Raw genomic sequence first — 110925 nt, 5'->3', positions numbered from 1 at the left:
ATACCGGAGAGACCTCCGGCCACCTAATCGCATCAAGGATCAACAGCCCTGCAGCACCAGCTGCAGGGCTGTTGTCATGTCCGGGCCGGGCACCTGTCAGAACGGCGGCAGGCGCGGGTGGATGACGTCCTCGACCTCGATGCCTGCAGCCAGGGCGCGGGAGCGGGCGTGCACGGTGCCATGTGAGAAGTGCCCCGGCGTTCGGGGCATCAGCTGCTGCTGGCCGGTGCGCTGATCGCACTTGCTGCACAGGTCCAGGAAGGTGGCGACGCGGACCTGCGCTCCCCCGGCGCGCATGGCGACGAGGGCATCGACCATCCGTTGGTTCCGGGTGAAGCCCGCCGCCCTGGGCTCAGCGCTCCAGTCGGCCGGGAACTCAATTACTTCGAAGCCGGCAGCCCGCCACAGCCGCTCGGCCATGGCGTCAGCACCCTTGGGACAGTGCCCTGACAGGAGCACGGGTCGGGCGACCGCAGACGGTCCCCAGGCTCTCCAGGCCTCGTTCAAAGCCGCCTTCATGGCCTCCGCGGCGTCCCAGGTTCGGGAACCGGTCACGAGCAGGGCATGGCTGAATCCACTGGTCATCGTGATGCCTCCCGGCTGGTCATCTTGGTCATCGGCATAGATCCCGCCGAGGCGACCGCGGTGGCAGTCCGGATTGTGATACTCGTCTGTCGCTGCATCATTCGCGCCCTCTTTCGCCGCAATGTTTTCCGGAATGATTCCCGGTGTTCCTTCTCACTCGGCAGGTCACTACGCGGCAGCTGCCGACGCCTGGGCACCGTTGACCCTGGCAACGCCGCGTTCGTAATGGATTGCCACCCGGACCTTCCGGTCCTCGCTGAGCGGTGCGACGTGAAGGGTGTATCCACCGTCCATGTCGCGCTCGAGGTAGGCGACGCAGACCGTGCCGCTCTCTTCATCGTCGAAGTCGACCTTGCCAAAGCTCTCCGCCGGAGTCGCCGCAGTGACTCGCTCTCCGTAGGGGATCCACGGCTTGGCCTCGCACCTGGCTCCGGTGTCGTAGGGCGAGAGCTGCGGCTGTGGCCGGCGTGCGGACCTGGATGCCTTCCGGGCGTGTGTCATGACGATGCCTCTTCTGTTTCTCGGGATGCAGGTGTCGGGCATCGAGTGCAGGTCTCGCCAGGGGTCCGCGGAGACTCGATGTACGGTCCAGCTCCCGTGCCAGCTCCGCTGGCCTGACGGCCCACTGGTGAACCGTGTCGGGAACTGCTCCGACTGGGCCGCGCAGCGGGCCGGCCGACGGGCCGTCCTCCTCGGACAAACCTGGTGCGCAGCGCCAGGTGATCCACCGCCTGGCTGCACCCTTTGCCGCGTCGTCCACCTGTGGACAAATGCGGCGGGGCAGGCGGGGGCGTCCTCCACTCAAGCGCAGCGCTGGGCATAGCCGGAGGGAGCGCAGCGACTGACGGACCGGCGAGCGAAGCGAGCGGTGGAACCTGTCGGCTATGCCGACCAACAGCGTCTCGAAGCGCAGCGAGAGACCAGAGCGAAGCGGAGGGTCCGCAGGACCGCTGTTGCCAGGTTCCCTTATGCCCTTTTCCTCTCTTGCCGCCATTTCGCCGTTCCACGGCTGGAGCGTTAGCGGAAGCCTGGAATATCAGGGGAAACGGCCTGTACACCCTTGACCCGTACACCCCCTCTCCATCCGCGCAGCGGGTGTACGGGTCATGTCGTTTTTGCTGGTTTTACGGGCTTTTGGGCGTACAGCCCTTTCGCCGTCCGCGGCAACGCCGTACGGGTGCATCTTCCGCACCACCGCGAGGCACGAGCGGTACCCGTACGGGTCCTCACACGTAGCGTCAGCGACGTCGGGTGCAGCCCGGTCCGCACCCCGCGGTGCATCCTGCTGCCGCAGGCGCATCAGACCAGGCGCGCAGCGGTTCACCACTCCCCGCGACCTGTCGCGTCAGTCTGTGGAAAACTCTGCTGTCACAGCACTGCACTGATCTGTCGGTGCGCTCGTCGCACCGGTGTGCGGGGGCTCACTCCGGCTCTGTTTCACGGTCGCGCCAGCACCTGTCGCACCGCGTCCGAGGCGGGCCCACACCTCTTCCTTACCGGGGTCCGTTCCGGGCCGGCCGCCTGCCCCTCCTGGTGGCTGCTGCACCCCTGGATGAGCGACAGCGAGTCCTCGACGGCCACCGCCCGGCCTGTCCCTCGTGGACGCATCAGAAGAGGAGCTTTCCCGGGAAGCATGAAGCCTCCCTGGATCCAACGGAGCCCCCGCTTCCACAGCGTCACCGAGCCGCCCGGGTTTCCCACCAGGTGCAGCTTCCTGGAGAGGCTCACGGGTTCTCACCTTCTGGACCCCCACCGCCCGTGAGACTCGGAAGGAAGCGGAGTTTGTACCGTTTCGCTCCATGCGGGGCCCTACTACCCGGTTCGCCTTTTCCCTCTGCTCTCTCTGCGGCCCCCGGGCGGGTCGGTGACGCCACAGGCGCAATCACAGCTGCTCCAATGTGTATCGACAGCTCCCCAGGTTGCTCCGCCGGCGCTCCAGGGCTGTTTCAGGGTGTCGCCGGCGGGTGTTCCACGCATTGATTTGACCCGCATCGCTGGATCCTTTCTGGTCCCGTAGTGGACAGATCGTTGCCCCGGCATGGCCAGACAGGGACACAGACCAGACCCACACAAGACCCGAGAGAGTCCAGAAAGGCCATTCAGACGCCATTGAGTGCCGGATGGCGCTCCTCGGGGCCGCTTCGGGCGCACTGTTGGTCTCACGATGGTCTCTTACAGGTCTGCTCTGGTCCGGCTCGCCAGGGTGGACTGTTGTTGGTCTTTTCGAGGGCGCTTCTGTGCTTCGTGTGGGACCACCGAGCGCCCTCCAATGTGCCGTGGCCTGATCGAGGTCTTCTGCTGGTCCGCAGCGGACCGCGTGCCGGTCCCGGGTAAGCCCTTGATGAGTCCAGTGCCTTCTGGTTCCCCGGCTGACCCGTGGCCTTCTGTGGGTCCTGCCGGCGGCTCCCACGGGTCCCGCCGCGGCCAGGGGTCGCTCACGGTGATGCAGGTCTGATCTGTTGGTGGCCTTTTGCTGATCTCGGCGTGGTCCTTGCAGAGACCATTGAAAGACCAGTAGAATGACGACTGATAAATGAGTCGAAAGGTCCCCGACTGGCAGTAGCGCCTCGCGGACCGTGCATGAGAGGGGGCCGTGATGACCGAGGCAATGTCCATCAGCACGAGGGCGCAAGGGGGTGCCCGCGATGACCGATAAGGCCGAGCCGCGCCGTCTGCGCTGGAGCGTCCCGCGGGCCGATGAGTCGACGAACCGGTGGCTGGACGAGCAGTACGACATCTCGCGCTCGCTCCAGCTGTTGATCCGCGAGTCCATCCAGCGCGACGGCTACATCGACGTGGTCAACCGGCCCGTCGAACAGCTTCCCCGCCGCGGTCGTCCTCCGGGCGACGCCCTCGAGCAGAGCCGGCCGCCGCAGGGTGAGCAGGACCCCGGGCGCAGCGAGGCCCATGAAGGAGAGGAACGCGGCGATGACGGCCGTGACGGGAGTGAAAGCCAGCGCAAGAGTCGCGAAAGCCGGGACGAGGCTGCTGTGCCTGTTGCTGTTCCTTCAGAGCCCGTGCAGCGCGTCGGGGCCGCCCAGGCTGTTCAGCCGCCGCCCGTGCCTCCTGTCCGCGAGCCCCGTCCCGTTCCCGCCGAGGAGCCTTCTGTCCCTTCGGGGTTGGATGCCTTCCTCACCCGCTGATCCGCACCGCACTTCCTGAGACACCGACTTCCTGACCGAGAGGGACACAACCATGAGCAACACCCGCACCGCCGAGAAGATCATCCAGCTCACCGGCGGCATCGACGTCGGCAACGGATACGTCAAGGGCGTCATCCGCGGCGAGGTCCACGGCAAGGAGGCCTTCGACACGATCGACCTTCCTTCGGCCGTGGTGAGCACCTCGCGCTCCACGCCCAAGGTGCCCGAGGCTGACTCGGATGCCTTCAAGATCGTGGTGGAGGACGACTTCTACAACCGCGTCGCCGCCTCGTTCACCACTCCCCTGATCGGGCACTCGGACCTGCGCACCTTCGGCCGGGCGGCACTGAGTACCCCGGGGTCGAAGTTCACGCAGTTCGAGGTCGTCGGATCCCGCTCGAAGGCCGACCAGGAACTGAGCTCGGTGCTCGTCCTTGGCGTCTTCGCCGCCAAGGCCCTGCGCGACTATGTCCGCGAGCACGGCGCGCTGCCGGACCGCGAGCTGCGCGCCACGGTGCGCGCGGGCCTGGCTCTGCCGATTGCCGAGTACGTACAGCGCCGCAGCGCCTACGCTGCGCAGTTCGTGGGACTCCTGGGCGCGGCTGACCCCACGGTGCACCTGGTGACCGTGAAGAACTTCTCCACGCCGGTCACCGTACGCCTGCAGTTCGAGGATGTGCAGGTCCTGCCCGAGGGTGCGTCCGCGCAGTTCGCGATCACCGACAAGGGCGCGCCGCTGGCGCAGGCTCTGCTGGACGATCTTCGGGCCTCCGACCCTGAGGAGGCCGCGCGCCTGCATGGTGTCACCGCCGAGCTGCTGGTCGGTGTGCGCAACACCGTCGGCGTCGACGTCGGCGAGGGCACCGTGAACTTCCCCGTCTTCACCGACGGCGCGTTCAACTCCGAAGCGGCCAGCACGCTGGACCAGGGCTTCGGCACTGCGCTGACGAACGCGCTGGACCGCATGAGCACCAGCGGAGACAAGGACCTGCGGTTCAAGAACCGCAAGGCGCTGGCCGACTTCCTGCAGCAGGAGCCCAGCGTATTCCTCCAGGGTAGGTTTGACCGCGCCAAGGGCTACGTCGACGAGGAGGCCGAGTACCTGGCCGAGGAGATCGGCGCACGCTTCGAGGACGTCCTCGCTGAGGTCGGCGGAACCACCGAGGTGGTGTACGTCTACGGCGGCGGTTCGGGCCCGGTCAAGGAGATCCTGCGCCCGGTCCTGCAGAAGGCCGCCGGCGGGATCCCGGTGCTGTACCTCGACGCTGCGTACTCCCGACATCTGAACCGCGAGGGCCTGTACCTGGCGGCGAAGGCCGTCGAGGTCCAGAAGCCCGAGGGCAAGCGCAGCAAGGCGGCGGCGTGACGATCGTGCACCCGTAGCTAGGTCCCGCGAGGACTGCGGACCGGCCAGCAACAGACCATCAACAGACCCGAGGAGGCGTCAGCACCATGACTGACCACGACGAGCCCAACGACGAGCCCAACGACGAGCCCAACGACGAGCCCAACGACGAGCCCAACGACGGACCCCAGAAGGACCCGAGCGAGACCCGTGAGAAGCCTTCGGGTATCGTCGCACGGCTCCAGCATCTCTACGAGGACCGACCTGTGGTCTTCGCCGTGCTCGTGATGGTGGTTTCCGGGCTGATGTTCCTGCTCGGCGGAGTGCTCACCGGAGCCGTGGATCTCATCGGCATCTCATTGCTGCCGATGGACAACATGCCGTAGCGCCCGGCAGGTACAGCGCGGGCGAAAAAAGAGACCTCCCCGGCGGCAGCTGGTGCTGCCCCGGGGAGGCCTTTGCTGTGCTGGTGATCCAGGTCAACAGGATGGTCAGTCAATGCCATGCTCGGCCGACAGGGCTGCGAGATCGTGGCTGAGATCTTCCATCGCGGCGATGGCGGACATGGTGCACTGCTGGGTCGCAGGGCAGCAAAGCGAGCTGCGCAGGCCCTTTGCGACGATCTCGACGGCAGGCATGTATTTGAAGAGCATTCGGTACATGCGCGAGTCCTGGCCGTGGCCAAGCTGGTGGCGGATGGAACCGGCGTTGTCCTTCAGGTCGCTGGCCTTGATGAGCAGCGCCCGGGAGCCGGAGCTGGCCAGCACAGCGAGGTGCTCCTCGTAGGAGGTGCTCCCGCCGGGATTGGTCATCGCTGCGACCAGCAGTGCGACGCGCCGGCCGTACAGCCGCGTCAGGCAATCCAGTGGGTTCTCTCCAGGCTGGCCGAACGCCGCAAGCAGTCCTTCGCTGCAGTCCTCGACGACATCGTGCAGCAGCGCCGCGGCAATGAGCTCAGCGTCGGTGACACCCCAGCGCAGGAGCCGCAGCGCCACGCGCAGCGGATGCTCGATGTACGGCACACGCGGCAGGTCTCCCCTGACGAAGCGGGTCTGATCGCGGTGCAGGAAAGAGGCCGTCGCAGCTGCGCCGGTGACAAGTTCCGTGTTCGCGGTGCCGGGCATCAGGCGTTGGATCTCCCGCTCGAGTTCGAACACGAGCAGTGCGGAGTCCATCTGCTTGAGCGGGATGCGCGTGGTGGGCAGGGTGGTCATGGCTCTTCCTTTGTTCGGGATGGTTCTCTTGCTGTTGGAAAACACCAGGCGCTGCCCCGCAGCGCTGATCCGTCTGCGCTGCAAAGAGCGAGCCCCGTCCCCCGCGCCGGAGCGCAGGAGCCGGGGCTCTGTGGAGTGACAACCTGGTCAGTTGGGCCGCGCACTGTTCCGGCTGCGCAACCGCGCAGCCCGGGCCTTCAGGCCGAGCCAGCCAGCAGCCCAGACGGCACCGGACAGGGCCACGAGCACCACGCTCGCTGTCCAGTGGCCGGTCCAGGCGCTGGCTGCGATCGCGGGCAGCAGGGCGAGGACGTTCAGCACGGTTCCCGTGACGAGGAGCGTCCTGCCGACATTCCGGAGGATCCGCTTGCGCCGACCGGTGGTCTGCACCGTGTCAGGCATGGTGGTTCACGCTCCTTCGTCGTGGGGTGTGTTCTCTCAGAGCTCGATCCGCTTGCCGCGGGCGAGCTCGGCAGCGGGGATGCTCAGCCGGGAGCCGCCGACCGGGTAGCTGGGGTGGTCGCTGGCGACGACCGCGCAGTTCCACCAACCGGCGTGGCGCTTGCGAGGACGGGGTTCTTCCTTGCCTTCGGTCCGCGCTTCGCCGCGATATTCGATGGGCACCACGACGACACGGTGGCCGGAACCGCGCTCGGTGGCGTGCCAGGGCAGCTCGATGAGCAGGTCCTGGGGCCACTGCTCGATGGTGACCGGCAGCTTGGACAGTTCGTGGTTGGCCGAGCCTTCGGGCGACTGCGCGAGGCGCTGTGCTTCCTGCTCGGCGGTCTCGAAGAATCCGATTTTCTCGAGAAAGGACATGGTGATCAGTGCTCCTGGTTCATGGGCTGGGAAGTCGACGGGTCAGCCTCAACGCTGGATTCGCCGCGGACGAGATCAGCCAGCGCTTGGGCGTAGGCGTCCTTGGCGCGTTCAACGGCGGCTTGCTCGTAGAGTGAGTGGATCTTCTCGCCGGCGGCGATGCGGTCCTCGACCTCGTCCATTGCCATGACGGCGGCCGCGAGCTGGACCCGGGCCTGAGCCTCGGCGCGCCGCAGCTCTGGATGGAAGGCCTTGCTTGTGGCGAGCCGGTGGACGGCGGAAACGCGTTGCGCTTCAGCGTCGAGGTCGGGCTCGGAAGTGATGGCAGTGGACACGGTGATCCCCTCCTGTTTGATGAAGTCGTTTGTTCGATGCCGGACCTGGATCAGCTGCGCTGGTTCCTCAGCTCTCAGCCAGACGGCGGGAGGCAGCCTGGAAGTCCGCGAAAGTAGTCCCGCTGTGTTCTGCCTGGGTGCCGTCCGCCGTGAACGCCGTGCCGCACCATCCGGTGAAGTAGCGCTGGCACAGCTCGCGGTCGGCCTGGCGGGCCTGTTCGTCGTAGACGGGCGCGCTGACGACCAGCACATCAGAGCCGAAGTCGAACGGCAGCGCGTCCTGCACGGGTACGGCGATGGTGCTCATGGCGGTTCTCCTCGGAATCCTGTGGGGGCGCGGCGCTGCACTGCAGGCCGCCCTTCGTCGATGACTCCTCCGTGACAGCTCCGCTGTCACCTCCACCGGCTGCACCTGAGAATCGAAGATGTAGAAGAACAACAAGAAGCTTCCAACCCCGCGCCGGCACAGTGCAGGTGATCCGCAGCATCGGCACACTCCCGTTACGCACCCTGGGATAGGCTTTCGGCGGAGTTCAAAATTCAAAAAAGGGAGAGATTCGTGGCGGGAAGCGCGGTCTATGGCGAGGGCTACCACGCAGGCAAGCAGGATGCCCGTACAGAGGACCTGATCGCCGCAGGGGTCTTGGCGGCTGCAGGTCTGGTCATCGCCGGCGGCGTCAAGGTCTACCGGAAAGTCAAAGAGGCCCACGCAACCCGGCTGGAACAGCGGATGAAGGACATCGACGACGGCGGCAGCCCTGAAGATTCCGGCGAGCAGTAAGCCACGGACGCAGAAAAAAAGAGACCCCACCGTCCGGAGCACACGCTCCGGACGGTGGGGTCTTCTTCACGCGAACGTCCTGTCTGCAGCGAAGTGCTCGTGCACGGCGTCGCGAGCGGCGGGGTACTCGTCGTGGGGATCCGGGTAAGCAGCATAGAACCGGGCAGCAGTGGTGATGCCCTGGAATCGGAGCAGTTCCAGCAGGTCCGGCAAGTCCTGTGCACGGCCGGAGAACTCGGCAGTGTCGGCTGCGATGATCTTGGCCCGGGTCAGTGTGGGAACACTGGCCAGCTGCATCTCGATGCACTCGTACGCTGTGTCGTCCGCGATCCAGCATGCCTGGTACATCGACGCGACCAGCTCAGCGTCGTCGCCATCCATCACGTTGTCGTTGTTGATCCAATCGCGCTCCAGGTTCAGCTCTTCGGCGACCTCGTGAATCGCTGCCAGAACCTCCGGGGCGAAGTCGGGGGTGACAGAGTCGATGTCGACGGTGAACGCCCGGTCCGCAGCACGGATGCCGTACTTCATGAGCGCGAAGCCGCCGATGGCGCGGATCAGTACCGGGGCCTTCAGCCCCAGGCGCTTCAGCTTGCCGTCGAGCACCTCGAGGGCCCGCTCCAGCTGGGCCAGGCTGCACTTGTGGTCGTCGTTGCTCATCGTGCTGCTCCTTCTGGTCGGGAAGGAGCGCGAACCGTCCTTCGGGGCCAGATCCGGATCGGCTGTGCCGATCTGAGGAGCCGCCATCAGGAGCGCTAGGAAACACACCAACCCGGCACCAGGGGCTCTCCCCGTGCCGGGTTGGCTATACAGACGTAAACTGTGAACAGTGAGCGGCGGAAGGAGGCGGGATGAAGAAGGTCAAGTACACTGAGGGACTGGTTAAGCGGACGGCGATGGCTAAGACCGAACGTCTCGGCTCCTTGTCCGTATCCTTTGAGTTACAGCCGGAAATGAAGCCGATCACGGTTGACCATCGGGTCATCGCCGAGCAGGTGGCCGCCTCTATGGCTATCGAGGACCGGGCCGTGCAGTCCGAGGACATCGTCGTGAAGTCCACACAAGAGTCGCGAAAAGCCGTCGCAGAGGTGCTTGCGATCAGGCTGCGGGACAGGGACCGCCGCTGGCCGCCGGACGATGCAGCGGCGGCGTGGTGAGCCCGGGCTACGACAGCACACCGGTTGACCCGGAAGACGCGACGGCATTCGTCGACGGAGTGTCCTTCGACACGAAACTGCAGGTATACGAGGCCGAGGCCAACGCCATCTCCGCAGTGCAGGTTGAGTTCATGTCCGCCATCGGTGAAGGGGAAATCACCGCATTCGACCTCGCCAGGAACGGTGTCCTCGAGTCCCTCCATGAAAACTGCTACTCCCCCATCTGGAAGTGGGCGGGAAAGATCAGGACCAGGGAGGTCACCATCGGCGTGCCCCCCGAGCAGATCCGGGAGCAACTGGCGGCGGAGGTCGGAAATATCGGATTCTGGGTAGAGCGGGATGAGATGGATCCGGCTTGGGTGGCGATGACCGCGCACCACCGGCTCGTCAGGGTGCACCCATTCGTGGATGGAAACGGGAGAATCACCCGCTTGTTCGCCGATCTGCTGCTTTTCAGCCTCACCTTGCGCTACACCTTCGACTGGCAGCCGGCCCTGGAGTCGCACCGGTATTTCGAGGGGTTGCGGGAAGCGGACCTAAGTCTGGACGTTGGCATGCTCCTCGGCGCTGTCGGGCTCATCGATCACGAAGATTAGGCATCCGGGCACGGCAGAGAAAGACAATTACCGCTGAACACGGCGGAAGGTCACGTCTGGCTTGCAGTGCGGCAAGATAGATCCGTGATGCGCCGTAAACCTAGTGCCAAAGTCGGCAGTGAAGGCCTGACCCACACACGCCTTGCCATCGAAGATGAGCTCGGATGGCTTTTTCGCGATCAGCCTAGCGAAGACTACGGTATCGATGCTCACGCGGAGATCGTGGAGGGTGAGGATGTCCGTGGTCGGCTCCTGGCTCTCCAGATCAAGGGGGGCAAAAGCTGGTTCAGCGAACCTGGTCCCGAAGGCTGGTGGTTTCGGCCTGATGCGGCCCATGTGCGCTACTGGACGAACCACTCGCTGCCAGTAGTTGTCGTCCTCTACCACCCTGAGACCAAGCAATGCCACTGGCAGCTAGTCAATCGCGAGACGCTCGTCGAAACGTCGACCGGTGGATGGAAGCTGCTCGTGCCAGCTGCGCACTTGCTTGATGAGACAGCCCAAACTCCGCTCAAGGATGCCGCGGAGGGCGACCCCTATGTCCTCCGAATCCGCGAACTCCAGCTGGCGAGACCCTGGATGGAGATGCTCGCAGGCGGTACGCGGCTTCTTGTCGATATGGAGGAATGGATTAACAAGTCTTCAGGCCGTGGTTCGATCTCGATTGGTATCGATCATGAGGACGGCCATGATCCAGAGGAACTTGTCACCTGGCAGTTCTTCGTGGGGCCGACAAGTTACGCCGATGCGGTAGCGAAGCTGTTTGCCTGGGCCGACCTCGATGTCCACGAAGAAACCTATGACGATGCGGAGTATGACCAGTACGAGGCGGAGTGCTCGATTTGGGATGAGGGTGATCAATTCTTCACCGAGTCGTTTGATGACTGGAGGCGCGAGCGCATTGCAAACGGGATCCGTCCTTATAAGAATGCCGAAGGTGAAGTTGACTGCTTCCGCCTCGAACTGACCCTCAACGATCTGGGCAAGGCCTTCTTGGTGGTAGACAAGTTCGCCACCGAGGGTGATCGGCAGCTTACAGGCGACCAATAGCACGGATGTGTTGGTCAGGCCCGTTCGATGCGCGTGGATCCGGACCCGTCCTGCAGGCCGGTGGCGCAGTCGTACCAGAAGCCGTTGGGCAGCCGGACCAGCGTGTGCGCCTCGCGTCCCGGCCAGTTGCCGGCGGCTGCGATCGCGGGCACCGCGCGGCGGTCCACTACGCTGCTCATCCCCAGCTCCTCCACGACCTGCGGGTCGCGGACGTACTTCGTGGTGGACCCGTTGCGGGGATCGCACGGGACCTGCTTCATCCAGGCGGGGTGGTCGAGGACCCTTTTGACGAGGACCTTGTCGCCGACCTGGAGCTCTTCCAGTTCAGTGGGTGCTGCGGGGATGGGCATGTGGTTCTCCTGGTGTGTCGTCGGTGGGAGCGCACGTCTTCTCTCAGCCACGGCCTATGGACGGGCACTGGGAGTGCGCACCGGCGTGCAGGGCTGTGGCCTTCTCGGCTGCCGTGCGGTACTCGGGGGTCCGCTGGGGCTCCGGCTCGCCCTTGGGGAACCAGGGCATGGCGTAGCCGTCGGTGACCTGCTGGCGTGCGGCGTCGTTGTCGGCCGGTGTGATGACGTAGGCGAGCGACCGCCCGTAGCGGTCGGTTCTGTCGGACTTCGGGTCGAACTGGACGGTTACCGGCAGACCCTCGGGCAGAATGCCGCCAAGATGATCAGTGGCCGCCTTCGCGCCGCACTCGGGCCCGGTGTCCTTGCGGTAGTTCATCTCCGGCGCGTCGATGCCCAGGAGCCTGACCGTGTGCTCAGGGACGTCGCCGCGAGTGTCGGTCACCTTGAGCACGCCGTCGACCGGCTGCACGGCGACGGTGTCGCCGTCGATGACGCGGATGACCTTGGTCCCGACGGCCGCCGGCTGGCCGGATGACACCTGCGCCGGTTCCTGGGCTGCTGCAGTGCTGGTGGACGGAGTGCCCGGGATGCCGGGGGCCATCGGCAGGTCTTCGCAGCCGGTCAGCGTGACGATACAGAGCACGGCGGCGATGAGGCCGCCGAAGAGGGGTCGGATCATGGTGCACTTCATGGTTGGGTTCCTTGCTGGAGTAGTCGTCGGGCGCTCTCAGGTGCCCGCGGCGACGGATCCGGAGTCGATGGGTTCGACGACGAAGATCCGTCGGGCCCGCCGGTGAGCTCAGCAGCGAGCCGGGTCAGGGACTGGGCGTGGTCGAGCCTGGTGTCGGCCCAGGTGCGCCGGCCCTTGTCAAAGTGCTCGGCGGCTTTCTCGGTCTCGCGTTCGGCACCGAGTGAGGCGATGTGTGCGAGCTTGCGGCGCACGTCCGGGCTGAGCTCGAGGATGACCGCGCTGCGCCGCTCGTGGGTCATGCCGAGCAGCATGCCGTTGCTGATGGGTCCGGTGTACATGGCTGTTTCCTTGGTGGTCAGGGCTGTTTCGGTCCGCGGGCGACGAGCACCAGGCGCGAGCCGCGGACGAGGTGGGCGTCCCCGCCGGTGGTGAGGACGTGGACGGTGCTGCCCACCGAGGGCCGCACCTGCTCGACGACGGCGGTACCTCCGTCGAGATCAGGGTTCAGGTCGCGCAGTGCGACCCGGTCGCCCCGGCGAAGCATCCGGGCACTCTTGCCGCCGAGGATGCGGTGGCGCTCGGTCGAGGGGAAGAGGGTCTCCTGGACGGCAGGACCGCTGTCCTTGGTGATGTCGAGGAAGGCGGGGGTGATGGTGTCAGTCATGGCGGTGCCCTTCTGGGTGGTGCAGTTGGCGGATCGGCAAGGGCCTGTGCGGCCCGGGATCTGTGGCGCTCACGGGGTTCGAACCCGTGACCTCTCGTGCGTCGCCGTGCCCGTGCCGCCCGGAGGCGGACCATCGAACGTGGCCTGTTGCCTGGGTCTGCCCGACCAGGGATTGAGCCCGCTCGCCCGAAGGGCGACGCAGGCAGCGCGGAATCGAACCGCGGGCAGTCAGAACGCCGAGTGCTCTGCCGCTGAGCTAGAGCGCCGGAGCCGGATTGGTTCCTTGCGGGACCCGGCGTGGTAAAGAGGAAGAACAGGAAGAAGATCCAGAGCCTCAGCGGATCTCGATGTAGCCGCACTCCGGGCAGGTGTGGGTGCAGGCGCAGCCGCGCCGGCGGGTCCGCTCGCGGGCCTTGGCGGGGGCGTCGGACTCCATTGGCGCGCCGTCGTTGGGGCAGCTGATACCGGGCATGGCGGACCTCCAGTGAAGGGCGGGCAGGACGGGGACGTTGTCCTTCGTCGTCAGATCCGGATCGGCTGTGCCGATCCCCTCCACCCCGGCCAGGAGCGAAGCCGGAGAAGAAAAGACAGCGCCCCGCCACGCCGCTGCTGCCTGGAAGGCAGGGCAGGGCGCGCGGGGCGCTGGTGGGGGCCGGAGCCACGGAGGTCTCCAGGGACGCGCTGCGGGGATCAGCCGCAGTGCTGGGGAATCGAACCCGTTCCGTGGTCGGTCCGTGCAGTTGTCCACTGGCGCACGTTGATGATCAACCAGGGTGTGCTGCGGGATCGAACCGCTCTGCACGGAAGCATGTGGAATCAGGGCAACTTCAGAAGTGAGCGGTACTGGAAGTAGGCGATGGCAGCGGACTCGCCGAGGAAGTAGTGCACCTCTTCCACCGACATCCCGGTGGAGTCGAAGTCGACGATCTGGGGATACGTCTCGGCGAGGATCCGCGCTGCTGCGGGGAGCTCAGCCGCTGGCGGCACGACACTGACGTGCTTGAGCACGTCGTGGACGGCGGTCATGGCTCGTCCACGTCCATCCGGCCACTGATGGTGCGGAAGCGCTCGGCGGGGCGGGCGTCGCCGTGGTCGGCGACGAAGACCTGGCTGGCGTGCAGGCGCAGCTTCTGGATGACGGCGGTGACGACGTCGTCGACCATGGCCTCGACATCCGGTCCGGGGTGGTCGGTGATCACCGAGCCGACGACGTCGGTGAGCCCTGCGTGCAGGGCCTGGTCGTAATCGGTGGCCTTGACGGTCGTGTCGGCGACGATCTGCATGGCGGAACTCCTTCTCTCGGCTGATGATGTGGGGGGCAGGGCAGGACGGCGGCCAGCGAAAGCAGTCCCCGTCCGAGCAGCGCGAGGCTCGGACGGGGACCGCCGGCGTGTGTGACCCGCCTATTCGGTTGTTATTCAGTTGTGGGTTGTGCCGGGTGCGGGGCGCGCTTCTCAGGAGAAGGGCAGCTCCTCGCTGTGCACGGCGCTGGCGACGGCCGGCTGCGGTGCGGCAGAGGCGGCCACGGGGGCTGGAGCCGGAGACGGCTGGGCCTGCAGGGCCTGGTTCTGCGCCTCGGCGGCAGCCACGCGCTCGTTCACGCGGGCTTGGGTCACCGAGCGGGGCTCGAGGAACGTGATGTCCTCGACGACTGCCTTGAGTTCGAAGACCTCGACGCCGTTCTTCGTGTAGCGGTCCTGGCGCAGCTTGAGGTTCACGGCCACCAGGTCGCCTTTGTGGATGCTCGCGAACGGGCCGATGCCGTTGGTGGTTGCGCGAACGAAGGCCTCGACCGGCACGGCGTCAGCGCCGCGGTTGCCCTGGCTGTCGGTGTAGTTGTGGTCGGCCATCAGGGTGAAAGCGACCTTCTTGGAGCCGTCCTGGTTGTTGAAGACGACCGGGTCCTTGGTCAGGCGGCCGATGACGGTGGCGGAGTTGCGGGGGTTCGACATGAGTGTTTCTCCTCGTTGTGCACGAAACGCGCGGGCAGTGTCCCTGCTCCGCGCGTGATGGTGAGTTGAAGTGTTCGGTTGTCTCTCAGACCCCCATCCGGATCAGCTGTGCTGATCAGACGATGATCTTTCGAATTAAGACTCGGATCAGCTGTGCTGATCGAGCGCTCCTCAGTGCTCCTTTCGGATCAACTGCGTTGATCCCGGAGACCCTTGCACCACGGGTCCCGCATCAGCTGCGCTGATCGAGCCCGGTACGCCCGGTCCCCGGCCAGCCCGGTGCTGCCTCCAGATTCCAGAGTTCAGCCTCGATCTGATCGGCCGAGGCCACATCTCCGCTTTCGCAGGCCCGCCGGTAGTCCTGCTCCAGGTACGCGATGTGACCGTCCCGGTTCGGGAACCGCCGCCGGAGGAGCGACCAGCCCAGCCACGCGAGGCAGAGCATGAAGGCAAGAGTGGTGATGAGGATTCCGGCGCTCTCGATGACGTTGTCCATGGCATTCCTCCTGCCTGCTCAGACCCGCAGCCGCCCGCGGACCAGGTCCACGAGCGTCGGGTCGGGTGTATGCCCCTGGGCCTGCTGCAGCTGCAGCCAGGCGAGGACGTTCTGCGTGTCCTGGGCTTCAAGCTGGCGGCGCTCGACCTCCAGCTGTTCTTCGCCCAGGGCGAGCAGCCGGCGCTGGAGATGTTCGATCTGCTCGAGGTGTCCGGTGGTCTCCTTCAGGAAAACCAGAGCCTGCGTGTCCGTGGTCATCAGAGCGTCACCTCGACTTCGTGGGCGATGGAGGCGAACGGCCCCACGGCGACGGAACGAACGATGCGCACGAACCCCGCCACCTGCAGGCGCTCGGCCAGACCGGCATGCTCCGACCAGTCCTTGACGAACAACCGCCCCGGCCCGGTTGTCAGGCCGTAGGCCTCGAGGTTCACTGAGATCCGCTCGGGTCCTTCGTCGGTCAGGAGCACGAGCGTGCGCTGTGCGTCGTCGTGGTGCAGTGTGCCCGTGAGTTCGATGACGCCGAAGTCGACGGCGACGTTGTCCCTGCTGGTGGGCACTGCGGTGGTCCGGTCCATGGTTCTTCTCGCTTTCGATACCTGCAGGCGCAGGTGAATGGTTGTTGACCCCGGGCCGCCGTGGCTTCGTTGCCGGTGTGGCAGGAACGGGACGTCCGGCGCTTCTCGCGACGGTCCGGGGCTGTTCGTGGTGCGGCGCTGGGCCGCAAGGGGTCCCGACTCAGCCCCGCAGAAGGCCAGGGGCCGGAAGGGGTCTGGTCAGAGTCCCCGCTGGGCCCAGTCGTAGACCTCGGCGGGACCGCGACGGGACCTCGCGGAGCCCTGACCCTGCCCCTGGATGAGACGAAGGGTCGGGCGGGCGGTGGGTACAGGAATGGGAACGAGTGGGCTGCTTGCCTCCTCGGCCTGCTGCTGCTGTGCTGCCGCCTTGTCTTTATGTCTGCGCCGAAGCGCAGCCTCGGCCTCGGCGTAGAGCCAGATGAGCCCGAGCACAAAAACGAAGAGCAGCACCACGAGGGCCCAGCTCTGCAGTGGTGTCATGGGCATGAGCGGGACGCTCCTTCGTTGGTCGATGGTTCAGTCGATGAATCCCCCGGCGCAGCTGCGCTGCGTCGCTGCATCCCTGCCCCGGGTCAGGCGGCCCGGCGGGCAACGGTGTGCCCACAGGCGAGGTAGGCGATGTCGTAGAGCGGGGTCGGGCCCCAGGCGGCCTTCCAGTCCTCGGGCAGCGGCAGCGGCTCCGTCGTGCGCCGGACGACGTCCTGCGGCATGCCAGGGATGCCGCCCTCGACGTCGGGCACCGGATCGTCCTCGGGGGTGCAGCCGCCGCACCATTCCTGTTCGGGCATGAGCGCAGCGGCGGCCTGCAGGTGGATTTGCTGTGCGATGGCGTCCGACGGCGGTGCGTCGTCGATGACGCCATGGAGGGGGCGGGCGATGGTCATGATGGAGTCCTTTGGTCTGTATGCGGTCAGTGGGATGAGCGGGATGGCAGCCACCCGCGCCAGGGCCGCCGGGCTCAGCCCACGGCGAGCTGCGTGACCCGCGACCAGCTGCCCATCCGGAACCGGATGGTGGCCGCCGGCGGGACATGGGTCCGGCAGATGCCGTCGGTGCCGCCGGTGCGCCAGGCCTCGTAGGCAAGCACGGCGATGGAGCCGGTCTTGATCCAGCACTCGCGCAGGGCGTCGAGGATCATCTCCTCGGTCCACTTCGTCGTCGCGCCCTGGAAGTGCAGCGGCTGCTCGGTGGTATTCAGGCCCGCCCTCTCCAGGGCTGCATTCCAGGAGCCGAACCGGCGCTCCAGCAGCGGCGCGGACGGTTCGTCGTCGTGTCTGCGGCGGATGTAGTCGTTGCGCGGGAGGCTGTCCCTGTCCGCGGCGCAGCGCAGGAGCGCGTCGACCATCTGCTGTTCGGTGTAGGTCCGGACAGGCCCTTGGACGGCTCCGGCCGGCTCTGCGGGGTCGAATGCCATGCAGGCGTAGCAGTTTCCGGCCAGCGCGTGGGAAATTGTGTGCTCCGAGATCCAGTGATCGTCCGTGTGCGGATCCGGGTTCTCGCACTGCACGCCGCCGCTGTCGTGGTGCTGGCACGGCAGGTGCTCCTGCACCTGCGGGTCCGCGATCTGGCAGCGCGATATCAGGTCCGTCGGCACAGGCGTCCGGGGCATTGGCGGTCCCTCTCTCTCGGGTCGGCGTAGTCCGGGCGCGGCATGCCGTCCCGACCCGGCCCACCCAGGGACCGGGTGACGCGCTCGGGACGCGTCGAGCACCCGGCCGGATCAACTCCGTTGATCCCTCCCAGCCCAGATGACCACTGGCGATACCAGGCACCGCCAGAGCCTGGCACAGACCTTCTGTCAGTCGTCTTTTGTGTCACTCTTCGCGCGTCATCCGATAGATCAGTCGATTGGTCTATCAGATAAGATGTACTGGAAGACCAGTCGGATGCGGGCTCTGTGCCATCCGGCGCAGACATCGATCCGAAAAAAGAGGCCATGGCGATGAAGACCCCGATGACGAGGAAGGCGGCAATGTCTGCCGCCGCGCTGGCAGTGCTGGGCAGCCTGCTCGCCGGATGCTCCGCCGGCTCAGAGACGGCGCAGCCGTCGCCGAACCCGAGCACTAGCTCAGCGAAGGTGACCAGCGGGGACCTCGGCAAGGCGCTGGACCGGCTCGTGTTCCAGGGCACCGGGGCCAAGAGCACCGACGGCGGCGCGTGCCTGGTCCGCGCAGTCCAGGACAAGAAGCTCTCGGATGCCGCGCAGGCCTACATCGTGGTCAAGGGCAGCGACGACATCGCCGCGGTGGCAAATGGCCTGCGCGAGGTGAGCGAGATGGACGCCGCGATCATGCTCTCCCCCGAGCTGCGCGAGAAGTTCGACGCTTGCGTCGACGCGGTGATCCCGCCGACCCCGGCCCCGGGTGCCACGACAAGCAAGGACGGCAAGGATCAGGTCTATTCGCCGCCGAAGCAGGGACAGGAGCTCCCCCAGGCCCGGCAACCGGACCTCACGCCGAAGTTCCCGGTGCCGCAGGGCACGAGCATCAATTCCTCGACGCAGCTGACCGCGGGGCTGGTCTCGATGTTCTCCTCCTACGCGCTGAACGAGGACCAGAAGAAGACCTACGCAGCCTCGGGCGAGTGCCTGGCGGGCGTCGTCTTCCAGGCGGGGTTCTCGCAGGAGACGCTGCGCTTCCTCGCCGGCGGCGCACCACTGGGGGCCGGATCGATCTCGGACTTCCTGCCGAAGGACGAGGACAAGAACATCTGGAAGTCGAAGGACTTCACCTCGGCACTCGTGGACTGCACGGCCAACACAAAGGTCTGAGTAGCCGTTGCAGTAGTCTGATCAAGCAGCAGAACCGGTGCGCGTGCGCACCGGTTCTTCTTTTTATACCGATGTCGGCACTAGAGCATTGTTAGCCGCGCTTTGCCGAGGTGCTCGCGTACAACAGCGATGTCCCTCGTCGGGTCGCGCCGGATCCGCCGTGACTTGACGACGAATGCGGACTTCTCGATCACAACGAGCTTCAATCCATGTTCGGGGATAAGAAGGCGCTTGCGTTCGTCGTAGAGGCGGCGTTGCTCGCCGCGACCAACACCAGAGACGGTCTGCCGCCGATCGAAGAACGGCGAGGGCTTCGAATGCTGCTCCTCCTGGAACTCGACGACGAGCTTGAGATCGGACCAAAAGCCGTCCACGGGTAGCTTGGTGCCGAGGGGGCGCAAAGGGGACGGGTCGCCGCGGAGCCAATCGAACGTCGCTTGGCGACAGCTGCTCATGCCGAGGACGCCATCGCACAGGTCAAGCACGTAGTGCTCATCGGACGCAGTGCGGTCGACCATGCCGTGATTCTTGCAGAGTTCAGCCGGGAGGCCCATGCTTCATAGGTTCAAGAACGTCGTTTGGTCCGCTCTGAGAGCTTAGGATCTCGGAATTAGGGTGTTTCGGTCAGTACCGGCCCCGCCTTCTCTGCATCCGAGCAGCTGAGGCGGTCTAGGTTCCACCGTCACAGATCCCTTCTCGGTGCCCGACCTTATTCATCCGTGCGGATGTTGAGAATGCGGAATCCTTCAGGCACCTTTTCGCGGGCCAGGGTCAGCGCGGCTTCATAGCTGTCGGCACTGGCCGATACCCGTTGATACAGCGAGGGGTCGTCGTCGTTGTCGGTGCCAGCGATCGGGCCAATGGCGAGGATAACTTCCATGGAGGCCATTCTCCCATCGCTTCATTGATGAGCCGGGTCGCCTATGCCACCGCGACGGGCAGCTCGTCCCAATGCGTCGTGCATCGCTTTGAGAGCATGGCGCGCTTCATTTCCCAATCCTGCGGCGTCTTCAGTCCGCCGCGACCGACTCCGACGGCGTCCCGGCCCAACTTCCTGGTGATGTCATCGAGCACCGCGCCGATCCCCCGGGTCTCGGTCTCCGGCTGGAACACCGGCAGCAGCTGGACACCGACGGCCGGGCGCAGTCCGGTGAGCACCACGCCGGCCCTGGCGTAGCGGATGCCGGGTGTCGGAAACAGATCCGGCAGGACGGTACAGGCAGCCTTGGTCAGTACGATCGGATCATCTGTCGGCACCACCAGGGACACCGCCTTGTGCGCAGAATGAGGAACGGTGTTTTCGTCGGCCCAGCCGGTAGAGACCCAGACCGAGAGCACGCCGGCGACGGATTTCTGCGCGCGCAGCCGGGCTGAAACGCGCTGGGCGTAGATCGAGAGCACCTGGTGCATCTCATCGCGGTTCGTGAGCTTCCGAGAGAAGCTGCGGGAGTAGATGAGCTGGTCTTTGGCGGCGGGCGGCTGAGTCTCCAGTTCGATGCATTTCTGTCCCCTGAGCTCCAGGATTGTCCTCTCCATGACGACGGAGAACCGCTTGCGGAGCCATTTGGCATCAGCGTCGCGCAGCTCCCTGGCGGTATGAATGCCGAGCCCGGCAAGGCGTTTGCCACTACGGCCAGCGACGCCCCAGAGGTCCGTGACATGAAGTGAGTCGAGGATCCGGTCAAGCTGCTCTTCCGGAAAGCGCCGGAGGTCGAGCACGCCGTCGAAATCCGGGTTTTTCTTGATGCCGAGGGCAGCGACCTTGGCCAGGGTTTTCGTGGGAGCGATCGCCACACGAACGGGGATGCCGGTGAGCTGAAGGACAGTTCCGCGGATCTCCTGGCCCAGTGGTTCGAGCTCGTCAGGAGTTCCCCGGAGTTTCAGCCAGCTTTCGTCAATCGAATACACCTCCTGCCAGGCACTGAAGCGGCCCAGAATGGTGGCTACCCGGGAGCTTAGCGATCCATACAGCTCATAGTTCGATGATCTGACCGCAACACCTTTGGCCTGGCACCAACCGCGGATCTTGAACCACGGTTTGCCCATGATGTCGGGGTCCAGCGCCTTCACCAACGGGCACGCAGCGACTACGCAGCCGTCATTATTGGACAAGACCAGAGTCGGCCGGTCTCCCAGCGTGGGATCGAACACTCGCTCGGCGTTGGCGTAGAAGGAGACGCAGTCTACGAGAGCGATCTGATCGGGTGCTGGGGTCGGAATAGTCATTGCCACGGCCGGAGACTATCGGCGGGGTCTGACACCGCGCCTGATTTTCGGAGCATGCAGGATCCAGGTGACCACGCCCCACACCGTCATCTCTGTGTGTTCATGGAGGACGATGTCGGAATAGTCGAGGTTCTCCGCCAGGAGAACTGCGCGTCCCCGGATGACGTCCAGCCGTTTGACGGTGTATTCGCCGTCAACGACGGCGATCACGATCTTGCCCGGAACCGGATCGATCCCTCGGTCCACGAGCAGCAGGTCGCCGTCATTGATTCCGGCTCCGGTCATGGAATGGCCGGCTGCACGCCAGATGAATGTACAGGTCGGGTCGCGGACCATGTATTGAATGAGATCAAGGTCACCGGCCCAATATCCCTCTGCCGGGCTGGGGAAGCCGCAGGCAACCGCTTCCGGTGCGAGCGGAAGCATCAGCGGCTCGGTGAGCGCCAAGGGTTCTGGCTGCGAGGCCTGCATGTCCACTTCCTTTTTCGAACATATGTTCGATAGCTCATCGTACGCCCGAGCAGGGATGACGAGCAACGCAGCGTGAGTCCTTGGGTGGTCAACGCAGGAAAAGGCCCTGGTGCGCTTCGTGCGTGCCGGGGCCTCGTTTTTTCGCACGAACGAGAGGTGCGAACCAACGTTCAGCGGCCCCGGCCTTGGGGCCGAGGACCCGGGGCCGCCCTTTGGGGGGGCACGCGATCAGGCACTGACCGGGTGACGCAGATGACTCTACTCCTCCGCTTAATCGCTCCGCAAATATCTATCAGAAGTCATTGCCCAATCATTCGTGACAGGCATTCGAATGAAGTTAGAATGGACTCGTACATCGGTCGAATATGACAGGAGAGGCCAGACATGACCGTCGTCGACGAGCCGAAGGCTGCGCCTCCCGCTGCGAGCGCTGCGACCAGGTCCGGTGGACCGGGCACCGACCAGAACGGCAGCGACCGCAGGGAGCGGGTCTTCACCCGCCTGTCCTCGGACGAGAAGCAGCGGGCGGAGTACTGGGCGCAGCGGCGCGGCTACCCCTCCGCCAACGAGTACTACGCTGAGGCGATCGCCGAGAAGATCCGGCGCGAGAATCTCGACTTCGACATCCCTGATCTGCTCACCGCGCGCATCAACCAGGTCGTCGACGAGCTCAAGGCGCTTTCGACGAACAACGCCAACCTCGAGCGGGTCGTGACCATGGGCTTCGATTCCCTGCTCGGGCTGACCAGGGGCGACAACTATCTGCTGGACGAGGAGAACGGGGAGCTGACGTGAGCCAGGGGCTGAATGAGATCATGCCGTCCACCGACGAGCTGATGGACGTCGACACGTCTTTCCTCGATGCGTACCGGACCGGCGGGAGCGAGGGCCTGAAGCGGGCCTGGGAACGGGCACAGCCGGCGGAGCCGGAGCAGGACACGCCGGAGAAGGATGAGGCCCCGCAGCAGAGCACCAGGGACCTCGACCGGGACACCGGTGCCGGCCAGCGGGGAGGCTCGGGAGCAGGCAGCGCCACTCCCCCGGCCCAGAGCGACGCCGTCGCCGTGGACACAGCAGCGACGCCGCAGGTGCACGACGACGCAGACGCCGATGCGCACCCGGTGGCGCTCCCGGTGTCGCTGCCGGAAGATGCCAACCTCCTCCCGCCCGTCCCGCTCCAGCACACCGACCATCAGGAGGCCGTGCAGTCTGCGGCGGCCAGGGGCGGCTCCGGCGGAGGGGACGAGGGCAGCGAGTCGTTGCCACAGAGCGGCTTCCGGCTCGACGGCGTGAAGAGCCAGCCTGCCGTCCGGGCTCTGCCCGAAGTCATGGTCGGCGCGCTGCGGGAGCAGCTGCGTTCTGCTGCTGTTCGGGAGCTCAGAGTGAGCGATGCGGCAGCCCGCGAGTTCGCCGAGCGGCTGAGCCAGGCAAGCCTGGTCACGGCCTTTCTGCTGGCCCAGCTCGACCTTGGACTGGCGACCGATGCCGCCACCCGGCGCGCGGCGCAGCTGTTCCGCTCCCGTGATCCGTTGCTGGGCAGCATCGCGGCGCGCATGGAAGCCCTGGAGCGGAGGGGCCGTGAGCAGGCCCAGGGCCTGGCCGCGCTGCACGGGCAGCTGGGTGAGGTAAAGGAGACCAGCGCGGCGATCGAGCAGGCAGTCGCATATTCGATCGCGGACCGCACGAGCAACTTCCTGCGCGGCTCGCACGATGTCCACGAGGCTCCGATCACGCACAAGGAAGCAGTGTTTGTGCGCGACCGGGTGCGGGAGGCGACGAAGAAGCAGTCGAAGCTCGAGCGCGAGCGGGAAGGGCGGCCGATCCGGTGAGCACCTGCGGCGTCGCGCTGCCGACCTCCGGACCGTGATCAGCGCTGTCCAGCATCAGCGATGCATGGACAGACGATCCGTGCCACTTTATAGCCATCACGATCAGCCCGTTGCCGCAAGGCGCGGGCTGATTTTCTTTTCAGGGGCTGGGAGTCGCTCGGGCTCTGGCGCGGCTGAGGCGGAGCTAGGACCGGACGGTGAGCCGGCCTTCCTTCATGTCGTCGCGCAGCTGCGACAGCATGTACCAGTGCGCGCCCTTGGGTTTGAGTGAAATGTAGTGCTCGTGCTGCTTGCCGTCCTGCTCCCAATCCAGGACCATCTCCGGACGGCGTAGCAGGCCCTGGTATTCGTCGACGTCGGCACGGATCTCGACGCGCACGCGCTCGTCCCCCGGCGGCACCAGCAACACTGCAATGTCACCTTCGTAGCTCAGTGAGACTTCCTGGGCGAGAAGCCGCCGCACATCGGCAGTGCAGATCTCTCCGAGGGCGACGTCGAAGACGTTCTTGCCGTGCGTGGCGCTCTCCCAGGCGTTGATGCACTCGATCAGCATTGAGCATCCCTGGGCAATACGGATGACGTCGGCCTCGTCCGGCGGCCAGCTGCCCTCCTGCATCTCGATAAGCATGCTGTTGAAGTCCTGTGGTGTTCGCAGGAATGCGTGGTCGAGGGCCATGGGATTCGTGCTCCTGGGTCGGGCGTGAGCGGGTGGCGACTCTATAGACGTTACCTCGATCCGGGGTCGCCGTGAATGATCCGGGCTCTCGCTGACCGGCGTGCCGGCGCGGGTCTCGCCGCTCCCATTCGACTCGCTGTGCGACTCACTCTGACTCGCCATTCGACTCGTTCTGTCGATAGACTGATGACTGATTTATGATTCGGCTGGTTTATGAGTCACCGACGAAAGGGAGTCATGATGGTTGTCGGGATCCTCACCGAGAAGCCGAGCGCGGCGCGGCACTTCGCCGCAGCCCTCGGCGGCATGAACGGCACGTACAACGGAGAGCAGTTCGTCATCGCCCACGCCCGGGGGCACCTGTACGAGTTCGTCGATCCGCACCGGATGGTGGCGGATCCGGACGCGGCCGAGAAGTACCGGACCTGGGACCTGGGCAACCTGCCCTGGGATCCTCAGCAGCTGGACTGGAAGCTGGAGGTGATCAAGGACGCGGGCTCTGTTGCCCAGGACGTGAAGCGCACGCTGGGCAAGTGCGATGAGATCGTGATCGCCACCGACGTCGACCCCACGGGCGAGGGCGGCATGATCGCGGTCAACGCCTTCCTTGAGCTGGGGCTCAAGCCGCGCAAGTGGTCGCGCATGTACTTCACCGACGAGGCCCCGGCGTCGTTGCAGAAGGCGTTCGCAGCCCGCAAGGCGATCCCGTCGCTGCTGGACTTCGATGAGTACAAGAAGGCGCGATACCGTTCCCAGTTCGATTTGCTCTCCATGCAGTTCACGCGCATCGCCACGAACATGGCCCGTCAGTCCGGACAGGACACGGTGCTGCGCCAGGGCCGGCTGAAGTCGGCGATGGTCAAGCTCGTCGGCGACCAGCTGAAGGAGTACAACGACTACGTCAGGAAGCCGTTCTTCCAGAACCGTTTCCGCGACGAGAACGACGTGATGTACACGAACCCGGAGGAGCCGCGGTTCGACCAGAAGGACCAGGTGCCGAACCAGTACAGCCCCTCCCCCGTGGTGCTCGACGGCAAGGCGAAGAAGCAGACCGCTCCACCGAAGCTGCTGGACCTGGCCGCGCTGTCCTCGCTCCTGGTCGGCAAGGGGATCAAGGCCCAGCTGGTGCTCTCGACGTATCAAAAGATGTATGAGGACACGACGCCGTTCAGTGGTTCGGGCAAGCCGTCCGGTGGCGTCGTCTCCTATCCCAGGACCGAGGACAAGACGATCACTCCCGAACAGTTCAAGGAACTGCTCCCCCACGTCGATCAGATCGCCAAGGTTGTCGGGGTAGACGTCAAGCACCTCACGCACCGGACTGAGCGGAAGACCCACGTGAAGCCGACAGGTGCTCACGGTGCCAACCGTCCGGGCCCGAACGTCCCTCCGTCTCTTGATGCCGTCGAGCAGCGTTACGGCAAGGCCGGCCGCCTGATCTACGAGACGCTGGGCAGGAACTACCTGGCGATGATCGCCGAGGACTACGTCTACGAGCAGCAGAAGGGCCACGTCAAGGACTACCCGGACTTCGTGGGCATCGCCAACGTCCCGCTGTCGGCGGGCTGGAAGGCGGTGTTCGATCCGGACGCCGGCGACGACACTGCCGAGGGCGACGAGAACGAGTCGGCCAAGGGCCTGGGCACCAACGCTGAGCCCTTCGTCTTCGAGGGTGCGAACAAGCGCCCCGAGCACCCGAGCATGAAGTGGCTGATGAAGCAGCTGGAGAAGCGCGACGTGGGCACCGGTGCCACCCGGACCTCGACGTACTCCGAGGTTACCTCGACGAAGACGAAGTACCCGCTGCTGCTGGAGAAGGGCCGCAAGCTCACCCTCGCCGAGGCCGGGGACATGAGCTGGCGGCTGCTGCCGGGCACCCGGATCGGCGACCTGGCGCTGACGGAGAAGGTCTACGCCGATATGAAGGAGATTGCCGCGGGCACCGGCCCGGGTGCAGAGGAGCGCCTCGCGGTCGTGACCGACTGGGTGCGCGAGGACATCGCGACCATGCAGAAGAACGCCGCGACGATGCGCTCCGCACTGGGGCTCAAGGAGGAGGCCGTCACCCGGAAGGAGCGGGCGCGGGGCACCTGGGCCAGGACGGGCAATGATGTGGTGTTCGCGCGTGAGTGGGGCGGCCACCGTTTCACTGACGACGAGGTCGCCCGGCTGCTGGCCGGGGAGACGATCGAGTTTTCGGCGAAGAGCACTACAGGCAAGGCCTACGAGGTCTTCGGCGAGCTTGGCGAGAGCACCTTCAAGGGCCGGAAGTTCGTCGGGTTCCAGAAGCTCGGCTTCGGCCGGCGCGACGCCAGCGGTAACGCGGTGCCGCCGGAGTCCTGGTGCCACTACACCTTCACGCCCGAGGAGATCGACCGCCTCATGGCCGGCGAGGGCGTCGAATCCAGCGACTTCGTCTCGAAGAAGGGCAACCGCTTCCAGTGCAAGGTCTTCTTCCGCGAGGAGAAGAAGGGTGAGGGTAAGAAGATCGTGCCTGACTTCGAGGCCTCCCTGGACTCCCCGCCGAAGAGCTGGTGCGGGGTTGCCTTCACCGACGACCAGCTCGCGGCACTGGCCGCGGGCAAGACGATCAAGGGCACGGGCTTCACCTCGAGCAAGGGAAAGAAGTTCGACGCCGAGCTTCAGTGGAAGAACGAGGGCGGCAAGAAGAAGCTCGTCCCCTCCTTCGGCTGAAGTTTCGCGGACTTGTTTCTGAATGATCATTCGGGGTCCAGTCTAATAGACTGCCCGTCCACGTGAATCAGCGCAGCGCGGCACCGCCTGACGGCATCGGATCACACGTCCGAGTCCGTTGGGCGGTGCCATTCCGCGTCAGTCGCGCTCAATTCGATAGGTCTATCTAAGGTAGAGTAATCATGTATCCCTCATCTATGAGGGCATTCGGACAGGCGCAGACACATCAGTGGTGGCAGCAGGGAGAAATTCATGGCGAAGATGTCGTACAAGGTGCCGACGAGCCTCAACAGGTCGTTCCTCGACCACGAGATCACGCTCAGCAAGGGCGGCTGGGCGGCCAAACCCTCCCCCATCAAGCAGCTGTTCTTCTTCGGCGGGGGCGTGCTGGCTCTGCTCTGGGCGGTGACGCAGACCTTCGTGGCGAGCTCGGGTCCGGTCTTCATCACGCTCTTCGTCATCTGGGGCCTGGCACTGATCGTCTACTTCGGCGGCATGACCAAGACCAAGGAGCTGCGGGCGATGAACGTGCCCGCCCTGCTGGCATACGCCCCGTCCCGGGCACGCAACGTCTTCACCCGCCGCAGCTCGGACCCGAGCGACTTCTACTCGATCGTCGGCATCGACGGCATCGAGGAGGACGGCCGGATCCACTTCTCCGATGGCGGTGAGGGGCAGGTCTACCTGGTCGTCGGCTCAGCGTCGTACCTGCTCTTCGACGAGGACCGCATCGGCATCCTGGACCGGGTCGACGCCTTCTGGCGCAAGATCGACACGAACTGCGAGTGGGCCTTCATCACTACGAAGGAGCCGCAGCGGATCTACCACCAGGTGGCCTCGCTCGAGCACCGCAACCGCGCTCTCGAGATCCGCGACCCCGATCTGATTGAACTGCAGAACGAGCAGTACGACATCCTCACGCAGCACGTGGGCGGCAAGTTCACCTCAATCCACCAGTACCTGCTGCTCAAGGGCAAGAGCGAGGACGCCCTGCGCCGGGCGCACATGGTGCTGCAGGCGGAGGTCGAGGGGTCCGCTCTGATGATCAAGGAGGCGACGGTCCTCGACCGCGAGGAGACCGAGCCCATGCTGCGGGTCTTCTACCAGGGCATCGACGACGACCTGCCCGCTCTCAAGGCATCACTGGGCTGACCGGGCCGAGCTGGATGAACACAGGAAGGACGAAGGGTGACATGGCGCTGATGACGAAGGCCCGCGCGCAGCTGGGCATTCCGGGGAAGAAGCCCCGGGGCGGGGACGCGACGGCCGCGCCGGGCGTGGATGAACTGGAGGCCGCTCTCGACGGCGATCCCGCCACGGGCGGGACGGCGGAGCCGTCCGGGGCGACCGCACTGGCGTCGGCCGCTGAGCCGGCCGAGGTGGCCGAGCCGAAGAAGAACTGGTGGCAGCGCCGCCAGGAGATGAAGAAGCTGGAGGGGCGGTTCGACTCGTATCCTCACCTGCTGGCGCTCAAGCCTCGGGAGAAGTACGTCTTCCGCTCCGACTACTTCGAGGTCGACGGTTCCGTGGCGTGCGTGCTCGCGTTCTTCCACGACGACGCCGCGCACGACAACTTCGCCGCGTTCTGGGGCATCGACCGGATCCCGGACGGGCTCGACGAGCGCGTCACCGCGGTCGTCCTGGAGCAGGTGCGCCGGATGGACGAGAAGTGGGTGGATTCGTTTACCAAGCAGTCCGAGAAGCTCGACCGCCTCGACGCGAACGAGCAGGAGGAGACCGGCACGACCTCCTCCAAGCGCAAGGCCGCCAAGATCTCCTCCGACCTGGAAGTCACCATCGGCGAGATCCAGGACGGCGCGAGCTACCTGTCGGTGCACAACCGCCTGTTCCTCAAGGCTCCGGACCTGGAGACGCTGGACGACTCGGTCGACCGCGTCACGCGCCTGTACATCGACCGCTTCGGCACGCTGAAGGCGGCGGCGTACGCCGGCGAGCAGCGCCAGGAACTCTCGGGCCTGTTCAAGAACAACGAGAAGAAGCGCGGCAAGGGCTTCCACTTCACCTCGACCGAGCTCGCGGGTTCGTACTCGCTGGTGACCAACGGCCTGAACGACCGGGGCGGCGAGTACGTCGGCTACATGGTCGGCGACGTCAACAACTCGGCCGTGCTCATGGACGTGAACCGCTACGAGCACCACGTCGTGGTGGCCGACGGGACCCTGAGCGAGTACCTGGACCGCCAGCGTGTGTCGAACATGTGGTGCTCGAAGATCTCGCAGGCCTGCATGCTCGGCAACGGCTCGGTGGTCCACCTCGTGCTGGACGGGGCGGACCTGGACAAGCTCGGCCCGGAGTTCGAGCGGCTGACCTCACGCGTGGACCTGAACCGCGGTGACGTCAACCCCTTTGAGCTGTTCGGCGACGAGGACGACGAACTGACGGTCTTCGCCGAGCAGATGGAGAAGCTCAAGCTGATGTTTGAGCAGCTCTACGAGACCACGGACGGGGCAATCGGCTCGATCATCCGCTCCGCGCTGGAGGACACGGCGACCGACTTCTACGTCGAGCAGGGCATGTGGCGGCACAACGCCAAGAACCAGCGGCACCGCCTGCGCGTGGTCAACATCCCGCATCAGCAGGTCCCGCGGCTGCAGATGTTCGTCTCGTACCTCGACACCGCGCACAAGGCCCTGCTGAACTCAAGCAAGACCGACCCCGACCAGCTGCGCGCATACAACGTGCTGCGCGGCATCGCGAACACGATGCTCAGCACGAACGGCGACCTGTTCAACAACCACACGGCATCGGCCGTGGACGGGGTCCGGGATGCCCGGCGCGTGGTCTACGACTTCTCGCGGCTGATGCGCCGCGGCAAGGGCGTGGCCATGGCCCAGCTGGTCAACATCGTCGGCTTCGCCGTCGGCAACCTCGGGCTCGGGGACACCGTGGTGATCCACGGCACCGAACAGGTCGACGACCGCGTCAAGAAGTACCTGCGCGACCAGTTCGACCACATGCACGAGCGCGGCGGCCGCGTGGTCTACAGCTACAACGACGTGGACAAGATGCTCGTGGACTCGGACTTCAACAAGTTCGACGCCGCGGACTACACGCTCTTCGGGCCGATGCGCGACCGCACGGTGGCGGAGTACCAGAAGCAGCTGCACCAGCAGATCCCACCGGACCTCGCCCAGCTCATCACGACCAAGGGCGAGAACCTTACCTACCTGCGCCGGGACGTGTCGAACGTGGTCTTCCACCTCGACCTCGCGCTGGGGATCAATCCCTTCAGGGAGGCCCAGCGCAGGCAGGTTCGCCTGGAGGCCGCCAAGGCCGACGAGGCGGCCCGGATGGACCAGCTGATGAAGGACAAGCCGGCACCCGGCGCGAAGCTCACCAGCGCCCGCCAGAGCGTCGAGTCCGAGGACGACCGCTCCGAGGACCGGGTGGGGCGGGCCGACCGCAGGAAGGCCATGAAGAAGGCCGGGACGGCCCCGCGGAAGCTGGGCAAGTCATGACGGCCATCACGGAGACGACAGTCAGGAAGGGAAAGATGAACGGGACCATCACGCTCGCGGCGCGGGCCCGGGCCGCGGCGACTGCCCGGGGCGTGCTGGTGCGCGTCCTGGCTCTGTCGCTGCTCGTGGCACTGGTTGTGCCGCTGCTGATGGCGGTGTTCGCGCCGTCGGCGCACGCCGCCGACGACGAGGACCGCGACAATTACTCGCTGTACCAGCTGGCGTCGAATGCCTCGACGTACTTCAGTCAGGAGAACTCCCCCGAAGGCAAGGACAAGCCCGAGGACCGGATGAACGAGGACTGGCGGGCGATCACCGCCGCCCCGGCAACGGGCGGCGACATGCTCGGCTACGCCGACTCCGAATTCAGCCTCTTCAACGTAGTCGGCTGGCTCTTCGCCGAGGCGACGGGCTCCACGCAGACCATCGGGTACGACACGCTGAACGGGACGGCCAGCGGCAGCGGCAAGAACGTCTACTCCGGCATGGTGGACTACGCCCACTTCGGCGCGGCCAACGCCGACCTCGGCCTGGACACTATGTCCTCGGGCATCGGCGGCCAGATCCTGTCGCTCATCGGCGGCGGCGCGATCTGGCTGCTCTACGCAATGGCACTGGCCGTGGGCACGCTGTTCTATCTCATCATCCAGCTGCTGAAGGTGCTGAACCCGTTCATGTGGTTCTACCAGGCGGTCGCCGGCGTGGCGGACTCCGGTGGCAATACGAACAGCGCGCACCAGCAGGACCTCGCCGACGGGATGACCGGTGGCCAAGCCGGCGGCGGTGCCCTGGCGGGCCTGCAGCACTGGATCGCAAGCTGGTACGGCCTGCTGCAGTCCATCGCCTGGGAGGCGCTGGTCCCGCTCTTCATCGGGTTCCTGATTCTTGGCCTGGTGCTGTTCAAGAAGATGGACCGCGGCTCGGCGATCAAGAAGCTCGTCGTGCGCGTCGTCTTCATTGGCGTGGGCCTTCCGCTGCTGGGTTCGATGTACACCGGCGTTCTGGACAAGTTCGATGACTCGCTGCTGGGCCAGCACGCCGGCCCGACCCGCGTCGTGCTCTCCACGTACGTGGACTTCGAGGCCTGGATGATGAACGACCGCCTCGCTGTTCCCGATGAGGCCGTCATCGCCTGGGACAACGGCCAGGCCAGCAACAACGCCATGATGTCGGTGCGCACGACGGCACTGGCGATCAACAAGCAGGCTCACGGTTCGACCTTCCGCGACATCAGCGTGGGCCCCGGTGCGACCAACGCCGAGACGGCGTGGAAGAACAGCCTGGTGGGCATGGAGGGCAGCCCTGCCGGCGACTTCAACGCCGTGGGCGAAACCTTCGGCATGCTCAACAGCTACATCTCGGGCCAGATCACCTCCGCGTCGGACTTCGAGTCGGGCATCAAGAGCGCGATCACCAACCTGCCGGTCAACAGCGACGTGAAGAAGGAGTGGTTCATCGACAAGAAGTCCTACGGTGACAGCGACAACTTCGGCGGGCACGGCGAGTCGGACTACATCCCGACCAACCACCCGGTGCTGGCGGTCGGCGGCAAGGGCCTGACCTCCTCGAACCCGGGCGGAAACACGACGAGCTTCTCGACCCAGGGCACCAAGCACGGCTGCGGGTTCTCGGTCTGGGCGGACAACGCCCCGGTCTCCTGCAACATGTCGGCGCTGTCGGCCTACAACTACCTGAACACCGGCTTCGGCCCCGACTCGATGACGATGTACAGCTCGAACAACGTCACCAGCGGCCTGACCCGCGAGGACCACATGGCGGTCAGCCAGGTCGGTACGGGCCCGGCGAAGTTCATGTACTGGCAGAACGCCGGGGTCGTCCTGGGCAGCATGGTCCTGCTCGGCTTCTGGTACGCCATCGGCATGCTGGTGGGCGCGGTCAAGCGCACCTTCAGCCTCGTGGCCGCGGTGCCGTTCGCCACGCTGGGCGCGATCGCCGCGATCAGCAAGGTGATCGTCTACTCCGTCGCACTGATCCTCGAGGTACTGGTGACGCTGTTCATCTACCAGTTCGTTTCGGAGCTGCTGATCTCCATCCCGGACATCATCTCCGGACCGGTGTCGGCCTGGATGTCCCAGGACGGCCTGTGGGGCTCAGGCATGCTCGGCGGGATCATCGTGGTCATCCTGACCCTGATCTCCTCGCTGCTGATCATCGGCATCACCTTCGCGCTCCTGCGGGTGCGCAAGGTCGTGCTGCAGGCGATGGACGAGGTGTTCACCAAGCTGGTGGACAAGTTCCTCGAGACCAACACCGCACCGAAGCCGGACAAGAGCGGCATGCTCCCCGCGCTGACTGCGGGAGCCGGGGCCGGAGCGGGCATGGCCATGGGTAACAAGCTCGCCTCCGGCGTCGGCGGCAAGCTCGGCGGCAGCGGGGCCACGAAGCCCACCGGCACCCCCGGTGGCGGCAAGGGCTCGCCGACCAACGCCGGCGGCCTGAACGGCGAGCAGAAGTCGCTTGCTGCCGGGAAGGGCGCACTGGCCCTGGCCGCCGGTCCGAACGACGGTCCGGAAGCCGGCCCCGACGGCGGCCCCGCCGGTCCCGGTCCGGTTCCCGGCGGTAGTGGTGACAGCGGCGGCCGCGGCCCGTCCGCTGGTGGTCCCGAGGGTCCCGGCGACAAGGGCGGTCCTCTGCAGCTCACGGGCGGCAAGGCGGGGAGCTCCCGCTCCGACAAGGAGACTGCTCAGACCCTGAGCGGCAAGGGCGGCCTGTCGAACCTCGGCTACAGCACCGGCCAGGGTCCCTCCCCGCGGGGCGGCCAGGCCACCGGCGGCCAGACGAGCTTCGGGCTTGGCGGCGCTCAGGGTGCTCCTGGTACCGGGCAGCCGGGCCAGGGCCAGAAGCGGGACGGGCTCACGGGCGGCACCGACAGCGGCGCACGCACCAGCGGCGGCCGCAAGGCGGTCGCCGGCCAGTCGGCCCCGACGCAGTTCGGCACCGGCCAGCAGGCCGCTCCGGCCTCTTCGGGCCAGGGCCCGCGCTTCACCGCTGGTACCGGCGGGCCCGCACAGGGGAACCCCGTCGTCGCAGCGGTCCCGGGAATTCCGGGCACCCGGGCAACGCGGGCCGCCGCAGGCCAGCAGCCGCAGGCCAACGCGGGTTCCGGCTCCCGTGCTGTGCAGGCGGGACCGGGTATCCCGCAGGCCAGCGGCAGCCAGCGCCGCAGCCCGCAGGCTCCGGTCCAGGCTCCGTTCCAGCCCCGCACCGGCGCTCCGGCGCAGGCGCAGGGCCAGTCCGGTCAGCGTCCGCAGGCCCCGGCTCCTGCTCCTACCAAGCCCCGTGTCGGTGGCCGGGTTACCGGAGGCGCTCAGATCAGCCAGGGTGTCCAGGCGACTCCACGCAGCGAACGTCGATCGGCACCGGCGGCTCAGGCTCCGAAGGCCCCGACCCCGAAGTCGTCGCAGCGGCCTCCAGTCCAGCCGCGGCGGACGGCGGATCCGGCTCCGAAGCGCACGGATGGACCCGTGTCGCGGGGGAAGCCGGCTGAGGACCCGAAGAACTGATCGTTGATGATGAGGGCGGCGCACTCCGACAAGGGGTGCGCCGCCCTTTGCCTGCCACGGGGGAAGGATGGAACGGATGAATCTGCGAGGCAAGGCGCGCGACGAGTTTCCGCTGGGCTGGTGGCACTCGGGGCGCTGGTGGCTCGAGGGAGCGCGCGAGCTGGCGGTGAACTGCCTGGCTGCGTTGGCTGCTGTGTGCTTCCTGCGCGAGGCGCTGCGGCTGGTCCGCGATCGCGACAGCCCCGCTGATCTGGCGCGCCGGCGGGTGCCGACGGAGGGTTGGGTGGCCGGGCTCCTGCTCGGGTGCATGGCTTTGGGTAGTTCAACGGCCCTGGCGGCCGTGGCAGCACAGACGGGCTCCTCTGAACCGGGACTGGTCCAGGCGGCGGTCCTCATCGCCATCTTCTGGTGGCTGGCCAACGTGGTGGTTTCCGTAACCGCGCTTGCGGTGCTGGCCAGGTCTCGGGTCCGGCACCGGGACACCTGGGCTGAGATTGACTTCGTCGAGAGCCATGCGCCGAAATATGGACGACCTCCGGAAACGGTCGAGGAGTACCGGGCGCTGCGCCTGAAGGGCGGACGGCTGTAGGGCTCATACTCGTTTGCCAGCCAGTCAGACACAAGAAGACCCCGCGGACGTGATGTCCACGGGGTCCTCTCTTCCCGTCAGGCGGCAACCACACTGCAACAGCTGCCTCAGTTCCTCCGGGAGCCCTTGTCGAAGATCCGCGAGATGCGGTCGATTCCCTCGGCGCTGAAGATGTCCGAGACGGTACCGGAGGTCCTGCTGCGCGGCAGCTCCGAACGCAGGGTGAGCTTGACGTACCCCTTGGTCGGCCGGGACTCGATGACGTAGACGATTTCGTGCGAGACGAAGGCTGAGGTGTCCGAGTCCGGCTTCTTCCGGTGGGTGAGCACCCGGAAGCCGGGACGGTCTCCGATGTAGTCGAAGAATCTGCCGAGCTTCTCTTCCTCGAGCTGCCGCCGCTCCCCCGCGTTGCGGCCGGAGACTTCGATCAGCTGGATGTGCGTGCAGTCCACATCGTCCGTCGGCCGGCGGATGTCGTCGAAGTCCCAGGTGGCCCGGGCTGCGCGCAGCTGCTCGTCGCTGGGGTATGCCACCCTGCCCTGGTAGTACCTGATCGGTCCAATGAGCGTCATGCCCGACCTCCTGGATCCTGTCCGGCGCATGCTTGCGTCCCGGGAGAGAAAAGGCGGAGCCCCGCGGACGCGTGGTCCACGGGGCTCCGGTACTGCAGGTCGCTCGGGGCAGTCAAGGGGTCAGCCTCCTCAGCCGCAGTACTTGGTCTTGACGGCCTTGCCCTGCTCGCTGTCGACGGGCACGAGCACGACGTCGTTGACGCCGTTGGAGAAGACGAACTCCATGGTCGACTTGTCCTTGCCGAAGCTGATCGAGCCGGTCTCGGTGGTGCTGCGGCCAGCCTCGGTCCAGTCCACGGAGGACTTGGACTCGTTGATCTTGCCGGTGCCGCGGACGGTGTAGGCGTCCTTGAGCTCTCCCTTCGCCGCGGCCGCCTTCGGGTCGTCGAGGACGGAGTTGATGGAGTGGCAGGCGAGGTCCTGGCGGCTGGCGGTGTCGAAGTAGGTGATCTGGTCACCGTCCACGACGACGATGTCGCCGTTCTGTCCTTCCGAGGTGGCGAAGTACCGCCCGTCCCCGCCGGAGCTGCTGCAGCCGCTGAGCACGAGCGCGGCGCATGCCAGGGCCGCAGCGGTCGCGGCCAGCTTCGTCCGCGTCACGTGTGCGGGCCTGGTGATGTCCATGGTCTTCTTGTCCTTCTGGTCGGTCCTGTCGTCCTGGCTCTGTGTCCAGGCAATGAGTGTTCGGAAGGTCCAGCGTCTCGGCTCCACAGTTCAGAACTGTTTCCCCGAGCCCCCGTTCCCAGGCCACGCCCGGGAGCCGAAGCTGGACTTTCCACGCCCGCATGGACGGACGATCTGCTCAGCCGGGGCTGAGCAGAATTTCCACTCACATACCTGTTTTCTCTACCAGTATGGCAGACCACGTACCACCTGTACCACCTTGCACATGTCAGTCAGGAGATGACAGGGACAACTCCAGGCACAAGGAGCAGCAGGCGTGGCTCTCGGCTGCGAAGGTCAGGAGGACGTCCGCGCTGTGCCCGGTGTGCCATTCCGGGCCGTCTGGACCGGGAACGGCACCGCAGACGGGCAATAGGTCGTCGGGACGGGTGTAGAGGTGGTGGACGGTGGTCTGGGCGGCGGATGCAGCAGGCATGAGCCCATTGTCCATCAGCACTGGTCGACCTGGTCAGGAGCTTCCGTCTGAACGCAGGCCAAGACCGAAGTTAGGCCTGAAGAGGTTCGTCGCAGGCTTTACAGGCCTTCCGGCCGCCAACGCCCGATTCCTGGACGACCAGCAGCCTTTTGGGGTTGTCGTCCCAGACGTTGCCCACTGAGTTGCACCAAGCAGGGTGGAAGACCTTTCCCGAGCTCACCACGTAAACCTGGCCTGGACCTATTTTGGGTGAGCCATCGCTGCGGCGTGATGCTGGTTCAACGGGGTGTAGCTGTCCTAGTTCTTTGGACTCCTGCTTGGCTTTTGCTGCGGCCTGCCAAGCGCGGCGCGGACGAGGTGTCATTGATCCATCAGTTTCTGTTGAGGCCGAAGTCTAGTCATCAGTGCGTCATTGTAGTGGGACTCGGCCGAATCCACTTCGTAGATGGCGTGCCGGCTCCGAGAACGCGAAGAAGGCTGAAGACAACGGCAGGCTAACTACGGCCTCCGCAACATATGCGCACGGGACCAACGCCGATCCTAGCGAAGTGAGCACGCACAGGCAGTCGTACGTCCAGCTCCTCAGAATGCTCGTGTCATTGGTGCTCAAGATAGGCGACGACTTCCAGGTGTCGGTCGCGCACAAAACACCGCAACTGCCAGAGGCCGTGCAGCTGTTGCTGGAGGGGAACAAATGATCGACGGGAGTGTTCACGATCAAGTCCCACAACATCGGACATGCAGCCGTGCTTGGCGGCATATCGCTGATCGTCGCCTAGCTCGACGGCAGGCCGAGCCTATCGAAGAACGCCCTGTTCCGCTCTGTGGCCGCATTTACGAGACCGTCGAAGCTGATGACTTCGACGTAGGCCTTGTAGGGCTCGATGTAGCCGAAGTACCCGAGCCCGTCATGTGTCTTGGTCAGGCCCGACAGCTTGCACATGCGTTCCATCGTCGGCGTCAGGTCCGCGATGACGTAGCAGAAAGCCGGCGGCTACTGCGCGCTCGACGGGATCGGTCGCCCAGTTGCAGTCGCCGCCTTGCCCTCACGGACGCGCGCGACGTAGTCGAGGCACTGTGCGATGGGGTTCTTATCCTCCGCCGTCGCATCATTGCGCATGGGACGCTTGAGCTCGACGACGACGATCGACTGCAGCGGCAGCTTCTGCCCTTCGGACGCGAGCACGGGCAAGTCCGGCTCGAGCACGCGGGTTGCCAGAATGTCTGGTCTGTTCGTCGAGGCATCGTCCGTGACGGGCATATTCTTGAACGTCTTGTCGGACGCGAGGTAGTCGTGGAAGACGAGCCGCTCGTCGAGGATCCACAGGTTTGACGCGTCGACCCCGACCTCGTTCGAGTCCTGCCGCATCGGGAAGAGCAACTCATGGATACGGTCCTCGCGGGCGTACTTGCCGTTGCCGTCCGACTCGATGAGTTTCGCGAGGATGTCGAGGGTCGTTCGTCGTCGGGCGACGTAGTTCGCCAGGTCGGACTGGTTGAAATCCTTCACTGTCACGAGGTACTTGGCGAGGCGCTCGTCGTAATCTTCGGGCTTGTCGCCGCTCGAATCCGCGAATACGGCCTGGCCCTCTGCCAATAAATCGGTTTCGATCCTCTGGGCATGCTTGTGCAGCTCCATTTCGAGGTCGGTGTCCTTCATCGACGGGTCCACGACGATCCCGGCTGATTCGATGCGCTTCATGAGCGGGCGGTACTTCGGCCCCTTGGTGCTCACGTATTGGTGGATCCGCTCCTTGCTCGCGACCCGCGCCGATGCCAGCGGCTCGGTCAGCGCCTTCGAGACCTCCTGCAGGACGCCTGTACGGATGTCGTCGAGCGTCGGCTCGTCGATCAGGGCGTCGCCCGCCATGCGCTCCGGCAGGTCGAAGTCCGTGCGGTCGGCCCTGACGTGGTCGTTGAGGTAGGTCGAGGACAGGTAGCAGACGTAGGTGAAATCGGTTGAGGTGCCGTCTTTCATGCGCGCGTAGAGGCCCGGCAGCTTCCCCGCGATGCTCTCGTCTTTGACGACCCGGTTCGCGGCGCACCAGTGCAGGCGCGGCGTCGCGTTGCGGGCCGAGGTCTTGAGGCGCAGGTTGAGCATCTCGAACGTCTGGCCCTTGACCTCGAACGACGCTGCAGTCTCGGAGTGCCCGAGCTCTTCGACAAAGTCCTTGAGCGAGAACGTCTCATCGTCGTCAGACACGAACACGTCGGGAGCGCCGCCGTCGCGGAGGAAGTACCAGATACAGTGCTCGAAGATTTCGCGCGCGATGGCCTCAACCGTCTTCGCCGCGCTCTGCTGGTACGGCTTCTTGAAGCCTTCCAGACACACAGAGCTGCCGGCATCGGTCAGTCCGTCGGGCGCGTCGTCGCGCACGACGTCCTGACTGACCGAGAACCTGAGCTGACGTCCCGCAAGGGTCCCACCCTCGTAGTAGGCGCTGCGCACCTCGACACGATCGAACGCCACCAGCCAGAGCAGCCGGCTCACGCCACGGCAACCCATACCGGCCTTGTAATCGCTGTCGAGCGTCTCGAAGGACGTCATGTTGTCGGGCGTGAACCCGATGCCGTTGTCCTCGACGCTGAAGCCGGTGATGATCTTGAGCGGGGCGCGGCCAGGAGAGCCCGCGCTAAGGTCGAACGCGCCCTGCCGCTCCCGGTGAATCCGGACAGTGAGACGCCCTCGGCCAGCGGCATCGTCGGGGAACCGCGCGTCGATCGCCTGGATGCCGTTGACGACCGCCTCGTGCAGCGGGAGCAGCGCATGGGTTTTCGGCAGTGTCGTGTTCCGCACCCGCCCTGCCAGCGACGTCTTCAGCGCCATGGTACCTCCTCCACTCGTTCGATGTTATGGACATTAGCCGCGACCACTGACGTTGAAACTGATCATGCCTCGTGTCCGGATCCCCAACGTGACGGTCGCGCGCCCTTGGATCACCGTATGCTCATCGGCCTCCGCTTACGCTCAAGCTAGCGATTTCGCTGGCAAACCGGGCAAAAGTGGCTGGAGCGGTTCATGAACTTTTCGCGTACGATCGGCGTTTCGTATCGCTTGCAGGAGTGCCCAGCGAGCCCATAGACACTTAGACCTAGGGAAAACCAGCCCTTCTGTCAGTCATCCTCGTAGTCGCCTTCAGCTAGTTCCTCATCCAGGTCAGCAAGCTGAGGGGCTGTGGGAGTTCCGATTGGTTCCGGGCCGCTGATCTTGAACATCATCCAGATACGAGCCGTGAGATTCGCGCGCCGTTGCTCGAAGAATGCGGTGAACTCGTCAACGGAGTGCGGTAGCGGCGACGGCAGGGCATGTCGTTCGAGGAATGCGCTTCGATTATCCGGGGATGGATACTCCGCAGCAAGCCAGTCGTCCGGCGCTTTGTCAGACTTGCCGATGTTTTCGAGCCCTGGGAGCAGCTGCAGGTTCGGCAGGCGATCCCGCTTTGAGACAAGCTCCTCGATGGACTCCGGGGTGAACAGCGGTGTGCCGTCGGGGTTCTTGAGACGCGCCAGTACTTTCTTGTTGACCCGCGCGGCCGGAAATACATGGTCGACGTGGAACAGGTTGCGCGTGTCAACATGCGGGAACAGGGCTGCAAGCACTGCAAAGGTCCGGGCTTTTCCGTACTCCAGGGTCAATATGTCGTCGACCAGGGCATCTGTGACCGCGAGCGATTTGCCGCGAAGTGCCATCGCCTGTTCGATTGCTGAGACCGGGAACCCCGAGGCACCCTGTGCCTTGATGACCTCGCGCAGGTCACGAAGCAAGGTGTCCAGGCCAGAGCCCCAGACACCGCGGACGATGAGGGACCGCAGAACCCATGACCGAAGAGCTTCACGATCTTGGCGGGACGCAGGTGACTCACGGTATGCGTGTCCAAGCTTCCGGCGATGCACGTAATACGCAACCGGGATGAGGACGCTGTCCGCGGTGAGTGCACCGCCGGACAGACCGAAATCGCTAAGAAGTCCGACCGCAACGTGGAGGGATGTACTCATGACATCCCAGCCGGCCTCGAGCTTGGCCATGTTGGGCGTGCTAAAGTTTTTGACCTTAAACCCGATGTCACCGATGTCCGCAAGCACCAGTCCCGATTTCAGGATCGTGTCCCGGGAGAAGTTGAACCCGTTTCCCGTCTGGTTTAGGGAGTCCACCAGGCCATGGACAGCGGCACGGGCGTCACCCTCCCATTGCGCTGTGGCGATGGACAGGAGCAGGTCGCTGTAGGAGAGGACGGTGCCGCCGGAGTTGACTCGCACGAAAATGTCGAGGACACGTTCAATGTCCTGCACGTCTTCCTCATAGAAATGGAGGCTCGCGCTGTGGTGGATCGCCTCCCAGAGCTTAGAGGCGAGCTCCATTGCTTTCAGGTTGTTTCCGACGCCGTACTTCGCCGGAATCATCATCATTGCTGAAGGTTCGGCTGCGTCGAAGATCTCGGACACCGGGAGCCACGACTTGCTCTCGTCGTCTGCCGCTGCGTCGATGTCGGTTTTGGTCAGGAATTGGAAGTGGTACTTGAGGCCGAGCTCATTCTCGGGGGCTTCATCCAGAAGGTTCAGGTAGAGACGACGCTCCGGGTAGGACCATGGCTTGTTCGCCCAGCCGCCATGGACCTTATAGGCGTAGGTACCTCGAAGTCCGATATTGAGTGACGTCAGTCTCTGCTGACCGTCGAGGACCGCGATGACTTCACGGTCGGTGGGTATGTCGACTACTGGGTTGTGGCGGTTGTTGAAAGCGCTGTAGTCCTTCATGAATCCGTAGAACTTGAACTCGCTGACTGTTGCCGGCAGTACCTTCCACGAGAGGAAGCTCCCAACCGGGTAACCGCGCATGATGGAGTCGAACACCCGGATGATCTGGGTAGGTTTCCAGACGTACTCTCGCTGGATTGCCGGAAGTATGAGCTTGTTCTCCTGGATCTGTCGCAGCGCCTTTGCGATCGACATCGGCTCTTTGTGTCCCATGGGCCACACTCTACGCGGCACCCCAAGATCCGAATTGAGACACACAAGGTTGTCATCATCCATTTTCGCAATGCTGACTTGAGGGCTGCCTTCTTTGCCAGGTGCTCGGCCTGAACTATCCAGGGGATGAGCCGCTGATTCGCCGTGCAATTGGTCAGAGCCGGCGGAAGAATCGGTGCCAGTAAGCCTCTTCTGCGTCCATCAGCATCTCGTAGGTCCGTTCGGCCACGAATTTTCCAAAGTAGGGGCGTTCTTCGACGTTCAATGCTCCCAGGGAGACAAGGGCGGCCGCCAACAGCGCATCGTCCTCGATCGAAGGCTCTACCCATTCCCGCACGCCATCGGCGGCAAGGTCCTCCCACACGTGGGGCGAGGTTGCTATGGCCTCCCTGGCCGCGGCAAGGCGTACCTTCACGTCCCCGCTGCGGGACCGCATGTAGAGGTGGACCTGATATTCATCCGAAGCCGGAGCAGCAAAGGGTGGTGCCCCGCAGGCGGGCGGACGGTGCGTAGGAATGACCTGGTAGCGTGCCCGGACAGGGTGCCGGTCATGGAGGGTCTGCCGGATTTCCCTGATGCGGTGCCCTGGGCGCAACGTCGCACTGCCAGGGATATGGTCATCCCGCCCTGTCTCGTTGTGTGGTGCCATGGCGTGTCCCGACAATCGGCCGACGGAGCTCCCCGCCTCCATCGTAGGCCTGGCTCGGATGGAGGTTGAAGGGCCATGGAACAAGGCGGTCGCAGTCATGGCGTGTGTCCGTCGAGCCGGCGACATACGGACGTTTCCGTGGCAGCGGCTGCGGCGTGCGAACATCCTTGATATGGCAAAGTCACCGAAGAGGCCAGGCCCTGAGCTGTGGTCCGAGGGATTGATGTGGGTCGAGGCAGCCGAGATGCAATGCGCGCGGTTCGAGCGTCTGGTCCGGGAGAACGAACAGGCGCGTGAGGATGCACACCGCCGCCGAGACTGCGCGGAGCGCCCGTGGATACGGGACTTGGGCGATCCTCCTATCCTCGTACCGACCGTGGCCTTGGAATGGCAACAACAGGCCGAGCTCTCGTTCCTGCTTGTGGCGACCCAGCACGTGCAAACTGCCGAGGCCAGCCTCCCAAAGGAGCACCGACCGAAAACCGTGCTCGACGAGGATCGGATCCTGTACCTGCTGCGGGACTTGAGTGAGCATCGGGAGGATGCCGAGGGACGGGCGCGGCGGGAGCTGCTGGAATCAGAACACGCTGCGATGCTTCAGAAGATCCACGAGATGCTCGCGATGAGGCGGGGCGGAGAGCGCGAGCTGGAAGCCCTCCGGGAGAAGTTGGAGGCCTACCCGCCAACGTTGTTTGAGCTAGCCATGCCCGACGACGAGGAGGTCTGGCTGGCGGGTATCCCTCTCACACGGATCAGGGTGTGGCTCATCGACGCGCGCTGGTGCTTCCGCCGGGCGCTGGCGGAAGTGGGCGTGGTGGCACCGGAGCCGCTTGCTTCCACGGTCACAGACGACGACACCTATGACTGGCCGAGTCTGCGGCTCAGGTATCGGGCATGGGAGCTTGAGTGGCAGGGCGAGGAGAAGCTGTCCGAGGATGAGCAACGGGCGCAGGAAACAATGGACGAGATGGACCCCATCGTGGATGGCCTGCTCGCTGGGTACTTTAATGAACAGGAGGCCAAGCGCGACGACGAACGGGAGCCGGGTCAATGATTCGTGGATTTCCACACGTCGTGCTGCTGCTCAAAATGAGCACCGCCACCGCCCACGCGCGATGGAGAGGTTACGTACCGCTCCCCCGGTCCAGCCAAAACTGAGGCAACTGATCCATCGGGTTGTCCACATACGCCAAGGCACCTCTAGAGACAGCCTGCTGTTGATGCTGGACTGGATCCATGCTCAGCTACGAAGACATCATCCTGCTCGGCGAGGAACGGGTCCTCGTCATCCAGGAGCACAAGGACGGCAGCTGCTGGTGCGGCCAGACCTGGGATTGATCGGGGTCGACAGAGGCTTCATCCCGTCGCGCTCAGTTTGCCGGCCAAATGACCTTTTCGCCCATCAGCTTCAGGAACGCAGCATATTCTTCGACGGTCAGCTCTCCACGGGCGGCAGCGCCCGCGACCGCGTCTCTCCTTGACCAAAGGAACGACGGACCTTCCTCCCGTTGGACCGCATAGATTGTCATGTCGAGGCTTGCGAGCGTTTCTATCAGGCTCGGATTCTGGGTGGTTCTTGCTTGCGAAATTGCAAGACTGACCTTGTCCCACTCGAGGTCGTAATCCTCCGGGGAGAGTGGAACTGCAGCCGGTCCGTGGGAACGGTTGCGCGGAAAGTGGCTTCCAAGCATCACAGTCAGCGGCGGTTCGCCACCGGCCATGCGGTTCAAGCAATATCGTTGGTCTGCGGCCTTCTCAGTTCGTTCTTCGAGGGCGAAGGGGTTGGTGCTACGGGCAGCGAAGATCCTGGTCGTATCCAGAGCCCGAAGCTCGTCTACCGGGAAGATCGAGTCATACCTGGACCCAAAGAGCACTCGGTCAAACGGTTTTCGATGAGTCCAGTGCTTCTTGATACGCGAGCGGATGTCGCTGGACTGGCCTATGTAGAACTGGCGGTACTCATCGAAGACCATGATGTATGCGCCGGCGACACCGTCCCAAGGTTTCAGTGACTGTACTGGCTTGAAGGTACGGCCTTTGGCCAGGACATGGTCCAAGGCACCCTCAAAGTCGTCCTGGTCCAGAGACGCGAAGTACTTCATGGACAAGTCGAAGTTGGCCAGCGCCGCGTCGCGATACACCAGCAGGAACACGTCCGAATGCTCGGTGTGCTCCTCATCGCGGTACATCCACGCCGTGTCGTTCCAGACCTCCTCGGGCCAGTCCTCTCGTCTTGGCTTCTCCTTCGGCCTCCGGTTCGGGTACGCGTAAAGCTCCCTGGTCATCTTGTGGCCGAATCGGCTTGCACGCAGCTGCTCTCCGAAGTGTTCGATGCCTGGATGGAGCACAGGCTTGGGTTCCCTCATGGGTTAGAACCTATCCGGAAAACGTTCCTTGTCCCGCGATGGCCGCGCGCGCTCTTAGGGGACGCTGGAAAAAAGACATCCCCTGCTCGAAGCGGAACGGTTTTCGAGCCGCTCTGTATGCCACATGGAATACCGGGGAGTAGTCCGGACCTTCAGCCTCGTGGTGACTTTGTTCTTGGTTTCGGCTGACACTTGGGGCAGCGATATGACGAACGGTTCATGAACGGCTCGCGCACGATGAGGGCACCGCAGCGTTCGCAGGGCTGACCAGCCCTTCCGTATGAATGCAAAAAACGGTCGAAGTATCCGGAGTCCCCGTTGACGTTGACGTACAAGGAGTCGAAACTCGTGCCGCCGGCGGCCAAGGCTGCGTTCATGACGTCCCGGGCGGCTTCGATGACCCGTTCCGCGTCGCCGCGCCGCAGTTTGTCGGTGGGGCGGGCGTAATGGAGTCGTGCCTTCCACAGGGCTTCGTCAGCGTAAATGTTGCCTATTCCGGATATGACGGACTGGTCCAGGAGGGCCCGTTTGAGTCCCGTCCTGCGGGCCTTGACCTTCCGGTAAAACTCATCGAAGGAAAAGTTGGGGTCCAGGGGGTCGCGGGCTATGTGCGCCGCTTCCTCTGCAATTTCGGGCAGGGGCGTCTCGCCCAAACCGCCGGGGCCGCCGTCGGGCGTCGGGATGAGGGACGTGACGAACAAGCCGCCAAAGATCCGCTGGTCCACGAACCTGAGCTGCCCGGGCATGCCATCGGACGCGCTGAGCCGGATCCGGACCTTGAGGTGCTTTTCATCCGGCACCTGGGGATCCTGCATCAGCAACTGCCCGCTCATCCCCAAATGCGCCATCAGGGCCGTACCGGGCAAAGCGGTGTCCGAGCCTGCCATGGACAAGGGCATCCACAAGAATTTCCCGCGTCGCACGACGTCCAGCACCGTAGCGCCTTCAAGGTTGCCGATGAAGTCCTCGGTACCCAGTGCATGGCGTCGGATGGACCTGGGGTCCAGGACCTCGACGCCGGTGACCGTGCGGCCACGAACCCAGCGCGCGAGGCCGCGGCGCACCACTTCTACCTCGGGAAGTTCGGGCATGGATCAGGAAGAAGCCGGTTCGGTGGAGGCTGTGTCCAGTGAATTCAAGGCACGCCAGGCGTCCGCTGCGGCTTCCTGTTCCGCTTCCTTCTTCGAGTGGCCCGAACCCCGCCCATAGGGGGTGCCGCCAATGTTGAGCACGGCTTCGAAGGTGCGGGCGTGGTCCGGCCCGGAACCTTCCACGGCGTAGTGGATGGTGCCGAGTTGCCGGCTGGCTGCCAGCTCCTGGATGCTGGTTTTCCAGTCCGTTCCGGCGCCCAGCGCACCGGCGTCCTTGAGCAGCGGACCCACGAGGCGCATCACGAGTTGGCGCGCGGTTTCCATGTCATTGGAAAGGTAGGTGGCGCCGATCAGCGCTTCCATGGTGTCCGCGAGGATAGAGGCTTTGTTCTTGCCGTCGGTGATCTTTTCGCCCTGGCCAAGGTAAATGAACTCGCCAACGCCGAGCTTGCGGCCGATACCTGCCAAGGCGCGCGTACTCACGACGGCAGAACGCCGCTTTGCGAGCTCACCTTCAGGGAGCTCAGGATGGTCGCGGTACAGGGAATCGGTGACGGAGAATCCCAGGATGGAGTCGCCGAGGAACTCGAGGCGCTCGTTGGTGGGGATACCGCCGTTCTCATACGCGTATGAGCGGTGTGTCAGAGCAAGACGAAGCGTCTCGGTGTCAATGGAGACACCGAGACGCTTCAGAAGCTCTTCAGTTGAAGACATCCTTTGTCAGCCTGTGCGGCAGCTTAGGCGTCTGCGACCTTGCGGCCCTTGTATTCAAGGAACAGCGCGGTGCCGGCGGAGTCGGTGACGACCTTTGCCTGGTGCGGCAGGCTGTAGGTGACCTGACCGTTTTCGATGGTCTTGACCAGGTTGGGGGCAGTTGCCTTCCACTGGGCACGGCGTGCGCGCGTGTTTGCGCGAGACATTTTCCGCTTGGGAACAGCCACGGCTATCTCATTTCTCTCTTAGTCCAACAGTTACTAATCAGTTTGCCGGTCAGTCTTAGCCAGATCAGCTAGGGCAGCCCAGCGAGGGTCCAGGACCTCGTGGTGGTGCCCCGGCTCGTCTTCCAGGCGCGCCCCGCATTCGGAGCACAAGCCTTGGCAGTCTTCCCGGCACACCGGCTGGAACGGCAGCATGGTGACTACTGCGTCCCGCAACACCGGCTCAAGATCGATCAGATCGTGCTCGACTCGACGTTGCTCTTCATCGTCTTCCCCGTCCGAAAGCTCTTCGCCTTCGTAGAAGAAAAGTTCTTGCACATTGACCTCAAGGTCATACGCAAGGGGATCCAGGCATCGACCGCATTCGCCGGTTACTCCGACGATTGCGGTACCGGATACCAGAATTCCTTCGTGTACGGCCTCAAGCCGGAGATCGAGCTCGACATCCGAGCCTTCCTCCACGCCAATGAGTGCCACACCAAGGTCACTTGGTGCAGGCACATGCTCCTTGAGTGTCCGCATGGTTCCTGGACTGCGTCCAAGGTCCTTGACTACCAGCGCCAAGGGCGAACTTGCATCTCGCTTAATGAGAACTCCTGTAGAACATATGACCGACGTACCATCTTAGCCTGATCACGTGCGAGGACTCAAACCGGCGACGGGCGCGTAAATGCGCCAACGTGTTCAGTTTGGGAATTGCGCGCGAACGGCTGCGGGCACAGCTTTTAGCCTACCCCTTACGTTGCTGTTCTGCCGAAGGCTCGCCCGCGAGCAGTCGTCGAAGGACGGATTTGGGCACGAAATCCGAGATGTCGCCCCCCAGGACGTTGACCTCTTTGATGAGCGTCGAGGAGAGATGGACGTAGTGCGCCTCGGCGGGCAGGAAGACCGTTTCGACGCCGGTAAGCTGCCGGTTCATGGTGGCCATGGGCAACTCGTAATCGAAATCCGAGGAGGACCGCAGCCCCTTCACGATGGCCGAGACGCCCCTGTGGCGGCAGTACTCCGCCAGCAGGCCTTCACCCATGGGTTCGACGATGATGCCACGCAAGGATGCCAAGGTTTCCCTGGCCATCTCCATGCGGTCCTCGAGGCTGAAGCGGTACTTCTTGGCGTAATTGGTGGATACCGCCACGATGACCTCGTCAAACAGCCCGGCCGCGCGGGCAATGACTTCAAGATGTCCGTTGTGGATGGGGTCAAAGGATCCGGGGCAAACCGCACGTCTCATGACACGAACCTACCCCAAAGCTTCGCCGGGATACCATGGCTGACATGTCACCGGCAGGAAGCAGCGCCCCACCCGTCCACACGTCCCTGCCCTGGCAACGGGCGGCTGGCGGAGCCAACCTCCTGTCCCCCGATGGCGGCCTGGGCGTCACCATTTTCGAGGAGATGACAACCCTTGCTGTCGCCAAGGGAGCCATCAACCTCGGCCAGGGGTTCCCGGACGAGGACGGCCCCGCCGAAATGAAGGAGGCCGCACGGGCGGCCATCCAGGCAGGGGCCAACCAGTATGCGCCCGGCAAAGGGTTTCCCCGGCTCCGCGAGGCAGTGGCTGCACACCAGGAACGTTTTTACAGCCTCACCCCGGATCCGGACACTGAGGTCATCGTCACCACCGGTGCCACGGAAGCGATCGCCGCTTCCTTGCTGGCATTCGTCCAGCCCGGGGACGAGGTCCTGACGTTTGAGCCTTTTTACGATTCCTACGGGGCCATCATTGCGATGGCGGGCGCCAAACACGTTACCGCTCCCCTGGCCGCCCCGGACTTCCTGCCGGACCTGGACGCCCTGGAAGACGCGTTCAGCAACCGGACCAAGGTGGTGCTGCTGAACAATCCACACAACCCCATGGGTACTGTCTTCCCGCGCGACGTCCTGGCCAAGGTGGTGGAACTGGCGGAAAAATACGACGCCATCATCGTTAGCGACGAAGTCTACGAACACCTGACCTTCGGCGAAGCACACATCCCCGTTACGACGCTCCCTGGAGCCGCTGAACGGACCATCACGATCTCTTCTGCCGGGAAGACGTTCTCCTTCACCGGGTGGAAGATCGGTTGGCTCAGCGGACCGGCCCACCTCGTCGCCGCTGCCCGTACGGTCAAGCAGTTCCTGAGCTACAGCTCAGGCACCCCGTTCCAAGAAGCCGTGGCGATCGGACTCGGCCTTCCGGACGCCTTCTACGCGGATATTGCGGCCACGCTGAAAGAGAAGAGGGACATCCTCGCCGCGGGGCTGCGTGAGGCGGGATTCGGCGTCTACGTCCCGGGCGGAACATACTTCATCAACGTCGACACCGCAACGCTTGGAATCACCGATTCGGTGGCCCTGGCCCGGCGCCTCCCGGACCTGGTGGGAGTTGCTGCGATCCCTGTCCCCGTCTTTTGCCACGCGGAAGGAGCACAACGGACGCGAAGCCTGCTGCGCTTCGCCTTCTGCAAGAAGACCGCTCTCCTGCATGAAGCCGCTTCGCGCCTCGCTACCTTGCAGGACAAACTCTGAGCGCCAAGGGCGTCCGGCATGACGCGTCACGGTTCCTTCGCACCACCGGCCAGCACGCCACGATCGATGCCGATCCACTGGTACCGGGAAGCTACATCCTGAGCATTGGCGGCGCCGAACAGTCGCACGTGAACCTTGCCCATCCCGATGAGATCTTCTATGAGTACCTCCGCCGGATAGGCCACGTGGTTGACCTGGTTGCCGAGCCGGCCGCTCCGATCTCGGCCCTGCACCTTGGGGCAGGCGCGCTGACGCTGGCCCGCTATATCCAGGCGACCAGGCCCGGTTCCGTGCAGCACGCAGTCGAGTTGGAGCGGGAGCTCTTGGACTTTGTGCTCCAGAAGCTGCCGATGCCCGAAGGCACCCACTTGACCACCCACATCGCAGATGCCCGCGAAGCACTCGCTGCCCTTCCCGCCGGACTTGGATTCGACGTCGTCATCCTCGATATCTTCTCCGGCCCCGATGCGCCCCCGCACATCGCCTGCCGGGAGTTCTATGAAGAGGCTGCCCGGCGGCTGGCCCCCGGCGGTGTCCTCATTATCAACGTGGGAGACGAGCCCGCCCTTACCTTGGTGCGGAGCCAGGTAGCAGCCCTGCGCCAAGCCATGCCTGATGTTGCGGCGGTTGCCGAGGCCGGAATGTTTGAAGGCCGATATCCCGGCAACATCATCCTGGTGGGCACGCAGGCGCCGTGGCCCGCGGACTGGTCACGCGAGCTCCTGGCCCGCGGACCGCATCCGGCCGCCGTGCTCAGCGGAGTGGAACTGGACAAGATCTCCGATTAGGCCGGTTCGGCATGTCCGATCAAGCCGGTTCGGCGAACCACAGTTTGGTTTCGCCGTACTTCTTGTCCGAAAAGCACTCCATGGCCTCAGGCCACCCGGGTTCGGCGCTGCGTGAAGACCGCTCCACAACAACTACTGCCCCTTCATCCAGGTGCGGGGCCAGTTTCCCCAACACGGCGCTCAGGGCTGCCTCGTCCAAGGGATACGGCGGGTCCAGGAACACGAGGTCCCACAGGACGTCCCCACCGGCGCGCTCGAGGAATGATTCCACCTTGGACCGGTGGACAGAGACGGTCTTCCTGCCCAGGACCTGGTTGACCATGTCCGCATTCCGTTGGCAAACATCACTGGCACGGGCATCAAACTCCACCAGTTCAACGCTGCGGGCCCCGCGGCTTGCCCCCTCGATTCCCAGCGAACCGGAGCCTGCGTAGAGATCCAGCACGCGGGCGTCGTCGATCACGGCCAAGGACTCCAGCCGGGAGAAGAGCGCTTCCTTGACGCGGTCCGTGGTTGGCCGCGTCGCAGTGCCCGGAACGGATGTGAGCGGGTTACCGCCGGCTGCTCCCGCAATGATGCGGCTCATGGGCATCCACCGGACAACAACCATGCCAAAGGCTTCCGGCCTGCACTAACCGCGTTCAAGGAACGCCTCCTTCTCCGGGTTCAAGTAGTCGTCGATAGCAGCTGCCAGCGACGGTTGGTGCGTCAGGGTGGGGTCCCCGGCAACCAAGGCCTGGGCGTCTGTTCGGGCCCGGGCGATAAGGTCCTCGTGCTCCAAGACGCGCAGGAGCTTCAGGGTGGAGCGCCCTCCTGACTGCGAAGCACCCAGGATGTCTCCTTCGCGCCGCAGCTTGAGGTCCTCCTGCGACAGCTCGAATCCATCCGTGGTGGAAGCCACGGCATCGAGCCGCCGGCGGCTGGGATGGCCCGGCTCCAAGGTAGTGACCAGCAGGCAGGTACCCGGCAGCCCGCCGCGGCCTACGCGTCCACGCAGCTGATGGAGCTGGGAGATTCCGAAGCGGTCTGCATCCAATATCACCATCAGCGTGGCGTTGTGGACGTCAACGCCCACCTCGATGACAGTGGTGGAGACCAGGATCTTGGTCTGGTTCGCAGCGAAGGAAGCCATGGTGCCGGACTTGACGTCGGGATCCTGGCGGCCGTGCAGCGGCGCCACCGGGACGCCACTTAGCGAGGGCTCCTGGAGGAGGGATTCGACGACGGCGTTGACGGAGGCGAGCTCACGGGCCGGCCCTTCGTCCGACAGCTCCGCGTCGCTGGGTTCCGCCTCCCCGGGACTGAAATCGCCGTCGTCGTCCGAACCGATCTTGGGGCATACGACGTAGACCTGGTGGCCCGCATCCACTTCCTCGCGGGACCGCTTCCAAATCCGGCCCGCCCAACCGGGGTTTTCCGCCAGACCAACCACATGGGTTGAGATTGGCGCGCGGCCGGCGGGCAGTTCATCCAATACGGAGGTTTCGAGGTCACCAAACACGGTCATCGCCACGGTCCTGGGAATCGGCGTAGCCGTCATGACCAGGAGGTGTGGCGGCCGCTGTGCCTTTGCCCTGAGGGCATCGCGCTGTTCAACACCGAACCGGTGCTGCTCGTCCACCACGATGAGGCCCAGGTCCTGGAAGGAGGTCTTGTCGCTGAGCAACGCGTGGGTCCCGATAACGATTCCGGCGTTGCCTGACGCGGCATCCAGCATGGCCTGTTTACGGGCGGACGTTGGCATCGACCCCGTCAAGAGAGTCACCTGCACGCCGGGCTCTGAGGATCCGCCGCCAAGCATCCCTGCTCCGCCGAAGAGGCCGTCGCGGGACAGCCGGCCCAGCGTCCTGCGGATGGAGTCGTAATGCTGCGCTGCGAGCACTTCAGTAGGCGCAAGCAGCGCCGCCTGGCCGCCGGAATCCACCACCTGCAGCATGGCACGCAAGGCGACGATGGTCTTGCCGGAGCCCACTTCGCCCTGGAGCAGGCGGTTCATGGGCGTGTCCCGCCCCAGTTCCTCCGACAACGTCTTACCGACGGCGGACTGGCCTGCCGTCAGGGTGAAAGGGAGATTGCGGTCAAATTCTTCCAGCAGGCCCCCGCTCACCCGGCGCCGGGCGGTTGCTTCCTCTGCAGCCAACTGCGCACGCCTGCGTGCCAAGGCCGTCTGGAGCACCAGCGCCTCCTGGTAGCGGAAACGTTCCTGTGCGCGCTGCCAATCCTTCGCAGTCTCCGGAGAATGGATCAGCCGGTAGGCCTCCGCCACGCTGAGCAACCCGTCCCTGCGGACCACCTCTTCGGGCAGGGGATCGGCCATTGCGTCCAGATCCAGCGTTTCAAGCAAGGCCTTGATCACTTTGTGGATGGACCAGCTGGTCAACTTCGCCGTTGCGGGATATACCGGGATGGGCATGGCCGCAAGCTTCCCGGGATCCACGGACCCCTCTGTCTCCGGATCCTCATCCAGCAGGAGAAAGTCCGGATTTGTCAGCCCCAGGGCACCCCCGTACCGCGAGACCTTCCCCGAGAACATGGCCCGGCGTCCCGGGAGCAGCTCGGTCTTTGCACGGAAACCGTTGAAGAAGCTGACTTTCAGGGTCCCTGCAGCACTGCTTCCGCCTACCTCATCGGTAACAACGACGTCGGTGATGGTGCCGCGGCGGGCACGCATTTGCCGTGTGCTGTTGGAAACGACCCTGGCAATCAGGGTCACCTCTTCGTCCAGCGGCAGTTTGCTGATGGGGGTCAGTTCGCCGCGGCTGAGGTACCGGCGGGGAAAGTAGTTGAGCAAGGAACCGGTGCTCCGTAGTCCCAAGTGCTTCTCGATGACCGCGGCTGACCGCTTGCCGATCCGGCGCTCAAGGGGAAGTTCAAGTTCAGTCGTCATGCCCGCCTACGGCATCCCTCGGAACGGCCAACTGGCTGACGGCTATATCCGCCGGTTCTCCCAGGGAGCGAATCAACTCAACTGCCGGTCCGGGATCCGGAACGTGGACGTGGATCCGCCAGCGGTAGCTCACGTCCATGGGCGAATCGTCATCGTCTTCCGCCCTGGCTGCTCCGCCCACCTGGCTCATGATGACGGAGTCGCCCATTTCGTCAAGCCGCTGCCGAAGGACGGCGGCATCAAGGGGCGAAAGATCGATGGTGCACATGACTTCAACTCCGTCATCTGCCGGCATGTGCTGATGGATGTGGGGATCCTGCAGCTTGTAGCCATGCAGGCCATCCAGAAGTTCATCCTGGAGTTCTTCGCCCAGGACGGCGGACCTCAGGCAGTCCAGGACCAGCAGCATGCCAAGCCCGCCGGCATCCACTACATGGGCCTCGTGCAGGGGAGCCAGTTCGTCCTCCGTCCGAACCACTGCCTGGAAAGCAGCATCCACCGCGGCATCCAGGGCAAGGCCCAAGGCGTGGTTGCTCTGGTCTCCCTCCTGGTTTGCGTCCACAGCCTGCGCCGCGTACGCGGCTGCTTCAAGCACGGACAACATGGTTCCGGACACGGGTTCACTGAGTGCCGACCATGCGCGGATCTGCGCACGGTGCAGGGCCGCCGCAAGCAACGGGGCGTTCAACCGGGGATTTCCGGCCAAGGGTTCAGCCGCGGCAGACAGGAAAACGGCGATCAATGTGCCGGAATTTCCCCTGGCCCGCTCCATGGCTGCCTGTCCCGCACGGGCCAGCACCGCACCGACGTCGTTCCCGGTTTCGGCCGCGTCAGCGGGGCCGCCCAAGGCTGCGGCAGCCGCCCGCATGGTCAAATAAAGGTTTGTGCCCGTATCACCGTCAGCCACAGGAAAGATGTTGATCGCGTTGAGGCGGTCGCTGTGGTTTCCCAGAACCACTTCGGCTTTGTTGAGCCAACGCTTCATTGCGTGCGCGTTCGCTGCGATCTTAGTCTGCAAAATGATCCCATCCCACGGTGTCGGCAGGCTGCCCTGCAATCCGGACGCTGCCGCCCGGTGACTCGTCAACGGCCTGAACCGAGCCTATCGCAGTAAAGCCCGCGGGCAGCTGAATTCCAGGCGGGAACGTGGCCAGCAATCCATGGTCTTCTCCCCCGCCCAGGACCCACGCCATGGGTTCAACGCCCAGCAGTCCGGCTGCGGCCTCCAACGGAGCGGCGTGTGCCTTCAACGCTACGGGATCGAAATCCAGGACTACGGTGCTGGCTGCCGCCATCCTGCCGGCGTCCCGGATCAGGCCATCGGAAATATCCATCATTGCCTTTACCCCGCTGTTCGCCGCCAAGGGTCCTGCGGCCAAGGGGGGAACGGGCCTGCACTGGTTTTCGACCAGCGCATTTTGCTCCGGCGTCAGGCTGGCCATGGCCACGCTGCTTTCAAGCAGGGCCAAGCCGGCTGCGGCCCGGCCCAACGTCCCGGCGATAGCCACCACGTCCCCCGCTTCCGCGCCCGAGCGCACCACCGGAGGGAGCCCGCCAAGCGTCCCGACGACGGCGACAGTCACCCCCAGCTCCCGTCCGCGGCCAAGATCGCCGCCCGCCACCGAGCAGTCCGCTGCCCCGAGGTCCCTGATGGCGGCCGTGAGTCCGTCGGCGAAATCCTCGACCCAGGAAACCTGCGTGGCAGGAGGCATGGTCAGGCTGACCACCAGGGAGGTGGCGCGTCCGCCCATGGCATTGATGTCGCTAAGGTTCTGGGCGGCCGCCTTCCATCCGACGTCAAAGCCCGTGGTCCGGTAACCGTTGTTCCACTGCAGCCGGAAGTCCTGGTCCTGGGTCTGGGTATCGATGGAGATGAGGGTCCTGCCATCCGGCGCAGCAACCAACGCGGCATCATCGCCGGGGCCCAGAAGGACCGCGGAAGTCCGGTTCAGGCGCGGAAAAATCCGGGCCAGCAACTCTGATTCAGAGAGGTGGGCAACGGTCAACTGTTCTTCAAGCACGGTCCTACGCTATCGCGGGCGACCGACAGAATAATGCGGGATAGGCTTGAGTGATGCACCGAAAGACCCTCCGCCGGACGGTTGCGGCCTTCGCCGTCTCCGGAACGGCCGTCCTTGCACTGTCTGCCTGCTCTCCCGCCGTTGACGTCACGGCCGCGAACGATGCCGCCAATCCGGCCTGCGCTCCCATGATGGTGGCACTGCCTGACAAGATCGGCGACGCGGGCCTTCGCAAGACCAACAGCCAGGCAACCGCGGCTTGGGGCGACCCATCGCAGGTCATCCTCCGGTGCGGGGTCAACGTACCGGGCCCCACCACGGACCGTTGCGTCACTGTGAACGACATCGACTGGGTGATCAAGGAAGGCGATCCCTACTACACGCTGACCACGTACGGCCGGGAGCCGGCTACTGAGATCCTCATGGATCCGGACAAGATCAGCTCCGCGACAGTACTGGCGGACCTTGCCGCCGCAGTCGGCAAAATCAAGGCAACGCGGCAGTGCATCGGCCAGGAAGACCTGCAGAACCTGCCGTCCGGAAAGTAGCGGGACGGCAGGTTTCCTGGCGCAGCCCGGTCTTTCGAGTCAGCGCAGCCCGGTCTTTCGGGTCAGCGCAAGGTGGATGAGTTCGTCGATCAACTCACCATAGGCAAGCCCCGAGGCGGCCCACATCTGCGGATACATGCTCTTGGGCGTGAAGCCGGGCATGGTGTTGATTTCGTTGATGATCAAGTCACCTGACGGAGTGTAGAAGAAGTCCACCCGGCTCAAGCCTTCCGCGCCCACCGCATCAAAGGCAACTGCGGCAAGTTCGCGGACGCGGGCTATGTCCTGGTCAGGCATGTCGGCCGGGCAGCTGAGGGCCGCGGCACCGTCCTCCACATACTTCGCAGCGAAGTCATAGAACTGGTGCTCACCGGCCGCAACGGCGATTTCGCCGGGCATGGACGTCCGCGGGGCATCCGTTCCGCGCCCCTGCAGGACGGCGCACTCAATTTCGCGGCCGTCTATTCCTGCTTCGATGACCAGTTTGAGGTCGTGCCGGCGGGCTTCTTCAATGGCGGCGTCAAGGCCGTCAAGGGAGTCGACCTTGGAGATGCCCATCGAGGAGCCCGCGCGCGCAGGCTTGACGAAGACGGGGAATCCCAGCTTGTCCACGCGCTTGCGGACAGCTTCGGGGTCGGTCAGCCATTCCCTGTCCGTCACAGCGATGTACGGGCCCACGGTCAACCCCGCGGCCTCGAAAACCACCTTCATGAAGTGCTTGTCCATGCCCACGGCGGAGGCCAGGACTCCTGCGCCCACGTAGCGGGTGTCGGACAACTCCAGAAGTCCTTGGATGGTCCCGTCTTCGCCCCACGGGCCGTGCAGCAGGGGAAACACGACGTCCACGGAGCCCAGCTCCTGAGGTACGGCGTTGGGTTCGGTGACAACGAGCTGATGCTCTCCCCCGATTTCTGCCAGGGTGACTGTCTTCTCAGATGCGGCAACCTCAGGCAGGGCCGAGGAACTCAGCGACCACTGGCTGGTATCGCCTGAAGCGAGCACCCACTGGCCTGACTTGGCGATGCCGATGGGCACGACGTCGTACTTTTCCCGGTCTATGGCACCCATCACGCCGGCGGCGGTGACGCAACTGACGGCGTGCTCACTGGAGCGCCCGCCAAACAGGATCGCCACCCGGGGCCGTCGTCCGGCAGCGGGAGTTGAATTTTCTGTCACCATCAGTAGTCGCCTTCGGACTTCAGTGCCCGGGCCAGCAGGCGTGGCCCCAGGTCATCAACGGACATCTTGCCTTCCAGCACCGCCACCACGGCAGCGGTAATGGGCATCTCAACATCGAGCTTGCCGGCAAGCTCATGCACGGCCGGTCCCGACTTGATGCCTTCGGCTGTTTGGGTCATGCGGGCGGCTACCTGCTCCAGGCTGAGGCCTTCACCCAAGAGGCGCCCGGCGGTGTGGTTGCGCGATAACGCGGAAGAGCACGTCGCCACGAGGTCTCCCAATCCCGCCAGGCCGGCCATCGTGTGGGCTTCTCCCCCGAGCGCCAAAGCGAGCCGGGACGTCTCGGCCAGGCCACGGGTAATCACCGAGGCCTTGGTGTTGTCCCCCATCTGCTTGCCTTCGCAGATGCCGACGGCCAAGGCAATGACGTTCTTGACGATCCCGCCGATCTCTACGCCAACCACGTCAGTGCTGGTGTACGGCCTGAAGTACGGCGCAGTACAGCAAAGGGCGATGGCCGCAGCAGTTTCAGCGTCGCTGCACGCCACCACGGATGCGGTGGGTTGCTCCCGTGCGATCTCCATGGCAAGGTTCGGTCCTGACACCACGGCAACCCGCGAGGCCGGGATGCCCAGCTCCTGGGCGATCACTTCGCTCATGCGCGCGTCGGTGCCGAGCTCGAGGCCCTTCATCAGGGAGACCACTATGGCATTGGGCTCCAGGAGCGGCTTCCACTCGCTGAGCTGGGGCCGCAGGGACTGGGCGGGCACGGCCAGCACAACCAGGCCTGCTCCCTTGAGGACCTCGGAGACGTCGGTGGAAGCGGTGATCGTGGCCGGGAGGCTGATGCCGTCCAAGTACTGTTCATTCCGATGGACGGAGTTGATCTGGTCCACTACCTCGGCACGGCGACCCCACAGGTGGATCTTCCGATCTGCCCCTGTGGCGTCGGCAGCATCGGCAAGGACTTTGGCAAAGGTGGTTCCCCACGACCCGGCACCCATCACGGCCACCTTCTCCGGAGCCGGCACGCCTGTTTCGATCAGCGTCATTTGCCGCCCTCAAGATCCGGAGCCTCGGACGCTCCCGTTGGGTTTGCTTCGGTCGACGCCGCGGAGCCCGGTTTCAGGCCGCGCTCCACAAAACGTCCGTGCTTGGCTTGCTGGTGGTTGGCCGGATCCCAGCGCTCAGCCGGTGCCTGCTCGCCCCGCAGTGTTTCCAGGAGCCCGGTGATGGCGTCCATGATCAACTCCGTGGCCTCAGCCAACGTCGTACGGTCCATGGGCTTGTCCCTGAAGGCACTCAGGTCCACGGGTTCTCCTACCAGGACCCGGACCGTCTTCCGCGGAAAGATGTGGAACCGCTTTGCATAGCGGGGGAACACTTCCTGGGCGCCCCAGTGGGCCATCGGCACTACGGGCGCGCCGGTCTGCAACGCCAAACGGGCTGCCCCGGTGTGGCCCTTCATCGGCCACAGATCGGGATCCCTCGTGAGGGTCCCCTCCGGGTAGATGATGATGGACCCGCCGGCATCAACCACCTCTTTGGCGACCTGCAGCGAGCGGTTCGCACCCGCCGTCGAACGTTCCACCGGTATCTGCCGGGTGGCACGCAACAGAGAGCCCAGTACGGGCACCTTGAAGAGGCCCGACTTGGCAAGGAAGTGCGGCGGGCGCTTCTGGTTGTACAGCATGTGGCCGATCACGATGGGGTCGATCTCAGTGCAATGGTTGGGCACGGCGATGAAGCCGCCCTCGGGGAGCTTCTCCGTTCCCTCCCATTTCTTCGCCATGAGGACGTTCATCAGCGGACGCGCGATGCCTGCCAGAAACACGAATGTGGCACGGCTCTTGGCCGATTCCTTCAAAGGGGTCCCCTGCTACTTGGTAGTGGTGATGTCGAAATCGGCACCAAGGCCCGCGAGCTTCTCAGTGAAGCGCTCGTAGCCACGGTTGATGATATCGATGCCGGTGACCCGCGAGGTACCGGTTGCTGCCAGGGCGGCGATCAGGTGACTGAAACCGCCGCGGAGATCGGGGATGTCAATTTCGGTGCCGCGAAGCGGAGTGGGGCCGGAGATCACGGCGGAGTGCAGGAAGTTCCGCTGGCCGAACCGGCACGGAACACTGCCAAGGCATTCGCGGTGGACTTGGATGTTCGCCCCCATGCGCGCCAAGGCATCGGTAAAGCCAAAGCGGTTCTCGTACACGGTTTCGTGCACGATCGACACACCTTCGGCCTGCGTCAGGGCAACCACCAGGGGCTGCTGCCAGTCCGTCATGAACCCGGGGTGCACGTCGGTTTCCAGCACCAACGGCGTAAGTTTTCCGCCGGGGTGGTAGAAACGGATGCCGTCGTCGCCGATGTCCATCCCGCCGCCCACCTTCCGGTAGGTGTTCAGGAACGTCATCATGTCGCGTTGGGATGCACCTTCAACGAAGATGTCGCCCCGCGTGACCAGCGCGGCCGAGGCCCAGGAAGCGGATTCGTTGCGGTCCGCCAGGGCCCGGTGGTTATAGCCGCCGAGGTCCTTGACGCCCTCAATCCTGATGGTGCGGTCCGTCTGGACACTGATGATCGCGCCCATTTTCTGGAGCACGGCAATGAGGTCAACCACCTCGGGTTCCGTTGCTGCGCCGGAGAGCTCGGTGATTCCTTCCGCGCGGGTAGCGCTGAGGAGAACCTGCTCGGTAGCACCCACGGAAGGATACGGCAGGGAAATCTTGGCGCCGTGAAGTCCGTTCGGTGCCGAAATGTGGATGCCGCCGGGACGCTTCTCCACCACGGCACCGAACTGGCGAAGCACGTTCAAGTGGTAGTCGATGGGGCGGTCCCCGATCTTGCAGCCGCCCAGGTCCGGGATGAAGGCCTCGCCGATCGCGTGGATCAACGGCCCGCAAAGCAGGATCGGGATCCTGGAATCGCCTGCGTGGGCGTCAATGGCGGTGCTGGACGCGGTCTTGGCGTCCTTGGGATCCAACGTCAGGTCTCCCGTCGCCGGGTCTTTCACCACCGTCACGCCATGGAGCTGCAGGAGGCTGGTGACAACCTCGACGTCCTTGATTTCCGGCACGTTCCGCAGCACGGAAGGTTCACTGCCCAGCAGTGCCGCAACCATGGCTTTGGGTACAAGGTTCTTGGCCCCCCGAACGGTTACTCGTCCGGTCAAAGGGACGCCACCGCGGATTGTCAGAACACTACTCATCTATACCGGTTTCCTCACGACTACTCGCCCCCCAATACTTTCAAAGGCTCCTGCTAAGCATAGAAGCTCGCGTTACCTAACCGAAATGCAGCCCCCGCGCGCCGGGTTCATCGCATGGCCCCGGGCTCCCTGCGAAAAAAGACCGGAGGCCCTGGTGAAAGGGACTTCCGGTCTTTTTCGATGGGCGTATGCTGCCCCTTTATGTGTCTGCTAATTCAGCTCCTGGCAGGAAGCGTCGTCGGCTTGAAAGAAGGCCGGGTGGCCTCGTAGGCAGTGATGTCCGCCTCATGCTGCAGGGTGAGCCCGATGTCGTCGAGGCCTTCCAGCAGCCGCCAGCGCGTGTAGTCGTCAATCTCGAACGGGGCAACCACATTGCCGCATTCGACGGTCTTGGACACGAGGTCCACCTTGACCTCGGCGCCGGGGTTGTTCTCCAGCACCTTCCAGATGAGCTCGATGTCGTCCTGGGCAACCTGGGCCGCCAGGAGCCCCTGCTTGCCCGAGTTTCCCCGGAAGATGTCGGCAAAACGGGAGGACAGGACAGCCTTGAACCCGTAGTCCTTCAGGGCCCACACGGCATGTTCACGCGAGGAACCCGTGCCGAAGTCCGGTCCCGCCACTAGGACGGAACCTGCGTTGAACGGGGCCTGGTTGAGGATGAACGATTCATCCTTGCGCCACGCGGCAAACAGGGCGTCCTCAAAGCCGGTGCGGGTGATGCGCTTGAGGTAGACAGCCGGGATGATCTGGTCCGTATCCACGTTGCTCTGGCGCAGCGGAACGCCGATGCCGGTGTGGGTGGTGAATTTTTCCATGGGATCCTCCTAGACTGCGGTTCCGGTCAGCGTGGCGGCGGGGGCGGATTCAAGATCCGACGGCGAGCTCAGAGTCCCGCGCACGGCGGTAGCTGCGGCAACCACGGGTGAAACCAAGTGCGTGCGGCCACCCTTGCCCTGGCGGCCTTCGAAGTTGCGGTTGGACGTGGACGCGCAGCGCTCTCCCGGCTCCAACTGGTCCGGGTTCATGCCCAGGCACATGGAGCATCCGGCAAAACGCCACTCGGCACCGAAGTCCTTGAAGACCTTGTCCAGCCCCTCTGCCTCCGCTTCGAGCCGGACGCGGGCGGAACCCGGGACCACGAGCATGCGGACGTTCGGGTCCTTTTCGCGGCCACGGATGATATCTGCCGCGGCGCGCAGGTCCTCGATGCGGGAGTTGGTGCAGGAACCCAGGAAAACAGTGTCCACCCTGATGTCCTTCATGGGAGTTCCGGCTTCCAGGCCCATGTAGGTCAGTGCACGTTCGGCGGCCAGCTTGGCGTTCTCATCACCGAAATCCTCCGGGGACGGCACCTTGGCCGAGAGGGAAACGCCCTGGCCCGGGTTGGTACCCCAGGTCACGAACGGCTCAAGCGTGTTGGCGTCCAGGTCCACCTCGACGTCGAACGTCGCGTCGTCGTCGGTGTGCAGCGTGTTCCAGTATTCGACGGCGGCGTCCCAGTCGGCGCCCTGGGGCGCGTGGGGGCGTCCCTGCATGTAGTCGTAGGTGGTCTGGTCCGGGGCCACCATGCCGGCACGGGCTCCGGCTTCGATGGACATGTTGCAGATCGTCATGCGGGCATCCATGGACAAGGCACGGATGGCCGATCCGCGGTACTCCAGGACGTAACCCTGGCCGCCGCCGGTGCCGATCTTGGCGATGACGGCCAGGATGATGTCCTTGGCCGTGACCCCCGGGCGGAGCGTGCCCTCGACGTTGATGGCCATGGTTTTGAAGGGCTTCAAGGACAACGTCTGGGTTGCCATGACGTGTTCGACTTCCGAAGTGCCGATGCCCATTGCCAGTGCACCGAATGCACCGTGGGTTGAGGTGTGCGAGTCACCACAGACCACCGTCATGCCGGGCTGGGTCAAACCGAGCTGCGGTCCAACGACGTGCACAATGCCCTGTTCCTTGTCACCGAGGGAGTGCAGGCGGACACCGAACTCCTTGCAGTTGGCGCGGAGGGTTTCAATCTGCGTGCGGCTGGTCAGGTCCGCGATCGGCTTGTCGATGTCCAAGGTCGGCGTGTTGTGGTCCTCGGTGGCAATGGTGAGGTCAACGCGGCGCAGCTTGCGGCCGGCCAGCCGCAGGCCTTCGAATGCCTGCGGCGAGGTGACCTCGTGAACCAGGTGCAGGTCAATGAAAAGAAGGTCTGGCTGGGCATTGGCTCCTTCGCCTTCACCCTTGCGCACCACGTGCGCGTCCCAGACTTTCTCGGCCAGTGTCTTTCCCACGGCCTGCTCCCTTCGAAACTGTTGATTGATCTACACCCACTCAAGCAGCACGGCTGCGAAGTAGGCCAGCGAAACAACTTGCATCTCAGATATTGAGACGGCAATATCATTACATGGACAATTCTAGTGGAGTCGGTGTCATTGATAAAGCGGCCCAGGTACTGGACGCCCTTGAGGCCGGGCCCACCACGCTGGCCCAGCTGGTAGCGGCCACCGGACTGGCCAGGCCGACCGTTCACCGGCTCGCGCTTGCCTTGGTCCACCACCGGTTGGTCAGCCGGGACATCCAGGGGCGGTTCGTCCTGGGCAGCCGCCTCGTGGAGCTGGCCTCCGCAGCGGGCGAGGATCGTCTCATCGCATCTGCCGGACCCGTGCTGATCCAATTGCGCGATGCCACGGGCGAGAGCGCCCAGATCTTCCGCCGCCAAGGAGACTGGCGTGTCTGCGTCGCCTCCGCCGAGCGGCCCATAGGTTTGCGCGACACCATTCCCGTAGGCACCCAATTGTCCATGAAGGCCGGATCCGCCGCGCAGGTGCTCCTCGCATGGGAAGACCACGACCGTCTCCTGGAAGGCCTGCAGAACGCTCGGTTCACGCCCACCGTCCTGGCAGGAGTACGACGCCGGGGCTGGGGCCAGAGCCTCGGCGAGCGTGAGCCGGGGGTTGCCTCGGTTTCCGCGCCGGTACGGGGTCCTTCCGGCCGCGTCATTGCCGCAGTGTCCATCTCGGGCCCGATTGAGCGCCTCACCCGCCAACCCGGCCGCCTGCACGCCGAGGTAGTCTGCAATGCAGCCAGGGTGCTGACCGAGGCGCTCCGGAAGAACAACGACTAACCAAGGACGGCCATGGAGAACTATGCAGTGTTTCTTCGCGGAATCAATGTCGGTGGCATCAACATCAAGATGGCTGACCTCAAGGCTGCATTGAAGGACTACCCCTTCACCAAGGTCAAGACCCTGCTGGCCAGCGGCAACGTGGTACTGCAAAGCGAACTTGGCCCTGCCGAGGTGAAGTCCCGGTTCGAGGAATGCCTGCGCGAGTCCTTTGGCTATGATGCGTGGGTCGTGGTCCTGACCGCTGCCCGCGTGGCCGAGTTGGTGGAGGCTTGCCCCTACCCCGCGGATGACAAGTCCACCCACAGCTACGTCACCCTCGCCTCGGACGAGGACATGCTGGACGAACTCTTCGACGCAGGTGAGGCCCTTGGCGGCGTCGAGCAGACCCGGCTGGGACCAGAGGCGTCCTCGTGGCTGGCCCCGGCAGGGGGCACCTTGGACAGCCCCTTCAGCAAGTTGTCCGCCAAGGCCCGCTATAAAGCGACGACCACCACCCGTAATCTCCGGACGCTGATCAAAGTCCGGGACGCCGCTGCCGCCCTCTAGGTTCAATCAGCTCTTCAGGGCTGCCTTCAGCGCCGCGTTGAACGATTTCAGCTTCCCGATCCCGGCCTTGACGGGTTCCACAATCCGTTGGCCTGCTACCTCGGCCACAGCCGAATTGAGTCGTCGGGCAACGCCGCGGGCACGGATCCGGGCAGCCCAGCCCCCAAGTACACGGCCGGCCACAGCCAGGACGAGTCCCAGCACCACTCCCCCGGCGACCATCAGGGTCGGCCAAGGCCATCCTTCCGTCCGCGGCACCTCAGGGACAGGCATCTGGAAGTAGCCGAGCACCGCCAGGACGCCCAACCAGCCAAGCCCACCAAGGGCCAGCAGGAACGCGAGCCACTGCAGCGCGTTGAATATCCCCCACCACAGGGGACGTGTGGAGGCTTTGAGGTCCGTTGTGGCGATGGCCTGGTCCAGTGCATCGGGCAACTGCTCACGGCCCTCGCGCGCCGCACTGCGGATGGCAGCCCGCCATGGGCCGGGCGCTCCTTCCGAGACGTCATCGGCAAAGTTCCGCACCGCAGCATCCGTCCTGGCACGTTCAGGAGCTCCGGCCGGCGGCAACGATGTGCGGTTCAGTTCGGCTTTGGTGTCTGTTCTGCCCAAGTTCAGCCGACGCAATGGATCCGGACGGAAACGCAACAACCAACGCGTCACCGGCCAGCCTGTGCGCCGGGCCGACTCGCGCTTGAACGAACGGGCCACTGCATCCACCACCACTGGAACGTTGGCCGCGATGGCCAGCTCCTTGGCCAGAGTCTTGGTCGCGCCATCAGAGATCCCGCGGGCCTCGCCTGTTCCCGACACCTGCCGAAGCCCGGCCGCAGCGGCCGAAACGTCGGCGGAGAGACGCCGCGTTGCAGCTTCCCTTCGCACCACGACGTCCTTGATGGCCCCGCGGACCGTGGCAACGCCGTCGCCGGTCAGCGCGGAGGCTCCCATCACGGGAACTCCGGGCAACCCGTCCCGCGCAAGGATTCCGCGCAGCGACTCCATGACCAGCGCGGCGTCGTCCGGGTTGAGTTTGTCCAGTTGGTTCAGGACCACCAGAGTGACCGAACCATGGGACGCCATGGGACGCAGGAAATCATTATGGACCGCGGCGTCGGCGTACTTCTGCGGGTCCAGCACCCACACCAGGACGTCGACCATCCCGGCCAGGCGCTGCACCAGTTCACGGTTTTCCACCTTGGTGGAGTCGAAGTCGGGCAGGTCCAGCAGGATCAGTCCCGTACTGTCATCTGCCAGTCCCTGAACGGCTGGGAGGCTGTGCCGCTCCTGAACACCAAGCCAATCAAGGAGCGGGCCGCTGCCGTCCACGCCCCAGATGCCGGCAAGGGGGGCCGAGGTGGTGGGCCTTCGTGCTGCCGCCGTGGCGAGGCTGCTGGCGGAAACTGCGTTGAACAGCGAGGACTTACCGCTGCCGGTCGCACCGAAGAAACCCACAACAGTGTGCCCGGCGGACAGTGAACGCCGTGACGTTGCCCTCTCCAAGACCTCGAGGACGGCTTGCAAGGCGGACCCCGGCAAAACCCCTTCGGCCAATTCCCTGGCTGTGTTCAGCGCTTCCAGGCGCGTCTGCAGGGCTGAGGATTCCCGTACAAGGCTGTGCCGGCTCATGCTGATCCCGCCAAACCGCGCAGTTTGCGGGCGTGCTGGCGCAAACTTCTTCCGCCGATCGGCCGGGCGTCGTCCAATCGGTCGAGGAAACGCGCCCGCTCACTATCCAGGAGCCGCTGGCAATGCACGTGCAAATCCTCCCTTGCCTGATGTGCCAGGCGACGGACGGCGTCTTCGCCGAACACCGCTTCAAGCAGCCTCTGACCCACCACCGCGGTACCGCCGGCGATGCCGATCTCAAGCCCGCTCAATCCGGCCGTCATGGAAAAGACCACCACCATCAGCGCCGCCCCGAGTCCGTTGATGCCAAAGGAAAGCCAACGGGCCTGGGTCCGCTTTCCCTGACCCTGCTCACGGATCAGTTCCATAAGCCCTTCCTGCCATTTCCGGATTGCCGCTGCGGCGCTGACATCGAAATCCGGCGAAGTCCCGGCAAGATCGTCGGCTCCCAGCAGCTGGCGGCCGGCAGGCTGCGATCTCCACCGCCGGTCCACGTTTTCCGCGGCGTTCGCCGCCTCATCAAGGATGACTGCTTGAAGGCCGGTCTCAATGGCTGTCTCCACCTTCACCGCAGGTGCCGGCTCACCACGGAAGTAAGCTCCTATGCGGTCCCTGATCCTGCCGACGTTCTGTTCCACAGCACGGAAAAATTCACCTGTGCCAACAAAGTCCTGCCACCTGGCCAGGACCTCGCCCCGCAGCAGTGCGCCATCCTTGGTTGCATCGAGGATTCGTTTCAAAGCTTCAGAGTACTCTGCATCGGCGCCGTCCCGGAGTTCGCGGGCTGCAGCTTCCTGGGCATCGGCAAACCCAGCGATGGCCTCCATCCTGGTTCCCACGGCTTTGACGGCGCCGTTGAGGGTCCGGCGGGCAACCGCACTCCGCTCACCGGCATCCGCAGCCAATCCCTGGAGCCAGCTGCGCAGCGAATCCACCGAGCCGGCGGGAAGCATCCCCATGGCATCCAGCGGGGATTCGTGGATCACGAACAACATGGCCCCGCCCAGTCCTTGGGCGGTCAGCATGGCCTGCAGGTCTTCGCGGACCACCGCTTCCGCCTCGGGCGGTACGCGGTCCAACACCACCGCCACGGTGATGTCCCGGGAGGCCGCGTCCAGCAGCAAACGCCAAGGTACGGCGTCGGCATATCTGTTCGCGGTGGTGACAAACACCCAAAGGTCTGCCGCCGCGAGCAACTGGCCCGCGAGCCTGCGGTTCTCATCGGAAATCGAATCGACATCGGGGGCATCGAGCAGGGCCATGCCTTGGGGCACCCGCTCTTGCTCCAGCAGTACCAGGGACGTCATGGCGGAGGCATCCGGAGCCGCCCCTGCCTGGCTCGCGGGCACCGGGTGTGCGGCCACAGTGCCGCGAATGCGCTCGAGGCCGGGAAGGATCCGGCCGCCTTCGAACCACGTAGCATCCGCCGGATGGTGCAGGAGGATGGGTTGCCGGGTTGTGGGCCTGATTGCCCCTGACCGTGTCACGGGATACCCGACCAAGGCGTTAACAAGCGTCGATTTGCCGGCACCGGTGGAACCGCCGACGACGGCGAGAAGCGGCGCGTCCAGGCTGCGGTAGCGGGGAAGGACGTAGTCGTCCAGTTGCGCGAGGGCTGCCGTGATCCAGCGGCGCCCCTCGTCGGCGTCGGGAAGCGCGAGTGGCAGCGTCATGACTGCGAGCTCGTTCCGGGCTGCCTCGAGGGTGTCCACGGGCCCCTCCGTCGAAGACCCTGCCGGGAGGGCGCTCGGTGAGGTGGGTTCTTGATCTGCGGTCACTGCTTCATCATGCCAGCCCCGAAGGCTGCCATCCTTGCAAGCAGGGTGCGTTGTGGAAAAAAGAATCCCCCCGGAACCATGTTCCGGGGGAATTCGGTGGTGACCCCAGCGGGATTCGAACCCGCGTTACCGCCGTGAGAGGGCGGCGTACTAGGCCGCTATACGATGGGGCCTTGCACTATTTATCACCGTTTCCGGCGATCAAGCTGAATGAGTATTTCATACATTCAGCTTGTTTCCAAATCGTCTGAATCGATTTGAATTCTCTGCGTTGTTCAATACTTTCGTAATGAATTTCAGAGCTGGGATACCAGGACTCGAACCTAGAATGACGGTACCAGAAACCGTAGTGTTGCCAATTACACCATATCCCAAAGTGACTTTCGGGCCGGACTTCCAATCTACGGTTTCCCTTGGATTTTCCCTCCGTGCCCCTCAGCACGAGTAATTACTCTACCCGAGTCTTTTCACCTGCACAAATCGCGGAGGCGTTAGCTGCGTCACAACGAGTTGGGCTCCAAGGCAGGCGCCTGGAGCAGCAGCGCAGACAGAGAGTCCACCTGCCGTCCGGCGAAGTCTTCCACCACTTCCCCGGTGCGGTTGAGCCATACGCCCACCAGGCCGGCGGCCGTCGCACCTTCGGCGTCGAGCAGCCTGTTGTCCCCGACGTACAGGGTCTCCCCCGGCGTGCTGCCCAGCAGGCGCACGCCCTCAAGATAAATCGCCGGCTCAGGCTTGGCGGCGCCTACCGTGTCCGTCCCCACCAGGATCTTGATGCGATCGAGCCCGGCACCGTCGAGCTTGGCGCGCTGGTAATCGTGGACGTTGTTGCTCACCGCACCGTAAGGGACACCCGCAGCATCCAGGGCGTCGAGAACACCCGCGACGTCGGAAAAAGCGCGGACATAGGCAACCTGGCGCTGATGGTAGTCAGCTACCCAGGCCTGCGATGCCTCGCCCTCCTCCAGTTCCACCCCGAAATGGCCCAGGGCGGCCCGGCCCCGGAGCAGCCGCTGTTCATTGAAGGTGAGTTCGCCGGCCAGGTAACGGTCGTAGAAGTGGGTGGTTTCGTGGGTGAATATCCGGCCGAACTTCGCCCACCCGGCCTGGTCCAGGCCGGGCAGGAGATGTTCGCTGACCTCGCGCAGGGCCGTGGTCATGGCGTACTCAAGGTCCACCAGGGTGTCATCGATGTCAAAAAGCACACCGCGAATGGTGCCGAAGGAACGTGAGATTGCCATGTCAGCCCCCTGCTAGCCCCGGAAAGCCCGGATGCGTGCCAGAGAGGAATCCTTGCCGAGGATCACCATGGACTCGAACAACGGCGGCGAGATCCGGCGCCCGGAAATCGCTGTGCGCACAGGACCGAAGGCCGCACGCGGCTTGATGCCAAGGTCCTCGACCAACGCCTGCTTCAACGCGGTCTGGATGTTTTCCGCGGTCCACTCCTGGATGGGTTCAAGGGCCGCAAGCGCTGCGTCGAGGACTTCCTCGAGGTTCGCCGGAAGGCCCTTCCGGGCGTCGTCGGCGATGTCGATTGCGTCGTCCGCCTTGAAAAGGAAGGCGAGCATTTCGGGAGCTTCGCCCAGCAGGGCGATACGGTCCTGGACCAAGGGGGCTGCTTCCCTCAGGATCTCTTCCTGCCTGGGCGTCAGGATCTCGCCCACGAAACCGGCAGCCCGCAGATACGGAACCAGCCGCTCTTCGAACACCTCGGGAGCCAGCATGCGCACGTGCGTTCCGTTGATGGCCTCGGCCTTCTTGAGGTCGAACCGGGCAGGGTTGCCCAGGACGTCGTGGATGTCGAAGTTTGCCACGAGCTGTTCCACCGTGAAGATGTCCTCGTCCGCGCTCAACGACCAGCCCAGCAAGGACAGGTAGTTCAGGAGTCCTTCAGGAATGAAGCCACGTTCGCGGTGCAGGAACAGGCTGGATTCGGGATCGCGCTTGGAGAGCTTCTTGTTGCCCTGGCCCATGACGTACGGAAGGTGGCCGAACTCCGGCATGTACTCTGCCACCCCAATGGCGTAGAGGGCGCGGTACAGGGCGATCTGGCGCGGTGTCGAGCTAAGGAGGTCCTCGCCGCGAAGGACGTGGGTGATGCCCATCAGTGCGTCGTCCACGGGGTTGACCAGGGTGTACAGGGGTGCCCCGTTGGCCCGCACCACAGCAAAGTCGGGAACTGATCCAGCCTTGAAAGTGATCTCGCCACGGACGAGGTCGGTAAAGGTGATGTCCTCGTCCGGCATCCTCAAGCGCAGGACAGCGTCACGGCCCTCCGCCTTGAACTGGGCAAGCTGTTCCTCGGTGTGGTGGCGGTCGAAGCCGTCATACCCGAGCTTGGGATCGCGCCCAGCAGCCCGGTGGCGGGCTTCGATCTCGTCCGGCGTGGAGTAGGACTCATAGACGTGTCCCCCGGCCTTGAGCTTGGCGATGACATCCTGGTAGATCCCGCCACGCTGCGACTGCCGGTACGGCTCGTGGGGGCCGCCAACCTCAACGCCCTCGTCCCAGTTGATGCCCAGCCACTTCAGCGCATCCAACAGCTGGTGGTAGCTTTCTTCGCTGTCACGGGCTGAGTCCGTGTCCTCGATGCGGAAGATCAGCTTGCCGCCGGTGTGGCGCGCATAGGCCCAGTTAAAGAGGGCCGTCCTGATCAGCCCCACGTGGGGGGTTCCGGTGGGCGACGGGCAAAAACGGACCCGGACGGGGGTCTCGGCATTGACGGCGGGGATGGCGCTGGAGGCAGGGGTCGACGCAGAAGCAGTAGTCATAGTGCTTCCAACTTTACCGCTTGCCGACGCCGTGGTTTCCCGCCAGGAAGCGCCCGACGACGACAGCCGCGTGCCGCCGTCGGGCCTTCCATCAGGAGGTGGGCACCCACGGAGGTGGTCGCCTAGCGGCGGACCACCGGGTTGGACAAGCGGCCAATGCCTTCGACCTCGACCTCGATGCGGTCGCCCTCGGAGATGAGGCCGACGCCCGCGGGCGTGCCGGTCATGATGACGTCGCCGGGGAGGAGTGTGAACGCCTGCGAAACGATGGAAACCAGCTCGCGGACCCCGCGGATCATTTGCGTGGTGTTGCCGTCCTGCCGGAGTTCACCGTTGAGGCGGGCCTGGACTGCGAGGTCGTCCGGATCCAGTTCGGTCTCGATCCATGGACCCAGTGGAGCGGAAGTGTCAAAGCCCTTGGCCCTCGCCCACTGGAGGTCGGTCTTCTGGACGTCGCGGGCCGTAAGGTCATTGCCGCAGGTGTAGCCGAAGATAACGTCCTCGGCGCGTTCTTCCGGTACATCCTTGCAAATACGGCCGATCACGACGCACAGCTCGGCTTCGAAGGAAACTTCCTCGGAAAACTCCGGAAGCACGATCGGATCGTTGGGGCCGATCACGGCGGTGTTGGGCTTGAGGAACAGCAGCGGGTGCTGGGGAACTTCGTTGCCAAGTTCGGCTGCGTGCTCGGCGAAGTTGCGGCCCACGCCGATGACTTTGCTGCGCGGGATGATCGGTGCCAGGAGCCTTACGTCTTCAAGCTTGTGCTTGACGTGGGTACGTTCGACGCCGTTGAAGAACGGGTCGCCGTTGATGACAGTAATTTCCTCACTGCCGGGCTCGCCGTCCACGACGCCGTAAAGGGGATCAGAATCTACTACAAACCGGGCGATACGCATGGGCACAAGCCTACCGTCCGGGGCAGCCGGATCCGGCAGGTCAGGGCAGGCTCAGCTGCGCAGATAGTCCAGCTGCGCAGCAACGGAGGTCTCGGCCGCCCACCTGACGGACGGATCGACGTCGGCGTAAACCACGTCGGTGACCTCGGCGACGGTAGCTGACTCTCCTACTTGGATCAGGGCAGCCCTGATCTGCGCCAGGCGCTGTTCCCGATGGTCCCGGTATTCACGGCATTTCTCGTCCAGCGCCGGCAGGACCGGGCCATGCGCCGGGAGCAGCGTGGCCGGGCCCAGTGCTTCAAGCCGATCCAGGCTGGCAAGGTAGTCCCCCAGCCGGCCGTCCGGGTAGTCCAGAACGGTGGTGCCGCGACCGAGGATGGTGTCGCCGGTAAGTACCGAGCCCGTGGGACCATCTGTCGGCAAGTGGAAACAGAGTGAGTCCGAGGTGTGTCCGGGAGTAGCGATGACCCTGATTTCTACGCCGCCGCCGTAAACGACCTCGCCATCACTGAGGGGCTCACCCCCGTGGCAATGCTCGGGAAGGGCCGCGCGGACCGGCGCGCCTGTCAGCTCATGGAAGCGTGCCGATGCCTCGGTGTGGTCGGCGTGCCGGTGGGTGATCAGGACCACGTCCACGACGCCCGCAGCCGCAAGCGCTGCCAGGTGCTCCTCGTCCTCGGGACCGGGGTCAACGATCGCCACGTGCCCGGAACCCTCCGCGGCAATCACGTACGAGTTGGTTCCGTCCAGGCTCATCGGCCCCGGGTTGGGCGCGAGCCTGAAGCGCGTCAGTTCGCTGCTCCGGGTCAACGGGGATGGCGCCGCGTACGTGGAGGGCTGGTCAGTCGAAGCCGGGTCAGTGGAAGTCACCCGTCCATCTTCGCATCCGGGACGTGCCAGAGGAACGCGGGAAATCCGTCGGGAGGTGACAGAGGAACGCGGGAAAACCGTCGGGACGTGACAGAGGAACGCGGGGACGACGGCGGCCCCCGCCGTGGTGAGGCGATGTCACCTCAGGCGGGGGCCGTCGTCGTAAATTCCGGCCGTACCGGCAGTACCGGCAGTACCTGCTAGACCAGGCGGGTCAGCCAACCGTGGCGGTCTTCGACCTTGCCGGTCTGGATTCCCAGGAGCTGTTCGCGGATGGCCATGGTGGTCTCGCCGGCTTTGGCGTCCTCGGAACCGATGAACTCGGTGGCGTCCTTGAGGACACCGATCGGGGTGATCACGGCTGCGGTGCCGCAGGCAAAGACTTCGGTGATCTCGCCGGAAGCAACACCGTCGCGCCACTCGTCAAGGGTGATCTTCCGCTCTGAGACCTCGCGGCCCATGTCCTTGGCCACCTGGATCACGGAGGAACGGGTGACGCCTTCGAGGATGGTGCCGCTCAGCGCCGGAGTGGCCAGCGAACCGTCCTTGAACACGAAGAAGACGTTCATGCCGCCGAGTTCTTCCACGGCGTCGTCGTTGAAGTGGTCCAGGAACAATACCTGCTTACACCCGTTCGCTTCGGCTTCCTGCTGCGCGATCAATGAGGCAGCGTAGTTGCCGCCGCACTTGGCCGAACCGGTTCCGCCACGGCCGGCGCGGGCGTACTCACGGGAAATCCAGATCGACACCGGCTTCAGCTCCCCGCCGAAGTAGTTGCCGGCCGGGGAGGCGATCACGCGGAAGGAGACTTCACGGGCTGCCCGGACACCCAGGAAAGCCTCCGTGGCGATCATGAACGGACGCAGGTACAGCGCTTCCCCGTCTCCGGAGGGCACCCAGTCCTTGTCCGCCTGGACCAGCTCGCGGATGGCCCCGAGGAAGTACTCCTCAGGCAGCTCGGGCAGGGCCAGGCGACGGGCGGACTTGTTCAGGCGCGCGGCGTTGGCCTCGGGGCGGAACGTCCAGACCGAACCGTCGGCGTGGCGGTACGCCTTGAGCCCTTCGAAGATTTCCTGTCCGTAGTGGAGCACGGCAGCTGAGGGATCCAGCATGATGGGGCCGTAGGGTTCAATGCGGGCGTTGTGCCAACCGCCATTGCCTTCGGCGTCGACCTTGTAGTCGACGACGGCGGTGTGGTCGGTGAAGTAGTCGCCGAATCCCGGGTTTGCCAGGATGGCTGCACGCTCCTCAGCAGATTTCGGGTTGGCCGAAAGCTGCTGGCTGAATTCGACGCCATGGGCAGTCTGAGTCATGTTTCCTCCACAGTCAGCTACCTGGCAGTGCGAACCGCGGCCCCCAAAAGGGGTGGTTCAGCGATGGACCAGGGAAGCAGGTAAATAATTCAAGACAAGCTTACGCCTGAGTATTGGGCCTAAAGTGCTGCCGCAATGGCGTCGCCGATCGCAGCGGTGCTGCGCGGCTCGCCGGTGCGGGCTTCGACGTCGGCAATCACTGCCGCTTCGATCTTGCGGGCTGCCCCGGTGTAGCCGAGGTGCTCCAACAACAGCACTGCGGACAGGATCGCAGCAGTGGGATCAGCCTTCTGCTGGCCTGCGATGTCCGGGGCCGAGCCGTGGACGGGTTCGAACATGGACGGCGCGGTGCGGTCCATGTTGATGTTGCCTGATGCCGCCAGGCCGATACCGCCTGTGACGGCAGCTGCGAGGTCGGTCAGGATGTCGCCGAACAGGTTGTCCGTGACGATGACGTCGAAGCGGGACGGGTCCGTGACCATGAAGATCGTGGCGGCGTCGATGTGCAGGTAGTCATGCGTGACCTCGGGGAACTCCTTGGCCACGGCTTCCACAGTGCGCTTCCAGAGGTGGCCCGCGTAGACCAGGACGTTGTGCTTGTGGACCAATGTCACGTGCTTGCGGGGACGCGCGCTGGCACGACGGAAAGCATCACGGACCACCCGCTCCACGCCATGGGCGGTGTTCAGCGACACTTCGGTGGCTACCTCATGCGCGGTTCCGCCGCGCAAGGTCCCGCCGTTGCCGACGTACGGTCCCTCTGTTCCTTCACGAACCACAATGAAGTCGATCTCGCCGGGGTTGGCCAGCGGACTGCCCACGGAGCTGTAGAGACGCGAGGGCCGCAGGTTGACATAGTGGTCCAGGCTGAAGCGCAGCTTGAGCAGCATTTCGCGTTCGATGATGCCTGAGGGAATGCGGGTGTCCCCCGGGGCTGCACCGACGGCGCCGAAAAGGATTGCGTCGCGTGTCCGGAGATCGTCGAGTACTTCGTCCGGGAGGGTCTCTCCTGTTTCAAGCCAGTGCTGGGCGCCCAGTTTGTAATGGGTCTGCTCAAGGGTGACGCCTTCGGCGGCAAGAGCCTTTTCCAGAACCTTGACGGCTTCGGCGATGACCTCGGGGCCGATGCCGTCGCCGGGGATGACAGCGAGATTGATGGACGATGCATTCATAGGTCTATCTAGCCAAGCAATCCACATGCTGGTCAAAATCGTCTCACTTCTTGAACAGCCGCGATGTCAGACCACGGCATGATGTGTGCGGCCCGGCGCAGCACTTAGAGTCATGGAGTGGATAGAAGGCACGCGATATACGAATGGTTCCGCACCAACCGCTTCACAGTGGACCTCACTGCCGCCATCATCCTCGTCCTCCTCTTCGGCCCCGTGTATCTGCTCGCCGGACGGCCATTCCTCTTCCTGTTGTCGTGCTGCCTCCTGTTGCCCCTCGCGTGGCGACGGACCCGTCCGGAGGTGGCGGCCGGCGTCGTGGTTCTGGTCTGCCTTGTCCAATGGGCGGCGGGGGCCGAGCCGGTGGCCGGGCAGATAGCAGTGCCGCTGGTGATCTATGCCACCGCGGCCTACGGACCGGCGTGGGCCAGCCGCGCCGTGCTGCTGCTGGGGCTGCTGGGCGGCGTGATGCTGACCACCCGCGAATATTCGGGGTCGGCAGCTTCAGGCATCCTGGGCCTTACCATCGGAGCCTTGTACACCGTACTGATCTGGATGCTGGTGCTGGTGAGTTGGACCTTGGGCGACCTGACGCGCGTGCGGCGGCTGCAACTGCAGGCGTTGGAGGACAGGACCCGCCGCCTGGAGATCGAGCACAACCAGGAACGCCAACTTGCAGCAGCCGATGAGCGCTCCCACATCGCGCGGGAAATGCACGACATTGTTGCCCACTCCCTGTCCGTGATCATCACGCAGGCGGACGGGGCCAGGTACGCGGCCGCTGCTAAACCCGAACTCGCCACCGAAGCACTGGCCACCATCGCCGCAACAGGCCGCGACTCGCTCGCCGAGATGCGGCGGCTCCTTGGCGTGCTGCGTTCCGACGACGGCTCCCCCACCCGTCCGCAGCCCCGCCTTTCCGACCTGGACGAGCTGCTCCTCGGCTTCCGGGCGGCCGGCCTGCAGGTGTCTTTCGAGCAGCACGGGACACCGCGCCGGCAGTTGCCGGCAGGGGCTGAGCTGACCGCCTACCGGACCATCCAGGAAGCCCTGACCAATGTCATCAAGCACGCAGGCCCCAGCGCCACGGCAGCCTTGGTGTTGACGTGGCAGAACCGCGGACTGGAGATTGATATCCGGGACGACGGCCGGGGCGCCGCAGCCGATCCGCCCGTGCCGGGAGGCGGCAGCGGCCTTCCGGGGATGGGCGAACGCATCGCCCTCTACGATGGTTCTTTGTCCGCAGGCCCGCAGCAGGGCGGCGGATTCCGCGTGTCTGCCCTTATCCCGTATTCGGAGGCTTGATCCTTGCCCGACCTTTCACCGCTAATCCGCGTAGCACTCGTCGATGACCAGCAATTGGTCCGTTCCGGTTTCAGCATGCTCATCAACTCCCAGCCCGATCTGGAGGTCGTTGCCGAGGCGGGCAACGGCATCGAAGCAGTCCAGGCCCTGAACGCCACGGCAGCCGACGTTGTCCTGATGGACGTCCGGATGCCGGGCATGGACGGGATCGAGGCCACCCGGAAGATCCTGGAGCAGGCTGCGACCCAGCCGGAAGGTTCGCAACGGGCCGGGGTCAAGATCGTTGTCCTCACCACCTTCGACCTTGACGAGTATGCCCTGGCGGCCATCCGTGCCGGTGCCAGCGGTTTCCTGTTGAAGGACGCCCCGCCGGAGGAACTGCTGGAAGCCATCCGCACGGTTTATCGCGGAGATGCCGTGATCGCGCCTTCCACCACCCGGCGCCTGTTGGATCACGTCGCGCCCCTGCTGCGAACGCAGACCCCGGAGCAAAGCGGGCACGCCGCGGCCGTGGAACGGCTCACCGCGCGTGAACGCGAGGTCTTTACCCTGATCGCCCAGGGGAAATCGAACCCGGAGATCGCGGCAGGGTTGTTCCTGTCGGAAGCGACCGTCAAGACGCACGTGGGGCACATCCTCGCCAAGCTTGGTGCCCGTGACAGGGTCCAGATCGTGGTGATCGCGTATGAAACAGGAGTGGTATCCCCCGGGCTGTAGTTCCCCTCAGACCACGGTATGAGACGAGGTGCCGGACTTTGGGCCCGTGGCCGGATCTGCTGGAGGGGTCCTGCCGCCTAGCGTGAAAACATGACAACTTTCACGTCCATGCCGCACCCTTCAACACCGGACCACCCAACGCCTGCCGACGCCGCCGGGGCACGACCCGCCGTCGAGGCGTTCTCGCTGAGCAAAAGCTACGGCCGCGCCGACACCAAGGTGGTCGCGTTGAAAGACGTCAGTGTCAGCTTCGACGCCGGGAAGTTCACTGCGATCATGGGCCCTTCAGGCTCCGGAAAATCAACCCTCATGCACTGCCTCGCCGGGTTGGACTCCGCGGACAGCGGACGGATCCTCCTGGGCGGGACCGAACTGACGGGGCTCAACGACAAGCAGTTGACCGCCCTGCGCCGGGAGCGGATCGGCTTCGTTTTCCAGGCGTTCAACCTGGTGCCCACCCTCACTGCCGAACAGAACATCACGCTCCCGCTCGCCCTGGCCGGTAAAGACGTCGACGCCGGCTGGCTGGCAAGCGTCGTCACCACGCTTGGGTTGAAGGACAGGTTGCGGCACCGGCCCCACGAACTGTCCGGGGGCCAACAGCAACGCGTAGCCGTTGCCCGTGCGCTCTTGACGCGTCCCGACGTCGTTTTCGGCGACGAACCCACCGGCAACCTGGACTCGAAGGCCGGCGGCGAAGTCCTTGCGCTGTTGCGGCGCAGTACCCAGGAGATGGGGCAAAGCATCATCATGGTGACCCACGACCCCGTCGCCGCAAGCTATGCGGACAGGGTGGTGTTGATGAGTGACGGTGGCCTGGTGGGCGAGATCCACCAGCCCACCGCGGACTCCGTCCTGGCCGCCCTGGGCAAGCTGGGGGCCTGAGCGTGCTGCGAGTAGCCCTGTCCCAACTCAAGACCCATTACCGGCGCTTCATCGCCATCGGCTTGGCCGTGATGTTGTCCGTGATGTTCCTGTCGGCCACCCTGATGGTGGGTGCCAGCACCAATGCCTCGCTTGGGGCGAGCATTGGCGAGGCTTACCGGAACGCCGATCTGGTGGCCACGCCCAGGAACGGGGACCCGTTCAGCAAAGCGGCGGTGGACGCCGCCGCGTCGTCGCCGGCCGTTGACCAGAGCTACGCCGAACGGTCCACCTACGTGACCTTCGAAGCAAACGGCGAGCAGTTCGGCCGGCTGCGGAACGCGGCGCCTGCCGGTCTTGAAGGGGCTGAGCTGGTATCCGGCACAATGCCCCTGAGACCCTTCGACGTACTTTTGGACGCCAAGACGGCCCGGCACCTGGGCCTGGACCCCGGCAGCACGATGGAGTTGCGGGGTTCCGGACCGGAAGAGAAAGCCACAGTCACGGTTTCCGGCCTGGTCCAGCCCACGAATGATCCCTTCTCTTCTTCCGCCGCACAACTGATTGCCGGTGGGGCCGTCCTCGATGCTGTCCTGGGCGCGGGGACAGGACATAGCGGGGCCCAATTCAGCGGGGTTCAATTCATTCTGAAGCCCGGCGAGGACGTTGCCGCCGCGAAGGAGTACATCACACACCGCATGGAAGCGGCCGGAGCCGAGGGCCCGGTCCTGCAAACGGCACAGGAAAAAGTCACCGCCACCGTTGCAATGTTGAGCGGAGGCCAGGACCAACTCACCATCGTCCTGCTCGCCTTTGCCGGTGTGGCCATCCTGGTGTCCATGCTGGTGGTGTCCAATACGTTCTCCGTGCTGGTTGCCCAGCGCACCAGGGAACTGGCTTTGCTGCGCTGCCTGGGGGCGGGGCGCCCGCAGATCCGCGGCTCGGTGATCGTGGAAGCATTGGCGGTTGGTTTCCTTGCCTCGGTGCTCGGTGTCGCCGCCGCGGTAGGGGTCATGTCCGGCCTCGTCGCGTGGGCTGCAACCCAGCCCGGGCAAACGTTCGCCACGCTGGCCGTGCCGCCGTCGGCCGTTATTGCGGGGCTGCTTGCCGGTACCCTGCTGACCGTCATCGCCGCGCTGGTCCCCGCGAAGGCGGCCACCGCCGTCGCACCTCTTGCTGCCTTGCGTCCGGCCAATGACGCGTCTGTCCGGAACCGTCGCGGCAAGGTGCGGTTGGTACTGGGCGCGGTGGTCCTGGCCGGCGGAAGTGCCTTGCTGGCATTTGGGAGCGCCTCGGTCTCCTTGGAGGTCGCCCTGCTTGGCGGCGCCGCCTCCTTCATTGGGGTCTTGCTCTGCTCCAGCCTCTTCATTCCGGCTGTGGTGTCCTGGGCAGGTCGGTTGGCTTCGCCGGCCGGGGTGCCCGGCAAGCTTGCCGCCGTCAACGCCACGCGCAACCCGGCCCGGACGTCGGCTACCGCTGCTGCTTTGTTGATCGGAGTGACGCTCGTGTCGCTGATGATGACCGGCGCGTCGACAGCCAGGCAGGCATTCAACAGCACCTTGGCCGAGACGTATCCCGTCGACTTGGCCGCGCCTACCGCCGTGGGTCCGGATGCGGGCGATGCGCAGCAGGCCCTGGACAAGATCCGTGCCCTGGACGGTGTCAGCGCAGCTGCCCTCCTTCAACCGGTGGGCCGCCTCGCCGACGATTCGGCGCCCGCTGGCGGCGGCGCCATCTACGCCCTCGGCAACGCCGACGCCTCTGCCGTGCTCCGGGACGCGAAACTCCGACCCGCACCCGGAAAGGCCTACCTGCCCGAGGACTCGCCCACCGGCCCGGTGTCCATCACGACGGCGGCCGGCACGGTAACCCTCGACGCTACGGTCCTCACGACCCGGCATATCCCGCCCTTCGTGGCCGACTCCACGATCACCGCCGGTCCGCTCACGGAAGCACCGGGGATGGTCTGGGTCAAGGTAGCCGACTCCGTGTCCGGCGAGCAGGTGCAGGCAATCCAAAAGAACATCGCTGCTGCTTTGGGCATACCTGAGCGAACGGTCAGCGGAGCGGCCATAGAGCGGGCGACGTTCAACAGCATCATCGACGTGTTGCTCCTGGTGGTCACCGGGCTGTTGGGGATCGCGGTGGTGATCGCGCTGATCGGCGTCGCCAACACCCTGTCGCTGTCCGTCCTGGAACGCACCCGGGAAAACTCGTTGCTCAGGGCGCTCGGCCTGACCAAGGGCCAGCTCCGCGGGATGCTCGCCATCGAAGCCGTGTTGGTCGCGGGCGTGGCAGCCGTCCTGGGTGGTGGCCTCGGCATTGTCTACGGCTGGCTGGGTGCCCAGGCGACGCTGGGCGGCATGGCCGACGTCGTTCCTTCCGTTCCCTGGGGACAGCTGGCGGCCGTGTTCGGCGTCGCCGTGGTCGCAGGGCTCCTGGCCTCGGTGGTCCCGGCCCGCCGGGCAGCGCGGTTGTCCCCGGTGGAGGGACTCGCCACCGCTTGACGCTCTGTCACATCACCTCGCTTAAACGAAAACGCTCTTCCACCTTCCCCGGATCAACCGGAGGGAGGTGGAAGAGCGTTCGCCGTGTGGTGGCGGTAGGTGAAAGAGCGTTCGCTTAGGCTTCGGCGGGTTCCTCGTAGCGCGGGAACACCGGAACTGGCGCGGGAAGCTCCGTGCCAGGCTGGATGGGCGTCGCGATCGCGGCAAACCGGCGGGCGGGGCCTTCCGGCTGTCCCAGCACCTCAAGCAACTTGGCCGACGACGACGGCATGACCGGCTGGGCGAGGATCGCCACGATCCGGACCACCTCCAAGGTGACGTAGAGGACCGTGTTCATGCGCTCGACGTCGGTCTTCCGCAGCACCCAGGGCGCCTGCTCGGCGAAGTAGGCGTTGGTATCCCCCAGCACCGTCCAAATGGCTTCGAGGGCGCGGCTGAACTCCTGCTTCTCAAAGGCGCCGCGTGCCGTCTCCAGCAACTTCCCGGCTTGTTCGAGCAAGGCTTGGTCCTCGGCCGTGAAAGCACCCGGCACGGGAACCTTGCCCTCGCAGTTCTTGGCCACCATGGACAGTGAGCGCTGAGCGAGGTTGCCGAAGTTGTTTGCCAGGTCCGAGTTCATGCGGCCCACGATTGCCTCGTGGTTGTAGCTGCCGTCGGCGCCGAACGGTACTTCGCGGAGGAAGAAGAAGCGGCACTGGTCCAAGCCGTAACGCTCCACGAAGTCACGTGGGGCAACGACGTTGCCGAGGGACTTGGACATCTTGACGCCGTTGTTGGTCAGGAAGCCGTGGATCATCACGCGCTTGGGCAACTCCAGCCCCGCGCTCATGAGGAATGCCGGCCAGTAAATGGCGTGGAACCGGGAGATGTCCTTGCCGATGATGTGGACGTCCGCCGGCCAGAACTTCTTGAACGATTCCGACTCCGTGTCCGGGTAGCCCGCGCCGGTGAGGTAGTTGGTGAGGGCATCCACCCACACGTACATGACGTGTTTCTCATCCCCGGGAACCGGGACACCCCAGTCGAAGGTGGTCCGGCTGATGGAGAGGTCTTCCAGGCCACGCTTGACGAAGCTGATGACCTCGTTGAACCGGGACTGCGGCGCGCCGAAGTCGGGGTGGGCCTCATAGAGGGCGAGCAACTTCTCCTGGTAGGCCGACAACCTGAAGAAGTAGCTTTCCTCCGCCGTCCACGTCACCAACGTGTCCGTTTCCTTGGAGTAGCGGAGGCCGTCTTCCTTGACCACGGTGTCGTCCTCGACGTAGTACGCCTCGTCGCGGACGGAGTACCAGCCCTCGTACTTGGACAGGTAGATATCGCCGTTGACTTCCATCTTCTTCCAGATGGCCTGCGAAGCGGCGTAGTGGTCCGGATCGGTGGTGCGGATGAACCGGTCGTAGGAAATGCCGAGGTCCTGGCTCATCTGCTTGAAGGCAGCAGAGTTCCGGTCGGCCAGTTCCTTGGCCGTCAGGCCTTCCTTCTCCGCGGACTGCTGCATCTTGAGTCCGTGCTCGTCCGTTCCGGTCATGAAGAACACCTCATGGCCGTCCAGACGCTTGAACCGCGCCATGGCATCGGTGGCAATGACCTCGTAGGCGTGGCCGATGTGCGGCACGCCGTTGGGGTAGCTGATGGCCGTGGTGATGTAGAACGGGGATTTCTCTGCAGACGTCACTCTAAGAAGTTACCTTTATTTTCAGCGGGAAGAAGCTTAGTTAAGCTCGGTCAGCGTATCGCTGAGCCGGACCAGCTCGTGGTCGTGTGACGCCACGAGGACGGCGATGCCGTCACTGGTGGTGTCTTTCAGGATCCCGATGATGCGGTTGGCCGCTGCGCGGTCAAGGCTCGCCGTCGGTTCGTCAACCACCAGGACGCGGGTGCCGAGGATCAGGGCGCGGGCGATCGCGACACGCTGGCGCTCACCGCCGGACAGCTGGGCGGGACGGTGGCGCATCCGGCGGCCCAGGCCCACCAGGTCCAGGAGATCCTTGGCCATTTCGGTGCGTTGTTCCACTTCGCCGTCAGGTACGGCGGGAAGCAGCACGTTCTCCAAGGCACTCATGCCCTCGATCAAGGCACCGCCCTGGTCGACATAGCCGATGAGCGCCCTGCGGCGGTCGGCGATCTCGTCGTCGCCCATCGACTCCAGCGACGTGCCTTCCCAAAAGACCTGGCCCGACGTCGGGAGGGTGAGTCCCGCGCTGACGGTCAGGATACTGGTCTTGCCGGAGCCGCTTCGACCGGCGATGCAGTGCATCTCGCCTGCGTGCAGCGTCAGGTTGAAGTCATCGACGACGTCGACTTCTTCGGCCCCGCCCTTGTCTCCGCCATAGTGGATGGTCACCTTGCGCAGTTCCAGCGGAGTGGCATGGTCCGTGGCCTTGACGATGGTGTTGGCCCGGGTCTGCAGCGACTCTTCCGTTGACTCCGGGGTGGCCGTCAGCTCGGTGTTGAGGTTGTCAGTCATTTGACTACTTTCGTTGCAATCGGAATCCAGCAAATTACGGCCAGCAGGCCGGCCAGCCCGGCCCAGAGGGCCGCATACGGGGCCAGGAGCAGCCCCAGTCCCAGCGCCCCGAGGACACCGAGGGGAAGGGCCACGGTACCTACCAAAGCGTTTTCGAAGAAGCGGACCTGGCCCAGCATGTCCGGGTTCCAGCCCATGGCCCGGAGGGTGCCCAGGTATTCGCGTTTGGCATGGAGTTCGAACCGCCCCGTGACAAGTGTCAGCAGCAGCCCGACCAAGACGCCGAACACAGCCAGGATCACGCTGGGCAGAGCGACGCTTGCAGCCGCCAGGCCACTGAGCGCACTGGCACCCGCAGCCCGGGGAATGTCGATCAGCAGGGCGATCAGCGCGCCGACGGCTGCGCCGAACACTCCCACTGCCACAGCGAGCGAGACCGAGTTGAACTTGTTGGTGGTCAACTGCCGGTTGGCGAACGTCAGGGGTGAGTCCACGGTCACGAGGCGGTCGTCGTGCTGCGGCTCCTGGTCGATAACCACGCGGTGACGCAGCTGCTGTGCGGCAAGCAAGGCTGCTGCCGCGTAGATGACCAGCATGGTGGCGGACACGATGACCGTCGCCAGGTTCCAGCTCAGCAAGCTCAGGATGATTCCGGCAGCGGCGAGGGCAGCCGCACCGACGGCGAACTCCTCAAGCACCCAGGACCTGATGCGTTTCTGCGTCCAACCCATGGCGCGCAGGATTCCTGCTTCGCTTCTGCGCTGGCGGATGTAGCTCACGGTCGAGGCGCCGGTCAGGAGCGTGGCTCCAAGCAACGTCAGGAAGAGCAGGGTGATGTTGGTACCGGTCAGGGAGCCGGACACGGCGTCGGCGGCATCCTGCCGTACCCACGACTGCTGGACCGTTCCGAGGGCCGATTCCTTGCCCGAGTCGTCCTTGCTGTAGCCGGGGACGAAGATGTTGACGTCCTCGCGTGCGGACCCGGCCACCACGGTTGCCTCCAGGCCGAGGGCGCGGATCTCCGAAGCCAGTTTCTCGACATCCGGCTGAGCCTGCTTCCAGTTTCCCGGGGCATTGGCACGAACACGGATCGCGTCGATGACGTTGGCATTGGAGTCGTAGCCGCGTGCGGCGGCAAGGCCGTAGTAGTCGGTGATCGCGCCGGCCGACTGGCTCACCAGGCCGGTGGCACTCAGCGAAGGCTTGAGCACGGTACCCTCGACGTCTTTTCCGTTCGCGTCCTTGGTGAGGGTCATCGGTGCCGGGTCGTAGCCGCCCAGCGGAAGCTTGTTCACGTCGCCGGCTGCTGCCTGGACGTCACCGGGATTGAAGGTGCCGTAGACCATGGGCATCGGAGTAGCCGGCTTCTTGCCGGTGGCCAGGTCTTCGCGGTACGCGCGCTCTTCGACGGGCTTGCGCTGGGTCTGGTCGACCGCTGCCCCGAACGAAGACTTCTCCGGCAGGCGGTTGACCGTCACCCAGTCCCCCGGCGTGGCGGTCTTGTCGGAAGCACCGTTTGCGGCGTCGTCGCCGTCCTTGTACTTCGGTGCAGCAGCGAAAGCGGTGCTCCAGGTGGCCGGGTTGTAGAGGCCCTGGCTGAAGGAAGCGGTGCTGCCAAGCAGTTTGCTGTGATCGGTGGAACCCGGCCATTCCAGGGCGAACGGGGACTTCGATACGAACGGGAGGTAGTCCTTGTCCAGGGAACGGCTCACGGTGCCCACGTCCTTGAGGACCTTGCCGTTGGAGTCGATTTCCTCGATCTTCACCGAGTACTGCAGGTCCAGGGACGTGCCCGAGCGGACAATCAGCGGGATCGCCTGTGACTCGTCCGTCAGCAGGCCGTCACGCTTGGCCTGCTGGTACTGGGTCATCAAGGGGGCCCAGTACTTGAGCTTGACGCCCAGGAAGTCCGGGCCTTCCTCCAATTGCTCCATGCTCAAGCCGGTGGTGAAGAGGCTTTCGAAGTGGCGTCCGATTGCGCCCGCGTTGCGGGCATCGGCCGGCGGGGCCTTTTCAAGCGGTGCCAGGAAGTCTCCTGCCGTCCCAAGCAGCGCCCGTTCGGCCGCGGGATCGACGGCGACGACGGACTCCGTCACCTCGGGGGCCAAGGGAAGGGCCACCGAGAGGTTGAACAAGTTGTGCTCCGAGCCGAGCGCGGGGGCCGGGAACTTGATGCCCGTCTCCCCCTCCGGCCCGGCGATGCGGACGTTGGAGCCACCGGTGGTCTTTTCCTCAACCAAGCGGCCCTTGCCCAAGGTGCCTTCCGCGCTGGTCTTGAAGAGTGTCTGCTGGTTGACGCCATCAGAGCTGGTGGCCGTGGCCGTCAAGCGGTACTTCTTCGGGGTGTCGGACAATACCGATTCGGCTTCCGGCCATTTGGCGGAGTCCATCGCCGAGGGATCGCCTGCCGTGATGGCCCCGGCAAGGCCCGAGTTGTAGCCGAGGTAGTCCATGGCATTCAGGCGCGGCGCCTCGAGGTTCTGCGATACGCGGGAAACAAGGCTGATGGGTGCGGCAACTGCCGTGTTGCCCATGTTCCTGATTTTTTCCAGCTGCTCAAAGCTGATGCCACCCTGGCCGTTGGCAATTTCGGGTTGGATCAGGGCACCGCCCTCGCCGTCCCCCTCCTGGTCCGGCTTTGCCTGGACCAGGATGTCGTAAAGACCCCGCGAGTTCTCATCCACAGTCCTGTTCAGGGCCGCCTGCGACTGGCTCTGGACGACGACGGACAAGCACATGGCGACGATCAAAATGGCCGCGGTCAGCAGCAGCACACGGCTTCTGATGAACCTTTGGACGGCGTTCATTGGGCTCCCTGAGACCTTGATTGCGGGCGCGCACACATGGACCGCGACCCCTCGAAAACACAAAGGAGCCGCGGGTTTGGTGTGCAAAAAGTAGTGGCCGGCCTGCTGCCGGGTCCGAATTCCGGACCCAGCCATTGTAAGCAGACCGGCCACGCATGCGCGTCAGGGGTGTGTTCCCGGGCACGCCGAATTCATCTGGCTAAGCCCGTGCTTAGTCCTCCAGGTCGACTTCGCGGACCATGTCCGCGCCGATGCCGGCCTTGATGGCTTCCAGTACCTGCTGCGGCACGGAGCTGTCGATGGTCAGCAACGCCAGCACCTGGCCGCCTTCGGTCTGGCGGGCCACCTGCATGCCACCGATGTTGATGTTGTTCATGCCCAGGATGTGGCCGATCGTGCCGATCACGCCGGGACGGTCCGCGTAAGCAACCACCACGAGGTGCTCGCTGATGGGGATTTCGACGTCATAGCCGTTGACGCCCACCAGTTTCTCGACCTGCTTGGGTCCGGTCAGGGTACCGGCCACGGAAATCTGCGAGCCGTCGCTGAGCGCACCGCGGATGGTCAGGACGTTGCGGTAGTCCTCGGCGTCGGGGGTGGTGATGAGGCGCGTGTTGATACCGCGCTGCTCGGCAATCACCGGCGCGTTGACGTAGGACACCTGCTCCGTGACGACGTCGGCAAAGACGCCCTTCAACGCGGCAAGCTCCAGGACCTTGACGTCCAGGGCGGCGATTTCGCCGGCAACCTCGACGTCGATCTGCGTCAGGGACGCGTGGGTGAGGGCGGTGAAGATGCGGCCGAGCTTCTCGATCAGCGGTATGCCCGGGCGGATGTCGCTGGCAATGACACCGCCGGCGACGTTCACCGCATCCGGAACGAGTTCCCCTGCCAGGGCGAGCCGTACCGACTTCGCTACGGACACGCCGGCCTTCTCCTGGGCCTCGTCCGTGGAAGCACCCAGGTGCGGAGTGACCACCACGTTGTCGAATTCGAAGAACGGCAGGTCCGTGCTGGGCTCCTTGACGAACACGTCGACGCCGGCGCCGGCGATCTGGCCTTCCTTCAGCGCGGTGAACAGTGCTTCTTCGTCAACCAGGCCGCCACGGGCAACGTTGATGACGTAGGCCGATTCCTTCATCTTCCGGAACGCGTCGGCGCCCAGCATGCCCACGGTCTCCGGGGTCTTGGGCATGTGGATGGTGATGAAGTCGGCGTTGGCCAGGAGTTCGTCAAGCGTTACCAGCTTGACCCCGAGCTGCGCTGCGCGGGCCGAAGTGATGTAGGGATCGTACGCGAGGATCTCGGTGTCGAATCCCTGGAGGCGGGCAGCAACCAAAGCGCCGATGCGGCCGAGGCCGATGATGCCGATCTTCTTCTCGAACAGTTCAATGCCGGTGTACTTGGAGCGCTTCCACTCACCGTTCTTCAGGGCGCTGCTGGCCTGCGGAATGTGGCGGGCGAGGCTCAGGATGTGTCCCACCGTAAGTTCCGCCGCAGAGACGATGTTGGAGGTGGGGGCGTTGACCACCATGACGCCTGCCTGGGTAGCAGACTTGATGTCTACGTTGTCCAGTCCCACGCCGGCGCGCGCGATCACTTTCAGGTTCTTCGCTGCGGCGATCGCTTCGGCGTCCACCTGGGTGGCCGAACGCACCAGGATGGCATCGACGTCGGCAATGGCGGACAGCAGCTGGGAGCGGTCGGCACCGTCTGTCTGGCGGATCTCGAAATCCGGGCCCAGTGCCTCGATCGTGGCGGGCGAAAGTTCCTCGGCGAGGAGGACGACGGGTTTGGTGGCTGACACGGGTGGCACCTTACTTTGGACAACTTGGGAACAGTACTGGACAAGGAGCGGATGCGGGGCCCGGGCACTACTCCGGACAGGCCCAGAATATCGAATTGGAACGGCGAATCCGGCGCCCGCTCAGGGATGTTACGGGCCGGACACGCCGGTTGTGAAGAAGTTCACAGTCCTCGGAACGGGATCGAAGGACGCGTAAAACGGGCAATGCCCGCCCGGCTGTGGTGCCGGACGGGCATTGCTGCAAAGGATCAGCGTGCTGCGGAACCTTCGACGTAGTCCTCGTCCTGCTGCTGCCAGGAGAAGAGCGAACGGAGCTCGCGGCCGACTTCCTCGATCGGGTGCTGCTCTGCCTTGGCGCGCAGTTCCTTGAATTCGACGGCACCGTTGTCCTGGTCGTCGATGAAGCGCTTGGCGAAGGCACCGGACTGGATGTCAGCCAGCACAGCCTTCATGTTTTCCTTCACCTCGGGGGTGATGACGCGCGGGCCGGAGACGTAGTCGCCGTACTCAGCGGTGTCGGAAACGCTCCAGCGCTGCTTGGCGATGCCGCCTTCCCACATGAGGTCGACAATGAGCTTGAGCTCGTGCAGGACCTCGAAGTAGGCGATCTGCGGCTGGTAGCCGGCTTCGGTCAGGGTCTCGAAGCCGTACTGGACGAGCTGGGAAACGCCGCCGCAGAGTACGGACTGCTCACCGAACAGGTCGGTTTCGGTCTCTTCGGTGAAGGTCGTCTTGATGACACCGGCGCGGGTGCCGCCAATGGCCTTGGCGTAGGACTTGGCCAGTTCCCAAGCGGAACCGGAAGCGTCCTGCTCCACGGCGATGATGTCCGGGATGCCACGGCCGGCTTCGAATTCGCGGCGGACCGTGTGGCCCGGCGCCTTCGGAGCGATGAGGATGACGTCAACGCCTGCGGGGGGCTCGATGTAGCCGAAGCGGATGTTGAAGCCGTGGGCGAAGGCGAGGGCCTTGCCTTCGGTCAGCTTGTCCTTGATGGAGTCGTTGTAGATCGAGCGCTGGTGCTGGTCCGGCGCGAGGATCATGATGACGTCTGCCCATTCGGCGGCGTCGGCAACGTTCTTGACGGTGAAGCCCGCGTCCTGCGCCTTGGCGGTCGACTTGGAGCCTTCCTTGAGCGCGATGACAACCTCGACGCCGGAATCGCGCAGGTTAAGCGCGTGGGCGTGGCCCTGCGAGCCATAACCGACGATTGCGACCTTGCGACCCTGGATGATCGACAGGTCTGCGTCGTCGTCGTAGAACATTTCAGTCACTTGCGTAACTCCTCTTGAGTGGTTTCTAGATATTGAAGGTGGTGCTGCGGTACTGGGCGCAACGCAGGGCAGGGCATGCAAGGAGCAGTCCCTGCCTGTGCTTTAGGCGGAGCGAAGCGCCCTGTCACTCATGGAGCGGGATCCCCGTCCAACGGCCAAGGTGCCGGACTGCACAATTTCACGGATGCCGAACGGCTCGAGCACTGAGAGCAGCGCAGCGAGCTTCTCCGGGGTACCGGTTGCCTCGATCACCAACGAGTCTGTAGACACGTCGACGACGGCGGCACGGAACAGGTCTGCAGCCTGGGTAACCTGCAGACGTGTCGCGGCATCCGCACGTACCTTGACCAGGATGTGGTCGCGCTGTACGGAAGATTCGGAAGTCAGTTCAACAATCTTGATCACGTTGACCAACTTGTTGAGCTGCTTGGTGACCTGCTCGATCAAGTCGCCGTCGGCGTCGACGACGACCGTCATGCGGGACATGCCCGGGACCTCAGTGGGCCCCACGGCGAGGGAGTTGATGTTGAAGGCACGCCGGGCGAAAAGGCTGGCCACGCGGGTCAGCACGCCGGGCTTGTCTTCTACCAGAACGGACAGTGTGTGACGGGTCATGGCCTAGTCTTCCTCTTCCCATTCCGGGGTCATGTTGCGGGCAACCTGGATCTGGTCATTGCTGACGCCGGCGGGCACCATGGGCCACACCATTGAGTTGGGGCTGACGACGAAGTCGATCACCACCGGGCGGTCATTGATTTCCAGGGCCTTCTGGATGGTGGCGTCGATGTCTTCGTCGCGTTCACACCGCAGGGCGGCACAACCGTAGGCGTCAGCGAGTTTGACGAAGTCCGGGATCCGGATGGTGTCGTGGCCGGTGTTCAGGTCCGTGTTGGAGTAGCGGCCTTCGTAGAACAGCGTCTGCCACTGGCGCACCATGCCCAGTGACGAGTTGTTGATGATGGCCACCTTGATGGGGATGTTGTTGATGGCGCAGGTAGCCAGTTCCTGGTTGGTCATCTGGAAGCAGCCGTCGCCGTCGATCGCCCAGACAACCCGGTCCGGTTCACCGACTTTGGCGCCCATGGCGGCGGGAACGGAGTAGCCCATGGTTCCTGCGCCGCCCGAATTCAACCAGGCGTGGGGACGTTCGTATTTGATGAACTGGGCAGCCCACATCTGGTGCTGGCCAACGCCCGCAACGTAGATTCCCTCAGGACCGGTGAGTTCTCCGATGCGCTTGATGACCCGCTGCGGAGCCGTGAGTCCATCTTCCGGCTCGGTCCACCCCAGGGGGTAGGTGTCGCGCAGGTTGTTCAGGAAGGCCCACCAGGAGCCCAGGTCCGGAGTACCGACTTGGTCAAACCGGGCCTTTACGGCTTCGGTCAGTTCGGGAATGATCTCCTTCACCGAGCCGACAATCGGCACGTCCGCCGTGCGGTTCTTGGAGATCTCCGCAGGATCGATGTCCGCGTGGATGACCTTGGCAGTTGGCGCGAAGGTCTTCAGTACACCGGTCACGCGGTCATCGAACCGCGCACCGAGCGTGATGAGCAGGTCAGCCTGCTGCAGTGCGGTGACTGCCGAGACGGCACCGTGCATGCCGGGCATGCCAACGTGCTGTGGGTGCGAATCGGGGAAGGCTCCGCGGGCCATGAGCGTCGTGACCACGGGCGCGCCGGTGGCCAGTGCCAGTTCCATGAGTTCGGCAGATGCGTGGCCCTTGACCACGCCGCCGCCGACGTACAGAACGGGCTTGCTGGAGGCAGCGATCAGCTTGGCGGCTTCGCGGACCTGCTTGTTGTGGCCGCGGACAACCGGACGGTAGCCGGGAAGATCGATCTTGGGCGGCCATGAGAACGTCATCTGGCCAACCTGGGCATCCTTGGCGATGTCCACCAGGACCGGGCCGGGGCGGCCGGTCGAGGCAAGGTGGAAGGCTTCTGCCATGACGTGCGGGATGTCATTGGGATCCGTCACCAGGAAAGAGTGCTTGGTGATGGGCATGGTGATGCCCACGATGTCGGCCTCCTGGAAGGCGTCGGTGCCGATGACTCCACTGGAGACCTGGCCGGTGATGGCCACCATCGGCACGGAGTCCATGTGGGCATCCATGATGGCGGTAACGAGGTTGGTGGCACCGGGGCCCGAGGTGGCGATGCACACGCCAACCCGTCCGGTAACCATGGCGTAGCCTTGCGCGGCGTGGCCGGCTCCCTGTTCGTGACGGACCAGGACGTGATTCATGCTGGAGGCCATCAAGGGGTCGTAGGTGGGCAGGATCGCGCCACCGGGCAAACCGAAAATATCGTCCACGCCGAGTTCTTCGAGCGAGCGGACAATTGCTTGCGAGCCGGTCATCACCGTTGGGGGTACAACGTTGTTCGGCCCAAGTACAGGAGAGAGAGGTGCAGCAGCGTCGACGACGGTGTCAGCCGTTCGGTCGATCTTTTCCGGAGCCTTGGTGGCTCCAGCGGACTTTGCAGCCATCAGCGAGGGGCTGATCGGCGATCCTTTGCTCATCGGACTCTTCCTTAGTGGATCTTCATTGGTGGGTCTTGCAAATAAAAAAACCCCTCAGCCTTACGGCTCTTCGAGGGGTTTGCGCGTGACAGTTCGTTACCAGTCGGGCTATGCCACGCGCTTGGTAAGGACGACGACGCCAACGGTAACGAATGAAATCATGCGTTCAGTGTTCCCTCTAAACGAGATACGTGTCAATCAGGCAACATCGTATCTCAATATCTGGACAACAATGTCCATCTGCCGGACTCCGCCTCCTTGGGGACGCGGAGCCCGGCAGGGAACTCAGCCGCAGTAAGCCCCGGTGGAGGCGCTGTGGACGAGCTTGGCGTACTTGGCAAGAACGCCCTTGGTGAACTTGGCAGGCAGCGGCTCCCAGCCCACTTTGCGGGCTTCGAGTTCGGCGTCATCAACCAGGAGGTCGAAAGAACGCGCAGCGATGTCCACACGGATCCGGTCCCCGTCCTTGACGAAGGCGATAGGACCGCCGTCGACGGCTTCCGGCGCGACGTGGCCGATGCACAAGCCGGTGGTCCCGCCGGAGAAGCGGCCGTCAGTGAGGAGCAGGACATCCTTGCCGAGCCCGGCACCCTTGATCGCGCCGGTAATGGCCAGCATCTCCCGCATGCCGGGCCCGCCCTTGGGACCCTCGTAGCGGATCACCACGACGTCGCCCTTCTGGATGCGGCCATTGTCCAAGGCATCCAAAGCGCCCTGCTCGCGCTCGAACACCCGGGCGGTGCCCTCGAAAACGTCGGCGTCGAAGCCTGCGCTCTTGACCACTGCACCCTCGGGAGCCAGGGAGCCGTGCAGGATGGTGATGCCGCCCGTCTTGTGGATCGGATTGTCCAGCGCCCGCAGGATCTTGCCGTCCAGGTCCGGCGGGTTGATCGCAGCCAGGTTTTCGGCAAGCGTTTTGCCCGTCACGGTGAGGCAATCGCCGTGCAGCAGTCCGGCGTCGAGCAGAGCTCGCATGATGACCGGAACCCCGCCGATCTTATCGACGTCGGTCATCACGTACCGGCCGAACGGCTTCAGGTCGCCAAGGTGCGGTATGCGGTCACCGATCCGGTTGAAGTCATCAAGCGTCAAGTCCACGTTGGCCTCGCGGGCAATAGCCAACAAGTGAAGCACGGCGTTGGTGGAACCGCCGAAGGCCATGGTGACCGCGATGGCATTTTCGAAGGCCTTCTTGGTCATGATGTCCCGCGCGGTGATGCCAAGCCGCAGGAGGTTCACCACCGCCTCCCCGGACTTCCGGGCAAAGTCATCCCGACGGCGATCTGCCGAGGGCGGGGCTGCGGAACCCGGAAGCGACATTCCAAGGGCTTCGCCAATGCACGCCATCGTGTTTGCCGTGTACATGCCGCCGCAGGCACCTTCGCCCGGACAGATGGCTTTTTCGATGCGGTCCAGGTCCTCACGGCTCATCTTGCCGGCGGCGCAGGCTCCGACTGCCTCGAAGGCGTCAATGAGGGTTACTTCCTTCTCCGAACCATCCTCGAGTTTTACCCACCCCGGCATGATGGAACCGGCGTAAAGGAACACGCTGGCCAGGTCCAGGCGGGCGGCTGCCATGAGCATGCCGGGCAGGGACTTGTCGCAACCGGCCAGGAGCACGGAACCGTCGATCCGCTCGGCCTGCATCACCGTCTCGACGGAATCGGCAATGACTTCCCGCGATACCAGGGAAAAGTGCATGCCCTCATGCCCCATGGAAATACCGTCGGAAACGGAAATCGTGCCGAATTGCATGGGAAATCCCCCGCCGGCGTGGACGCCTTCCTTGGCGCCCTGGGCCAGGCGGTTAAGGGAAAGATTGCAGGGTGTGATTTCGTTCCAGGAACTCGCGACGCCGATTTGCGGCTTTGCGAAATCGTCATCGCCCATGCCCACGGCGCGGAACATTCCGCGTGCGGGAGCGGCGTGAATGCCGTCCGTGACAACCCGGCTACGGGGTTTGATGTCAGGCGTATTCTCTGTGGAAGTCCGGGTGTCCTCGCTCATGCCCCACAGTCTATGTGGCAGCCCTGCCCGCAGTCCCTTGCCTGTCCCGGAAAAATCAAAAAAGCCATAAAAGACACAAAACCCGGACAACACCGGAAATACCCATGGATTCCTTTCGTCGCCCGCAGCCCGGTCCGGATGCTGGACAGCCCCTGAGCAGGCACGTAACGTCGGAAACACGGCTCATTGGAAAGACTTCAAACCCCCAAAGCGGAAGGGCGTCACCATGGATTGGTTGATTTGGGTCATTGTTATTGTGCTGGTGATTGCGGTTGCCTGGTGGCTTATCAGCCGCAACAACACACGCAAACCGGCGGCCACTCCCCCGGCCGCTACGGAGCCGGGCAACACTTCCGCCGTTCCGGAGACCGCTGCCGCGGCAGCGGGAGTAGCCGGTCTCGCAGGAGTTACCACCGCAAGCAAAGAGCCCGCCGCAGACAGCCGTCCCGGAGCACCGGAGCCCGCCGCCGTCGAAGAACAAGATCCGGACCTCGCCTCCAACGCCGCCACGGCCGCGACTGCCCCTTCCGCAGCACCGCACGGGCATGGCAGGCACTCATCAACGGACGGCGAACCTGCTCCTGCTGCCGGTACAGGCGGAGCGGGTGGCGGCGCTGAACCTGCCGGCGCCGGCACAGAGCGCACTGGAACCGCCGAACCGGACGTCGGGAACGAACCCGTGATCGAGGCTCCCGTGCTGGATGAGCCGGTGGTGGACGAGCCCGTAGTGGACACGAACGCACGGGTGGGAAGCACCGGGGAAGTGACAGCAGACGACGTCACCCGCGCCGACTCAACCGGCCGGGACGCGGCGGACAAGAACGAGTGGGAATCCTCGTGGACCGATTCCTCGGGAAAACCGGTCCACCACCACGAGTACACCGACCCCCACTCCCCCACGCTTCCCGGCGCTGAGACTGCTGCCGCCGAAACAATGGAGGCCGACGCACCGTCCGGACACTTGGCGGCCGATCACCCCTACGGCGCTGGTTCCGCCGGCGCGGCAGCTGATGGCAGTGCCCCGGACGGATACCCGGTCAAGGGGGAAGCTGCCACCATGACCTACTACGACGACGACTCCGCGGATTACGCCGACGCCCCTGCGGACGTCTGGTTCGAGTCAGCCGCCCACGCTGAGGCGGCAGGCTTCCGTCCGCCACGACGCAGCCGCCGCTGAGCCGGATCTGCTGCCGAACCGCCGTCGTTTGCTGTTCTCCCGATCTCCATGACGAACGCCAGGAAGCCGGCCACCCGCGCACTGCCTGTGCTCTGCGCGCTGGCCGTGGTGCTTTCTTCCTGCACGGGAAGCCCGTCAGGTCCGGCCGGAACGTCCACGTCCGGCAGCAGCCCGGTTCCCCAAAGCAGCACGACTTTTACGACCCCCGGCCCATCGCCAACGACCCAAACCGCTGTTCCCCGCGGCGTCCAGGTTGAGGAGAAGCTCGACGTCGGCCTGCAACTGCCGTGGTCGGTCGTGTTCCTTCCGGACGGTACTGCGGTGGTCTCTGAACGAGATTCGGCAACCGTCAAGGCAATCCGCGACGGGCAGGCCACCCTTGTCGGTGAGGTTGCCGGCGTCGTGCCCGGTGGTGAAGGCGGCCTCCTTGGGCTGGCGCTTTCGCCCGGCTTCGCCACGGACCGTTGGCTCTATGCGTACTTCACCTCAAGCTCGGACAACCGGATAGCCCGGGTGCAGCTGACCCGGGACGGGTCCGGGGACCTGAGGCTGGGCCCGGCCGAAGTGGTCTTTTCCGGGATCCCCAAAGCGTCTACCCACAACGGCGGAAGGATCCGCTTCGGGCCTGATGGACTCCTTTACGTTGGAACGGGCGATTCGCAGCGACGGGAGCAGCCCCAGGACCTGGAGGCACTGGGCGGCAAGATCCTCCGGCTGACACCGGAGGGACGGCCCGCACCGGGCAACCCTTTTGGCGACAGCCCCGTGTACAGCTACGGGCACCGCAACGTCCAAGGCCTTGCCTGGGACTCCGGGGGACGCCTGTGGGCGAGCGAGTTCGGGCCGGACGTCGATGATGAACTCAACCTCATCACGCCCGGCGGGAATTACGGGTGGCCCACGGTGACGGGAGCCCCCGGACGGCAGGGCTTCCTCGACGCAAAGGTCGTGTGGCCTTCAACGGGCGAGGCGTCGCCCAGTGGCTTGGAGATTGTGGACGGCGTTGCGTACACAGGCGCCCTCCGGGGGCAGCGCCTATGGGCCGTTCCCCTGGACGGAGAGTCCGCCGGCACTCCTGTGGCCTTTCTCACAGGACAGTTCGGGCGGCTGCGGGACGTGGCGGCAGCCCCCGACGGTGCTTTGTGGGTACTCAGCAACAACAGAAACCCCGATTTTGCGCTGGTTTTGAGGCTGGAACGGTAGGCGCCGGGGCCAGCCGTCCGCGAATTTGCAGTTCGGCTGAAGTCGTGTAGAGTTACTTGTCGTTGCGGAGATCGCCGGGGAAATAAACCTCGTCGGAATGATCGAAAACAACAGCTGCACCTCTAGCTCAACTGGCAGAGCAATTGACTCTTAATCAATGGGTTCCGGGTTCGAGTCCCGGGGGGTGCACCAAGAAAGACCCTGAAGCGTCCAACGCTTCGGGGTCTTTTTGCGTGTCCCTGTTTTGCATGTCCTGTTCTGCGTGCCCCTGTTTTGCATGTCCCAGCCGGGGGCCGGCACCGCTTCGATCGCCGGGCTGTGGAGTGCATCACTGTTCGGCACAAGTGGACATTGCGCCCTTGGAAGTGGTGTAGAGTTATCTGTCGTTGCGGACGCCGCTGAGGAAGAAATTCCCGCCAGGCTGAAAGCAATAGTTGCACCTCTAGCTCAACTGGCAGAGCAATTGACTCTTAATCAATGGGTTCCGGGTTCGAGTCCCGGGGGGTGCACCAAAAAAGGCTCCGGATCGCTTGATGCGATCCGGAGCCTTTCCTTTTGCCCGCCCCCTGCAGGAACGGGGCCAGTCTTATGCGGTGGTCTCCCCCGAGGGCTTTTCCGCCCCTGGCGCAGCAGTTTCGTGAGCAGGCCGGATACCCACCTCTTCAGCCAATGGAACCCCGATGAGTCCGCTGACCACGATGCGGAGTTCGTCGCGGAGCCGCGCAGTGTCAACCGCAACGGGGGCAAGGACGTCCTGCTCCAACTTCACGGCCTCGGTCAGCGCCTCGCTACCGGCGGGCGTAAGGGTCACCACATGGCTCCGGCGGTCTGAATCACTGCGGTGGCGCGTCACGTGCCCATGCAGTTCGAGCCGCGCAAGGGTGGTACCCATGGTCTGGGCCTTGACCCTGGCAACCTCCGCCAAAGCGGCCTGGGTGATGGGACCCTTGGCAGCCAGGACCTGCATGGCGATAACGCCGGCGTGCGTCAGGCCAATCGACTTCAATTTCTCGTTCCATGAGATTTCCACGAGCCGCGCAGCGGTCGAAAGTAGTCGCGTCGTGGGCCATCTCTCCATATCAGGCATGTCGATAGTATATGCGCGCTAAGCATGCTTACATTGCTTCTCCGCACTAAAGTGGGTGATTGCGCACATATTTCAAGGAGCAAATTTTGGCGGAGCGACTCACCCCGGGCGACCAGGCCCCGGACTTCATTCTTCAGGACAAGGACGGCAAGGAAGTACGCCTGCAGGACTTCCGCGGCCGGAATACCATCGTGTATTTCTACCCGGCGGCCTCCACCCCGGGTTGCACCAAACAGGCCTGTGATTTCCGCGATTCCCTCGCGTCCCTGCAGGGAGCCGGCTACGAAGTCCTCGGCATCTCCCCCGATTCTGCCAAGGCACTGGCGAAGTTCGCCGACACAGAGGGCCTCACCTTTCCCCTGCTCTCCGACGAGGACCACTCGGTTGCGGAGGCCTACGCAGCCTGGGGCGAGAAGAAGAACTACGGGAAAACCTACATGGGCCTTATCCGTTCCACGATCGTGGTGGATCCCGAAGGAAAAGTGGCTCTGGCCCAGTACAACGTCCGGGCAACAGGTCACGTGGCCAAGCTGCGCAAGGACCTCAAACTCGATCAGTAGCAGGTACACTGGACCCCGACGCCGCCGGTACTGCCCCTGAGGGCTGGAACCGCAGGCAAGCGCGAGTGGTGAAATTGGCAGACACGCAGGATTTAGGTTCCTGTGCCTTCGGGCGTGGGGGTTCAAGTCCCCCCTTGCGCACAGTGTTGGAGCTTGGGGTGTCCTTCCTCAAGAAGACGGGGAACGTGTTCCACGGGCGTGTGCCGCCTGGCAACGGATTCTGCCTGCAGGACGTTCAACTAGACTGAAATGCTGTCCGGCAAAGTCGGCACCAATTCACACCAGCTTGAGGGGACAAGAGTGGCAAGCAGCAAGACGCGGCGTCTGGCGAAGCAGTGCGGCGCCCTGCTTCTGGTGATGGGACTCGCAGCGTGCACGGGAACACCCGGGCCCGCACCGTCCTCTTCCACCAGCAGTTCCACTCCCGCTGCCCCTACCCAAACGTTCAACTTCGGGACCGCTTCCATGCCTTTGGGCCTGGATCCAGCGATGACCGCGGATTCCGAGGCCTACCGGGTGACCCGCCAAGTCCTTGAAGGACTGGTGGGCGTGGACGGCTCCACCGGGCAGACCACTGCCCTGCTCGCCACCGAATGGCAGGACAGCAACAATGGCCTGAGCTACGACTTCACCCTGCGCGAAGGCGTCCGGTTCCACGACGGCACCCCGTTTGATGCAGCAGCGGTCTGTGCCAACTTCAACCGGTGGTTCACGTTCCCGGCCGCGTTGCGAAAGCAAGCACCGGGGATCTCCTTCCAGGGCGTGTTCAAGGCCTACTCCGACGAACCGGTCTTTTCCATCTACAAGGACTGTGCGGTCCAAGCGCCAAACAAAGTCCAGATCAACCTCACCCGTCCCTTCACCGGTTTCCTCCAGGCCCTGACGTTGCCGGCCTTTGCGATCTCATCGCCAACGGCCCTGGAAGCACAGAAAGCCAACATCCTTGACACCGTTCGAAACGGTCAGGCGGTGTCCGCCTACGCAGCCCACCCGGTTGGCACGGGCCCCTTTAAGTTCGGTTCATGGGATGACCAGAAGGTCACCCTGACCACGAATGAGGCCTACTGGGGAAACCGGGGGCAAATTGCCACCATCAATTTCATCCCGTATGACCGTGCCGAAACGCGGCAGCAGGCGCTGCTGGACGGGAAGATCGATGCCTACGACCTCGTGACCCCCGGGACGTTCGACCAGCTCGTGAAGAAGGGAGTCCAGATCATTCAGCGGGACCCCTTCTCCGTGATGTATTTGGGCATCAACCAAGCCGTAGCTCCTTTGGAGAAACTAGAGGTCCGGCAGGCAATCGAGATGGCCATCGACAAAGAGACGCTGATCCGGCGCTTCTTCATCGACAACACCGCGCAGGCCTCCCAGTTCGTCCCGCCGAAACTCAGCGGCTTCAACAACAACGCCCCTTCCCTGGGCTACAACCCGGAGAAAGCAAAGGAACTCCTCAAGAAAGCCGGCTACGACGGCGAGCCTTTGAAGTTCTACTATCCGCTCAATGCCACTCGGGCCTACCTCCCTACGCCCGAGAAGATCTATGCAGAGATCAGCCGGCAGCTGGTGGCCGTGGGCATCAACGTCAAACCGGTCCCGATCGATTGGGAAGACGGCTACCTCCAGAAGGTCCAGTCCCCGGGCGATCATGCCCTGCATCTTCTCGGCTGGAACGGTTCCTATGCCGACGCAGACAACTTCCTGGGTCCGCTCTTCGGTGAGCAGCGTGCCGAGTTCAACTACTTCGACGCAGACGTGTTCCACAAGATCGAACGTGCCCGCGCCTTGCCCGCCGGTGACGGCCGCAACACGGAGTACCAGTCGATCAATGCCGCGATCGCCGCTTCCGTCCCGGCAGTTCCGATCGCCTTCCCCATCTCCGCCCTGGCGCTCTCCAACAAGGTGGAAAGCTATCCCGCTTCCCCGGTTCTCAATGAAGTTTTTACGAACGTCCGCTTAAAGCCTTGACGATTCCCTGCAATTTCAGTATTGGACTCGCACGGGGATATTCTGTGACAGCCAGTGCCGCCGCTAACGGAGATTGATCGTGACCTTCATTTCCAAGACTCAACATGCCGACGTCGTCCTTATTGGCGGCGGAATCATGAGTGCCACCCTCGGTGCGTTCATCAAGCAACTTGAACCCACCTGGACCATCTCCATGTTCGAACGCCTCGACGAAGCCGGCCTGGAAAGCTCCGGCCCATGGAACAACGCAGGCACCGGCCACGCCGCCCTGTGTGAGTTGAACTACTCCCCCGCAGCCAAGGACGGCTCCGTGGATCCCACCAAGGCGATCCACATCAACGAACAGTTCCAGTTGTCCCGCCAGTTCTGGTCCCACCTGGTGGACAGCAAGGTGATCGGCTCGCCCAAGGGCTTCATCAACACGGTCCCGCACATGAGCTTCGTGATCGGCGATGACCACGCCAACTTCCTGAAGACACGCTACGAAGCACTCAAGCCCAACACCCTCTTCCGCAGCATGGAATACAGCGAGGACCAGGCCCAGATCGCCAAGTGGGCTCCGCTGATCGTCAAGGGCCGCGACCCGAAGCAGCGCGTGGCGGCTACCCGCGCAGCGGAAGGAACCGACGTCGACTTCGGTGCATTGACCCGAGAGCTCACCAGCTACCTGCGCAGCAGCGGTGCCGAAGTGAACTTCGGGCACGATGTCACCAACATCAGCCGTGCGTCCGGCGGCGGCTGGGATCTGTCCATTAAGCACGCCAAGTCCGGCGAGCACGGCAAGATCCACGCCAAGTTCGTCTTCGTGGGCGCCGGCGGCGGCGCACTGCACCTGCTCCAGGCCTCGGGCATCCCGGAGAGCAAGGGCTACGGCGGATTCCCCGTTTCCGGCCAGTTCTTCCGCTGCAACGATTCCTCCATCACCTCCCGGCACAATGCCAAGGTCTATGGCCAGGCTTCCGTGGGCGCACCGCCCATGTCAGTTCCCCACCTGGACACCCGCTACGTCAACGGCCAGCGTTCCCTGCTGTTCGGACCGTACGCAGGCTTCTCCACGAACTTCCTGAAGTCCGGCAGCTACCTGGACCTACCTTTGTCCATCCGCCCGGGCAACATCATTCCCATGCTTGCGGTTGCCAAGGACAACATGGACCTCACGGCATACCTCATCAAGGAAGTAGCCAAGCGCCACGACGCCAAGGTCGAGGCCCTGCGCGAGTACTACCCCGAGGCAACGGGCGGGGACTGGGAACTTATCACGGCCGGCCAGCGTGTTCAGATCATCAAGAAACACCCGCAAAAGGGCGGCATCCTGCAGTTCGGCACGGAAGTCATTGCCTCACGGGACGGCTCGATCGGCGCCCTGCTGGGTGCTTCCCCGGGAGCATCAACGGCAGTACCGATCATGATCGAGCTGCTCCAGAAGTCCTTCCCCAAGAACTTCAAGGGCTGGCAGTCCAAGCTGAAAGACATGATGCCCGGTTACGGCGTAAAGCTGAACGACAACCCGGAGCTTGCCGCAGAACTTGAGGCGGGCACCGCGCGGTCCCTGCAGTTGGACAGCGCACCGGCACTTCGGAGCTGATCTCCGCGCCGCCCCACGGGAACCCGTTCCCGCCAATCGAATACTCCGTAGATCTCAGGAGACTTTGCAATGTTCCGCTTGGCCACGTTGTCCCTGGGAAACCGGGCCCTGATCGCGCTGATCACCGTCTTTGCCGCGGTGTTCGGCGTGATCACCATGGGCTCGCTCAAGCAGGAACTCATTCCGTCGATTGAGTTTCCGCAGATAACGGTGGTTACCTCCATGCCGGGAGCCTCTCCCGAAGTGGTGGACAAGCAGCTCAGCCGTCCGCTGGAGACAGCCCTCAACAGCGTCGAGGGGCTCGAGTCGACGACGTCGACGTCCCGCAACGGCGTCTCCCAGATCACCATGGTGTTCACCTACGGTTCCAACCTGGACAGGGCACGCAACCAGATCGACCGTGCCATCTCCAATGCGAAGCGCGTTCTGCCGGCCGATGTGGAACCGCAGTCAATCGCCGGCAACATCAGCGACTTTCCGATCGTGTACCTGGCGGTGTCCTCGGATAAGCCGCTGAGCGAGCTGAACGCTGACCTGCAGCGCCTCAGCGTTCCACGGTTGCAGAAGATCGACGGCGTCCGCGGCGCCGACGTAACGGGCGGAGCGACCCAGCACATCCTGGTCCAGCCCCGCCCTGCAGACCTTGCCGGCTCCGGCGCGTCGGTGCAGTCCATCAGCGCGGCCTTGAAGAACAACGGGACCCTGGTTCCGGTAGGCACTATCGAGGACCAGGGCAAGACGCTGTCCCTCCAGCTGGGAAGCCCTGTCGATTCCCTGGAGATCATCAAGGCACTGCCACTGGAGAACGCCAAGGGAGCGGCCACCATCGGAAGCGTCGCCGATGTCAGCATCGAGGACGACCCCGCCACCTCGATCACCCGCACCAACGGCAAGCCGACACTGGCGCTGTCGGTCACCAAGAAGCCTGAGGGCGACACCGTGGCGATCTCCCATGCCGTGCGTGAGGCCCTGGCGCCCATGGAAGCAGAGCTGGCCAGCAACGCCGCCTTCACCCCCGTCTTTGACCAGGCACCCTTCATCGAGAAGTCCATCAAGGACCTCACTACCGAGGGACTCCTCGGGCTCGGTTTTGCGGTGGCCGTAATCCTGGTGTTCCTGATGTCCGTGAGGTCCACCTTGGTGACCGCGGTTTCCATTCCGTTGTCGCTGCTGGTCACCTTCATCGGCATCTCCGCAACCGGCTATTCACTGAACATCCTGACCCTGGGTGCCCTCACCATCGCGATCGGCCGGGTGGTGGACGACTCGATCGTCGTGATTGAGAACATCAAGCGGCACCTGAGCTACGGCGAGCACAAGCTGACGGCCATCGTCACCTCCATCCGCGAAGTGGCCGGAGCCATCACTGCCTCGACGCTCACCACAGTTGCCGTGTTCCTTCCGATCGCCTTCGTCGGAGACCTGGCGGGCGAGCTGTTCCGACCCTTCGCCTTGACGGTCACCATCGCGCTGCTTTCTTCCTTGCTGGTCTCGCTGACCATCGTTCCCGTCCTTGCTTATTGGTTCCTGGCGTCCCCGTCAGCGAAGGGAACGCCGGCTGCCGCAGGCGCTGCAAGCCCCGATGCAAAGACCGTTGCGGCGCGGGCGAGGGAAGCCGAGCAAAAGAGCAGGCTCCAGCGCGGTTACTTGCCGATCCTGGCCACAACGCAGAAACACCCTGTGATCACACTGAGCGCCGCGGCATTGATCCTGGTTGCCACCGTGGCTGTTTCTCCCCTGCTGGCTACGGACTTGCTGGGACGTTCCGGGGAAAACAGCATGACCGTCCGGCAGGTCCTGCCTGCCGGTACCAGCCTGGACGCCACCAGCGCGGAAGCTGCCAAGGTGGAGGACCTCCTCAGGGGCACGGAGGGCATCAAGGACGTCCAGGTGACCTCCGGCAACGCCCAAACGGGTTTTGCCGCGCTGACCTCCACGGGTGCTTCCAACTCAACGTTCACCGTGGTGACGGACGAGAAGGTGGACCAGAAAAAACTCCAGGACAATGTCCGCAGCAAGCTTGAAGGCCTGCCGGGAAAGATCACCGTAGGATCCCAGCAGGGCGGGTTCGGCACATCCTCCACGGTTGACATCACTATCAGGGCTGCGAACTCGGCGGACCTGCAAACGGCCAGCGATGCCATGGTGAAGGCCATGGAAGGCGTTCCGGGCAGCACCGAAGTGGCTACGAACCTTGCAGCCAGCCAAGCCGTGGTCCAGGTACGCGTGGATCGGGCAAAGGCCGTGGCCGCCGGTCTCACCGAGGAACAGGTGGGTGGCTTCCTGGCCTCCACAGTCAGCCCGATCCCGGCCGGAACAGTACGGATCGACACCAATGACTATCCGGTCCGGATCGGCAAGGGAACACGCTTCACCAGCATCGCTGCGGTGCGGGCCCTCCAGCTGCCGACCGCGCGCGGTCCAGTCGCGCTCGAGTCCATTGCCGCCGTCGAGCAGGTTGACACGCCGGTTTCCATCACCAGCAGCAACGGCCAGCGCACGGCCAAGGTGACTGTGACGCCGTCGGGCTCAAACCTCGGCAGCGTCAGCACTGCGGTCCAGGAACGGCTCGCCTCCGTAGAGCTGCCCGCGGGAGTCACAGCCACTATCGGTGGTGCCACCACCCAGCAGGCGGAGTCCTTCCGGCAACTTGGCCTGGCGCTCCTGGCTGCCATCGCGATCGTCTATGTGATCATGGTGGCCACCTTCAAGTCCCTCATCCAGCCCCTGATCCTGCTCGTTTCGGTGCCATTCGCGGCGACCGGCGCGGTGGGACTGCTGTTGCTCACCGGAGTTCCCCTGGGACTTCCGTCCCTGATCGGCATGCTGATGCTCGTGGGCATCGTGGTGACCAACGCAATCGTCCTGATCGACCTCATCAACCAGTACCGCAAACCGCATGACGGCAAGGCCGGCATGAGCGTTGCCGAGGCGATCACCCATGGTGCCCGCCAGCGCCTGCGCCCCATCCTCATGACGGCCTTGGCCACCGTGTTCGCCCTGACTCCCATGGCGCTGGGCTTGACCGGTGGCGGCGGGTTCATCTCCCAGCCTTTGGCGATCGTGGTGATCGGCGGGCTGATCTCCTCCACGGCGTTGACGCTGGTCCTGGTTCCCGTCCTGTACAAGCTCGTAGAGGGCCGCAGGGAGAAAAAGGACCTGCAGAAAGCACTGCAGGTCCGGCCCGATGTTCCTGCCGGGAACGGCGGGAGCGATGCCTTCGCCGACTGGACCACGGGGGCCGTGCCTCGGATCTCGGGGCGCCGGGCGGCCCACAACCCCGCCGAATAGCGCCTCACTGCACACCTCTCAGGGCCGGGAACATTTCCCGGCCCTGCCCTGTTACACACGGTGATACATGCAAATGCATCTATTTTCAGCTACACTGTGACATATGGCCCCCTCAATTTGGAGGCCGGAACCACGGGCAGGGAGAAAGGCAACACCATGCAGATCGGCGTCTTCAGCGTCAGTGACATCACCACTGACCCCACCACGGGCCGCACCCCCACCGAACACGAGCGCATCAAGGCCTCCGTAGCCATTGCCAAGAAGGTCGAAGAAATCGGCATGGACGTCTACGCGTTGGGCGAGCACCACAACCGGCCGTTCTTCTCATCCTCCCCCACCACCACCCTGGCCTACATCGCGGCCCAGACCGAACGCATCACGCTCTCCACGGCCACCACCCTGATCACCACGAATGACCCGGTGAAAATCGCCGAGGACTTCGCGATGCTGCAGCACCTGGCAGACGGCAGGGTGGACCTGGTCCTGGGCCGGGGCAACACCGCACCCGTCTACCCCTGGTTCGGCAAGAACATCCAGGACGGGATCGAACTGGCGATCGAGAACTACAGCCTGCTGCGCAAGCTGTGGGACGAGGACACGGTGAACTGGTCCGGCAAGTTCCGCACGCCGCTGCAGAACTTCACGTCCACACCGCGCCCGCTCGACGGCGTCGCCCCCTTCGTCTGGCACGGCTCCATCCGCACGCCGCAGATCGCGGAAGTGGCCGCCTACTTCGGAGACGGCTTCTTCGCCAACAACATCTTCTGGCCCAAAGAGCACTACCAGCAGCTGATCGGTCTGTACCGCGAGCGCTACGAGCACTACGGGCACGGCAAGGCAGACCAGGCGATCGTCGGCCTGGGCGGGCAGTTCTTCATGCGGAAGAACTCCCAGGACGCGGTGAAGGAATTCCGCCCTTACTTCGACAACGCACCCGTGTACGGACACGGCCCGTCGCTGGAGGACTTCACCTCGCAAACGCCGTTGACCGTGGGCAGCCCGCAGGAAGTCATTGAGAAGACCCTGACGTTCCGTGAGTTCTTCGGCGACTACCAGCGCCAACTGTTCCTGATCGACCACGCCGGCCTGCCGTTGAAGACGGTCCTGGAGCAACTGGACCTCTTCGGAGAGGAAGTCCTTCCGGTCCTGCGCAAGGAGTACGCTGCCTTGAAGCCGGCCCACGTCCCGGACGCCCCGACGCACGCCTCCCGCGTGGCCGCAGCCCTGGAGGCCAACGTCAGCGAGTCCGCTGCCGCCGGAACCGCTGGTCGGGAGTCCTGATGTCCGGCCCTTCGGCTTCCTCCACAGTCCGACTTGCCGCCGAAACCTGGGAGTCGCTCTTCCGCTCGCAGGTGGCGGTGATGCGGAAGCTCCAAGCCGGATCGGCGTTCAAGTCGTTGCCGGTCAACGAGTACGACGTCCTTTTCACGCTATCGCGCTGCCCTTCGGGCCAACTGCGGCTGAACGAGATCAACGACAAGGTGCTGCTGAGCCAGTCGAGCCTCAGCCGATTGGTGGACCGCCTTGAAAAGCGGGGACTCGTGGAACGGACAACAGCCCCCGACGACGGCCGCGGAGTCCTGCTGTCCCTCACCGAAGCCGGGCGCGAGTTGCAGAAATCGATCGGCCGCGACCACGTACGGGAAATCGCCCAGTTGGTGGCGCCGGCGCTCACGGCCGAAGAGCAACGCGAGCTGCTTCGCCTGACGGACAAGCTGCGGGCATCCGTCGCCGGGCACCAGCAATCCGGCACGGGCGCCCGGCCGCTGGCCTAGCCGAGGGTTACCAGCTGCCCGGGGTCTTCCACGGGCAGCTCACCTTCCACGGTTGCGTTGACCTTCAGGGTCTTGAGCGTGAGGCTGCCGCCGACCGTTGAAAGGAACGCGGTGTCCGAGGAGTCCCTTCCGGCGGTGATGCGCAGCATGGCTTCGCGTGGAGCCAACCCGGTGGGGTCGATCACGTGCCACGCACCGTCGATGTACGCTTCCGCGACTGCGTGGAAGTCCATGGGGCTGAGGCCGGGGGCGTAGACGGCGGCCAGGCGCGCAGGCACGTCCTTGGACCGCAGGAGCGCGATGGCGAGGTGTGCAAAGTCCCGGCACACGCCGCGCCTGTGGAGCAGGGTCTCTACGGCACCGTCCGTGCCCCGCGAGGAGCCGCTGACGTAGCGCAATTCACCGTTCACCCAGTTGCGCACAGCCTCGAGCAATCCGGCCCCTTGCAGCGTTCCGAACTCTGCATAGGAGGTGGGCAGCAGACGGTCCGACTCCGCGTAGCGGCTGGGACGGACATAGCGGATGAGCTCCATCGGGTCCGCGCTGTCCGCAGTTCCGCGGCCAACCACGTCCGCACTGTAGTTCACCGTGACTTCACTGGGCTCACTGAATTCCATGTACTGGAACCGCCCGCCGTGATGGTCCTGCAATTCCTTGTAGGGCACCTCTGTCCCTCCGCATTCGATGGCGAGGGTCTCGCTCAGCGACTCATAGCCAGGGTTGGCGGCTACGGCAATGGCCATGGCAACTTTGGTGTTGGCTGCTGTCTTGAAGACGAGTTGGGCAGATACGTGGCGTTCCATTGGTCTCCGGAAGGTCGCGGCGAGCTGGGTGTGATGCCGCTGTTGGGGTCAGGGGCCAACGCAGGGCTGCGGATTGGCCTCCAGCGACAGTAGCACCTACCGGGCACCGGGCTTTCACCGCCGTCGGCGGGGGCTAGGCTGTGGTCATGGCTCCCGAAGAAAACGAAGAATTCGAGGACGGCGTCTCCACCATCTCCGCTGTGGACATCGCGGACTGGCGGCTGCGGACCTTCGCCCTGTATGACGAGGTCCGGAAGCTCGCAGCGAAGGATCCCTTCGATGCCCATAACCACTGGCGGCACGAACGTGACCGCATGTTCGCCACGCATCCCGCCTCGGCGCTGACGGACGCGATGAAAGCTTCCTTCGCCGGACTGCGGACCGCCGATTATGATCCCTCCTTCCGGATGTACGCTCCCTTGCTGCCGGAAGGCGTCGGCGAGGAAATGAACGTCTCCACGGGAACGGACGGCGTGGTCCCGTTTGTACGGATCGGCACGTTCGAGTTGCCGGGCCTGGGTTCGTTGGCGGCTTGGCGGCTGCGCAGCTACGGTGGCGGCATCTTCGTGCCGTTCCGTGATGCCACTGCCGGCAAGGAAGGGGGCAGCTACGGCGCTGGACGCTATCTCCTGGACACGATCAAGGGGTCCTTCCACGGACTCCGCCACGCTGGTGTGGAGCAGGAATTCATTCTCGACTTCAACTTCGCCTACAACCCGTCGTGTGCGTATAACGAAGCGTGGGCCTGCCCGTTGGCGGGACCGGCGAACAGGTTGGCGGCGGAAGTGCCGGTGGGCGAGCTGTTTCTTCCGGTCTAGCCCCTTAACGTCATGCCACTCGAGCCGTGAGGGCCAGCAAGGCCACTGCGGCCACCAAGGTCACGGGTGCGACGATCATCCCGTACAGCGCAAAGCCCCGCCAGCTGATCAGCACGTTCATCTTGCGCAGGCGGTCATGCCACAGCAGGGTGGCCAACGAGGCCCACGGAGTAATAAGAGGCCCGGCATTGACCCCAATGAGCAGGGCCGCCGTCCGCAGTGGTGTGTCCGCGAGCGGTTCCACCAGCAAGTAGGCCGGGAGGTTGTTCACGACGTTGGACCCCAGGACGCCCGTGGCAGCAAGCCGCAGCAGTTCGGGGAAGTCCTCACCCCTGCCGGCCACTTGGCCTGCCAGCTCGGGCAATCCAAGGTAGCGGGCGGCCTCCATCACCAGGAACAGCCCTGAGGTAAAGAGCAGCAAGGACCACGGGACCAGATTTATGGTGAGTGAGCGGGGCCGACGGAACCCGAACAGGGCCAGCAGAGCGACGGCGGCGATGGAAGCCGGGAGCCACACTGGAAGCCCCGACACCAAAGCCGGTAGCAGCAGTAACAGCACCGCGGCCGTCCCCGGCAGCAGGATGCGGTCCGTCCGGGGCTTTCCAGGGATGGAGGTCCGGGAGCCGGGGTCGATCACCTTCTTTGGACCAGGGGCATACCTTCGTTGCAGGTCACGCCGGAAGACTACTGCGATGAAGGCTAGCGGAATGATGATGGCCGCCAGCGAAGGGGCCCACATCAGCGTTGCGAACCCGGCAGGACTGATCCCGTCAAGGTTGTGCTGGGCCAAGAGGTTGGTCAGGTTCGATACCGGCAGGAGCAAGCTCGCTGTGTTTGCCAGCCATACGGTCGCCAGTGCGAAGGGAAGGACGGGCAATCCTGTCTGCCGTGTCACCGTGACCACCACCGGAGTCAGCAGCACCGCGGTGGTATCGATGGAAAGGAAGATGGTGCTCAGGACGGCCATGGCCGCCAACAGCAGCCACAAGACGTAACTGCGGCCGCAGGCCCATCGACGGATCCGGTCAGCACCCCATTGGAAAACACCGGCATCGCTGGCCAGGTCGGTGACCACGGTCATCGCCGCGACGAAGCCCATGATGGGCCCCACGCGGGCAACCAGGACCTGCACTTCGGACCACGGAAGAATCCCTGTCACTACGGCCACTGCTCCGGCTGCCAGCAGGGCCGCCCCTATGATCGCGAGGCGCATGAACTGGATTCTATCCATGTGCTGCCGGCTTCTTTACGCGCCACGTGCGGGTCCCGTTGGTGAGTGTTCGGGCCGGGCCCGCAGGGGACGTAGGATGTCTTCATGACTTCCCCGCTTCCCCGGCGCATCGCCCGCATCCAACCTTTGGAACCGAACAGCCCCGACGAGCAATTCTTCGCCGCCAACGATGCTCCCGATTTCGACTCCGACGAAGGAAAGCGCTGGACGCTGGTGCAGTCCCCGTTCCCGGGATCCAGGGCCAACGCAGCGAGTCCCGGAAGGCCCGGCTGGGAAGTGGGCGCAGTGGTGGAGGAAGCATCGTTCCGCTTCCTGGCACCGTCCGTCCCTGTCAACGTTTTCGGCATGGCCCACAACACGGGCCAGCCCGGCCGGGACTTGCCTCCGCAGGCATTCCACAAGGCGGCTTCCAGCGTGATCGGGCCAGGCGATGCCATCCAGCTGAGCTCCACAGTGGGCTACGTCGACCCCGAAGCCGAGCTGACCGTCGTCGTGGGTTCCACCGCCCGGGGCCTGACCCTGGAAACGGCGAGGTCGGCAATCCTGGGCTACACGATCGGAAACGACGTTTCCGCCCGCGACCTCCAGAAGACCGATGAATTGTGGATCAGCGCCAAGAGCCAGGACACCTTCACTCCCGCCGGCCCCTGGATCGTCACCGAACTCGATGACTCGGACCTGGAAATCAGCATCGTCCACAACGGCAACCAACTGAAGCCGGCCAGTTCCGCCGACCTCGGTTGGAAGGTGGAGGAGATCATGGTCTACCTGACGTCCTTCATGACACTGCAGCCGGGCGACCTGGTGCTCACCGGCTTCCCGGCAGAGTGCGCCCGCATCCAACCCGGGGATACCGTGGCGTGCCGTGTGGAGGGCATCGGGGAGCTCCGGAACCCTGTCATCGCTGCACGATGGGAAGGTCCGCACGCATAGTGTGCAAGGCTTAAGACATGGAGACTGCCGCGGAAACCACTGAGCCGCGGCACGCCACCTCCGGAAGCCCCGCGGTACGGCACCGCCTGAACGGGCGAAAAGGGCTCCTGCGGTACCCGGTGATCCGGCAGCTCATCCGCTTCACCGGCGTCGGGATCATTTGCACCGCGAGTTCGCTGGCCATCTACGCGATGCTGCGTCCCTGGGTTGATCCGCAGATCGCCAACGCAATCGCGCTGGTCCTCACCTCGCTCCTGAATACGGCGCTGAACCGCAGGCTGACCTTCAAGATCACGGGAAGCAAGCGGCGGGCGAATGACCATTTGAGCGGCGTCATAGTGATCCTCATAGCCTTGCTCATCACCGGTGGGAGCCTCGGCATCCTGCATCTCCTCCGGCCCGAGGCGACGGTCAGCGAGGAACTTTGGACAACGACGCTCTCCGGCTTTGTTGCCACCGCCGTCCGGTTCACCCTCCTGCGGCACTGGATTTTCCGCCGCGCCCGCCACGTCTAACCGCGCACCCAACTGCGTCGCAATTGTGCACGTTTTGACGGGTCAAAACGTGCACAATTGCGACCTACTTGGGGTGGTTTACCAGGTTGCGGACACGCCCGACGGCGGCAGCCACCGCTGCGGCTGCATGCTCCAATTCGGCAGCGGTGACGGCAGAAGTAAAACTGAAGCGCACGGCAGTTTGTGCCGTTTCAGGGCTGATGCCCAGTGCCAGCAACACCGGCGACGGAGCATCGGAACCAGCCGCGCAGGCCGAGCCGCTGGAGCACACCACCCCGAGCCGTTCTAGCTCCAGGAGCACGGATTCCCCGCTGGTTCCCGGGAAGCAGAACGACGCAACCGAGGGCAGGCGCCGGGAGGGGTGGCCGGTGAGGACGGCTCCGGGCACTGCTTCCCGTACCGCGGCGATGAAGTTGTCGCGCAGGGCAGCCACGTCCGCAGATGCGGCAGCGGCTTCGGCGTGGCTCAGGTTCAATGCCGTCGCGACCGCAACGGCACCGGCAACGTTCTCGGTTCCCGAACGCCGGCCCCGCTCCTGCCCTCCTCCGTGGATCAGCGGTTCCAGGCGCAAGCGCCCCTTGGTGAAAAGCACGCCCGAACCCTTGGGCGCACCGAGCTTATGCCCGGACAGGCTGAGGGCATCCACACCGAGGGCTTTCACATCGAGGGGCAACCAGCCCGCGGCCTGGACGGCGTCCGTGTGGAACGGGATATGGAACGCGTGAGCCGTCCGGGCAAGGTCCGCCACGGGTTGGACAGTGCCCACCTCGTTGTTGGCGTACATGATGCTGACCAAAGCCGTCTCCCGGCGGAGGACCGCGCCGAGGGCTTCCACGGTCACCAGCCCGTCGCCGTCCACCGGGACCACGTCAACGGTGAAACCGTGGACGCGTTCCAAGTAGCGCGCCGATTCCTCCACTGCCGGATGTTCGACGGCGCTGATGACCACGCGGTTCAGGGACGGGTCTGCTGCCTGCCGTGCCAGGGCGATGCCCTTGACGGCAAGGTTGTCCGCTTCAGTGCCGCCGGACGTGAAGGTAACCTCACCGGCGCGGCAGTTAAGGACCTTCGCAACGGCGGACCTGGCATCTGCGAGCGCGGAGGCAGCGGCTTCACCCAGGCTGTGGTGGCTGGACGGATTGCCGAATTCGCCGCTGAGGTAGGGCCACATGGCTTCCAACACTTCACGGCGGACCGGAGTGGTGGAGGCTGCGTCCAGGAAGATCATGGCCGGACGGGGTCTGTTCCCGGCGTGATGTCCAGCTCGACATCCAGCCCCAGGTCCAGCGCGGCCACGCTGTGCGTGAGTCCACCGACAGAGATGACGTCAACTCCCGTCGCTGCGATTTCCGCCACCGTGTGCAGGTTGACGTTGCCGCTTGCTTCGACGATCGCCCGTCCGTCCACTTGCTTCACCCCGGCGCGAAGTTCCTCGGGAGTGAAGTTGTCCAGCATGATGGTGTCCACACCCGCTGCCAGGACCGGCTCGATCTGCTCTGCCCGGTCCACCTCCACTTCGAAGTGGGTGGTGTGGCCCAGCTGTGCTTTCGCTGCCGATAGCAGTGCTGTGAGCTTCTCCGGATCCCCGCCCGTCATGACGGCGAGGTGGTTGTCCTTGGCCAGAACGGCGTCGGAGAGGCTGTAACGGTGGTTCGCTCCCCCGCCGCAGCGGACGGCGTACCGTTCCAGGACACGAAGCCCGGGGGTGGTCTTCCGGGTATCGGTGATCCGGGCCCGGGTTCCCTCCACCAGACGGACGAATTCGGCGGTCTTCGTGGCAATTGCGCTCATGCGCTGGACCAGGTTGAGTCCCACCCGTTCGGCCATCAGGACCGAACGTGCGCTGCCGCTGACCCGCGCCAGGTGGGTGCCGGCGTCGAACGTTTCACCGTCCCCGAGCAGGAGCTGAACGTCAGTGTCCGGGTCGATGAGTTTCATCGCGTCGCGGAAGACGGTTCCGCCGCTCAAGACTCCGGGGACACGGGCGTTGAGGACTGCGGTTGCGCGGGCGTCCGCGGGGATCAACAGCTGTGAGGTGATGTCTCCGTTGGGCGCGTCCTCGGCGAAGGCACGCTCCAGGATGTCCCGGACGGCCGCCGCGGGGAGGGTGAGGTTAGTCATGGACGAGGCTCGCTTTCGGGCTCATGGAGTGTGGCTTGTCAGAATGGTCGACGACGGCAGGTGCGGCCGCTGTGTCGCTTCGGTAGTGCGCGCCCAGGGATTGCCGCCGTGCCCGCGCCGCCCGCACCAGCAGTTGGGCGGCCAACAGGAGGTTGGCATCCTCGTGCGCGCGGACATCGGTCGAAGCGGCACCGGCTGCGGGAAGCAGGCCGTCGGCCCAGGCATCCAGGGCGGCCTCCGCCTCGGCCAGCAGCACTCCGCTGCGAAGAACCCCGGCCTTGGCCGTCATGAGCCGCTGCAGGGCACCCCTCGAAAACGGCTCAGTCCCCGCATATTCCGACGGCGGCCGAGCCCCGTCCGCGGTTGACGGGGTCCCGGCAGCGTGCGTCAAGGGGAGGCCGCCCGCGGCCGAGCCAGCACGCAGAGGGACCGCGTCAACCGCCCCCACGATTGCGTCCACAGCCCGCCGCGCAAACACCAGCCCCTCAAGCAACGAATTACTTGCCAGGCGATTAGCCCCCTGCACACCGGTACAGGCAACTTCACCGGCGGCGTACAAACCGGGAACAGAGGTCTGCCCGTGCAGGTCCGTCACCACGCCGCCCATCCAGTAGTGGGCCGCGGGCGCCACGGGAACGGGTTCCCTGGTCCAATCGAAGCCCG

At 64.5% G+C, this 110925-nt stretch carries 109 protein-coding genes, 5 tRNA genes and 1 pseudogene (1 of these 115 cut by a window edge); 40 read left to right on the top strand and 75 right to left on the bottom strand.

What is annotated here, in order from left to right; translation table 11 throughout:
* Positions 1–96 precede the first annotated feature (96 nt).
* Both HMI59_RS08950 and HMI59_RS08945 read right to left on the bottom strand, forming a co-directional pair.
* Positions 97–585 carry an SLOG family protein gene (locus HMI59_RS08950; protein WP_193593402.1) on the bottom strand — a complete coding sequence of 163 codons (489 nt, stop codon included), beginning with the start codon at positions 583–585 and terminating at the stop codon, positions 97–99.
* Between the two features lie 168 nt (positions 586–753).
* On the bottom strand, positions 754–1086 hold the full coding sequence (locus tag HMI59_RS08945) for a hypothetical protein (RefSeq protein ID WP_193593401.1): 333 nt from the start codon (positions 1084–1086) through the stop codon (positions 754–756).
* 2144 nt (positions 1087–3230) lie between these two features.
* On the opposite strand from HMI59_RS08945, the gene HMI59_RS08940 reads away from it, so the two are divergent.
* From HMI59_RS08940 to HMI59_RS08930, 3 genes are all read left to right on the top strand, one after another.
* Positions 3231–3728 (top strand): hypothetical protein, encoded by a 498-nt coding sequence (locus HMI59_RS08940; protein WP_193593400.1) that lies wholly within the window; start codon positions 3231–3233, stop codon positions 3726–3728.
* Positions 3729–3780: 52 nt separating this feature from the next.
* Entirely contained in the window at positions 3781–5094 is a 1314-nt protein-coding gene (locus HMI59_RS08935) for a hypothetical protein (RefSeq protein ID WP_193593399.1), read from the top strand.
* Positions 5095–5180: 86 nt separating this feature from the next.
* The gene (locus HMI59_RS08930) at positions 5181–5459 is read left to right on the top strand and encodes a hypothetical protein (protein ID WP_193593398.1); all 279 of its coding nucleotides are present in this window, start codon (positions 5181–5183) and stop codon (positions 5457–5459) included.
* Positions 5460–5564: 105 nt separating this feature from the next.
* On the opposite strand, the gene HMI59_RS08925 is transcribed toward HMI59_RS08930, so the two are convergent.
* The 5 genes from HMI59_RS08925 to HMI59_RS08905 all read right to left on the bottom strand — a co-directional run bounded on the left by HMI59_RS08925 (position 5565) and on the right by HMI59_RS08905 (position 7748).
* On the bottom strand, positions 5565–6287 hold the full coding sequence (locus HMI59_RS08925) for an HD domain-containing protein (protein ID WP_193593397.1): 723 nt from the start codon (positions 6285–6287) through the stop codon (positions 5565–5567).
* A gap of 147 nt (positions 6288–6434) precedes the next feature.
* Positions 6435–6689: a hypothetical protein gene (locus tag HMI59_RS08920; RefSeq protein ID WP_193593396.1), complete on the bottom strand. Its 255-nt coding sequence runs from the start codon at positions 6687–6689 to the stop codon at positions 6435–6437.
* A 36-nt stretch (positions 6690–6725) separates the two neighbouring features.
* Entirely contained in the window at positions 6726–7106 is a 381-nt protein-coding gene (locus tag HMI59_RS08915) for a hypothetical protein (protein ID WP_193593395.1), read from the bottom strand.
* A 5-nt stretch (positions 7107–7111) separates the two neighbouring features.
* Positions 7112–7441, bottom strand: coding sequence for a hypothetical protein (locus tag HMI59_RS08910; protein WP_193593394.1), 330 nt, complete (start codon positions 7439–7441; stop codon positions 7112–7114).
* A 67-nt stretch (positions 7442–7508) separates the two neighbouring features.
* Positions 7509–7748: a hypothetical protein gene (locus tag HMI59_RS08905; RefSeq protein WP_193593393.1), complete on the bottom strand. Its 240-nt coding sequence runs from the start codon at positions 7746–7748 to the stop codon at positions 7509–7511.
* Between the two features lie 252 nt (positions 7749–8000).
* Between HMI59_RS08905 and HMI59_RS08900 the strand changes: the two genes are divergently transcribed.
* Positions 8001–8222, top strand: a complete 222-nt coding sequence (locus HMI59_RS08900) for a hypothetical protein (RefSeq protein ID WP_193593392.1) — start codon at positions 8001–8003, stop codon at positions 8220–8222.
* A 66-nt stretch (positions 8223–8288) separates the two neighbouring features.
* Here the strand turns inward: HMI59_RS08900 and HMI59_RS08895 are convergent, their stop codons facing one another.
* The gene (locus HMI59_RS08895; RefSeq protein WP_193593391.1) at positions 8289–8882 is read right to left on the bottom strand and encodes a hypothetical protein; all 594 of its coding nucleotides are present in this window, start codon (positions 8880–8882) and stop codon (positions 8289–8291) included.
* Between the two features lie 191 nt (positions 8883–9073).
* Between HMI59_RS08895 and HMI59_RS08890 the strand changes: the two genes are divergently transcribed.
* The 3 genes from HMI59_RS08890 (at position 9074) to HMI59_RS08880 (ending at position 11025) form a co-directional block, all read left to right on the top strand.
* Positions 9074–9379, top strand: coding sequence for a hypothetical protein (locus HMI59_RS08890; protein ID WP_193593390.1), 306 nt, complete (start codon positions 9074–9076; stop codon positions 9377–9379).
* Complete coding sequence (locus HMI59_RS08885) at positions 9373–9975, top strand: Fic family protein (RefSeq protein ID WP_193593389.1); 603 nt, start codon at positions 9373–9375, stop codon at positions 9973–9975. The genes HMI59_RS08890 and HMI59_RS08885 overlap by 7 nt, the downstream gene beginning before the upstream one ends.
* Positions 9976–10062: 87 nt before the next feature.
* Positions 10063–11025: a DUF4365 domain-containing protein gene (locus tag HMI59_RS08880; protein WP_193593715.1), complete on the top strand. Its 963-nt coding sequence runs from the start codon at positions 10063–10065 to the stop codon at positions 11023–11025.
* A gap of 14 nt (positions 11026–11039) precedes the next feature.
* On the opposite strand, the gene HMI59_RS08875 is transcribed toward HMI59_RS08880, so the two are convergent.
* The 14 genes from HMI59_RS08875 to HMI59_RS08810 form a co-directional block, all read right to left on the bottom strand.
* The gene (locus HMI59_RS08875; protein WP_193593388.1) at positions 11040–11375 is read right to left on the bottom strand and encodes a hypothetical protein; all 336 of its coding nucleotides are present in this window, start codon (positions 11373–11375) and stop codon (positions 11040–11042) included.
* A 43-nt stretch (positions 11376–11418) separates the two neighbouring features.
* A complete protein-coding gene (locus HMI59_RS08870) occupies positions 11419–12066 on the bottom strand; it encodes a thermonuclease family protein (protein WP_193593387.1) in 648 nt (215 codons plus the stop codon).
* Positions 12063–12404 carry a hypothetical protein gene (locus tag HMI59_RS08865; protein ID WP_069695067.1) on the bottom strand — a complete coding sequence of 114 codons (342 nt, stop codon included), beginning with the start codon at positions 12402–12404 and terminating at the stop codon, positions 12063–12065. Before HMI59_RS08865 ends, HMI59_RS08870 begins: the two co-directional genes overlap by 4 nt.
* Before the next feature lie 17 nt (positions 12405–12421).
* Positions 12422–12730 (bottom strand): hypothetical protein, encoded by a 309-nt coding sequence (locus tag HMI59_RS08860; RefSeq protein ID WP_069695068.1) that lies wholly within the window; start codon positions 12728–12730, stop codon positions 12422–12424.
* A gap of 334 nt (positions 12731–13064) precedes the next feature.
* Positions 13065–13478, bottom strand: coding sequence for a hypothetical protein (locus HMI59_RS08855; protein ID WP_193593386.1), 414 nt, complete (start codon positions 13476–13478; stop codon positions 13065–13067).
* 68 nt (positions 13479–13546) lie between these two features.
* Entirely contained in the window at positions 13547–13756 is a 210-nt protein-coding gene (locus tag HMI59_RS08850; protein ID WP_193593385.1) for a hypothetical protein, read from the bottom strand.
* A complete protein-coding gene (locus HMI59_RS08845) occupies positions 13753–14013 on the bottom strand; it encodes a hypothetical protein (RefSeq protein ID WP_193593384.1) in 261 nt (86 codons plus the stop codon). Before HMI59_RS08845 ends, HMI59_RS08850 begins: the two co-directional genes overlap by 4 nt.
* 171 nt (positions 14014–14184) lie before the next feature.
* The gene (locus tag HMI59_RS08840) at positions 14185–14682 is read right to left on the bottom strand and encodes a single-stranded DNA-binding protein (RefSeq protein WP_193593383.1); all 498 of its coding nucleotides are present in this window, start codon (positions 14680–14682) and stop codon (positions 14185–14187) included.
* A gap of 232 nt (positions 14683–14914) precedes the next feature.
* The gene (locus HMI59_RS08835; protein ID WP_193593382.1) at positions 14915–15178 is read right to left on the bottom strand and encodes a hypothetical protein; all 264 of its coding nucleotides are present in this window, start codon (positions 15176–15178) and stop codon (positions 14915–14917) included.
* A gap of 18 nt (positions 15179–15196) precedes the next feature.
* Positions 15197–15436, bottom strand: coding sequence for a hypothetical protein (locus HMI59_RS08830; RefSeq protein ID WP_193593381.1), 240 nt, complete (start codon positions 15434–15436; stop codon positions 15197–15199).
* Positions 15436–15756, bottom strand: coding sequence for a hypothetical protein (locus tag HMI59_RS08825; protein ID WP_193593380.1), 321 nt, complete (start codon positions 15754–15756; stop codon positions 15436–15438). Before HMI59_RS08825 ends, HMI59_RS08830 begins: the two co-directional genes overlap by 1 nt.
* Before the next feature lie 198 nt (positions 15757–15954).
* A complete protein-coding gene (locus HMI59_RS08820; RefSeq protein WP_193593379.1) occupies positions 15955–16242 on the bottom strand; it encodes a hypothetical protein in 288 nt (95 codons plus the stop codon).
* An 86-nt stretch (positions 16243–16328) separates the two neighbouring features.
* Complete coding sequence (locus HMI59_RS08815) at positions 16329–16694, bottom strand: hypothetical protein (RefSeq protein ID WP_193593378.1); 366 nt, start codon at positions 16692–16694, stop codon at positions 16329–16331.
* Positions 16695–16714: 20 nt separating this feature from the next.
* Positions 16715–17365: a homing endonuclease associated repeat-containing protein gene (locus HMI59_RS08810; protein ID WP_193593377.1), complete on the bottom strand. Its 651-nt coding sequence runs from the start codon at positions 17363–17365 to the stop codon at positions 16715–16717.
* A 327-nt stretch (positions 17366–17692) separates the two neighbouring features.
* Here HMI59_RS08810 and HMI59_RS08805 point away from each other — a divergent pair, with 327 nt between their 5' ends.
* Entirely contained in the window at positions 17693–18526 is an 834-nt protein-coding gene (locus tag HMI59_RS08805) for a hypothetical protein (RefSeq protein ID WP_227471587.1), read from the top strand.
* Between the two features lie 80 nt (positions 18527–18606).
* Here the strand turns inward: HMI59_RS08805 and HMI59_RS08800 are convergent, their stop codons facing one another.
* The 4 genes from HMI59_RS08800 to HMI59_RS08785 all read right to left on the bottom strand — a co-directional run bounded on the left by HMI59_RS08800 (position 18607) and on the right by HMI59_RS08785 (position 21223).
* Entirely contained in the window at positions 18607–19044 is a 438-nt protein-coding gene (locus HMI59_RS08800; protein ID WP_193593376.1) for a hypothetical protein, read from the bottom strand.
* Positions 19045–19235: 191 nt separating this feature from the next.
* Entirely contained in the window at positions 19236–19406 is a 171-nt protein-coding gene (locus HMI59_RS08795; protein WP_193593375.1) for a hypothetical protein, read from the bottom strand.
* A 41-nt stretch (positions 19407–19447) separates the two neighbouring features.
* The gene (locus tag HMI59_RS08790; protein ID WP_227471625.1) at positions 19448–20752 is read right to left on the bottom strand and encodes a Y-family DNA polymerase; all 1305 of its coding nucleotides are present in this window, start codon (positions 20750–20752) and stop codon (positions 19448–19450) included.
* Between the two features lie 15 nt (positions 20753–20767).
* Positions 20768–21223 (bottom strand): LexA family transcriptional regulator, encoded by a 456-nt coding sequence (locus HMI59_RS08785; protein WP_193593373.1) that lies wholly within the window; start codon positions 21221–21223, stop codon positions 20768–20770.
* Positions 21224–21607: 384 nt separating this feature from the next.
* Here HMI59_RS08785 and HMI59_RS08780 point away from each other — a divergent pair, with 384 nt between their 5' ends.
* A complete protein-coding gene (locus HMI59_RS08780) occupies positions 21608–22018 on the top strand; it encodes a hypothetical protein (protein WP_227471586.1) in 411 nt (136 codons plus the stop codon).
* Positions 22015–23052: a hypothetical protein gene (locus tag HMI59_RS08775; RefSeq protein ID WP_227471585.1), complete on the top strand. Its 1038-nt coding sequence runs from the start codon at positions 22015–22017 to the stop codon at positions 23050–23052. Before HMI59_RS08780 ends, HMI59_RS08775 begins: the two co-directional genes overlap by 4 nt.
* Before the next feature lie 184 nt (positions 23053–23236).
* Here HMI59_RS08775 and HMI59_RS08770 read toward each other — a convergent pair whose 3' ends face one another.
* Positions 23237–23728, bottom strand: a complete 492-nt coding sequence (locus HMI59_RS08770) for a hypothetical protein (protein WP_193593372.1) — start codon at positions 23726–23728, stop codon at positions 23237–23239.
* A gap of 237 nt (positions 23729–23965) precedes the next feature.
* Here HMI59_RS08770 and HMI59_RS08765 point away from each other — a divergent pair, with 237 nt between their 5' ends.
* The 5 genes from HMI59_RS08765 (at position 23966) to HMI59_RS08745 (ending at position 34014) form a co-directional block, all read left to right on the top strand.
* Entirely contained in the window at positions 23966–26422 is a 2457-nt protein-coding gene (locus HMI59_RS08765) for a type IA DNA topoisomerase (RefSeq protein WP_227471584.1), read from the top strand.
* A gap of 252 nt (positions 26423–26674) precedes the next feature.
* Positions 26675–27574 carry a hypothetical protein gene (locus HMI59_RS08760; RefSeq protein WP_193593371.1) on the top strand — a complete coding sequence of 300 codons (900 nt, stop codon included), beginning with the start codon at positions 26675–26677 and terminating at the stop codon, positions 27572–27574.
* Positions 27575–27615: 41 nt separating this feature from the next.
* Positions 27616–29901, top strand: coding sequence for a hypothetical protein (locus HMI59_RS08755; protein WP_227471583.1), 2286 nt, complete (start codon positions 27616–27618; stop codon positions 29899–29901).
* 35 nt (positions 29902–29936) lie between these two features.
* The gene (locus tag HMI59_RS08750) at positions 29937–33425 is read left to right on the top strand and encodes a hypothetical protein (protein WP_227471582.1); all 3489 of its coding nucleotides are present in this window, start codon (positions 29937–29939) and stop codon (positions 33423–33425) included.
* A gap of 67 nt (positions 33426–33492) precedes the next feature.
* On the top strand, positions 33493–34014 hold the full coding sequence (locus HMI59_RS08745; protein WP_193593369.1) for a hypothetical protein: 522 nt from the start codon (positions 33493–33495) through the stop codon (positions 34012–34014).
* Between the two features lie 107 nt (positions 34015–34121).
* Here HMI59_RS08745 and HMI59_RS08740 read toward each other — a convergent pair whose 3' ends face one another.
* From HMI59_RS08740 to HMI59_RS08730, 3 genes are all read right to left on the bottom strand, one after another.
* Positions 34122–34586 carry a hypothetical protein gene (locus tag HMI59_RS08740; RefSeq protein WP_193593368.1) on the bottom strand — a complete coding sequence of 155 codons (465 nt, stop codon included), beginning with the start codon at positions 34584–34586 and terminating at the stop codon, positions 34122–34124.
* Positions 34587–34715: 129 nt separating this feature from the next.
* Positions 34716–35297, bottom strand: a complete 582-nt coding sequence (locus HMI59_RS08735) for a hypothetical protein (protein ID WP_193593367.1) — start codon at positions 35295–35297, stop codon at positions 34716–34718.
* Between the two features lie 181 nt (positions 35298–35478).
* Entirely contained in the window at positions 35479–35685 is a 207-nt protein-coding gene (locus HMI59_RS08730; RefSeq protein WP_193593366.1) for a hypothetical protein, read from the bottom strand.
* 548 nt (positions 35686–36233) lie between these two features.
* Here HMI59_RS08730 and HMI59_RS08725 point away from each other — a divergent pair.
* The gene (locus tag HMI59_RS08725; RefSeq protein WP_193593365.1) at positions 36234–36383 is read left to right on the top strand and encodes a hypothetical protein; all 150 of its coding nucleotides are present in this window, start codon (positions 36234–36236) and stop codon (positions 36381–36383) included.
* Positions 36384–36460: 77 nt separating this feature from the next.
* Here the strand turns inward: HMI59_RS08725 and HMI59_RS25635 are convergent, their stop codons facing one another.
* The 5 genes and pseudogenes from HMI59_RS25635 to HMI59_RS08705 form a co-directional block, all read right to left on the bottom strand.
* Positions 36461–36628 carry a hypothetical protein gene (locus HMI59_RS25635; protein WP_227471581.1) on the bottom strand — a complete coding sequence of 56 codons (168 nt, stop codon included), beginning with the start codon at positions 36626–36628 and terminating at the stop codon, positions 36461–36463.
* A gap of 51 nt (positions 36629–36679) precedes the next feature.
* On the bottom strand, positions 36680–38512 hold the full coding sequence (locus HMI59_RS08720; protein WP_227471580.1) for an ATP-binding protein: 1833 nt from the start codon (positions 38510–38512) through the stop codon (positions 36680–36682).
* Between the two features lie 146 nt (positions 38513–38658).
* Positions 38659–38727 (bottom strand): annotated as a pseudogene (locus tag HMI59_RS25630) (zinc finger domain-containing protein); the annotation flags it as partial.
* Between the two features lie 72 nt (positions 38728–38799).
* Complete coding sequence (locus tag HMI59_RS08710; RefSeq protein ID WP_193593364.1) at positions 38800–40653, bottom strand: DUF262 domain-containing protein; 1854 nt, start codon at positions 40651–40653, stop codon at positions 38800–38802.
* Positions 40654–40807: 154 nt separating this feature from the next.
* Complete coding sequence (locus HMI59_RS08705; protein WP_193593363.1) at positions 40808–41302, bottom strand: hypothetical protein; 495 nt, start codon at positions 41300–41302, stop codon at positions 40808–40810.
* A 58-nt stretch (positions 41303–41360) separates the two neighbouring features.
* Between HMI59_RS08705 and HMI59_RS08700 the strand changes: the two genes are divergently transcribed.
* Positions 41361–42356: a hypothetical protein gene (locus tag HMI59_RS08700; protein WP_193593362.1), complete on the top strand. Its 996-nt coding sequence runs from the start codon at positions 41361–41363 to the stop codon at positions 42354–42356.
* Between the two features lie 316 nt (positions 42357–42672).
* On the opposite strand, the gene HMI59_RS08695 is transcribed toward HMI59_RS08700, so the two are convergent.
* The 6 genes from HMI59_RS08695 to coaD form a co-directional block, all read right to left on the bottom strand.
* Positions 42673–43668 (bottom strand): GIY-YIG nuclease family protein, encoded by a 996-nt coding sequence (locus HMI59_RS08695; protein WP_193593361.1) that lies wholly within the window; start codon positions 43666–43668, stop codon positions 42673–42675.
* 152 nt (positions 43669–43820) lie between these two features.
* The gene (gene mutM, locus HMI59_RS08690) at positions 43821–44759 is read right to left on the bottom strand and encodes a bifunctional DNA-formamidopyrimidine glycosylase/DNA-(apurinic or apyrimidinic site) lyase (RefSeq protein WP_193593360.1); all 939 of its coding nucleotides are present in this window, start codon (positions 44757–44759) and stop codon (positions 43821–43823) included.
* 3 nt (positions 44760–44762) lie between these two features.
* Entirely contained in the window at positions 44763–45473 is a 711-nt protein-coding gene (gene rnc, locus HMI59_RS08685) for a ribonuclease III (protein WP_021470819.1), read from the bottom strand.
* Positions 45474–45496: 23 nt separating this feature from the next.
* Positions 45497–45700, bottom strand: a complete 204-nt coding sequence (gene rpmF, locus HMI59_RS08680) for a 50S ribosomal protein L32 (protein ID WP_011775139.1) — start codon at positions 45698–45700, stop codon at positions 45497–45499.
* Between the two features lie 33 nt (positions 45701–45733).
* Positions 45734–46261, bottom strand: a complete 528-nt coding sequence (locus HMI59_RS08675; RefSeq protein ID WP_079941228.1) for a DUF177 domain-containing protein — start codon at positions 46259–46261, stop codon at positions 45734–45736.
* A 166-nt stretch (positions 46262–46427) separates the two neighbouring features.
* Positions 46428–46928 carry a pantetheine-phosphate adenylyltransferase gene (gene coaD, locus HMI59_RS08670; RefSeq protein ID WP_021470821.1) on the bottom strand — a complete coding sequence of 167 codons (501 nt, stop codon included), beginning with the start codon at positions 46926–46928 and terminating at the stop codon, positions 46428–46430.
* Positions 46929–46963: 35 nt separating this feature from the next.
* Between coaD and HMI59_RS08665 the strand changes: the two genes are divergently transcribed.
* Both HMI59_RS08665 and HMI59_RS08660 read left to right on the top strand, forming a co-directional pair.
* Positions 46964–48205 carry an aminotransferase class I/II-fold pyridoxal phosphate-dependent enzyme gene (locus tag HMI59_RS08665; protein ID WP_193593359.1) on the top strand — a complete coding sequence of 414 codons (1242 nt, stop codon included), beginning with the start codon at positions 46964–46966 and terminating at the stop codon, positions 48203–48205.
* A gap of 128 nt (positions 48206–48333) precedes the next feature.
* Entirely contained in the window at positions 48334–48993 is a 660-nt protein-coding gene (locus HMI59_RS08660) for a spermidine synthase (RefSeq protein WP_370583577.1), read from the top strand.
* Between the two features lie 19 nt (positions 48994–49012).
* Here the strand turns inward: HMI59_RS08660 and rsmD are convergent, their stop codons facing one another.
* The 4 genes from rsmD to thiL are packed head-to-tail and all read right to left on the bottom strand — an operon-like array spanning position 49013 to position 53901.
* Positions 49013–49579 carry a 16S rRNA (guanine(966)-N(2))-methyltransferase RsmD gene (gene rsmD / locus HMI59_RS08655; protein WP_031216031.1) on the bottom strand — a complete coding sequence of 189 codons (567 nt, stop codon included), beginning with the start codon at positions 49577–49579 and terminating at the stop codon, positions 49013–49015.
* A gap of 45 nt (positions 49580–49624) precedes the next feature.
* Positions 49625–51880, bottom strand: a complete 2256-nt coding sequence (locus tag HMI59_RS08650; RefSeq protein WP_193593358.1) for an ATP-dependent DNA helicase RecG — start codon at positions 51878–51880, stop codon at positions 49625–49627.
* A complete protein-coding gene (locus HMI59_RS08645) occupies positions 51870–52865 on the bottom strand; it encodes a DAK2 domain-containing protein (RefSeq protein WP_193593710.1) in 996 nt (331 codons plus the stop codon). The genes HMI59_RS08650 and HMI59_RS08645 overlap by 11 nt, the downstream gene beginning before the upstream one ends.
* A 22-nt stretch (positions 52866–52887) precedes the next feature.
* Complete coding sequence (gene thiL / locus HMI59_RS08640; RefSeq protein WP_193593357.1) at positions 52888–53901, bottom strand: thiamine-phosphate kinase; 1014 nt, start codon at positions 53899–53901, stop codon at positions 52888–52890.
* Between the two features lie 53 nt (positions 53902–53954).
* On the opposite strand from thiL, the gene HMI59_RS08635 reads away from it, so the two are divergent.
* Positions 53955–54449: a DUF3515 domain-containing protein gene (locus tag HMI59_RS08635; RefSeq protein WP_193593356.1), complete on the top strand. Its 495-nt coding sequence runs from the start codon at positions 53955–53957 to the stop codon at positions 54447–54449.
* A 39-nt stretch (positions 54450–54488) separates the two neighbouring features.
* On the opposite strand, the gene HMI59_RS08630 is transcribed toward HMI59_RS08635, so the two are convergent.
* From HMI59_RS08630 to leuC, 6 genes are all read right to left on the bottom strand, one after another.
* Positions 54489–55628, bottom strand: coding sequence for a D-alanine--D-alanine ligase family protein (locus tag HMI59_RS08630; protein ID WP_021470830.1), 1140 nt, complete (start codon positions 55626–55628; stop codon positions 54489–54491).
* Positions 55628–56680 (bottom strand): NAD(P)H-dependent glycerol-3-phosphate dehydrogenase, encoded by a 1053-nt coding sequence (locus HMI59_RS08625; protein WP_193593355.1) that lies wholly within the window; start codon positions 56678–56680, stop codon positions 55628–55630. The genes HMI59_RS08630 and HMI59_RS08625 overlap by 1 nt, the downstream gene beginning before the upstream one ends.
* Complete coding sequence (locus tag HMI59_RS08620; protein ID WP_021470832.1) at positions 56677–57495, bottom strand: 1-acyl-sn-glycerol-3-phosphate acyltransferase; 819 nt, start codon at positions 57493–57495, stop codon at positions 56677–56679. Before HMI59_RS08620 ends, HMI59_RS08625 begins: the two co-directional genes overlap by 4 nt.
* A 12-nt stretch (positions 57496–57507) precedes the next feature.
* Positions 57508–58833: a UDP-N-acetylglucosamine 1-carboxyvinyltransferase gene (gene murA / locus HMI59_RS08615; RefSeq protein ID WP_021470833.1), complete on the bottom strand. Its 1326-nt coding sequence runs from the start codon at positions 58831–58833 to the stop codon at positions 57508–57510.
* A 215-nt stretch (positions 58834–59048) separates the two neighbouring features.
* Positions 59049–59648, bottom strand: a complete 600-nt coding sequence (gene leuD, locus HMI59_RS08610) for a 3-isopropylmalate dehydratase small subunit (protein ID WP_069695110.1) — start codon at positions 59646–59648, stop codon at positions 59049–59051.
* Between the two features lie 9 nt (positions 59649–59657).
* The gene (gene leuC / locus HMI59_RS08605; protein ID WP_021470835.1) at positions 59658–61109 is read right to left on the bottom strand and encodes a 3-isopropylmalate dehydratase large subunit; all 1452 of its coding nucleotides are present in this window, start codon (positions 61107–61109) and stop codon (positions 59658–59660) included.
* A gap of 113 nt (positions 61110–61222) precedes the next feature.
* Between leuC and HMI59_RS08600 the strand changes: the two genes are divergently transcribed.
* A complete protein-coding gene (locus HMI59_RS08600; RefSeq protein ID WP_014922101.1) occupies positions 61223–61942 on the top strand; it encodes an IclR family transcriptional regulator in 720 nt (239 codons plus the stop codon).
* 12 nt (positions 61943–61954) lie between these two features.
* Positions 61955–62491, top strand: a complete 537-nt coding sequence (locus HMI59_RS08595; protein WP_193593354.1) for a DUF1697 domain-containing protein — start codon at positions 61955–61957, stop codon at positions 62489–62491.
* Positions 62492–62497: 6 nt separating this feature from the next.
* On the opposite strand, the gene HMI59_RS08590 is transcribed toward HMI59_RS08595, so the two are convergent.
* The 10 genes from HMI59_RS08590 to HMI59_RS08545 form a co-directional block, all read right to left on the bottom strand.
* The gene (locus HMI59_RS08590) at positions 62498–64117 is read right to left on the bottom strand and encodes a GTPase (RefSeq protein ID WP_193593353.1); all 1620 of its coding nucleotides are present in this window, start codon (positions 64115–64117) and stop codon (positions 62498–62500) included.
* A complete protein-coding gene (locus tag HMI59_RS08585) occupies positions 64114–65790 on the bottom strand; it encodes a dynamin family protein (RefSeq protein ID WP_193593709.1) in 1677 nt (558 codons plus the stop codon). The genes HMI59_RS08590 and HMI59_RS08585 overlap by 4 nt, the downstream gene beginning before the upstream one ends.
* A gap of 202 nt (positions 65791–65992) precedes the next feature.
* Positions 65993–66068: transfer RNA gene (locus tag HMI59_RS08580), tRNA-Glu, on the bottom strand.
* A 129-nt stretch (positions 66069–66197) separates the two neighbouring features.
* Positions 66198–66269: transfer RNA gene (locus HMI59_RS08575), tRNA-Gln, on the bottom strand.
* Positions 66270–66395: 126 nt separating this feature from the next.
* Positions 66396–67136, bottom strand: coding sequence for an HAD family hydrolase (locus HMI59_RS08570; RefSeq protein ID WP_069695114.1), 741 nt, complete (start codon positions 67134–67136; stop codon positions 66396–66398).
* A 12-nt stretch (positions 67137–67148) separates the two neighbouring features.
* Complete coding sequence (gene gltX / locus HMI59_RS08565) at positions 67149–68669, bottom strand: glutamate--tRNA ligase (RefSeq protein ID WP_193593352.1); 1521 nt, start codon at positions 68667–68669, stop codon at positions 67149–67151.
* 122 nt (positions 68670–68791) lie between these two features.
* Complete coding sequence (locus tag HMI59_RS08560; RefSeq protein ID WP_021470910.1) at positions 68792–69568, bottom strand: fumarylacetoacetate hydrolase family protein; 777 nt, start codon at positions 69566–69568, stop codon at positions 68792–68794.
* 51 nt (positions 69569–69619) lie between these two features.
* On the bottom strand, positions 69620–70438 hold the full coding sequence (locus HMI59_RS08555) for an MBL fold metallo-hydrolase (protein ID WP_227471579.1): 819 nt from the start codon (positions 70436–70438) through the stop codon (positions 69620–69622).
* A gap of 200 nt (positions 70439–70638) precedes the next feature.
* The gene (locus tag HMI59_RS08550) at positions 70639–71751 is read right to left on the bottom strand and encodes a branched-chain amino acid aminotransferase (RefSeq protein ID WP_021470912.1); all 1113 of its coding nucleotides are present in this window, start codon (positions 71749–71751) and stop codon (positions 70639–70641) included.
* Positions 71752–71870: 119 nt separating this feature from the next.
* Positions 71871–72923, bottom strand: coding sequence for a 3-isopropylmalate dehydrogenase (locus HMI59_RS08545; protein ID WP_021470913.1), 1053 nt, complete (start codon positions 72921–72923; stop codon positions 71871–71873).
* A 117-nt stretch (positions 72924–73040) separates the two neighbouring features.
* Between HMI59_RS08545 and HMI59_RS08540 the strand changes: the two genes are divergently transcribed.
* The 4 genes from HMI59_RS08540 to HMI59_RS08525 all read left to right on the top strand — a co-directional run bounded on the left by HMI59_RS08540 (position 73041) and on the right by HMI59_RS08525 (position 78313).
* Positions 73041–74225: a sensor histidine kinase gene (locus tag HMI59_RS08540; protein ID WP_193593351.1), complete on the top strand. Its 1185-nt coding sequence runs from the start codon at positions 73041–73043 to the stop codon at positions 74223–74225.
* Positions 74226–74228: 3 nt separating this feature from the next.
* Complete coding sequence (locus tag HMI59_RS08535) at positions 74229–74942, top strand: response regulator transcription factor (RefSeq protein ID WP_071416322.1); 714 nt, start codon at positions 74229–74231, stop codon at positions 74940–74942.
* Positions 74943–75032: 90 nt separating this feature from the next.
* On the top strand, positions 75033–75827 hold the full coding sequence (locus HMI59_RS08530; protein WP_071416321.1) for an ABC transporter ATP-binding protein: 795 nt from the start codon (positions 75033–75035) through the stop codon (positions 75825–75827).
* Between the two features lie 2 nt (positions 75828–75829).
* A complete protein-coding gene (locus tag HMI59_RS08525) occupies positions 75830–78313 on the top strand; it encodes an ABC transporter permease (protein ID WP_193593350.1) in 2484 nt (827 codons plus the stop codon).
* A 115-nt stretch (positions 78314–78428) separates the two neighbouring features.
* On the opposite strand, the gene metG is transcribed toward HMI59_RS08525, so the two are convergent.
* The 8 genes from metG to ilvD form a co-directional block, all read right to left on the bottom strand.
* Positions 78429–79988 (bottom strand): methionine--tRNA ligase, encoded by a 1560-nt coding sequence (metG, locus tag HMI59_RS08520; protein WP_193593349.1) that lies wholly within the window; start codon positions 79986–79988, stop codon positions 78429–78431.
* Between the two features lie 36 nt (positions 79989–80024).
* Positions 80025–80780 (bottom strand): ABC transporter ATP-binding protein, encoded by a 756-nt coding sequence (locus HMI59_RS08515; RefSeq protein ID WP_021470919.1) that lies wholly within the window; start codon positions 80778–80780, stop codon positions 80025–80027.
* Complete coding sequence (locus HMI59_RS08510) at positions 80777–83587, bottom strand: FtsX-like permease family protein (RefSeq protein WP_021470920.1); 2811 nt, start codon at positions 83585–83587, stop codon at positions 80777–80779. The genes HMI59_RS08515 and HMI59_RS08510 overlap by 4 nt, the downstream gene beginning before the upstream one ends.
* Before the next feature lie 211 nt (positions 83588–83798).
* The gene (serA, locus tag HMI59_RS08505; protein ID WP_062097096.1) at positions 83799–85394 is read right to left on the bottom strand and encodes a phosphoglycerate dehydrogenase; all 1596 of its coding nucleotides are present in this window, start codon (positions 85392–85394) and stop codon (positions 83799–83801) included.
* Between the two features lie 248 nt (positions 85395–85642).
* Positions 85643–86701, bottom strand: a complete 1059-nt coding sequence (gene ilvC / locus HMI59_RS08500) for a ketol-acid reductoisomerase (protein WP_255527674.1) — start codon at positions 86699–86701, stop codon at positions 85643–85645.
* Positions 86702–86770: 69 nt separating this feature from the next.
* The gene (gene ilvN, locus HMI59_RS08495) at positions 86771–87283 is read right to left on the bottom strand and encodes an acetolactate synthase small subunit (RefSeq protein ID WP_021470923.1); all 513 of its coding nucleotides are present in this window, start codon (positions 87281–87283) and stop codon (positions 86771–86773) included.
* 3 nt (positions 87284–87286) lie between these two features.
* Positions 87287–89188 (bottom strand): acetolactate synthase large subunit, encoded by a 1902-nt coding sequence (locus HMI59_RS08490; protein WP_193593348.1) that lies wholly within the window; start codon positions 89186–89188, stop codon positions 87287–87289.
* 285 nt (positions 89189–89473) lie between these two features.
* Entirely contained in the window at positions 89474–91195 is a 1722-nt protein-coding gene (ilvD, locus tag HMI59_RS08485; RefSeq protein ID WP_021470925.1) for a dihydroxy-acid dehydratase, read from the bottom strand.
* A 226-nt stretch (positions 91196–91421) separates the two neighbouring features.
* Between ilvD and HMI59_RS08480 the strand changes: the two genes are divergently transcribed.
* The 4 genes from HMI59_RS08480 to HMI59_RS08465 all read left to right on the top strand — a co-directional run bounded on the left by HMI59_RS08480 (position 91422) and on the right by HMI59_RS08465 (position 94087).
* The gene (locus tag HMI59_RS08480; RefSeq protein ID WP_227471578.1) at positions 91422–92372 is read left to right on the top strand and encodes a hypothetical protein; all 951 of its coding nucleotides are present in this window, start codon (positions 91422–91424) and stop codon (positions 92370–92372) included.
* Positions 92373–92420: 48 nt separating this feature from the next.
* On the top strand, positions 92421–93575 hold the full coding sequence (locus tag HMI59_RS08475; RefSeq protein WP_193593347.1) for a sorbosone dehydrogenase family protein: 1155 nt from the start codon (positions 92421–92423) through the stop codon (positions 93573–93575).
* Positions 93576–93691: 116 nt separating this feature from the next.
* Positions 93692–93767 (top strand) — tRNA-Lys (locus tag HMI59_RS08470).
* Between the two features lie 244 nt (positions 93768–94011).
* Positions 94012–94087: transfer RNA gene (locus HMI59_RS08465), tRNA-Lys, on the top strand.
* A 74-nt stretch (positions 94088–94161) separates the two neighbouring features.
* Here the strand turns inward: HMI59_RS08465 and HMI59_RS08460 are convergent.
* The gene (locus HMI59_RS08460; protein ID WP_227471577.1) at positions 94162–94662 is read right to left on the bottom strand and encodes a MarR family winged helix-turn-helix transcriptional regulator; all 501 of its coding nucleotides are present in this window, start codon (positions 94660–94662) and stop codon (positions 94162–94164) included.
* Between the two features lie 86 nt (positions 94663–94748).
* On the opposite strand from HMI59_RS08460, the gene bcp reads away from it, so the two are divergent.
* From bcp to HMI59_RS08425, 7 genes are all read left to right on the top strand, one after another.
* Complete coding sequence (gene bcp, locus HMI59_RS08455) at positions 94749–95222, top strand: thioredoxin-dependent thiol peroxidase (RefSeq protein WP_021470929.1); 474 nt, start codon at positions 94749–94751, stop codon at positions 95220–95222.
* 59 nt (positions 95223–95281) lie between these two features.
* Positions 95282–95363, top strand: a tRNA-Leu gene (locus tag HMI59_RS08450).
* Positions 95364–95522: 159 nt separating this feature from the next.
* Positions 95523–97190: an ABC transporter substrate-binding protein gene (locus HMI59_RS08445; RefSeq protein ID WP_227471576.1), complete on the top strand. Its 1668-nt coding sequence runs from the start codon at positions 95523–95525 to the stop codon at positions 97188–97190.
* A gap of 79 nt (positions 97191–97269) precedes the next feature.
* Positions 97270–98775 (top strand): malate:quinone oxidoreductase, encoded by a 1506-nt coding sequence (locus tag HMI59_RS08440; protein ID WP_193593345.1) that lies wholly within the window; start codon positions 97270–97272, stop codon positions 98773–98775.
* A 69-nt stretch (positions 98776–98844) separates the two neighbouring features.
* Complete coding sequence (locus tag HMI59_RS08435) at positions 98845–102066, top strand: efflux RND transporter permease subunit (RefSeq protein ID WP_193593344.1); 3222 nt, start codon at positions 98845–98847, stop codon at positions 102064–102066.
* A gap of 156 nt (positions 102067–102222) precedes the next feature.
* Positions 102223–103347, top strand: a complete 1125-nt coding sequence (locus HMI59_RS08430) for an LLM class flavin-dependent oxidoreductase (RefSeq protein ID WP_021470933.1) — start codon at positions 102223–102225, stop codon at positions 103345–103347.
* Complete coding sequence (locus HMI59_RS08425) at positions 103347–103841, top strand: MarR family winged helix-turn-helix transcriptional regulator (protein ID WP_062097106.1); 495 nt, start codon at positions 103347–103349, stop codon at positions 103839–103841. The genes HMI59_RS08430 and HMI59_RS08425 overlap by 1 nt, the downstream gene beginning before the upstream one ends.
* Here the strand turns inward: HMI59_RS08425 and HMI59_RS08420 are convergent.
* Entirely contained in the window at positions 103838–104644 is an 807-nt protein-coding gene (locus tag HMI59_RS08420; protein WP_193593343.1) for a transglutaminase family protein, read from the bottom strand. The genes HMI59_RS08425 and HMI59_RS08420 overlap by 4 nt on opposite strands.
* A 146-nt stretch (positions 104645–104790) precedes the next feature.
* On the opposite strand from HMI59_RS08420, the gene HMI59_RS08415 reads away from it, so the two are divergent.
* Entirely contained in the window at positions 104791–105462 is a 672-nt protein-coding gene (locus HMI59_RS08415; protein WP_193593342.1) for a DUF1684 domain-containing protein, read from the top strand.
* 10 nt (positions 105463–105472) lie between these two features.
* Here HMI59_RS08415 and HMI59_RS08410 read toward each other — a convergent pair whose 3' ends face one another.
* Positions 105473–106675 carry an SLC13 family permease gene (locus tag HMI59_RS08410; protein WP_166183214.1) on the bottom strand — a complete coding sequence of 401 codons (1203 nt, stop codon included), beginning with the start codon at positions 106673–106675 and terminating at the stop codon, positions 105473–105475.
* Between the two features lie 102 nt (positions 106676–106777).
* Here HMI59_RS08410 and HMI59_RS08405 point away from each other — a divergent pair, with 102 nt between their 5' ends.
* Complete coding sequence (locus HMI59_RS08405) at positions 106778–107626, top strand: fumarylacetoacetate hydrolase family protein (protein ID WP_166183216.1); 849 nt, start codon at positions 106778–106780, stop codon at positions 107624–107626.
* Positions 107627–107643: 17 nt separating this feature from the next.
* The gene (locus tag HMI59_RS08400) at positions 107644–108141 is read left to right on the top strand and encodes a GtrA family protein (RefSeq protein WP_193593341.1); all 498 of its coding nucleotides are present in this window, start codon (positions 107644–107646) and stop codon (positions 108139–108141) included.
* A gap of 64 nt (positions 108142–108205) precedes the next feature.
* Here HMI59_RS08400 and HMI59_RS08395 read toward each other — a convergent pair whose 3' ends face one another.
* The 3 genes in view from HMI59_RS08395 to nadB are tightly spaced (each overlapping or abutting the next) and all read right to left on the bottom strand, a layout consistent with a single transcriptional unit that may run on beyond the window.
* Positions 108206–109369: a cysteine desulfurase family protein gene (locus tag HMI59_RS08395; RefSeq protein WP_193593340.1), complete on the bottom strand. Its 1164-nt coding sequence runs from the start codon at positions 109367–109369 to the stop codon at positions 108206–108208.
* Positions 109366–110262 (bottom strand): carboxylating nicotinate-nucleotide diphosphorylase, encoded by an 897-nt coding sequence (gene nadC, locus HMI59_RS08390; RefSeq protein WP_166183222.1) that lies wholly within the window; start codon positions 110260–110262, stop codon positions 109366–109368. The genes HMI59_RS08395 and nadC overlap by 4 nt, the downstream gene beginning before the upstream one ends.
* Positions 110255–110925 carry the 3' end of an L-aspartate oxidase gene (gene nadB / locus HMI59_RS08385; RefSeq protein WP_193593339.1) on the bottom strand. It continues 1039 nt past the right edge of the window, so 671 of the gene's 1710 nt are visible here — the last part of the coding sequence; its start codon lies off the right edge, out of view; its stop codon occupies positions 110255–110257. The genes nadC and nadB overlap by 8 nt, the downstream gene beginning before the upstream one ends.

This window comes from Paenarthrobacter sp. YJN-5, assembly GCF_015040095.1.
Lineage (GTDB): Bacteria > Actinomycetota > Actinomycetes > Actinomycetales > Micrococcaceae > Arthrobacter > Arthrobacter ureafaciens.
This window is presented reverse-complemented; position numbering and strand designations above follow the sequence as displayed.

Excerpts from the sequence above, each read along its gene's own strand:
- HMI59_RS08880 (WP_193593715.1), top strand. The coding sequence starts at position 10,063 with ATGCGCCGTAAACCTAGTGCCAAAGTCGGCAGTGAAGGCCTGACCCAC.
- HMI59_RS25635 (WP_227471581.1), bottom strand. The coding sequence starts at position 36,628 with ATGTGCAAGCTGTCGGGCCTGACCAAGACACATGACGGGCTCGGGTAC.
- HMI59_RS08920 (WP_193593396.1), bottom strand. The coding sequence starts at position 6,689 with ATGCCTGACACGGTGCAGACCACCGGTCGGCGCAAGCGGATCCTCCGG.
- HMI59_RS08770 (WP_193593372.1), bottom strand. The coding sequence starts at position 23,728 with ATGGCCCTCGACCACGCATTCCTGCGAACACCACAGGACTTCAACAGC.
- HMI59_RS08720 (WP_227471580.1), bottom strand. The coding sequence starts at position 38,512 with ATGGCGCTGAAGACGTCGCTGGCAGGGCGGGTGCGGAACACGACACTG.
- HMI59_RS08810 (WP_193593377.1), bottom strand. The coding sequence starts at position 17,365 with ATGCCCCGGACGCCTGTGCCGACGGACCTGATATCGCGCTGCCAGATC.
- HMI59_RS08595 (WP_193593354.1), top strand. The coding sequence starts at position 61,955 with ATGGAGAACTATGCAGTGTTTCTTCGCGGAATCAATGTCGGTGGCATC.
- HMI59_RS08600 (WP_014922101.1), top strand. The coding sequence starts at position 61,223 with ATGGACAATTCTAGTGGAGTCGGTGTCATTGATAAAGCGGCCCAGGTA.
- HMI59_RS08790 (WP_227471625.1), bottom strand. The coding sequence starts at position 20,752 with ATGACTATTCCGACCCCAGCACCCGATCAGATCGCTCTCGTAGACTGC.
- rnc (WP_021470819.1), bottom strand. The coding sequence starts at position 45,473 with ATGTCTTCAACTGAAGAGCTTCTGAAGCGTCTCGGTGTCTCCATTGAC.
- HMI59_RS08865 (WP_069695067.1), bottom strand. The coding sequence starts at position 12,404 with ATGTACACCGGACCCATCAGCAACGGCATGCTGCTCGGCATGACCCAC.
- HMI59_RS08905 (WP_193593393.1), bottom strand. The coding sequence starts at position 7,748 with ATGAGCACCATCGCCGTACCCGTGCAGGACGCGCTGCCGTTCGACTTC.
- HMI59_RS08415 (WP_193593342.1), top strand. The coding sequence starts at position 104,791 with ATGGCTCCCGAAGAAAACGAAGAATTCGAGGACGGCGTCTCCACCATC.
- HMI59_RS08825 (WP_193593380.1), bottom strand. The coding sequence starts at position 15,756 with ATGGACCGGACCACCGCAGTGCCCACCAGCAGGGACAACGTCGCCGTC.
- HMI59_RS08935 (WP_193593399.1), top strand. The coding sequence starts at position 3,781 with ATGAGCAACACCCGCACCGCCGAGAAGATCATCCAGCTCACCGGCGGC.
- HMI59_RS08625 (WP_193593355.1), bottom strand. The coding sequence starts at position 56,680 with ATGACGCTGATCGAAACAGGCGTGCCGGCTCCGGAGAAGGTGGCCGTG.
- HMI59_RS08740 (WP_193593368.1), bottom strand. The coding sequence starts at position 34,586 with ATGACGCTCATTGGACCGATCAGGTACTACCAGGGCAGGGTGGCATAC.
- HMI59_RS08570 (WP_069695114.1), bottom strand. The coding sequence starts at position 67,136 with ATGGCAATCTCACGTTCCTTCGGCACCATTCGCGGTGTGCTTTTTGAC.
- HMI59_RS08430 (WP_021470933.1), top strand. The coding sequence starts at position 102,223 with ATGCAGATCGGCGTCTTCAGCGTCAGTGACATCACCACTGACCCCACC.
- HMI59_RS08460 (WP_227471577.1), bottom strand. The coding sequence starts at position 94,662 with ATGCCTGATATGGAGAGATGGCCCACGACGCGACTACTTTCGACCGCT.
- HMI59_RS08800 (WP_193593376.1), bottom strand. The coding sequence starts at position 19,044 with ATGGTCGACCGCACTGCGTCCGATGAGCACTACGTGCTTGACCTGTGC.
- coaD (WP_021470821.1), bottom strand. The coding sequence starts at position 46,928 with ATGAGACGTGCGGTTTGCCCCGGATCCTTTGACCCCATCCACAACGGA.
- nadC (WP_166183222.1), bottom strand. The coding sequence starts at position 110,262 with ATGACTAACCTCACCCTCCCCGCGGCGGCCGTCCGGGACATCCTGGAG.
- HMI59_RS08860 (WP_069695068.1), bottom strand. The coding sequence starts at position 12,730 with ATGACTGACACCATCACCCCCGCCTTCCTCGACATCACCAAGGACAGC.
- HMI59_RS08850 (WP_193593385.1), bottom strand. The coding sequence starts at position 13,756 with ATGACCGCCGTCCACGACGTGCTCAAGCACGTCAGTGTCGTGCCGCCA.
- HMI59_RS08805 (WP_227471587.1), top strand. The coding sequence starts at position 17,693 with ATGGCGATGAAGACCCCGATGACGAGGAAGGCGGCAATGTCTGCCGCC.
- murA (WP_021470833.1), bottom strand. The coding sequence starts at position 58,833 with ATGAGTAGTGTTCTGACAATCCGCGGTGGCGTCCCTTTGACCGGACGA.
- HMI59_RS08515 (WP_021470919.1), bottom strand. The coding sequence starts at position 80,780 with ATGACTGACAACCTCAACACCGAGCTGACGGCCACCCCGGAGTCAACG.
- HMI59_RS08820 (WP_193593379.1), bottom strand. The coding sequence starts at position 16,242 with ATGCCCATGACACCACTGCAGAGCTGGGCCCTCGTGGTGCTGCTCTTC.
- HMI59_RS08890 (WP_193593390.1), top strand. The coding sequence starts at position 9,074 with ATGAAGAAGGTCAAGTACACTGAGGGACTGGTTAAGCGGACGGCGATG.
- HMI59_RS08945 (WP_193593401.1), bottom strand. The coding sequence starts at position 1,086 with ATGACACACGCCCGGAAGGCATCCAGGTCCGCACGCCGGCCACAGCCG.
- HMI59_RS08435 (WP_193593344.1), top strand. The coding sequence starts at position 98,845 with ATGTTCCGCTTGGCCACGTTGTCCCTGGGAAACCGGGCCCTGATCGCG.
- HMI59_RS08875 (WP_193593388.1), bottom strand. The coding sequence starts at position 11,375 with ATGCCCATCCCCGCAGCACCCACTGAACTGGAAGAGCTCCAGGTCGGC.
- HMI59_RS08840 (WP_193593383.1), bottom strand. The coding sequence starts at position 14,682 with ATGTCGAACCCCCGCAACTCCGCCACCGTCATCGGCCGCCTGACCAAG.
- HMI59_RS08590 (WP_193593353.1), bottom strand. The coding sequence starts at position 64,117 with ATGAGCCGGCACAGCCTTGTACGGGAATCCTCAGCCCTGCAGACGCGC.
- HMI59_RS08765 (WP_227471584.1), top strand. The coding sequence starts at position 23,966 with ATGATGGTTGTCGGGATCCTCACCGAGAAGCCGAGCGCGGCGCGGCAC.
- HMI59_RS08410 (WP_166183214.1), bottom strand. The coding sequence starts at position 106,675 with ATGCGCCTCGCGATCATAGGGGCGGCCCTGCTGGCAGCCGGAGCAGTG.
- HMI59_RS08755 (WP_227471583.1), top strand. The coding sequence starts at position 27,616 with ATGGCGCTGATGACGAAGGCCCGCGCGCAGCTGGGCATTCCGGGGAAG.
- HMI59_RS08730 (WP_193593366.1), bottom strand. The coding sequence starts at position 35,685 with ATGCCTGCTGCATCCGCCGCCCAGACCACCGTCCACCACCTCTACACC.
- HMI59_RS08745 (WP_193593369.1), top strand. The coding sequence starts at position 33,493 with ATGGAACGGATGAATCTGCGAGGCAAGGCGCGCGACGAGTTTCCGCTG.
- HMI59_RS08845 (WP_193593384.1), bottom strand. The coding sequence starts at position 14,013 with ATGCAGATCGTCGCCGACACGACCGTCAAGGCCACCGATTACGACCAG.
- HMI59_RS08870 (WP_193593387.1), bottom strand. The coding sequence starts at position 12,066 with ATGAAGTGCACCATGATCCGACCCCTCTTCGGCGGCCTCATCGCCGCC.
- HMI59_RS08630 (WP_021470830.1), bottom strand. The coding sequence starts at position 55,628 with ATGGTGACAGAAAATTCAACTCCCGCTGCCGGACGACGGCCCCGGGTG.
- leuD (WP_069695110.1), bottom strand. The coding sequence starts at position 59,648 with ATGGAAAAATTCACCACCCACACCGGCATCGGCGTTCCGCTGCGCCAG.
- HMI59_RS08645 (WP_193593710.1), bottom strand. The coding sequence starts at position 52,865 with ATGAAGCGTTGGCTCAACAAAGCCGAAGTGGTTCTGGGAAACCACAGC.
- mutM (WP_193593360.1), bottom strand. The coding sequence starts at position 44,759 with ATGCCCGAACTTCCCGAGGTAGAAGTGGTGCGCCGCGGCCTCGCGCGC.
- HMI59_RS08895 (WP_193593391.1), bottom strand. The coding sequence starts at position 8,882 with ATGAGCAACGACGACCACAAGTGCAGCCTGGCCCAGCTGGAGCGGGCC.
- HMI59_RS08490 (WP_193593348.1), bottom strand. The coding sequence starts at position 89,188 with ATGAGCAAAGGATCGCCGATCAGCCCCTCGCTGATGGCTGCAAAGTCC.
- HMI59_RS08665 (WP_193593359.1), top strand. The coding sequence starts at position 46,964 with ATGGCTGACATGTCACCGGCAGGAAGCAGCGCCCCACCCGTCCACACG.
- HMI59_RS08830 (WP_193593381.1), bottom strand. The coding sequence starts at position 15,436 with ATGACCACGGACACGCAGGCTCTGGTTTTCCTGAAGGAGACCACCGGA.
- HMI59_RS08510 (WP_021470920.1), bottom strand. The coding sequence starts at position 83,587 with ATGAACGCCGTCCAAAGGTTCATCAGAAGCCGTGTGCTGCTGCTGACC.
- HMI59_RS08925 (WP_193593397.1), bottom strand. The coding sequence starts at position 6,287 with ATGACCACCCTGCCCACCACGCGCATCCCGCTCAAGCAGATGGACTCC.
- HMI59_RS08400 (WP_193593341.1), top strand. The coding sequence starts at position 107,644 with ATGGAGACTGCCGCGGAAACCACTGAGCCGCGGCACGCCACCTCCGGA.
- HMI59_RS08695 (WP_193593361.1), bottom strand. The coding sequence starts at position 43,668 with ATGAGGGAACCCAAGCCTGTGCTCCATCCAGGCATCGAACACTTCGGA.
- gltX (WP_193593352.1), bottom strand. The coding sequence starts at position 68,669 with ATGACTACTGCTTCTGCGTCGACCCCTGCCTCCAGCGCCATCCCCGCC.
- HMI59_RS08560 (WP_021470910.1), bottom strand. The coding sequence starts at position 69,568 with ATGCGTATCGCCCGGTTTGTAGTAGATTCTGATCCCCTTTACGGCGTC.
- HMI59_RS08930 (WP_193593398.1), top strand. The coding sequence starts at position 5,181 with ATGACTGACCACGACGAGCCCAACGACGAGCCCAACGACGAGCCCAAC.
- HMI59_RS08405 (WP_166183216.1), top strand. The coding sequence starts at position 106,778 with ATGACTTCCCCGCTTCCCCGGCGCATCGCCCGCATCCAACCTTTGGAA.
- HMI59_RS08420 (WP_193593343.1), bottom strand. The coding sequence starts at position 104,644 with ATGGAACGCCACGTATCTGCCCAACTCGTCTTCAAGACAGCAGCCAAC.
- HMI59_RS08545 (WP_021470913.1), bottom strand. The coding sequence starts at position 72,923 with ATGAATGCATCGTCCATCAATCTCGCTGTCATCCCCGGCGACGGCATC.
- HMI59_RS08530 (WP_071416321.1), top strand. The coding sequence starts at position 75,033 with ATGACAACTTTCACGTCCATGCCGCACCCTTCAACACCGGACCACCCA.
- HMI59_RS08785 (WP_193593373.1), bottom strand. The coding sequence starts at position 21,223 with ATGCAGGCCTCGCAGCCAGAACCCTTGGCGCTCACCGAGCCGCTGATG.
- HMI59_RS08475 (WP_193593347.1), top strand. The coding sequence starts at position 92,421 with ATGACGAACGCCAGGAAGCCGGCCACCCGCGCACTGCCTGTGCTCTGC.
- HMI59_RS08395 (WP_193593340.1), bottom strand. The coding sequence starts at position 109,369 with ATGATCTTCCTGGACGCAGCCTCCACCACTCCGGTCCGCCGTGAAGTG.
- HMI59_RS08940 (WP_193593400.1), top strand. The coding sequence starts at position 3,231 with ATGACCGATAAGGCCGAGCCGCGCCGTCTGCGCTGGAGCGTCCCGCGG.
- HMI59_RS08425 (WP_062097106.1), top strand. The coding sequence starts at position 103,347 with ATGTCCGGCCCTTCGGCTTCCTCCACAGTCCGACTTGCCGCCGAAACC.
- HMI59_RS08835 (WP_193593382.1), bottom strand. The coding sequence starts at position 15,178 with ATGGACAACGTCATCGAGAGCGCCGGAATCCTCATCACCACTCTTGCC.
- ilvD (WP_021470925.1), bottom strand. The coding sequence starts at position 91,195 with ATGAGCGAGGACACCCGGACTTCCACAGAGAATACGCCTGACATCAAA.
- HMI59_RS08480 (WP_227471578.1), top strand. The coding sequence starts at position 91,422 with ATGGATTGGTTGATTTGGGTCATTGTTATTGTGCTGGTGATTGCGGTT.
- HMI59_RS08550 (WP_021470912.1), bottom strand. The coding sequence starts at position 71,751 with ATGACTCAGACTGCCCATGGCGTCGAATTCAGCCAGCAGCTTTCGGCC.
- HMI59_RS08700 (WP_193593362.1), top strand. The coding sequence starts at position 41,361 with ATGGAGGTTGAAGGGCCATGGAACAAGGCGGTCGCAGTCATGGCGTGT.
- HMI59_RS08635 (WP_193593356.1), top strand. The coding sequence starts at position 53,955 with ATGCACCGAAAGACCCTCCGCCGGACGGTTGCGGCCTTCGCCGTCTCC.
- HMI59_RS08710 (WP_193593364.1), bottom strand. The coding sequence starts at position 40,653 with ATGGGACACAAAGAGCCGATGTCGATCGCAAAGGCGCTGCGACAGATC.
- HMI59_RS08585 (WP_193593709.1), bottom strand. The coding sequence starts at position 65,790 with ATGACGCTGCCACTCGCGCTTCCCGACGCCGACGAGGGGCGCCGCTGG.
- HMI59_RS08950 (WP_193593402.1), bottom strand. The coding sequence starts at position 585 with ATGACCAGTGGATTCAGCCATGCCCTGCTCGTGACCGGTTCCCGAACC.
- HMI59_RS08760 (WP_193593371.1), top strand. The coding sequence starts at position 26,675 with ATGGCGAAGATGTCGTACAAGGTGCCGACGAGCCTCAACAGGTCGTTC.
- HMI59_RS08650 (WP_193593358.1), bottom strand. The coding sequence starts at position 51,880 with ATGACGACTGAACTTGAACTTCCCCTTGAGCGCCGGATCGGCAAGCGG.
- HMI59_RS08780 (WP_227471586.1), top strand. The coding sequence starts at position 21,608 with ATGACCGTCGTCGACGAGCCGAAGGCTGCGCCTCCCGCTGCGAGCGCT.
- ilvN (WP_021470923.1), bottom strand. The coding sequence starts at position 87,283 with ATGACCCGTCACACACTGTCCGTTCTGGTAGAAGACAAGCCCGGCGTG.
- HMI59_RS08705 (WP_193593363.1), bottom strand. The coding sequence starts at position 41,302 with ATGGCACCACACAACGAGACAGGGCGGGATGACCATATCCCTGGCAGT.
- HMI59_RS08915 (WP_193593395.1), bottom strand. The coding sequence starts at position 7,106 with ATGTCCTTTCTCGAGAAAATCGGATTCTTCGAGACCGCCGAGCAGGAA.
- HMI59_RS08795 (WP_193593375.1), bottom strand. The coding sequence starts at position 19,406 with ATGGAAGTTATCCTCGCCATTGGCCCGATCGCTGGCACCGACAACGAC.
- rsmD (WP_031216031.1), bottom strand. The coding sequence starts at position 49,579 with ATGAGCCGCATCATTGCGGGAGCAGCCGGCGGTAACCCGCTCACATCC.
- HMI59_RS08750 (WP_227471582.1), top strand. The coding sequence starts at position 29,937 with ATGAACGGGACCATCACGCTCGCGGCGCGGGCCCGGGCCGCGGCGACT.